Below are 115,343 nucleotides of genomic sequence, written 5' to 3'. Positions count from 1 at the left end.
CATGGCAAATTCCCATCCGGCAACCAAAGCGAGGACTTAGCCCGGCGGCTTCTGCGACATCCAACAGGCTCTGCCGTCCATCAACCTCGACGGCGCAAAGCGAGCGCTGAAAAGCCACCCGGCATGACGCCGTTTGTCGCAGCGAAACAACTTCTGACTCAGCTAATCCGCTAACCCCTCCGGTGAAATCTTCAAAGCCAATACGGTCTTCAATCTCCTCTTCACGCCAATGCCGCCGCACCCGCTGCATTAACCCTTGAGGTCCGCATACCAGCGTCCGTCGCTCACGGTAATCCGGAACTAAACGAGAGAGTTGGTCAGGGTGAAAGCGCCCACCCTCCCGCCCCTGATTTTGTCCAGATGCGGTATAACAGACATGAACGGTCAGATGTGCGCAACGAGCAGCGGCTTCACGGATTTCCTCCGCAAAAATCAGCTCATCAGAATTGCGGGCGTAGTAAATTAAAACGGTGCTTCGAGGGACGTCATCGAGCTGATACAACATGGCGCGCAATGGCGTAACGCCACTGCCGGCGGCGATCAATAACAAGGAATCAGACTGAGGTTCCGGGATCATAAACGCGCCCTGCGCCTGACTCAGCAACAGAACGTCCTGTCTGCGCAGATTTCGGAGCAGCCAGGGAGACACGCGTCCGCCCGCCTTCTCTTTGACGGTAATACGAATGCGCTCCGGCTCGCGCCAATCCGAGGACAGGCTATAGCAACGCTGTTGACGCACGCCTGCTATTTCAACGGTGACCGTGACGAACTGACCGGGCCGAAATCCCCGCCATAAGCGGTTGGGTTGCAGGATAAACGACTGACAGTCTGCACTTTCCCTGACAATATCGATGACCCGCGCCTTAACCTCACGCACGGACCATAGAGGAGAAAAATGAGAGATGTAAAATTCCAGCAGCTCGGCATTCAAAGCGCGCTTTAGCCATACAGGCGTCAAATCGCTTGCGTTGATCGATCCGGGTGCGGCGGGTGAACGGCGGAGAGTCCATGTCATGGCGGCGTCCATTCGAGGGGTGACCGTCCTGAGTATACAGACGCCGATTCGATTTAATATACAACCGTCTACAAATAAACGTGAGAATGTGACACAAACCTGATTATGCGTATTGAGCCAACATTTTCACAAAGGCGTCCAATGGCCAGTTCTTCCTGTCCGAGACCTGGCCATCGCCAATCTCCACCAAACGAGTGACTCCATCCTGTCGACGCGCCAGATCAATAGAGTAAAAAGGCGCGTCAATAGACTGCGCTATTTCACGACACAGGACCGGCGTTTCGCCAGCCCCGCGAGGCTCAGATCGTCGCCAAGAGCGTCAATATCAACGACAGAACAGGCTACGCCAGCCCGGCGAAGCGCCGTAAATTCTTCCAGGTAGGAATCATCCGGTTGCAGGGAATAAAGAGGATGAGAGGGGAAAAGTAGTCTCATAAGGACATGTCCAGTGAGGCGGCGAGCAGCCCGGTTTATTGTTTCATCACCGGGCTGACGCAATCAATGAGGCGAGCGCCTTCTGACAAATAGATAGAATGACGCTATTTGCCTGTCGAATTAATCGTTGTCGTTCTCACGCAGCTTCAGCAGCTTGTCGTGAATGACCGCCAGTTCCGGCTTGTGTTCCAGAATTTCTTCGGTGGTCAGGCCGTGCAACTCGTGGGGGAAAACCAGCCATTGGTCAGTTTCATGTACGAAGTAGTCAGGCACTTTGTCGGTTTTGTTGTTGGACGGCTTGAAGTAAGGCGTCGCAATCTTGATGTCTGGGGTGTTCTTACGGCAGGCCGCTTTCAGATCCGTCACCACCTGCTGTACGCTCAAGCCCGTGTCGTACACGTCGTCCACGATCAGTACGGAATCTTCCGAATTCACGCGCTTAACCATGTAGTTCAGGCCATGAACGGTGACATGACGACTTCTTTCGCCAATGCCGGTGTAGGAGGAGGTGCGAATAGCGATGTGGTCGGACTCCACGCCCAGAAAATCCAGCAGCTCCTGCACCGCGATGCCAACCGGAGCGCCGCCGCGCCATACGCCGACAATATAGTTAGGTCGGTAACCGCTCTCGTAAATTTTCAGACCCAGTTTGAAGGAATCGTCGAGAAGCTGTTGAGCGCTGATAAAAGTCTTTTCCACAATATAACTCCCAAATAAGCCGGTGGAAGCCCGGCGAACCATCTGAGAAAGACGCTATGCCGGAAAAAAGGTTGCATAAAATACAGGAAATTTCGGAGAACTCAACATAATAAATCGCGTTTTTGAGAAAATGCCAGGGTTTGGACGAGGTCTACGAAAGACTGTATGACTGGCATGAAAGCGACACGCTGATCACCAGGAATCTGGAAAAGAAATTGTTCCGGCCTGAATCTCGATCTTATCGCCAGACTGCATTTCAATAGCGAGATATTAGCAGAGCAATGATATTGGCTATTAATAATCAGGCGTATGAATGCGCCTGCACGGGGGCTAACCGAGGGAGACAGGGCCTGTCGCGGCGGACAAAAGGTAATGCTCCAAGCCTGCCGCTCATCACTTCCAGCCTATGTGTCCACCAACTTTTTCCAACACATACCCCCGACTCATCCGTTCACTATTAAACATAGCGGCCAGGGCTTGCGCTTCTCTATTGTTGGCGGTGGTCATCAGGAACTTTTTGCCCAGTTCGGATTGCACCATGACTTTATCGCGCACTTCGCCATCCAGCATGGTGTATGCGTAGCGTCCGATGCTTTGTTTAATTCTTGGGGAAGCTTTGGCGTAGGATTCGTCAGAGAACTGGATTTCGACGGAGGGCCGGCCGCCAGAGAGCACTGAGGAGGATTCCACAATATCTTTATCGCTGTACCAGATATCATCAGGCTCGGTCCCTCTAAATACGAACTCGCCGATATGCTGGCTTAAGAATGCCACCAGTTCAGCGTCAGGCGCGCCTCGCGAGAACTCGATGACGCCTTTGCCGTCCACGTCCTTGAACTGAACAGATGAAAATTTGCTTGGAAGAACTTCACTTAAACGGCTCACCAGAACGTCCATATCCTCGTCGGTGCGCTTATCCGCCTGATAGTCTTCGACCTGATAGGTCACTTTCTCGGCCCTTAGGTATTCCAGATCCTTGCATCCGGTGAGGGAGAGCAAAGTGAACAGTAATGCCGCCGCCGTCAGGCGTTGTTTGTAGGTCTTTGTCAGAAAGGTTGTCGAGCTAGTCAAAGAATTTCCCTGCCGATAAATGGACATATTTTATCTTTGCGATTTTCCCAATGAGAGTTCCCCCTCGATGTAGTGCTTCAAGATGCGTTCGCCACTGTCAATCTGTTTGAAAAGCATCGAGACGGAGGGGGCGCCGGCGATGCAACCTTCGACTGGTTCAATGCTTGAGGCGTCAGACAGATACAGCCCCACCTTCTTTTGGTAATAACCGGGAAGGAGCTTACGCAAAGCGATCATGGCGTAGAGCTGTGCGGGCTTGGTTCCCTCCATCTGCAATTTGATAAGCTGCTCCTGCGCATCCGTCTGGCTCAACAGACAACGATAAGCCTTAATGTGGTCAGGAACGGCTCCAGCGAGTCCGGTGCGCGCGTCGGTAAAGCACTCCGTATTTTTTAGAATCTCATAGTCTTTTTCGGAGCACTTCCATTCCGCCAGGGATGGGCCGGAAAACAAACAAAATGATATGAGCGCAATGATTCTTGAACGGTATGTCTTCATGGATGGAAATATCGGAAATCCTTTAAAAAAACAGCGCCTGAGCCAGGGTTGGGCTATTTAACCACAGTCCCATCTTACGGGGAATAACAGACTATTAAGGACTGGACATTTTCCAGCATTCAGAGACTTAGACAATCCGGGTGCGACATTTCGCCGCATTGCCCCCGTCAGTCCCACCGCATATAAAAATATAGGTGTTGGACCTTACAAAAAACATTAGAAATTAACGGCATGGATCGCGCTTTAGCTGTTGTTCGTCACGCATCAATGTCGGCGACTGCTTTGAGAGTTTTGTCTTCTCTCCGCCTTCCCTCTGTCGATTACGGTCCTCGTAATCTGAACCGGCTGTATCCGGTCATATAGAACTAATAACTAGAAATCGCATCAATCGATAGAAGGACATATGTCGATGAAGCTCCCCCCTCTCGTAGAGCCTGCTGCGGAGTTGTCCGCAGCGGAAATCGCCCGCTATAGCCGTCATCTGCTGCTGCCGGATGTCGGACTGGAAGGGCAAAAACGTTTAAAGAACGCCAAAGTGCTGGCGATCGGCGCCGGCGGGTTAGGCTCTCCGGTTTTACTGTATCTGGCCGCCGCGGGCGTTGGAACCCTGGGCGTTGTGGAATTTGATGTGGTTGACGAATCCAACCTGCAACGCCAGATCATCCACGGCGTGTCCGATGTCGGACGCCCCAAAGGCGAAAGCGCCAGAGACGCCATTCACGAGATCAATCCTCATGTTGAGGTGCGCTTGCATAGCGAGCGCCTGGATTCATCCAACGCCCTTGATCTCATCGCCCAGTACGACCTGATCATAGATGGAACCGACAATTTCGCCACCCGCTACCTGGTTAACGACGCCTGCATGCTCGCGGGCAAGCCTTATGTCTGGGGCTCGATTTACCGCTTTGAAGGACAAGCCTCGGTGTTTTGGGAAAACGCTCCCGGCGACGCAGGTCTGAATTACCGGGATCTTTACCCGGAGCCGCCTCCGCCCCATCTCGCCCCTTCCTGCTCGGAAGGCGGCGTGCTGGGCATTCTGTGCGCGTCCATTGGCTCCATCATGGCCACGGAAGCAGTCAAGCTGATCACCGGACTGGGCGAGACGCTGTTGGGTAGACTGGCGGTATACGACGCGCTGGAAATGAACTACCGGTTTATCAAGCTACGTCGCGACCCGCAACGCACGCCAATTACCGAACTGGCGGACTATGAGTTTTTCTGCGGCCTGACCGCAACGACGCAGGACAAAGCCTCTTCAGTTCCCAGTATCGACGCGCACGAGCTCAAACAATGGCGTGACAACGCCAAAGACTTCCAACTGATCGACGTACGGGAAACGACTGAGTGGGACATCGTGCGCATTACAGGCGCCCGCCATATCCCGCAAAACCGCATCCTCGAAGAAGACGTTCTGGTCACGCTGAACAAGGACGCGCCCATCGTTTTGCACTGCAAGTCCGGCGCGCGCTCGCAGCGGGCGTTGCAGTCCCTGCGCGAACGCGGTTTCGACAATGTCCACAATCTCGACGGCGGCATCCTCGCCTGGATTCGGGATGTCGACCCATCATTGCCCAGCTACTGATCCCGGAGGAAGCCAGACATGTTAACGATTCTTTCCGAACTCGTAGACGCCATGGTCCGTCAGGCGCAAGCAGAGCATCCCATTGAGGCCTGCGGCGTCATCGCCGGGCGCGAGGGCTCGGACCGCCCGCTGCGGCTGATTCCCATGCGTAACGCGGCCGCCTCCCCGGATATGTTCATGTTCGATGCGCGAGAGCAGCTGCAGGTATGGCGGGAAATGGACGCCAACGGCGAAGAGCCGGTGGTCATCTATCACTCTCACACCGCTTCCCGCGCTTACCCCAGCAAAGACGACATCCTTTGCGCGGCGGAGCCGCACGCCCATTACGTCATTATTCCCACTGACCCGGAACATGGCAGCGATATCCGCAGCTTCCGCATCGTCAACGGCGCCGTGGTGGAAGAAACCATCAAAGCCGTCGAGCACTATTCCGGAGAAAAACACTTACCACTTTCTGAAGACAGGAGTTCCCATGTCAGTCACCATTCATATTCCAACCGTTCTGCGACCGCTGACCGGAGATCAGAAGCGTATTGAGAGCGGCGGCGAGAATGTGCGGGAAGTGATCGCAAACATGGAGATTCACTATCCTGGCATTCAAGAGCGTCTGATGGCGGACGGCAAAGTGCATCGTTTTCTCAATATCTACGTGAACGATGACGACATTCGCTTCGCCGACAACCTGGATACGCCAGTGCGGACAGGCGACTCCATCACCATCCTGCCGGCGGTGGCCGGCGGCTGCGGCGACAGGCTTGGGTGACGGCCATGGCGTTTTTACTGGAAGGCTGCTATCTCAGCGGCTCACTACGCAACCCGACGCCGGCCCTTGCCCCTTTGTGCGCCTCCCTGCTGTATCAGGCCAACGCTCTCGGGGTGGGTTGGGAAAATGTGGACACGGAATCCGGCGCCGCCTTTGCGTTGCACTATTCAGATTTTGCGTTGCACTATTCAGATGCAGACGCAGCCGCCATCGACTGCGTGCTGGAAGGCTGGTCGGACGCGGTTGACCGCCCGATAACGGAAAACCTGGCTCAGGCGGTCTCTGGACTGATGTCAGTGCATGGTCGCGCCAGCGGCGGAGCGCAGCCTTTGGGCGTGGACTATGTTTCCACCCTCACCGCGGTATTGTCCCTGCAAGGAGTCATGGCCGCTGCGGTGGGACGTCAGCGCGGCGCGTCAGTGCGCACCACGGTCACCAGCTTGACGGCGACGGCCCTGCTCAGCGTCGCGCAGTATCTGGCTGGGGCCACCGCCCCGGACATGCCTGAGCGAATACTTCCTGGCGGCGTCAGCGTGAAAGAACGTCCGCCGTTCGTCTCTGCGGATGGCGTCGTGTTTGAGCTGGAAACCCTGGACGCCTCGCCCTGGCGCAAATTCTGGGGCCGAGTCGGCGTCGACGCCGCCAGCGCGGGTAAAGGCTGGAACGGCTTCCTCCTGCGCTACGCCAAAGCCATCGCGCCGGTCCCCGCTGCGCTCTGCGACGCCCTCGCCGCTCTGCCATTCGAAGAGATCGCACAGATCGCCGATCAAACTGGCGTCGCCCTCTGCAAAGTGCGGACGCTGCAGGAACGCGCCCAGGACCCGGACGCTTCGACGATGTGGCGCAACGGCCCCTGGCGCTTTCAATGCGACGGGGACGCCGCCCAGGCCATGCCGATCAAACCCTGCGCACCCAATACTTCCCTGCCTCTGGCCGGGATGACCGTCATCGAGTCCTGCCGTCGCATCCAGGGCCCGTTAGCGGGACGTCTGTTGTCGTTACTGGGCGCCGAGGTCATCCGTATTGAGCCGCCCGGAGGCGATCCTTTGAGAGGCATGCCGCCGATGGCGGAGGACGTATCCGCCCGATTTGACGCCCTGAATCGAGACAAAAAAGTGCTGGAGATTGACATCAAGTCCGCCGCCGGCAAAGCGGAGGTCATGGCGCTGATCAAACAGGCGGATGTCTTCCTGCATAACTGGGCCCCCGGCAAAGCCGCGGAAATGGGACTGGATTACGACGATATGAAACAGGTGAATCCAGACCTCGTTTACGCCTACGCCGGCGGCTGGGGCGAGACGGCGGAACACGACCTCCCCGGCACCGACTTCATGGCCCAGGCGTATTCCGGCGTCGCCGCCAAAATCGCCGCAACATCAGGGCTGCCGGGAGGCGCGCTGTTTACCGTACTGGACGTACTGGGCGGCGCCGTAGCGGCCCAGGGCGTCACCGCAGCGCTATTAGCGCGATCGCTCGGGCGGGCCCGCTCCATTCGTGTGGATACCTCTCTGCTCGGCGCAGCCAGCCTGCTCTGCGCAGAGGACTTAGGAGCCCTGCTGAGCCCGTCCAGCGACAAAGGCGTGACTGCACTGACCGAGCAACCACTCTCTACGCCAACTGCCTTAAACGGCGTGTACGCCACCGCGCAGGGCCTGCTTGCTATCGACTGTCTGGATGAGCGCTCCGCATCCCGGCTCGCAATCGCTGTCGCCGCCGCGCCAGAAGAGTCCGATGGTCTGACCCCGGAGCGTCTGCAACACATTCTCAACAGCCGCAAGGCGCAAGAGTGGGCTGCGTTGTTCGAGACCAGCGGCGCGCCCGCCGCAGTCGTCATCGAAGACCTGACCGAGATCAGCCGCGACCCCAGGCTGGCTTCCGCCCTCACCAAGGACGCCTACATGCGGGTGAATTCACCCTGGAGATTTCAATGAACCATTCCGGCATTATCGACCTGGTTCCTGCTGCGTTGCGTAAGCAATGGGCCGAGCAAGGTCTATATCCCAACCGCACCGTGTTCCAGATGTTCCAGATGTATGCGGAGCAGGCGCCGGATAAGGCCGCCGTACTCTCGACCGACTCCGCCTTCACCTATGGCGAACTGTTAGATAGAGCCCTGCGTCTGGCGACCCGATTGCGGGAAATGGGCATCGTCGCCGGCGACGTGATCGCCTACCAACTGCCCAATAGCTGGCGCTGTTGCGTGGTGGATCTGGCCGCGGCGGCGATAGGGGCGGTCGTCGCCCCCTTTCCGCCGGGTCGGGGCCGTCTGGATATCCAGTCCCTGCTGAAGCGTTGCGACGCCCGCGCCATCCTTGCGACGCCGGAATATGGCGGCGTGGATATGTGCGAACTGATCGAGTCTCTGCGCCCCACCACCCTGTCCTTGCGATTGCTGATAGCGGACGGTGACGACGCGCCGGAAAACTGGTCTCGTTTGGAGCAGTTGTTTCAGGCTGAACCCATGTCGGTTGAGGATCTGCCATATGTTTGCCCTGACTCGCCGGTACGCCTGCTGGTTTCTTCCGGCACAGAGTCCGAGCCCAAGCTGGTGGCTTACTCCCATAATGCATTACTGGGCGGACGCGGACGTTTTCTGCAGCGTTTACACCCCGATGGCGCCAGTTTTCGCGGCATGTATCTGGTGCCGCTGGGCTCGTCTTTTGGCTCCACCGCCACCTTTGGCGTGCTGTCCTGGCTGGGCGGCTCCCTCGCGGTGTTGCCCCGTTTCGATGCGGAGGAAGCTATCCGCGCGATTGAAACGCTACGCCCCACCCACATTCTCGGCGTTCCTACCATGATTCAGCGCATGGCGGCGGAGCCTTTATTGGCGGACATCGACAAGTCCAGCCTGGTGGCCATTGTCAGCGGCGGTTCTGTGATTGACCCCGCCAGCATTCAACGCTGCGTGGACGCCTTCGGTTGCGGCTTTATCAGTCTGTATGGCTCCGCGGATGGCGTGAACTGCCATAACACGCTTGATGAAGCACTGGATGTGGTGTTCCGCAGCGTCGGCCGTCCCAACCCGGACGTCTGCGCGATTCGCATCGTCGACGACGCCGGCAAGGAAGTCGGTCCTGGCGAGGTAGGAGAAATTCTCGCCCGCGGCCCGATCAGCCCTATGCAATACGTCAACGCCCCGGAGCTGGACGCCCGTTATCGCGACCCGGAAGGCTGGGTGTATACCGGCGACCTGGGCCTGCTGGACCCCGAAGGTTACTTACGCCTCTCCGGGCGCAAGAAAGACGTCATCGTGCGCGGCGGCGCCAATATCAGTACGGTGCAGATTGAGAATCTGGTCACCTGTTTTCCGGATGTGATCAGCGCCGCCTGCGTGCCGGTTCCAGACCCCGACCTGGGACAACGGGTATGCCTGTGTCTGAGCATGCGCAGTGGAGCGGATCGCCCTTCCCTCACCGAAATCACCAGCTTCCTGCGGGATCAGGGATTGGAAGTGAATAAATTGCCGGAGTATTTACGCTTCATACGCCACTTTCCACTCACCCCGGCGGGCAAAGTCGACAAGAAGCGGCTCACCGCTGAAGTCGCTTTTCTGGAACGCAGCGCGTGCGCAGTTTAGCCACAGGAATGGCCTCACCCATGACCAAGAACGACAACGCTTTCGCCCCCAATACGTCCCATAACGAGCTGGCGCAACGCATATGCGCCTTTGTTAGTGAGCGGGTGATTCCCCATGAAACCACGCTGGCCAGAGACGATAACGCTGCGTTGACGCTGCAGTCCACGCTCGCCGCCGAGGCCCGCGCCCAGGGTTTGTGGGGGCTGTATTATCCCGCCGCCCTGGGCGGAGCCATCGTCACGTTAAGCGAATATTTGCCCATCGCGGAACTGGAAGGACGCTCTGAGTTCGGACCGGAAATCTTCGGCGGGCGCGCCGCGCTGGATGTCCGCATGCTCTCTTTGCACGGGAGCGAGAGCATCGCAAGACGCTTCCTGCAACCGCTGGCCGCAGGCGATGCGGTGTCCGCCTATGGCATGTCTGAACCGGACAGCATCGGCTCCATTCCCGCCACCATTAACCTGCTGGCGCAGCGGGAGGGCGACGGCTGGCGTCTGAATGGCCGTAAGTGGTTTATCTCCAGAGCGCGACGGGCGGATTTCATCACGGTCGTGGCGCGCACCCAGGCGGACGCGCCGCCGCAACAGGCTTTATCCATGCTGGTTATGCCCACAGACACGCCCGGATTCAGCATCCTGCGCGACCTCGACATACTGGGTCGCCGCAATGGCCAGCACGAGCTGCTGTTCGACAATGTCCGGATTCCTCAAGACCATCTGTTGGGTGAGCTGCACGGCGGCATGGCGTTGATGAAACAGCGGTTACGCCTGGGCCGATCCATTAACGCCGCCCATTGGATCGGACTGGCGCAACGCTGTCTGGACCTGCTCGGAGAACGCGTCAACAGCGAGCGCGGTCGCCTGGCGCGACTACCGGACAAACAACTTATCCGACGTCTGGCGTTTCTCACTCATCAAGGCATCGTCAGCGCACGCGGGCAATTGCAGTTGGCCGCCGCCAGACTGGACGCGGGCCTGGATGGCGACATGGAGGTCAACATGGCGAAAATCGCGGCCTCCCACGCGCTCAATCAGGCTGCGGACAGTGCTATTCAGGTGTTCGGCGCGGAGGGGTTATGCGACGCCACGCCCCTTTCCAATATATTCCGATACGCCCGCGCCACCCGCATTCTCGACGGCGCCGACGAAGTGCTGATCAACACCGTGGGACGCCGAATTCTGGACGGCTATGGCGCCGGTGCGGATCAAGGCGCGCCACAACAGGCTGCGACTGAGCGGGAGACAACACAATCATGAACGCCATTGCGCCGACGTTGCGTCAGTCGCCCTTGCGCAGCCTGAGCCTGCATGCCGTATTACTGCTGTCCATGACGCTGCCGATGCTGATCCTGTACGCCATTGGCGCCCTGGGCCCGCTGCTGATTCAGGACCTGGGCATCGAGCCCGGCTGGCTTGGTTACGTCACCATGAGCGCCTTCGGCGTGGCCGCTGTGCTGTCTTTGGCCGCAGGGCCGTTGGTTGAGCGTCTGGGGTCGCGGCGCGGCTTGCTCCTGTTGTTTGTGAGCGTGGCGCTGGCCTACGGCCTGATGATCACCCTGCCCGGTTTTGCCGGCGTCATCGCCGCCGTGGCGGTGTGCGGCGTCGCCCAGGCATTGTCGAACCCCGTCACTAATCTGTTAATCGCCCAACGGGTCGCCCCCTCGCGTAAAGCATTCGCCGTTGGCCTGAAACAATCCGGCGTGCAGCTCGGCGCCTTGATCGCCGGCGGCTTACTGCCGCTGATCGCCGTTACTTTCGGCTGGCGCGCCGCTATAGCGACCATCATCCCCGTAGCGCTGCTATTGGCTGTCACCGCCCCGGCTCTGGCGCCGCCGGCGCCTCCTTCCGATTCGCGTCGCCCTTGGCTGCCTGCGCGGCCGGGAGGATTGTTACTCAACCTGATGGCCGTGCAGGCCTGCGCAGGCGTTACGCTATCCGCATTCGTAACCTTTCTGCCCGTGTTCGCCACCCGGCAGGGCGTCAGTCAACCGGACGCAGGTCTGATGGTGGCCGCATTCGGCTTGATGGGCGTCATGTCGCGCCTGACACTCACCTCCCTCTCCGCCAGACTTCAGGATGAATCCTGGATGTTACTGGGACTGATGGCGCTTACCGCCATAGCCATTGGAATCACCCAACAGGCGGACCCGGACAGCCATTGGCGTCTGTGGGCCGGAGTATTAGTGGTGGGTCTCACCGCCGTGGCCACCAACGCTGTAGCCATGGGCATGTTGTTACGGGACAGCGTTTTCGGAACGCCAGCGACGGCGTCAGGTTTGTTGTCCGCCGCGTTCTTCGGCGGATTCGCTGCGGGCGCGCCCCTGTTTGGCGCCGTCTCGGGGTCTTCATACGGCTTCAGCGGCGCCTGGAGCGCCCTGGTCGTGGTCGCCTTAGCCGGTTCTGTCGCAGCGCTGGGCCTGGCCTTGCTGCGACGCAGGAGCGCCTCATGAGCCAATTGCCAACTTCCCCCTGGGACGGGGACGCAGCGGCGCTCTCCCAACAGGAGATCAGCAAAGCCATTGCATCGCTGATGCGACGCCTGGACGTCATAGATGCACAATGCGGCGCTGGATATCCGTTGTTCTCCAACGATGGGGTGCAGTGGAAAATCTCTTCCGGCGGCTCCTGGATGGGCGGTTTTTGGGCCGGCTGCTGGGGGCTGCGGGCGCTTGTTTCAAAGTCCGCCGCCGATCGCGACAAAGCGCTGTCTCTAAGCGCCGCGCTCTCAGACAAATTGCAGGCGGACACGCTCAATCGCAGCCTGATTTTCTGGTATGGCCCCGCTCTTTGTGGACGCTGGCACCATGACCCGGAAGCGCAACGCCTCGCTTGCCAAGCCGCCGTCGCTGTTGCGTCCAGCTTTGACGCAGAGCTTGGCTACATGCCATTGGGTTGCGACATGGGCGGCGGCGCGGACGGACGCCTGCGCCTGTCCGTAGACGCTTTGGCGGCGACCATTCAGCTGCTTGGCGCCCATGGCGATGAAGCCTTGGACACAGCAGCCCGCGCGCATACCGACGCCCTGATCGCCGCCTGCTTCACCGCCAGCGGCGCCTGCAGCGCGGAAGCTCAATCCAGGCTGCAACAAGAGCCTCGACAATATATTTTGCACACGCTGGACCGCCCCGGCGGCTGGTCACGCGGGCAGGCCTGGGCGATGTTGGGGCTGAGCCACGCCGCCAGACGCTGGGGCTCTCCCTATCTCGACTATGCCAGAGCGGCCTGTGTGTATTGGCGTCGCTCCCGCCGCACGCCATTTCCCGCTGACCGGCCGGAGCGTAGCGACAGTTTGTCCGACCCGTCCGCCACGCTGATCGCCGCTATCGCCATACTGTCACTCTCCGAGTTACTGGACGACGGCGACAGTTGGCGCGCCTATGCGGCGCAGCAAATCGCCGCGCTCGTACGCAGCTCATACTTCGTGCGCCGCGATGGCGCTGCACACCCCGGCGCTTTCATCGGCGCCTGTTACCGCACCTGCGCCGCCGGTTGTGAACTGGTGGAGTCGCCCTGGAGCAGTTTTTTCCTGCTGCAAGCATTGTGCATGCTTGCCGGCCTTATTGATGGAGCGGAACAAGGAGCCCAGTTCCGTTCTGTTAATTATGCAGACAAATAGCTTTCTTCTATTTGTCCGCAACAACAGGGCCGGCGCCTGTCAGGCCCTGTCCGCCGTGGCTAATTACCACGCAGGCGTCTCCATGCGCCTGATTATTAACATGTTAAGAACACCGCCAAATACCTCTGAGGAAATAACATGAAAAATAGACATAACAAAATATATTCACCGCCAATCCCTTTCCGTACTCTGCTCGCCGCCTTAACGCTGAGTTCGGCGCTGGCCGCGCCCGCGTTCGCCAACGACGGCCTGACCCAGGAGCAGCAAGTGGTCAAAATCATCTCCGAGACCTATGACCAGCCTGACCACAAGGTGGAGACAGCGCCCGTCATCGTGGTTGACGACTACGCCATCGCCGACTGGATTCAGGGCGAACGGGGCGGGCGCGCCCTGCTGCGCCGGGACGGCGATAAGTGGATGGTGCTGGCCTGCGGCGGCGATGAATTCAAGAAAGCGGATCTGTTGCATAAAGCCGGGATTCCTCAGGACACCGCTTCCCAGCTCATTTCTGAGCTGACTGAAGCGGAACAGTCCATTAGCCCGCAAAAGCTGGCGCAGTTTGGCCTTTTCGGCACGCCGAATGATCCGGGCATGTCCGCACACCATCAAAACCATCCACAAAACTGATCCGATCAGGCCCAATAAGCAGTTAAACAAGTCAGTACTATGAAATTTTCACCCAAAAAACTAGCCGTGGCGGTCGCGTTGACCGCCGCTGGCGGCGCGCATGCGCAGACCACCGTTCTGGAGCCATTGGTGGTGACCGCCAAGCCGGTCATTGAAGAAGTTGAAGTGGATATGTTCTCCAGCACGTCCGCGGTTGTCACTGAAGAGCAGATTCGCGATCAAAACGCAGTGGATCTCACTGCTGCGTTGCGTCGCACGCCGGGCGTGCAGATTTCCCGCTATAACCCGGTCGGCGCGTTCGGCGGCGATCAGGGCGGCGCGGTGTTCATCCGCGGCATGGGCGTCACCCGTCCCGGCAGTGAGATAAAGACCTACATCGACGGCCTGCCCCTGTACATGGGCTTATGGGGACACCCACTGTTGGACCTCCTGCCGGTCAACGCCATGCAATCCATGACCGTGTACAAAAGCCCGCAGCCGCAGATCAACGGCAATAACTTCGCTTCCATCGATCTGCATACCAAGCGGGCGACAGAGGAAGGGACTCACGGCGCCGCGCGTATCTCTGCAGGCACATATCACACACTGGTGCAGCAGGCGGAGTTGACCAGCCGCAATGGCGATCTGGATTTTACGCTGGCGCAAGGCTACGCCACTTCCGACGGCCACCGCAAAAACGCAGACGGCGAATTGAAGAATCTTTTCGGCCGGGTTGGCGCGCAACTGAATGAGCACTGGGCAGCCTCTTTCAGCGGGTTGTACGTGGACAACGAAAGCACTGATCCGGGCAAAGAAGGAGACCCCGAACCGGATGTCGCGCCGGAGTACAACACCCAGGCCTTCATGCTGGCGACCACACTGTCCCACGAGCATGGCGACTGGTCCGGCGAGTTTAGCCTGCATCACAGTTCCGGCGAAGGTAACTGGTATCACCAGGGCGGCGGTGATGGCGACACGCTATCGGATTTCACTATGAGCGGTTTGCGCTGGCGCGAGCAATTTTCGCCCTGGATGGACGGAACCCTGGTCGCCGGTCTGGATTACGATCGTGTCTCCGGCGAAGCGCACTTTAATCGCGACGATCCCACCAGACGCGCTTACCTGGACGCGCCGACGTTCAAGTTGTGGTCGCCCTATGTCGGTCTCAGTCACTTGTTCATGCTCAACGATGAATGGATGCTGTCGCCGTCCATCGGCGTGCGTTATTACGATCACAGCGAGTTTGACGCCCAGACCGCGCCTTATGCAGGCCTGTCGCTAATGTCGGACTCATTGACGCTGTTCGTCAACGCCTCCCAAGGGGTCAATTATCCGGGTCTGGAAGCGCCAACATTAGCGACGGCGATACCGCCTCTGGCCGACAGCTGGAAACAACTGGAAGCGGAAGAGCTGGATCATTTGGAAGCCGGCGCCAAGTTCGCGTTGACAACCACCACCCAGATCGACCTCAGCGTCTTCAAAGACAAGGTGAAAAACCGCTACGTCTTCGCTTTTCCTCCACAGGTCTCCAGCCCACAGTTCATTAACTTCGGCGACTACAGTATGCGCGGCGTCGAATTATCGGTCAGCCAGGCGTTGCCGGCGGGATGGTCCCTGTTTGGCGGGCTGACGCTGCTCGATCCGGATATCGACAATCTTCCCTATACCCCGGAGCGGGCGTTCACCGCGGGCCTGAACGGCGCTATTGGCCCCTTCCGCCTCGCCGTGGACGCCCAGCATCAATCCGAGGTTTGGGCGTTGACTCGCAAACGGGCGTCAGGGGATGTCAATGCGGAGAAAGTCAGCTGCTTCACCGTGGCCAACATGCGAGTGTCCTATCCTCTGTCTCCATTGGGTCAGGACGGCGAAGTCTTTGTCGCCGTGGAGAATCTATTCGACCGCGAATACGCCTATCGCCCAGGCTATCCCATGCCGGGCCGCTGGGCTCAGATTGGATTGTCCGCGAGCTTTTAGAAAAGCAATCCTGGCAAGGATGTCCCGACCGCCAGGGCGGAATAGCCAAACACTCTATTCCGCCGATAACTCAGCCGCGCGTCTGCATGCTTCTTCCGACTTGGCGTAAACAATGTACTGGTAACGCAAGCCGGAAGAAGACGCTTCCTCACAGTCGCTATACCCTTGTTTCTCCAGATAGATCGACAGGGGAATATGAATCATCACAGGGAGCACGAAGATCATCGCCAACCCTCCCAGCAAAACAGGCTGTAATAGTTTAAAGATGCGGTTTTCGGTCTTTTTGCGTAATGGCTTTTTTACCGCCTCCAGCAGCTCCAATCCTCCCATCACGCAAAGGGAAAACAGACTCAAGCCTATCCCCAGCATGCTGAATAACGCCGGCTCGACATACAAACTGGGCGGCAACGCCGCCACCTGCCGGACCGTCGACGCCACCGCAAAACCAAACCACACCAAAGCACCAAGAGAGATAGCCGTCAGTACAACCAAAATAACGACTTTCTTTGCGACAGACGGGGTACCTTTTTGAGACAAAACAGGGATTCCTTTTGAGTTACGGATTGATGTGGGCGCGCAGGTTACCAAGTGGGTATCTAATCAGACTGTGGGGTAAAAAACGATGTTGCTACTTTCGGTTGACTCAATCTTTGTGACCTTAACACTCTTGTACTCGGGTGAAAACGAACGCCTCTGCGCTTTGAGTCCAATGCCCGGAACGGGCTGCGCGCTAAAATTTGCCAGATAGTTGCCGCCCCTTAACAAATAACTATTAGGCGTCCCAGGCGTTATCTTCGTAGTAAGACTTGATAGAAGATAGCGTCATTTCCCTCAAAGGTTCTCCAGTATCGTACTCGCGCGCGAAGAATAAGAACTCACGTGAAGGCGATTCAAACTGGAGAATAGCGCAACCTAAATCCATGAAGTAGAGCGATCCGCCCTGGGCTTGCCCATAATCAGCGCTCAGGTTAGCCAGATGAAGTGCGGCCGAGAGCTTATCCATTTTCTGAACATCTTCGCCAACAATAATCAGGTGTTCAACATCGGCTGGATAGATCGAAAATGCGCTAAGTTTGCCGTCTTGATAATCGCAATCTCCAAAGCCACAAACCTCTGACTGCAGAGATTCTACCTCCGACTTTGACATGCCAAATTTTAGTGGTCCCAAGCCAACGAAGGGCTCAAAAATGAGATCCATACTGCAGTTCCTCTTAGTTCTTCGATCTATCCGCTCAGTATAGTGTTTCAGGCCATCTAACCCTGGCAGAGCGGCCCAGTTTGGAGCGCCCGAGAAAGCCCAAAACACCAACCGATTATTGTTGGTATCGAATAGATTCTGATGGACCGGTTAGAATCAATAGATATCGACCTATCCGGACCGACTGATATTGATCGAGTAGAATCGCGAGATATTGGAATATGCATGACTCTACTCTGGCTAACGCCGCTCTAACTGAACTGAGCATTGCGTAGTAAAGTGAACGAAGCGATCCACGCAATTAGCTGATGCGCACATTCTTTGCGTCACCAGTCTAAAGTTTCTAACTGCGAATTACGCGTCATTATCATTTAAGACATCAATAATGGAATCGTGAAAGTTCCTAAAATTCTCTTGCTGATCATCCCAAACTGGATGTAGAGCAACTAATTTTTTTGCATCACCAAGAGAAATTGATTTAGTTTCTTTCACAAGCTTAATTGACTCAATTATACTCGCCCCTTCCGCACGTAGTAATTGCAATGCACCATCAATATCATCGATCTCTATGAGTTTCTTAGCTTTCACTTGAAGTTCTGTATTCATTACCCGCCTCGACTGTGGTTAACGCCGCAACTTACGCATGAGCGGAGCGAATCCGCAAGATTGCTTTGTTATAACTCTACTTCTCAGTGCGGTGCTCATGGATTAACTCTGAGACACCTATGTTTTTTGATTTACCACCTAGCTCGATTATTGACTTAGAAACAAATGGATTTTTCGTTTTTCCCCATATATCAATGAGCGCTGCAACACAATAATAGTGAGCTTCAGTGTCCTCAGGATTTTTTAGCATACTGTTAATCTCCGGGACTATATCAATCGAATTAATTTCCATCGCCCACTGGGAGGCCCAGTAGCGCACCCCATAGTGCTTACTTGCCAGAGCGTTTTTTAAGTGAGGTAAAACCACCTCTGATTTAAATGGCCTAAATATATCATCGCAGATCTGATAGACGCCAAAACCACTTCCATCACCGAATGAATTGAGAACAAGTGGAATAGCACGTTCATCGGGGTTTGAAATCAGGAACGTCCTAACTTGATTGAACATATCAATATCGGCTTCCGATACATCCTCATCCGCTGGCAACGGCTGATGCTTTCTAAGAAACTCTAGTGCTTTATCAATATTCATTATCAATTATTAATCTTCCAAAATAGACAAAATGAAACGCTATACTTTCCACGTCTTTTTGTCGACCATTCGTAATAGCTTTGTCAAGCATTTTCTTGCACCCAAGTTAGACCAACTTCTTCATCTACAGTAGAGCAACAAAATAGAAGGGAACTTCCGTGCGTGCTTTTCTGTGGAATAAGGTCTTCCTTATTTTTTATGGCTTTCACCATATCGAGATAGAAGCTATTATCGGGAGCTATACCCGCTACTTCTTTTTCAGAGAGGTTTACCGCTCCATAATCACCTAATGATAGATTACGCCCAATATTTGCTTGCCAGAGCATGGCCTCTTCAATACTACCTTCCTCAATAATTCGGCGAAAATGCTTCATGCTGTATTTGTTCTATTCAAGCAACTGATTTTCTGGGTTTTGTTTTGCATCTATACAGACGCTAACAAATCCCGACTCATGGTCGTGATTATAGCAAAGGTGGAAATATCTAAATCCTTAGCCTTTGTTGAGGCTTCATCTATTAGGTTTTCAAATATCCCAATCATATTCATTATTGCAAGTGCGCGTTTTTCAATTTCCAAGCTTCGAAGATATCCCCTCCAGCCCACCGATTCCAGTGTAAAAGCCCCGAAAATCCAAGCTGGCTTACTTACGAAAAACGGTGTGTACGCATATACGCTTTCTTCGGGGTCCGTTATCACCACAGGCTGCAGCGAGCGCCGCTTTTTGGAGCCCTCTACCTTTGCTTGTTAGGTGTTCCACTGGATAATTGCATTATCGATTTCATCTTCCCAGCAGTGCTCTTCCAGTATTTCCAGATAGTTACTTTTCAGAATCTCAAGACTATCACGAACAGCTAAGCGCTGTTCATTTGAAAACAGAGAAAACTGCTCTGATCCAGAATTTAGTCCAATTTTATTCAGAAATAAGCACATATAAGGAACGCCATCCTTATTATTCCGACCCGTAACAGCCAGCTCAATTAGCCTAGGTATGTAATAGCCCATTGCTTGTGGAGTTAAAAATGATGAGACTCCCCAGCAAACTGTCCCCACTTGCTCAGGTGATAGATCCCTACGATCAGCTCTATTTACTTCGTCAGTATGATCTCGGCATTCCTCACAATGGTGTATATTAGTTGCCAGATCAGGCTTCTCAAACGACTCGAAAAAATTATATGTATTTTCTACAAAATCGGCGACTTTCATGGTTACACCTGCCCCAGCCATAGCCAGTCAAAAACTGCGCAGCAGTTTGAGGTCCAGCCCAAACAGCCGGCGAGGTTGACGCGCTTGTTATGCTCTATTTGCACTCTGATGCCCCGTCGACTGAAGCTACAACCTGACCATTGGAATCCAGGTAGCTTAACTTACCATGATTGTAGATCGCGTTTAGAGATGTGCTAAACATGTGAGTTTCATAGACACTGCTTGGCAACTCAGTACCATCAAAATAATAAATAACACCATTATCACTGATAGCAAAACAATAATGACTCCAATGTTCACGTCCTTCACCATTAGCAGGAATACGCAAAAGTTCAGAATCATTGTGATGATAAAAAATGGCTATATCTGTCGGCATTTCATTTCGTAAATTTACCTTATAGACAGGTGGACAACCTGCTAAAAATCCGCAAACTGTAAGTATTAACAGTAGATTAATTTTATTCATGAGCATAACGTCTTCGGGCGACCGCAGTGGAGCTATATTTGTGATAAAAAGGAGCAAATCGACGTACCCAAAATATGGCGAAGCTTAGGTTGTTCCACTGCTTGCGATTGTTGTGCATGCGATGTACTTCAGCGCCAACGCTAAGCGCCTATGTACACCGATAAATAGTCACTCTCCTTGCTGGTAGATGCGATATGGACTATTACCGTTTTTTCCAAATCTAAAACGGGATGATGAGCGAGCCTTTTCGAGTAAGCGAAAACCGCTTCAAGGGGCTCATTATCGTGCCACGTAGTCATCACACATTTCTCATTTGGAATATCACCGTAGCTGAATGCTTCAAGATTAGCGAAATCAACTGAATCATCCCAACTACTTGCTTCAATACCCCACGCCATCATGTATAGACAGCCAGCTTTGACTAAGCTTCTGCTAAGGTCATGTTGCCACTCGAGAGAAACCGGTTCTTCTATCACAACTATGGCGCGAAATGGTTCAGAAGACAAAACCGATAAATTCTCTGCGTTTGGCTTTATGTTCAAATATTCAATCTTCATGAAAGCGCTCATGCGCGTATCGCAAGGCATTGGGCCGACTGAAGCGTAGCGTATCCCAGCCACGATAATGGCGACATTAGCGCCTTGTTAGGCAAGATCTGGCACATTACTTTTTATCACTTCATTTGGTATTGCAAGACGGAAATCAATCCGCACCAGCTCACCAGCAGATGTATTTTTAAGAACCGGCGCTTCATCAAGGGACTGACTTTGGGGAAACACGAGCAGAGATAAGTATGGGTTCTCCCTGATTGTGGAATACATAAGCATCGCCCCCATATCAGTCCTTTTCCAGTGATTAGGGCCTTCTAGAATCTTGCCCACAGCATGATAGACCACCCTTATGCTAGACCCATTTTCGTTATCGCTAAATTTGTATACGTCGGTAGGGTGCTCTAGCTCCACTCCAACCCTTGTGAGTTGCCCCTGTAGCTCTTCTGGAAGCACATCCTTTAAGCAGTGTTTCCAGATAAAACACCACTCACAATCGCAGCCATATGCTGGCACACCCTTTTGATTCTGAATTTCATGGGTTGCCTCTAAGTGAGTAGCCAATTTCCATTCGGAAATTGGAATTGTGGGGCGTCGTCTTTTCATAATCGGCTACCGCTAGCTTTCGGGTAGCCAGTGCAACGTGACAGTTGTCTCAGACGCGAAAGCGGCGACAACAGCGCCTTGTCAGGTGATACTACTGCTAGTTTCGTATAGAGCCCCATAAATCTTCAAACTCATTTTGCGTAATCTGTTTTGCATCAAGATGTTCTTTGCCGCATTTTAGGTTTTCATCGGTTAATTCTGACGGATCTGTGAAGTCATACTATTCATCATTCTCTTCGTGTCGCGCTGCTGCCTCAAGATCGCCATCTATTCAACTATTACGATTAATTACTCCATCAACCATTTGTGATTGGTAGAAGCTGTCCGAGCTTTCAGCTTCTACATCACCGCAAACACACTTCTTTTCGCCTAATGCTTCAAGCAGCAGAGAGCGTCCAGCGCGAAGGGCAACGCCGTATTGACTTGCTACGACTTTTTGCTAGTCGAGCTCAATAGCACTCTCTATTGCCTCTTTAAAAAACTGAAGTTCGTTTCCCTTTAGTTCGTAGTTGATGGCTACGCACTGTTCTATACCAGGGTCATAATGCTCATGGAACTTGACGCAGTAACTACCATTAACACTAACTTCAATTACAGCACCGAAACTCTGCTCAGGGACACTACCGGTTATGTATATGAGGTCATTTCCAAGTTGAGCTTTTCTATATTCCTTTGACTCTTCCCATATCATTTTGGAGCTACCATCAGGATAACCACACCGCTGAAAGTAAAACTCATCATTACACCTATAGTTTTTGCAGAATTCTAGAAAAGGCTTAACCATCAAGACACTAGCTTCATACTTACTTGCAGCTTTAGGGACGATACTCTTTTCTACAAAGTTATTGATCCGATCATCTATATACGGATAACTCTCAAGATAAGTTAATGTACATTCAACTACATGAGTTCCTCTAATTTCATTTGGATTATCATCCCACCCATTGAATTCTGAATAAGGCGGAAACCAAAGGACATAAAACTTTTCATCTTCCCGAAGTTCAGTACCTAAAGAAACATAAACTATTCGATTTTCACCTGACTTTGGAACGATTTCCGAATCTTGTTTATCAATCTCGTAATCTCTAGCCCAAAAACCTGCTTCTAAATCCATACCTGTCCATTAAATCCTAGCGCCGGAGATAGCTTCTGGCACTAAGCGCAGCCGAGCTCCGGTCGGTTTTAGCCCCTGTCAAAATATTTTAAGCACTCAGATAACCCCATTCGAATGTCAGCTCCCCTGCACTGTATATTATCTTTACTTTTATATGAGTGATTACACCAGTTTCTCTATTTATAGCCTTGAATTCAAGATTCGAGTCCCCTAAACAATCACAGCCTCCTTTCGCTATATATAAGCTTACTATTCTATCGTCGCTTTTGAGCTTAGGGCGATCCTCAACAAACTGGAGTTCTATCTGCTTTCCATCTTGATTTTTCAGAGACATCGACTCAACTGTAACCCAACTCGGATGAGTAAGGAAAATTCGTGGATCTGAATCAATAAAAACGGGAATTATTGGTGGAAGAGGAACAATCAATGAAGCCATAACGCTGTGTGTTTTTGATCCACAATAAAATTCTATTGCAATCTCTTCACTCAGCATATCTGATGTTTCAGCTTCCAGCATCTCCATCTGAGTAAGTCCAGATAAAGCACAACCCTGCAATAAAAATAGAAAATAAATAAAACCATAGAACTTTTTCAAGATTTTTCGAGCCTCTTTCATTTAACGTTTCAGCTAATCCGCCACACGCAATGCAGTCAACTTGAACGGCTTGTTAAGGCGGGCTTTACGCCCCCTTCTACCCGTTAATATTTACTCCAGCTTTGTTTAGCAAAAAAGCAATACGTCTAGCGAATTCATAATCTGACAATTGTCTTGCTTGCTTCGGAACCTTTAACTTTTCCAGCACTGAAACTCTATTTCCAAGGGTTTCGCACTTTGCTTCAAGGCGCGTCGTCTTTTTGCTCAGTTTCGCGTTTTCGCTCCTGAGCTCCCGCACAAGATTTTTCAAATAAGCGATATCAGACTTTTCTTTTTCTGATAGAGGTACTTTATTATTTTTCACAATTTACGTTCTCAAGACATATTGAGAATGCGCATTTTCCTATTGCAACAAGTTGAAGATAGTTCCTCCAGCCCACCGATTCCAGTGTACCCCCCCCCCAGAAGTCCAAGCTACCCCCTTTACGAAAAACCATGCATGCGCATATACGCTTTCTTCGGCGGCCCGTTATCACCACTGGCCAGCCTTCAAGTTATTGAATCGCATGTTTTTTTAGAAAGCATCACTCTAATCTTCCCAATAGAACAACGCGTCGTACAACTTAAAAGCGCCTTCATTCAACACGGTAGGAACCTTGATCTGGCGAGGCAGCGCCTTATTCAGATCAGATTTATACAAGCGCAACAGCCCAAAGTCTTCCAATATGGGATGAATTGTCTGAGCCAGCTGTATGACATTCGGCGTACGAAGCTGATCCAGGCCATTAAAAGAGGGTAGCGAATGAAAACCGGAGGTGGGAACGGGGGCTTCCATCAATACAAAATAAGGCGACAAGCGGCTGAACAGAACTTCCAGCCCCATTTGTTCAGGGGCGTCTTGTCCCTGCGCCGCCTTACCCTGGTAAAAACAGACGTCGACAAATGACGCGTAGCCGGAGCCGTAGTGTTCCCATTCGGCATGAAACTGGGCCATCGTCAATTGCGACCCCCTTGCGCAGACGTACTTATAGAAACTATCGACAGCTCGCTCGTCTCCGTCGCACCAGGGCAGCGCGTCTGAAATCGGCTGCTGATTAAGTAACCGGGTAATGTGCTCGTTGGTGAACAAAGAATCCTCCCTGGCGACTACGAATTACCTTAACAAGCCAGCGCGCCGATGGTTATGGCGTCGCCGGAGAACAGTTGAAAGTTCATGTTCTGACCGGGGCACAGGTGTTCGCCGTTGTGACGGTGTATGTGAATATCGACGATAGCTTCGCCGTGCACGGAGTTTTTGTCCAGATAATAGAAATACTTGGACTCCCCTTCCGGCAATGGGATGTTGTCGTCGCCGTCATAGGGTCGGATGCTGGCGCTGAAGGCGTTCGCATATTGCGTCAGGGCCTCGCCCAAGGTGGCGGCGGGAGTTTCGAATGGAGTGTTCTCGACCAGGACGTATTTATCCTGTACGGGGCATTTCTCAAAACGATATCGGGGGGTTGCCGGACCAATAATTCTGACCATGAATACTTCTGTCTGATTGAAAAGAATAGGCGTCGCCAGGTGGCTGAACCGGATTGCGGGTTCAGGTTGCGCAGACCGGCGCAACAGCGACCTTATCAATAAGTCGAATACCCTTTCGAAGCTGCGCCGTCACTGGCGCGACAGACCGTTGCGCACTCCTGATACCGGTTAGCGTTGGCGGCCGTATTAAGGTATAACACCCGTGGAGCGGACGGTGAATCGGCCATTTGTCCGTGTTTTCAGAGATAGTTCCAAGAGGATATTCCGTCGTGAAAGAACTGGAGCAACTTTTAACCGTTTCCGCCATTCAAGACGCCAACTGGGCGTCGGATTTGCTCGCTCACATGACCACCAATGACGATGATGCTGTCGAAGCGGCGAATGAGGCCTGCGACGCCATACTCGCGCATCCCGACGCCATTGCTCACCCACGCTGGCCGGAACTGGTGGAGGCGGCGATCAACGCCTCCCGCGACTTCGAGGACGTAGCGGAGGAAGTCTACGGCGAACGCATTTCTTTCGAAGATGACGAAGGGGGGCTGTGTCAGGGGTTCGATGGATACAGCACTACCTACAGCGTCGCTCTGCTGCTTGGCGAGAAAACCACCCGCGTCCACCCACAATGGTTTGATTTGGTCCTCGCGCTGATGGACTTTAGCGACTGTTCCGAGCATCAGGCGCCAGTTGTCGAAGAAACCATATTGCCGGCCATTCTGAATAACTATCCGCAATGGGATCAGTTAATCCCACATGTGCTTGAGTTTGACGCGCATACATTCATTGGAGACCTGTTGCCCCTGCCCCAAGTCCTGTCGCATCCGGATTTAATACAGTGGGTGAAGCCGCTCACAAGCTACCGAATGATGGTGGATGCCGTTGCTCATCCTGATGTGGCGGCCCATGAGCGCTGGCGGGAGCTGGCCTTATTAGTTAAAGACGACCCCAGCATTCGCAATTACAGCGAATATCCCGCTCTGCAAAAGCTCTTGCAGGAACGGGGCTTGGAGTAGGGATTACGGTATCGACGCAAGCGTACGAGTTAATGAAAGAGCTAAACCTGCTGTTAAAACCCTCCGCCATTCAAAGTGAAACCTGGGCGGCGGATCTGTTGGCGCATTTGACGCAAGAGAATGCCGCCGGCCTGGACGCCGCCCGCCAAGCCTGTAAACGTATACTCGGACATAAAGACGCCGTCGCCCATCCTGACTGGGCGCGTTTGGTGATGGCGGCGTTGGACGCCTCACGGGACTTTGAGGACATTGCGGAAGAGGTTTATGGCGAGCGCATAGCGTTTCTGGATGACGAAGGCTGGCTGTGTCAGGGCTTCGGCGAATACAACACGACTGGACAGGTAGCGGGTCTGCTCGCCCGCAAAGTGACCCGAAGACACCCACAATGGCTCGAACTGGTCAAAGCGCTGGCGGAGAAATGCGCCAGACCGGAACATGACGCCCCGCTGTCGGAGGTGTTATTCAAGCCTTGCATCCAGGCCAGGTGCGCGGGCTGGGAAACACTGCCGCCGCTCGCCGCCAAGGAAAGTATGCTGTGCTTTTTCGATATCATGGCGATGCCGCATGTGCTTGAACATGAGTGGCTATTGTCATGGTTGGAGCCTTATAAGAACTACCTCATGTTTGTTGACTATCTACTGCACCCCACCGTTGTCGCATCGTCACGCTGGCCGGAAATAGTCGGCCTGGCCAAGGATCAACCGAATATACGCGCCAGCTCTGAATTTCCTCGTATCCAGCAATTGATGAAAGAACGGGGCCTTGAGCCTTAGAATAGAGACCCGCTTTGTCATCAAAGCGCAATACAACAGACTTAGCATTTCGCACTTTTTGATTCACAAACGCCGCTATGAACGACCTCACTGACACTCCCGCTCAAACCTCCACGACCGGCGATATATTTCGCGCGTTTTTAAAGCTGGGACTGACGTCTTTTGGCGGGCCGGTGGCGCATCTGGGGTATTTTCGGGATGAGTTCGTCACCCGGCGACGCTGGCTGAGCGAAGAGAGTTACGCCGATCTGGTGGCGTTATGTCAATTTCTGCCCGGGCCAGCAAGCAGTCAGGTAGGGTTTGCGTTGGGGATGCGTCGTGGCGGCATGCAAGGCGCGCTGGCCGCCTGGACCGCCTTTACCTTGCCATCCGCGTTGTTTCTGTTGCTCTTCGCGCTTAGCGCCAACGCCTTTGCAGGAGACATCGGGCAAAGCCTCATCCACGGATTGAAGCTGGTTGCAGTCGCTGTCGTGGCGCAAGCGGTATGGGGAATGGCGCGTAATCTGTGTCCAGATAGACAGCGCGCCGGTATCGCCCTCGTCGCGGTGATACTGACCGCCGCCCTGCCCTCGGCCTTCGGACAAATAGGCGTCATTGCGCTTGGCGCCGGAGCGGGCTTGCATCTTTGCGGTCATGCGCAACGCAAAGTGGAGGAGCATCGGCCGGTGGAGTTTCCTCACGGCAAGTCCTACGTGGCGCTGGCAACCTTTTTTCTTTTATTGCTGATCCTGCCTGCGCTTACCCTCTCCACCGGCTCCAATGCCCTGGCGCTGTTCGAAGCCTTTTATCGGGCCGGAGCGCTGGTGTTTGGCGGCGGTCATGTGGTGCTGCCTTTGTTGGAGGCCAGCGTGGTCGACACGGGCTGGGTCAGCGCCAACAGTTTCATCGCGGGTTATGGCGCTGCGCAGGCGGTTCCCGGGCCGTTGTTTACGTTCGCCGCCTACTTGGGCGCCTCCGTGTCGCTGACGCCAAACGCCCTGCTCGGCGCCGCCATCAGTCTTGTCGCCATTTTCCTGCCCGGTATGCTGCTGGTCGTCGCCGTACTGCCGCACTGGGACCGTTTCCGCCAGCAATCCCGCGCCCAGGCCGCCATGGCGGGCGCCAACGCAGCCGTGGTCGGGTTGCTGGGTTCTGCGCTTTACCATCCCGTATGGACCAGTTCCGTACTGTCGCCAAGTGACTTCGCCATCGCCCTGACCGCTTTCTGCTTATTAACCATCTGGAAACTGGCGCCATGGAAAGTCGTTATCGCCACCACCCTCGCTGGCGCATGGATTTATTACCTGTAAACCTGATTCTTTCCCGCTTCGTACTAGACTGAGTAGAGTCGCCGGCCAACCCAGCGCCGGCGCGCCTCACAATAAAAACTAATACGGAGACCGGTTAATGAGAAAACCACTACTCACCCTGCTAAGCCTTATCGTTTCCTGCAGCGCCCTCGCCGCGGGAAAAACTGTCACCTACAAAGTCGACGGCGACGCCTATGAAGGTTATTACGTCAGCCCCGGCAAAGACGCGCCTCTGGTGCTGCTGGTGCACGATTGGGACGGACTGACCGACTATGAAGTCAAACGCGCGGAAATGTTATCTGAGATGGGCTACGCCGTGTTCGCCGTCGATCTGTTCGGCGCCGGCGTGCGCCCCACCAAAGACGAAGACAAACGCCAGCACACCGGCGAGCTTTATAAAGACCGCGACAAAATGCGCAAACTGTTGCAGGCGTCGTTGGATACGGCCAAGTCAGAAGGCGGAAACGTCAACAACGCCGTCGCCATGGGGTACTGCTTCGGCGGCGCGGCGGTATTGGAGATGGCGCGCTCCGGCGCAGATCTGAAAGGCTTCGCCACCTTCCATGGCGGGCTACAAACGCCGGATGGACAGGACTACAGTAAAACCCAGGGCCAGATCCTGGTCATGCACGGCACCGCTGATTCCGCCATCACCATGGAGCAGTTCGCCGCTTTGGCCAATGAGCTTGAAAAAAGCGGCGTGCGCCACGAAATGATTACTTACAGCGGCGCCCCTCACGCCTTCACCGTATTCGGTTCCGAACGTTACAGAGAGGACGCGGATAAAAAGTCCTGGAGCCGCCTAGGCGAATTTCTGGCTGGCGTCACGCGATAAATACGAGTATTCAGGACATTGTTTATTAGGGAGAGAACTCATGGGATTTGCTTTATCCAACATGCAGCTCAGCAGTTCCGCTTTCAGTAACGACGGCCGCATTCCCGCCAGGTACACTGGCGAAGGCGAGGATGTATCGCCGGACTTATCCTGGTCCGGGGAGCCAGCAGGAACACAGAGCTTCGCCGTTATCTGCCACGACCCGGACGCGCCGTTGATTGGCGCGCAAGGAACCTATGGGTTCGTGCATTGGGCGCTGTATAACATTCCCGCCAGCGTGCGCAGCCTGCCGGAGGGCGTCGACGCCTACGTCAGCGGCAGAACGGACTTTGGTAAAACCGGCTACGGCGGTCCCATGCCGCCGCCGGGGCATGGACCCCATCGCTACTACTTCTGGATTCTGGCGCTTAACGCCCAATTAGATCTGCCTGAAGGGCTCACTCTCTGGCAACTGCTGGAGAAAGTGGAGCCCCATGTCATAGGAATGAACCGACTGGTTGGTCAATTCAGCCGCGATTAACCGTTGTGGCGGCCAGCGAGGATAAATACATCCATCGTCACCGGGCGGGCGCCCACCCCGCCCCAGGCTTCCTTCATTCGGGCGTAACTATCCGCGAAGAAACTATCGCCGCGATCCTCCATACAGCGCCGGGTCGCCGACCAGCTATGCAGGTAGGAGAAAAACTCGTCCAGAGTCCAGGGCATGATCAGTTCAAACCGTGGCGTACGAATGGGTTCAAACGGAAAAGGAACCTCTTTGTATTCATTCCACAACAACAGGTTTTGCGGCGCCCAATAGGGTTCGATCACCTGCAACAGACTCTGCTCCAGAACCCCATCCAGCTCCATACCCAGATGCGGCCAGCTATAACCCCAAGCGGCAAACAACCCACCCGGACGCAACACCCGCTTCACCTCCGGCCAAAACTTCTCGTAATCGAACCAGTGCAAGGCCAGAGCAACGCAGACGGCGTCGAAATAATCATCGGGATAACCGGTTTTTTCACACGGCTGCACGGAGTAGTGAACGCCATGATACGTCGGCGCGTTTTCAATCTGCGCCCCGCTGACGTCACTGGCTTCCACGACGGAAAAATACTCCCGCAAACCAGCCGCCGCCTGCCCGTTGCCACACCCCGCATCCCACACCCGCTCATGCCCGTCGCACGCATCCGCCAGCCACTGATACAACGCCTTGGGATAATGCGGTCGCGCCTTCGCGTAGATCTCCGCCTTATCATCGAACAGCTTCTGAATATCCATATCCCCTCATCCTTAACAGTTTGAAAATCATCAAAGATTCACTAGTGACTATTACTCGTTTGAAGGGAAATCGCAAATGTACGAGGCAGGATAACGGCGAGTGCGCGCTTCAGAGTGAATCGGCCCCGCCTCGCCAGTAGGCGTACATCCGCACGCGGGACACTTCAACATGAACCCAAGCACCCCATGCGTCACCACGCCCGCCCCAAAAGTAACGCCCACTGCAACCAACACTGTTTTCGGCACAGATATCGAAGTAAAGCTTGCGGCTAACATCCACAGCAGAAAAAGCGCCACCGCCGCCCAAGCCAAAGAAGCCGCAGCGGCATTTACACGCAGGCTACCGGATTAAGTCGCCCCCGCCTCTCTACCTGAACTTTACTGCGCAGGGTATAAAATTATGACTAATGTTGATCCAATCGAATAACAGAAGCACTCTTCTAGAAACATTGATAATATCGCAACTTCCCCCAAGTACTCGCTCAACAAGGCGCCTATCATTGGTACATAGGATAAATGACTTTACAAAAGATCTAGACGACAGAGTGTATTATTACAATAGCTCAGCAGTAGGACTATGGGAAAGCGCTTACTGTGACCTTTGGAGGGAAGGCAACGAGCCTGCAAGGAAAAGGTATGCTGATTGAACTTGACCTGACAGTTGCCTTCTGCACAACCAGCATTGTCAGATCAGGTCTCAATTAATAAATACAAGTAATACATCGACTTCTTCTGTATATAAAAAGGTTTATCAAGTTGAATTATCGAGCAGAAATTGATGGTCTGCGAGCACTGGCTGTAGTCCCAGTTATTCTATTCCATGCTGGGTTTGAGCTGTTTAGTGGGGGCTTTGTTGGCGTCGATATGTTTTTCGTTATCAGCGGCTATTTAATTACAACAATCCTTATAGAGGACATAGAGAACAAACATTTTAGCATCGCTAGCTTTTATGAGAGGCGTGCGAGAAGAATTCTACCTGCTCTTTTTTTCGTTATGCTTATCTGCATACCATTTGCCTGGATGTGGATGTCACCAAGTCAAATTAAAGGCTTTTCGCTTAGCCTTATGGCAGTCGTATTATTCGTATCTAACCTCCTGTTTTGGCAAGAGAGCGGCTACTTCGAATCTGTCGCGGAAGAGAAGCCACTGCTTCATACATGGAGCTTAGCTGTTGAAGAACAGTACTATATATTTTTCCCAATTCTCTTATGTTTAGGCTGGCGATTTGGTAAGAACAAAGTGTACTGGACAATCAGTCTTCTTGCAGTTTTCAGCTTGGCATTGTGTGAGTGGGGCTGGCGAAATAGTACAACTGCAAACTTTTATCTTGCACCCACTCGGGCATGGGAGTTACTTGTTGGCTCAATAGTAGCGTTTTTAGTAAAAAAGCACGGAGTCCGAACCAACAACCCACTTTCCCTACTAGGAATTATTGCAATAATATTTACAGTATTCACTTACGATAGCACTATACCTTTCCCAAGCATTTATACATTAGCCCCGGTCACTGGCGTTGCTCTGATAATAGTATTTGCAAACAAAGGCACTATTGTCGCAAGGCTATTAAGTATGAAGATACTCGTTGGGACTGGATTGATTAGCTATTCTGCATATCTATGGCATCAACCCTTATTCGCTTTCGCAAAGATAAGGCTAATAGAGCCATCAATACAGCTGAAGGCGGCGCTAGCAGCTCTTTCAATTTTACTCGCTGTATTTTCATGGCAGTGTATCGAAAAACCATTTAGAGATAGGAAAATTTTGCGAAGAAAGGCTATTTTTTCGTTTTCACTCTTTGGAATGCTAGTCTTTACAAGCATTGGGTTCCTGTTACCTAAAATTGCCGAATCAAAGTTCAATCAACATCAACGTGAAATCATTAGAATTGGTGAAAAGTATCACCATATTCTAAAAACAGAAGCTTACGATAGATTTGGCTGTTTTTTTGATCAAAGCCAAGCTGCTAACCAGCTAATTCGTAAAAACTGTGTGCACATTTCGAATCATGGCCGAATTATTTTATTTGGAGATAGTGAAGCGGCACACTTATTTGATGGCCTCACATCAATTGAGCCTCAATTGACACATAGTGTAATGCAGTTTACAGGAGCATCTTGCAGAGCAATTAATTACGAATCCAACTCATCTCGATGCAAGAGATTTTATCACTTATTCTTCGATAAAATAGCACCCACACTAACATCAAAAGATATTGTTATAGTATCCTCAAATTGGTGGAACACCCATAGAGAAATTGGAGACATTGCATTCAAAAATAGTTTACAAGATACCATTCATCACCTCAGTTCGTCACCTGCCAAAATTTTGATCCTTACCAATGCACCAGATTTTTTAAGTAATCCTTATGAGCAATTGGCAGTTTCAAAAGAAACTATAGCTGGAAATATATATCTCCCATCACAACCCTATATTCAATCAGATGAGATCATTATGAAAACAGCAAACGACTCAGGTGTTAGTGTATTTAATTTATCAAATTTTCTATGCAGAAGCTTTGAGTCTTGCCTTTTTAGAGACTCCACAGACTATTTATATTTTGATAAAGGACACTTTTCTTATCACGGAAGCAATGTGATCGCCACAAAAATCGCCACTTCATTAAGTATTTTCAAGTCAAAAAAGTGAGTAAGCATTAAGTAGAAAAATATAAATTTTATAATAAAATAGGCTACTTACGACCGCCGACCTGATCATATTTTGCACCGTAAAGTACGTCAATCATCTTAAGCCTGTCGCAATCAAAACACTAACTGATGGATTCCGTTACAGCCCGAATTCCCGCTTCCGTATTCGCTGTCACGCCATGGGGTTTATGAGCCGCCGCCAAAAGCTGACTTTCCATACAACCGAGGAGCGGGTGGATTCTGCACAAGTGGTGGCGCTTTTTAATAAACTGGCGGAGAGTAAAGCTCCACTCAAGAGTGCTGTCGTACTCCTGGACAACGCCTCCGCGCACCGACCTGCAGAGTTTCGTCGGAACAGGTGGGGCTGGATGGACAAAGGCGTATGGCCGATCTATTTGTTAACTCTGCACAATTTCAATGGATTGATAGCTTAATTCAGGAAAAAGCGCAGGAGTAGCCCCCCCCGCTCGCACGGGGGATGTTTGTTGCGGATCACAAGCGGTTTATTGAATCAGATACCCACGTTTTCCGGGTATAGGCTGCCCAGGCCTTTTTCCCACTCTTTCTTCTCGTCGACTTTGCGTGGTTCCTGGGCGACGGCGGCTTTTTCGATCAGGCAGCCGTCGATGACCAGGGCGTCCAGGGCGCATTCCATGAAGAAGTCGAGGGCTTCTTTGGGGGTTTCTACGATGGGCATGCCTTTCTTGTTGAACGAGGTGTTGAGCAGCACGGAGACGCCTGTCAGTTCACCAAATTTGTTTAGTAGCCGATAGTAGTTGGGCGACACGGACTCGGTCACCGTCTGCACTCTGGCGGAGCCGTCCGCGTGGACAACGGCGGGGATTTCTTGTTTCCACTCTGGCCGGGTCGGCGCCACCAGAATCATGTAGGGGCTGGAATAGTCGCAGTCAAAATAAACGCCGGCTTTTTCCAGCGGCACGGAGGGTGCGAACGGCCGGAAGTCTTCGCGGAATTTAACGTTGCGGTTGATATGCTCGCGTACGTCCGGGTTACGCGGGTCCGCCAGGATGCTGCGGTGTCCCAGGGCGCGCGGCCCAAATTCGGAGCCCTTTTCAAACCAGGCGACCACTTTGCCTGCGGCCAGCAATTCCGCGGTACGATTGATCGCTTCGTCTTCCGGCAGGCGTCGGTAACTGATTTTTCCGGCGTACGTCTGCATGGCGGGATACAGTTCCTCCGCTTCGTAGGACTTGCCGAAATAAGGCGAGGCGTCGTGTTTGATCCGCTCCTGCCCCAACACTTCCAGCCAGCCGTAGTATGCGCAGCCAATGGCCAGACCGTTATCCGCCGCCGCAGGTTGAAAATAGAAATCCTCGAAGCCGGTTTGCTTCAATAGCTTGGCGTTGGCCACCGCATTGAGCGCCACGCCGCCGGCGTATCCCAGGTTTTTGTGGGGTTGATGTTCGAAGCGATGGTTCACCAGATACAACAACGCGCGCTCAATCTCCCGCTGCATCCAAAAGGCGATATCCGCGTAATAATCGAAATTCTCCGCCAGATCTTCATAACGAACCCGAGGCCGATCGAAGTGCTTCATCCAGTCATAGTTGACGAACACGCGTCCGTTGCGACAGTCGAACGCCTGAAAGTCATAGACGCCCGGGCGTCCATAAGGCGCCAGCCCCATCAGCTTGCCCGGGTCTTCCATGCCCTGAAACACATATTGGCTCACGCCGGAATACAGCCCGCCGATGGAGTGTTTGGTAGTCGGCGGGCACATGGAGTATCCCTTGAGAAAATAGCCGAAAGGAGAGAAGTCTTTGTAAACCGGACGCAACTTCCCTTTCTCATACAGGTAATAACTGTCCTTTTCGAAAAACAGATGATTAAAGTCAGCGCCCGGCTGAGCTTCCGGCACATGGGCGCCTTCCCGATCCAGACAGTCGTCCCAACTGCTGCCGCAGCCGTCAATCACCAGCACCGCCATTTCATCAAAGGGACTGGTTCCCACTACGCTGTAGGCATGCGCCATATGGTGAGAAATGGTGACGGTTTTGACATGCTCCGGAATAATCCTTGTTTGGCCGTGAAAGATCCTGTTGCCGCGATCAAAGTTGCTGAAGTTGGCGTTCTGCACCACCACCGCTACATCGTCAAAGCCGATCCCCTCCGCATCCAGACAATATTGCATCGCCTCGCTGTCGCAAAAACCATCATGCTTGATGCGGGTGATCCGCTCTTTTTCGATGGCTACGCAAACCTCGCCATCTTTCAACAGGCACGCCGAACCGTCATGGGACAACCCGGTTCCCAGTACATAAATGGGTTTAGACATAAGCATTCCTTTATTCGGTTTTTGTCAGTCGTTTGGGTGCGAACAGCAGGTCGTAAAGCAACTTGCCGGTAGGAGGCGTACTGAATAACCGCTGGTTGTAGGCGCGGCCTAACACGCCATGCCAAAAGAAGTCGCGCAGGATGCGGAACCACAGATGACGCCCCGCCAGATTCACGCCGCGCGCCTGTTCGGCGATGGTGAGCGGCGGGCCATACCAGCACGACAGTGAAATCGACGGCCCAGCGGAGGAAAAGTGGTGCCACCAGCCGCGGGGGAAAAACAAAATATCGCCGGGCTGCAGGCATGCGGTCAGAGTCTGCGACTTGGCGAAGCGCGGGTAATGCATCAGGTCGGGACGCTCCGGGTCCACCCGACTCTTGGAGATGCAGTCGCCAAAGGGATATAAATTGCGCGCTTCCTGTGGCGCCAGCAGAATCGCTTTTTTCTCTCCGTAGACCTGCGCGAACAGGTTGTCCATATTGTCGTAATGCAGTCCCGAGCGGGTCTTGGAGCCAATCCAGAGACTGATGAAATTCAGCCCCGGCGGGATGAACTGCTGATAGCGGAAATCCTCCTCCAGGCCAGTGAAGGAATGCACGTCGGTCTGGTCGACATAACAGGCGTCGCCCCCTTCCAATATGTCGATAAACTCGCTCAGGAACATTTCTCTGCGATGGTGTTTTTCCGTGCTGAAATAGGGCGCGCCGTAGGCGGGTAATTGCAAGGATGGACGCACTTTCTGAGAGGCGAAACGTCGTCGAAAATAATCCGGCGACCATTTACCCAGCGCCGGCCACGCCAGCGCCCCTCCGTTCAGAATCACCGGTTTCGATGAGTCCCGACAGAGCGCAGCGAACTTTTCGCTCTCCTCTGCATCCAGACGTTCAATCTCGGACTCTAAGCCGTAACTCGTTTCCTTGTTCATGACAGGCATCTCCTTGGGAAGAGATTTTATTGGAGGCGTGGCGGGAGATATGACCGAGCGAGGTCGGCATCTCAGGTTATCGCCCTGGCGAATCCCCCGCGCCCTAATCCCTAAACCACATCAGCCGGTCTGCGCAGACCGTCTATCACGTTATTGACGGTCATCAGACCCAATTGGGACAAGTACATGGCCAGTCCCAGTTTGTTGCTGGTCAGGCGGGAGAACGGCTTGACCCGCCAGAAGCGATTGACCGAACAAGTATAGAAATCCTTGCCGACGCTGGAGAGTTCGTGCCACCAGTAAACGGGGATGAACAGCACTTCGCCTTTGCGCAGCACCAGTTCGATTTTGTGTTTCATGGCTTCCCGCAGTTTCGGGTAGGCGTCGTAATCCGGCTTCGCCACATAGACCTTGCTGAACCAAGGCGCCGCAGGGCTGCGATATAGTGAGAAGGGGTACAGGTTTTCGCTTTGCTCCGGTGGAAACAGCACCACTTTTTTGGCGCCGTGCAGCATCAGCACTGTGCCCTCCCCGCAATCCCAATGCAGCGGTTCGGTGTGGCCGCCGGGCCCCAGCCAGAGGAACATGTCCGTGGCTTTCTGCATATCGCAGCGTTCGGAAATATTGCCCAGGGCCCCTCGCAACACATTGGCCAGCGGCGTATCGCCAATGGCGACCTGGCCCATGTAATGGTTGTTCTTGCGCGCGTAATCGCTGGTCAGTTGCAATGCGTAATCAGAGAGTTTCATCTCCTGATAATCGCAGTATTTGCTCCACTCCGATTTGGGCTTATTGAAGTGTCCGGGACCATAACAACGCACAGGAAACTTGCGGTCGCCAATTTCGCGACACATAAACTCCAGAGACCAGTTTTTGGCGTCGCTCAAGGCGCCGGTAATGACTAAGGGACGGCTTTTGCGCCGGTATTCAGAGTGAAACAGTTGGGGGGTGATTTGAGAGATATCCAGACGCTCAACGGGACACGCCTCGACGTCAGCAAGTTTTTCCATGTCGCTTATCAACTTTTATCTTGTTGTTATATGAGGTTACCTCCGCACGTTTTTTGGCGCTCTTACGTGCGGTTGCGACAGCCCTTTTTATACTCCCTGATGGGCTGCGTCTTGCCTTGAACAGGCTTCCCGAAGAAATTAATTTCTTCTTGTAAATCAGTCCTTTCTATAAAACTTGGTCCTGACGGGACGCCCCCTGCATGAACAAGGCAGCGGTAAGTATAGTTAAGCGGGGGAAATTCGGTAGCGATATCTCGCAAATTATTTTCCAACACCCGCAAGTGCAGGAAATATTAGAAATATTGACGCAAAGCTCCTAAAATGATTTCGCACACTATGGAAGGGTGAACGATAAACAGGAAAAATGCTGTATTTACAGGGCTTTGTCCGCTCTCTATCTATTCTTCCCTCCACACCCGCCTGACAGAAATACAAAAAGAATCCCTTATCACCCGGACATGGGCGGTCGCTGCGTTATATGGAATTTCTGAACTTTATTAAACGGGAACACGCGGACTTCAATTATTATGCGCTGGCGATGGTGGTGGTCAGCGGTATGCTCAACGGCGTCATCGCTGTCATCGTTATTCACGCTGCGCAACACGCCGCCCCCCATGAACTGAACTTCCGCTACCTGCTGATGTTCGCCGTCGCCCTCGCGGCATTCTGGTTCAGCAAGCGATACACCCTCAATTACAACACCACCCAGGTGGAGCACGTCCTTGAACGTATCCGCACCCGCATCGCCGATAAAATCCGCAAAACGGACCTGCGCGCGTTTGAGAAAGTAGGCCGCGGCCGTATGTATTCAGTGTTGAATACGGAAACCCTGACGCTGTCGCAATATACGCCCTTCATCATCAACGCCATCGGCTCTTTTGTAATGTTGATATTTGCGTTGATGTTCATTGCTTATGTGTCCACCACCGCCCTGCTCCTCACGGTGCTTACTACCGCGCTCTGCCTGTTTTATTTCTTCGCCCGTCAGCGCGTATTGAACCGTAAACTGCATATGGCGTCGGAGAAGCAGAATGAATATTTCGACGCTCTCGGCGAGCTGCTGGACGGTTTCAAAGAGCTGAAGATCAACCCGTCGAAAAGCAACTGCTTCTATCAGGAGCGTTTGCTGCCGCTCTCCAACAGCATGGAGACGCTGAAGATAGAAACCGGCCTGGCGTACAACAACCTCAACGTCTTCACCCAGAGCTTCACCTTTATTCTGATGGCGTCCATCATTTTCCTGATTCCAATGATCAGCGCCTCTTCCACAGAGAGCATTCCCAAGCTGGCCGCCATTATGTTGTTCGTCATCGGCCCTTTGAGCGAAATCGTCGGCGTGGCGCCGCTGATCGCCAAAAGCAATGTCGCCATCGTCAATATTCAGCGTATGGAGACGGAGCTGGATGGTTTACGCAGCATCGAGTCGGATCAGCTGGAGCATTTCTCCGATGCGGAGGCGTTCGCACAGAGTCAGGAAGCGCCGTTCCAGGAAATCCGCTGCGACCACCTCAAGTTCAGCTACAACGAAAACGGACAGCCGGGCCCGGGACAAGCCAAAGGCTTTACCGTCGGACCTATCGATCTGACGATAAAACGCGGCGAAATCATCTTCATGATCGGCGGCAACGGCAGCGGCAAGTCTACCTTTCTCAAGTTGCTGACCGCCCTGTACAAACCCGATTCCGGCGCCATCATGATGGATGGCGATCCTTTACACGCCAACAACATGTTGCAGTACCGCAGTCTGTATTCCGTCATTTTTTCCGACTTTCATTTGTTCAAGCATTTGTATGGCGTGGATGTGAAAGATCGCAGCAAAGTGAAGCGGCTTTTGGAACTGATGAAACTGTCAGAGCGCTGCCAGATCAAGGATAACGAAATCAGCGACATCAAGCTCTCCACCGGCCAGAAAAAGCGTATGGCGCTGATTGTGTCATTGCTGGAAGACAAACAGATTTATGTTTTCGACGAATGGGCGGCGGACCAGGACCCGGATTTCCGTCGCTATTTCTATGAAACCATTCTTCCTGAAATGAAGGCGCAGGGTAAAACCATTATCGCGGCCACCCACGACGATCATTATTTCGATATCGCTGACCGGGTGATCAAACTCGACGCAGGCAAAATAATCACAAATCCTAGTCTGCACATCTAACTCTCCAGCGTCAGGAGAGAGCGGACGTTTGGTTCAAGAAGGGACTTTTGGGTATGAATGCGACGGCATCCATGAGAAGTAAGGGAAATAAACGCTGGAGAGAGAGATTTATGGCGCGCTGGCGGCCATTCTGGCGGCGCGCCAAGGTTCCCCTCATTGTGTTGTTTTTTATCCTCCTGTTTCTTGTCGCCTATTTATTTCACCGCATCTTTATCAATATTTATCCCGGTGAAGCCGGCGTGCTCTGGAAACGTTTCGACGACGGCGTGGAGCAACGCGTCTATGGCGGCGGCCTGCATATCGTCAACCCGTTCAACATTATGTATAAATACGAAGTGCGGGTGCAGCAACGGGAAACCATCTTCACCGTCCTCAGCAAAAACGGTCTGTTGATCCGCGTACGCGCCTCCGTGCGCTTCTCACCCAATCGCAAAACCTTGTACCTGCTGCATGAATATGTGGGGCCGGAGTACATCGACCGGGTGGTCATACCGGAAACCCAGGCGATTATCCGTCGGGTGCTGGGCGAGTATGAACCGGACGATATCTACGCCACTCAGGGCAACATCATCCAGAACATCGTGCTGATGGCGCTGACCGAATTGCAGCAACGGCATATCGTGCTGGACGACCTGCTGATCAAGGAAATTCACCTGCCTGATACCGTAGCGTCCGCCATTGAAACCAAACTGGAAGAAGAACAAAAAGCGCTGGCGTATACCTATATTCTGGAGCGCGAGCAGCTGGAGATTCAGCGTAAACAATATGAGTCGCAAGGGATTCAGCAATTCCAGAAAAACGTCAACGAAGGCCTGACGCAGGAATATCTGCGTTATCAAGGCATTCGCGCCACTTTGGAGCTGGCCAAGTCCAACAACGCCAAACTGGTGGTAATAGGCGGCAGCGGCACCGACGGTCTGCCATTGATTTTAAACACCGGCGGCGAAACTTCCACGGCTGCGGCGACGAGCGCCCCCGTGGGTATTTCGGATCTGTCGTCCGTATTCGCCTCCAGTCTGAAGTCCGCTGGAGCTGGCGTCGATCAGTCACACGCCGTCTCGCCCGCCACCACACAGACGCCAAAAGCCAGAACCAGCGATCCTTCTGCGCCTACAAACGCAATTACTCCCGCCACGTCTTCCGCCAAGCCCAGTACGAAGATTCTCGCGGAAGGTATTGAGCCGCGTCAGGAGGCGCCCGGGGTGACCATCGACTGACGGTCGCCTCAGAATTTCCAGAGCTGATGCTGACTGCGCTCGGTTTTGTAGTAGTTCTGTTTGCGTAGATGCTCGAAGTAAAAGCGCATGACGTCACGCCATACCGTATCGTAGATTTTCTCGTCATCCCCCAGATACTGCCGGATAAACACCGGCCCGCTGGCGGTGGGCAGGAAGTACGCAGGACCATTGACGATTTCGGTCTTCACATAAGGCTCCGCCTGCTGATTGACCGTAGCGAAATAGGAGTGGTTGGTGACGTCCGCCGACATAAATGGATCAAGCAGACAGTTGATGTACTTCAACGCCAGCTCCTGCTTGGTGGAGCTTTTAGGGATCGCCAGCGCGTCGAAATACACCAGAGCGCCTTCATCCGGCAAAGAAAAGCGCACAATCTTCGCCGCCAGGCTGTTAATGCCGCTCGCGTCAGCGTCTTCATTCAGGGCTTCCGCGATTTCGCCGCTCCAGGCCATGGTCAACAGCAAGTCCTGGCTTGCCAGCATGTCCCCTATCCCGGAATTCATCATGCGAATGTCGTACTTGGCGATGGCCTGTTTCAGATACTCTCCCGCCTGCGTCACATCATCCTGGTCACGCGAGTTGGGCGACTTGCCCATGGCCAGCAGCGCAATGCCGAGACTTATGCGGGCGTCTGGGGAAATCGAAATCAACCCTTTCAATGAAGTGTTTGATTTCGGCTCAAACAGCATCTTCCAGTTAAAGACGATATTGCCGATTTCCCAATAGTTGTAGCCAATGCCCAGACTGCCATAAATATAGGGGACGGAGTAATCGAACAGGCTTCTGGCGAAATCCTGTCGTCGCAGGTTCATTGCAATATTGCGGTAGTTGGGAATCTTGTCGTAGTTGATTTTCTCGATCAGCCCTTTTTCCGCCAGACTCAGCACCATATAGTCGGTGGGCATGATGATATCGAAGGGAATTTCCGGATCGCTGGGAGTCTTGTCGTCATTGCCGTGGAGATTCAGGCTTTTCTTGAACTCCGCATCGGAGTCAAACGTGCTGACCTCGATATTGATATTCAGATCCTGCTGAATTTTCTTATGCACGCTGTCTGGAATATAGCCTTTCCATAGCAGCACTCTCAGGGTTTCCCTGTACTTCATTTTGGTGCCGCCCAGTGCGAGCGTCTCTTTAGCATCGACGTTGCGTTCGATTTCCTGCCAGAAAACGCCAACCAGTAAGGCCATGACTGCAGTAAAGAGAACTAAGAAAAAAAGCGTTCCATGTTTTTTCATATTTCCTGTCCGGGATATCCTTTTTTGTCCGCCATAATGGCGCGGATGACGAGAAAATTATAGCGGATTTTATGCTCCCCCTGCCTTTCGTTCTGGAACTATTAATCAGGCGGGCAATAGCTTCCTTCTATTTGTCAGAAATGACGAAGCCAGCCGAACCCCGACCGGGGCTGCGGCTACACAAAGACGGCAGACGGTTCATTACATGCGAAGTGGTATGACTTTAACGCTTAGAGGGTGTCCGGGCCGTGCTTTCGTTTTTGCAGCCGGCCAGGAGTTTGAAGTACTGGGCTCTTGATCTGGATAATTTCAGAAGTCATCTCAGGCGTCATTCCTGAAACGACAGACTCCGCGCATCCGCACGGAGTCGCCGCAGCGAGTATCAGTTCTGCTCAGCCTTCTCCAGCTGTTCCAGATAAAAATCATGCAAGACTTTGTCTGATCCCGGCCGGGTGTATGGCTCCAGACCATAACGACTGAGTATGTAACGATACTCATCGGACTTTAAGAAAGCCTGGATCGCGCTGTTGAGCAGCTCGCGATCTTGAGCGGTGGTGGATTTTTTACTGAGCAGAAAGTGCACGAAATCCTGATTCAGAAGATGGTCGTGTATCGCCACCTTGTCAGCAATCCCCAGGGTTTTCGCCATCACGCTCAAGCTGACCCTGTCTCCCGCAATGGCGTCCAGCCGATTCAGCGCCAACAGGTCCAGCAATCGCTCATTGTCTTTCATCAGAATCAGGCGGTTGCTCTTCGCCAGCGACGCATGGTCAAGTTGTTCGTACTCTGCGCCATAATAGGCCCCGATCACCGCGCCGAAGATCAACTGATAGTTATTCAGAAGCTCATTTAACGTGGAGGCGGGGTAATAGTTCTGCTGTTCCTTGCGGATGAATATCACCATGGTTTCATCCCGATAACTCACAGTGAAGCGTCCATACACTTCCCTTTCCGGCGTAATGGAGGCGCCCGCCACCATATCCACGCGTCCCTTTTCCAGTTCCAGCAGCGCCCGTTTTGAGGGAATGCGCACGAATGAATACTCACAGCCGGCAAGATCGAGTATGGCTTTGACCAGTTCATAGTCCAAACCGGCAAGTTCTCCGTTTTCCTTCACGTACATATAAGGCTTCCAGTTCGCCTGATTGACGACGAGCGACTTGGAGCAAGCGGAATAAGCAGGCGCAGCCATAAACAACAGGCTAAACATAAGCGCCACGATGAGCTTGGAAACTTTCACAGGGGACATTGTTGAAGCTCCGACATAGCCATAGAGAGAAGATGGGCTGGATTGCAGGAGAGACGTTCCTCTCATAACGCCGGTCCTGCCGTTAATTATAAGACACAAGTACAAAAATTAACCGGCATTCTTGTTTCCCTTTGTGTGTTTTCTCTATTGTTGACAAAACAATCGAATTGTTATGTTATAACATTTTACAATTAGTATCGATAACCGTCTTAGGAGCAACACCATGCGAAAACTGCCTGTGACCGTGCTGTCAGGATTTCTAGGCGCAGGAAAAACCACCCTGCTCAACCATATTCTGCAGAATCGGGACGGCCTTAAAGTGGCGGTCATCGTCAATGACATGAGCGAAGTCAATATTGATGCGGACCAGATCAATCGCGAGGTGAACCTGAATCGCGCGGAAGAACGGCTGGTGGAAATGAGCAATGGCTGTATCTGCTGCACCTTGCGTGAAGATTTATTGCAGGAGGTTTCCCGCCTGGCACGGGAGAACCGTTTTGATTATCTGGTCATCGAGTCCACCGGCATATCCGAGCCCCTCCCGGTCGCCGAGACATTTACGTTCCGCGATGAGCAAGGCGTGAGTCTGGCCGATATCGCCCGACTGGATACGCTGGTCACAGTGGTGGACGCAGTCAATTTCATGCGTGACTACGAAACCGCGGCGGCGCTGCAGGAAGTCGGCGAGTCGCTGGGCGCCGAGGACGAGCGCAATGTCGCTGAACTGCTGGTGGAGCAAATAGAATTCAGCGATGTGCTGGTAGTGAGCAAGATCGATTTGATCAGTCAGGCGGAACGAGAAGAGCTTTTTTCCGTGCTGGGCAAACTCAACCCGGACGCGGAAATCGTCCCCGCCTTGATGGGACAGGCTCCGCTGTCTAAAGTTTTAAATACTGGCAAGTTTGATTTTGAAAAAGCCGCTCGCGCGCCGGGCTGGTTGCAGGAGCTACGGGGCGAGCACACGCCGGAAACGGAAGAGTACGGCATCGGCAGCATCAGTTACCGGGCGCGCCGCCCTTTCCACCCTGAGCGCTTCCATCAATTTCTGGAACGGGACTGGGACAATGGCCGTCTACTGCGTTCCAAAGGCTATTTCTGGCTAGCAAGCCGTCCTTATGAAGCGGGCGGCTGGTCTCAAGCGGGCGGCGTTATGCGCTACAGTTACGCCGGACTGTTCTGGGCGGGGGCGCCCCGGGAATACTGGCCACAGGATGCTGAATCCTTGAGCCAGATCCGCGACAACTGGCTAGAGCCTTATGGGGATCGTCGCCAGGAGCTGGTGTTTATCGGCCAGGGAATCGATTGGGACAAGCTGCGAAGCGATCTCGACGCCTGTTTGCTGACGGATGCAGAGCTGACAATGGGGGAAAAAGTCTGGGTGACCTACCCTGACCCGCTTCCGGTCTGGCGAACTTTTCATGAGGAGGAGAGGGAGTTGGCGTAGGCGCCAGATCAGCCTGTAGAAGGCGATTGTGACTGCGCCTGACCGGCAGGACGCCTTGAAGCCCCGCGCGCCCATCCGCGCGGGGCTTTTTTTTCAGAAGCTGACTTTACGTCTGGTTATCAAGCGCCGACGGCGATAAAGGCTTTCACCACCGAGTCGATATCGCTCTCTCTCAAACCCGCCACATTCAAGCGGCCGCCGCCGACCAGATAAACGCCATGCTCCTGGCGCAGCGTAGCGATTTTCTCATCGCTGAGACTGGTGACGGAGAACATCCCTTTGTGACGTTTGAAATAGTCAAAACGATCGCTGCCGGTCGCAGCCTGGAACGCGGTGGCCAACTGCTCGCGCAAACGCTTGATGCGGGCGTTCATGTCCTGCAATTCAGTTAGCCAGACTTCCTTCAACTGCGGATTGTTCAAAATCATGGCGACAATCGCCGCACCGTGATCCGGCGGCATAGTGTAAGTGGAGCGCGCCATCTCCAGAATACGTCCTCGCGCCTTCATGGTCTCTTCCATGGTTTTACCAATAACGATGGCGGCGCCGGTGCGCTCACGATAGAGACCGAAATTTTTTGAGCAGGAAGTGGCGATGATCATCTCTTCCACCGTGTCGGCCAGGAAACGCAATCCCGCAGCGTCTTCCATCAGGCCATCGCCGAAGCCCTGATAAGCGATATCGACAAATGGCAAAAAGCCGTTGGCGTTGGCCAGCTCAGCAATGCGCTTCCAGGCGTCCAGTGAAATATCCGCGCCGGTGGGATTGTGGCAGCAGCCGTGCAGCAACAACACATCGCTCTCCCCCAGTTGCTCAATTTGAGCCAGCATGGCGGCTTCATCCACCGCCTTGGTAGCGGCGATAAAATAGGGGTACTCTTTGACAGTCAGACCCGCCGCTTCCATCACCGGGCGGTGATTCACGTAACTGGGCGAGCTGATCCAGACGGTGGCGTCCGGGCGGGCTTGTTTCAGCAAGTCCGCCAGCATACGCAACGCGCCGCTGGCGCCCGGAGTCTGTACGCCCGCAGCCCGGCTGTGCAGTTTGGTCCCCTGCAACAGCAAATCGACCATCGCCTTATTAAAAACTTCATCCCCCGCCAGCCCCACGTAGCTTTTGGATTGCTGAGTGTTCGCCAGCACCAGTTGCGCCTCGCGTACTGCGGCCATGATCGGCGTTTGCCCCTCGCTGTTGCGGTATACGCCAATACCCAGATCGATCTTGTTGGGCCGGGGGTCTTCCTTAAATGCAACGCTGATGGACAGGATCGGGTCCTGCTTGGGGGCGCTTAAACGCTCGAACATGTTTTTGACTCCATCTGATAGAGTGATTGACGTTGGAAATCCAGTGATTCTCGGCGGCGCCGCTTAGCCTGTTCAGGCCTTCTCCCGGTTCAGTAGACCGCTGGCGCAAATGACGCCTGAGGTTACCAAGCCCAGCCCCAACAGGGAAGCGAATTCGACGCTTTCCTGTATCATAACCGCCGCCAGCAACGTGGCGCAAACAGGGGTCATAGAGCCAATGGCGGAAGTAATTTCGGCGCCCAGTCGCGAGATCGCAAAGCTATACAGAAAGCCCGCCCCCAGCCCTACTCCAATACCTTGCACCAGCATCTGTGCAGTCAGCTCCATCACAGGCAGGCTGCTCCATGCCAGCTCCGGTTGACGCCATAGCGCCCAGATCAAGAGCAGCGCCGCATTGGGCGTCGTCACCACCGCCGCCGCTTCTAAGGGTTTCAAGCCGCTTTGGCGCACGGAAATCGTAAACACCGCCCACATGGCGCTACAGAAAAGAAACAGAACGTGCCCGCGCCACAGATCGCCGGAGAGATTGGATAAAGATGAATAGAGAAAACAGGAAGCGCCCACAGCCACCGCCAGCAAACCATACCGACGCCAGGCAGACAGGGGTTCCTTGAAGATCAGCACCGCCATACCTGTGACGAATAATGGCGCAGCGCCGGGGATCAGAGTGCTGCCATCCGCCACCGGAGCCCAGCCCATAGCCGCCGCGCTCAACAGAAAGAAGGGCAGCCCCGCTCCCAGCGTCACGCCGAGTAAATAAAGCTTGGGCGCCGCCCAAATACGATGCCTTTGTTTGATCAGTAAAGGCGCCAGGATAAGGCCCGGGATGCAGAAGCGAAATAAGGCGAGATCGAAAATACCCAGGGGCGACAATGCGCCGAACTTGAGGGACAGAAAGTAGCTGGACCAGATCAACACGGTGAGACAAGCGGCTCCGTAGCCCAGCAACTTTTGTTTTGAGTCAGACAGGATCGGATTGACTCGGGTCAGGGACGCCTCAGAGTGAGCGTTAATGGACGCACTGGCGGACATAAGGATGCCTCGTTAGTTATTTTGTCCATTATCATTGAAATCAAGAGGCGAAAACGGGCAAATTTGACGAATAAATAGAGCATAATTAGCTCATTAAACCAATAAAAGCGCTATTCATAACGTTTGGAGCCAATCGCATGCAGAAAACAAATCTTGACCGGATAGACCGACAACTATTGGACCTGTTGCAGCAGGACGCCCGGCTCACCACGTCGCAACTGGCGGATAAAGTCGGCCTTTCCGCCTCGCCTTGCGCCCGACGCGTCAGACACCTGGAAGAATGCGGGTTAATTCAGACCTATCGGGCGCAGCTGGATAGAACCAAGCTGGGTTTGGGCGTCACTATTTTCGTACACGTCCGTTTAAGCCGGCACACGGAATCCGTAGTCGCCGACTTCGAGGAAAAAGTGCGCGGCATGGACGAGGTGGTGAATTGTCATACTGTGTCCGGCCCTTTCGATTACTTGCTGCAAGTGGTCAGTGCGGATCTGCCAGACTACGAGCGATGGGTGCGACGCCTGCAAAGCCTGCCCGCCGTTAATAACATCGACAGCAGCTTCGCTATCCGCTCCGTGAAAGAGCACGGCCCTTTACCCATCTATTGAGCAGATGGAGACACCGTTACTCGACTTGTATTTGGGAAATTTTTGGGAGGTGACGGTGAAGCGTCAAAACCTGTTATACAACTTTAAAAGACATATTTATCTTTATGTTATACATAGTTTTTATAGAGAAATAACGGTCTATTACAAACGAGATACCACCTACTCCTTAGGCCATCCAGGGGATTGGAGCAGCCATCATCTTTTTACACTCTTGTTGTTCCGCCGCAGTGCGCCATGATTATCACTGATGGGAACGCCCATCCGCACTGATGCAGTAACCGCCCGGATATAAGAACAGCAGGAAGGAACTGAACATGAACACCCCTACCGTCCCCTCGATTCCGACGCCGCCCTGCGCCGTCGTCCGCAGGCCGTTGCGCACATCCGCGCTGGCGACAGCCCTTGCTTTAACGTCTTTCGCCAGCGTCGCCCAGGCCTCCGTTACGGTATCCGCCGACGGTCCCGGCGACACCTACGAACTCTTCTCCGAGCTACTCGGCGCTGATCCTGAGACCCCAGACTGCGGCCATTCCGGCAGACATATCACCGAAGAATGGAATGCTGAGCTGAACGCCTATGTGTTCGCTTTTCTTACTCATGTGGACGAGGATGACGACCGCTGCATCAACAGCGACCGCCAACGCACAGAAGTGAAAACCGCCTCATCGTCTCCAGACAACCTTAAAGGAACTCAAGGAGAAACACATACTTACAGGTGGAAGTTCAAGCTGGACGCAGATTTTAAACCCTCCAACAGTTTCACGCACATACACCAAATAAAAGGGGATGGCGGCGGCATGCCGCTGATGACATTAACGCCCCGCGCCGGCAGCCCCAATAAAATGGAACTCATTCATAACTCAGACAGCGTCAATCTCGGCAAAGTCGAAATCGTGGACCTGGAGCCCTTTATGGGCGAGTGGGTGGAGGTCGTCGAAACCTCCCGGTTTGATGACCACGGGACCTACAGCATCCGTATCAAGCGCCTGCGCGATGACCTGGAATTAATGTCCTGGAGTTCCAATGACATTGATATGTGGCTCAACGACAAGCCTTTCGTCCGCCCCAAGTGGGGCATCTATCGCGGTCTTAACAACAAGTCCTCACTACGGGACGAAAAAGTGCTGTTTAACGATTTCTGCATCGCCGAGGGCGATGACCAATGCCCCGGGGATGGACCCGGCGACGGCGACGGCGACATCACCGTCATAGAAGCGGAAACCGCCGATTTACAAGGCCAGACCAGAGTCCTGTCGAAACCCTTTATGTCTGGCGGAGAAGGCCTGGGCTACATCGGTAACGGCGACAATTGGGCGGAGTTCAAGGTCAACGCCAAAAGCGCCGACTATTATCCCATGACGCTGCACTTCACTTCAGGCCAAACCCGCACCCTGTACTGGAGCGTCAATGGCGCAGGAGAGGATTCCGCCGCGCTGAACTCCGGCGGCTGGAGTCAGGTTAAAGCCCACGAAGACAGCCTGTTCCTCAACGCGGGAGACAATGTCGTACGTTTCTACAACGCCAGCGCCTGGGCGCCGGACCTGGACAAAATAGACTTCGGCGCGCCCGCAGGGGGCGAACCGCCCACTGATGGCGGCTCAACAACTGTGATCAACCTCGCCCAAGGCAAACCGGTTTCCTGCACAGATGAAGAGGACGGCAACGGCTGTAGCCGCGCCGTGGACGGCGATGTGGAAACACGTTGGTCAGCGAAGTATTTCCCCAAGACGCTGACCGTGGACCTCGGCTCTAACGCCCAGATTAGCGCCATAGAGTTGGTCGCTTACAAAGATCGCGCTTATCACTATGTCGTAGAAGTCAGCAACGCCGCGACGGGCCCCTGGACGCAAATCGTAGATCGCATCGATAACGCGACACCGGGAACCATCGATGCGCCCACTCGCGATGACGTCGACGCAGAGGGGCGCTACGTGCGCATCCGCGTCAACGACGCTAATGTCTATGACGGCGATTGGGCCAGCTTGCTGGAGTTCCGCGTCTTGGGCGCCCACTCTATTAATCAGGCGGACAAATAGCTTCCTCTTATCTATTTGTCTGTAACGACAGGGCCTGCGCGCGTCAGGCCCTGTCTCCCCCGACTGACAACGCCTCCCTCACTATTGCGACGATATCTTCCCGCGACGCCAGCGCCTGTTCGCCGCCGCGTCGACGCACCACGACAGAGTCGTCCGCCATTTCCTGCGCGCCTGCAATGAGAATGACAGGCGTCTTACGGCGCCTCAGCACCTTCATCTTCTTCGCCAGAGAATCATCGTCCAGCTCCATTTCCACGGGGATGCCGCAGCCTCTCAACAATCCGCCAACGCTTTCGCAATAGGCGACGGCGTCCCGTCCCACTGACGCCACCACCACCGGCTGCGGATGCACCCAGGCCGGCAACGCCGATTGATAGGACTCCAGCAGCACGCCAATCCAGCGCTCGATGGAGCCGTACACCGCCTGATGCAGAATAACCGGCCTGCGCCGCTCGCCTTCGGCGTCGATATAGTGCAGATCAAAACGCTCCGGCATGTTGAAGTCCAACTGAATAGTGCCCATCTGCCACTGACGCCCTTGCCCGTCCTCTAACGCCAGTTCGATCTTGGGTCCGTAGAACGCGCCCTCGCCTTCCTGCCGGACAAACGCTGCGCCACTGGCCGCGCATGCTTCCGCCAGCATGAGCTCCGCCCGCTCCCAGTCTTCAGGAGCGCCAAAATAATCCCGTTGCGGGCGAGTGGATAGGAATACTTGCGGCCGACCATAACCGTAATCCGCATACACGCGCTCCGCCCTGCGCAAGAACGCCTGAATCTCCTCGCTTACCTGATCCCAACGGCAGAAAACGTGGGCGTCATCCTGAGTAAACTGACGCAAGCGCATCAAACCGTTCAACGCGCCGGAGCGCTCATTGCGGTGTACGGAGCCGAACTCGAACAGGCGCAACGGCAAGGATTTGTAACTGCGCACGCCCCGCTTGTAGAGCAGAATGTGCGCCGGGCAGGACATCGGCTTTAGAGCATACTCCGGCTCATCGCCGAACCCTGCGCCAACAAACATATCGTCCGCATATTTTTCCCAATGCCCTGAAGTCTCCCACAGCTCCCGCTTCAGAAGCTGGGGCGTCGCCACCTCCTGAAAATCTTCCGCCTCGTAGGCGGCGCGAATGTGGCTCTTTACAGTGCGGAACATCCGCCAGCCACGGGGATGCCAGAACGCCATGCCCGGCCCTTGCGGCTCGGAGTGGAACAAGTCGAGTTCTTCTGCTATATCACGATGATTTTTCATATTTCGCCTCCTACGGCTTCATTTCGGTAACAATTCAGGACCCGAAACGAAAACAAGAAGGCGAAAAAAAACCCTCCGGCTTTCGCTCGGAGGGTCCTTGTTCTTCAGACGCGCACTAACCTCCAAGCCATTTGGTGGTGGTGCGGGTGGTTGAAAAAAGATTGATGAGTTTCATGAGGGCTAACATAGCATCGAAATTATTAACATGGCAATGATATCGCCATGTTAATAATACAGCGGCAAACCATTTACGGAATAATTTCTAACGTCCGATGGACGCCCTGTGGCGAGAAACTAAACTTAGAATGCAGTCGTTAGAAATGGAGGTCCGATATGTCAGGCATATTCGAGCGTCAAGACGCCCCTTACCCTTCCGATCATTTCACTCCCGACATCCCCGCCCCACCCACGCATACGCCGTCTATGCGCCATCATATCCGCGCCGCGGCGGATCACTTACGCAATGATTCAGAGCAGTTACGGCAATGTTCTCCCGAGCAACAGTTGTATCACCGTTACGTCGATGCCGGCGAACCTCATGGTCCGCCCTTATATGCAGTAAAAGGAGAACACTGGAACGGAGTTTGTCCAGCATTCCTCGATTTTATTAATCGATTCACCTTCCGACCTGAAGACATGGGCTACGCAGAATGTGGTTACGGCATTCAACGACATCGCGACTTTCTGCGCCGCCTGATTGTCGCTGAGCATGACCTGCACTCGCTGCAGCAGGGCTTTGCGGGTCGCATCGACGTCGGCTGTCTGGCGATGACGACGCGTATGGCCATGTACGATCTGGCGAAAGTGGCTCACCAACAGTTCAAAGCCCGTTGGCCCGACGCAACGCCAGTGGCGCTGGTCCCCACTCCCAGCTGGGATTATCGGGGCATCTTCAAAGACGTTGGTTTTGAGGTGGTTTATCTGCCAATCCGTCCACAACACAGTTGGCTGCCTGACCTGTCAGAGTGGAAAGACATTATCGGCGACCAGCGGGGGCTGCAAAGCCGTCGCATCGCACTCGTTGTGAGCAACCCGCAGCACAATCCTACCGGTATGCAGTGGCCGACAGAGGTGACGGAGCGCTTGCTGCAGGTGTGCGCAGAGGAATCCGCATACCTGCTGCTGGACGACGCCTACTTCAACGTACACGACCCCAGAACGCCAATTGTGAATCACTTGAAATCGCTGCTGAAGGCTTTTGACGCCAGGGGAGGCGAGAATGCGCTGGTCAGGTCCGGCATGTTCGAACGCTGGGTCGCCACCCGTCCCTTTGGCAAGCAATTCAGCTGCAACACTATGGGTGTGGCGGCGATTACCACATCGCCTTTGCTGCTGCGTCAGTTAGCCCGTGAATCCTGGATCAACCGTTATCACTGCAACACCCATAATGCTGAGGTGATGTGCGCCTGGCTGGCCACAGAAGCCGCTGCGGATTGGACAGTTGAAACCGGTTTACTGTATGCGCGACAGAAAGAGCATGTGAAGCAGCATCTGGTGACGCAATTGGGATGGCCGGAGGATGGCGTCTGCGTCGGCCCGTCCACCTCCTACATGATTTTCTCAGTACCGGAAATCTATCAGAGTGAAGCGGCTGGCATTGATCGCTTCCGCGACGATCTGTTCTACGCCACCGGCACAATGTTGTGCGCCTCGTTATTCAACCAGCAAGCGCCAGCGCCCTACGTCAGGCTCCATCTGGGCAGTCATCCCGAGATTATTGATGAGTTCCTGAGGCGCTGGCGAACAGCCGGATTGCATTACAGTCAGAATCAGCTTTTCTCAGGTCAGGACGCCCTCCAGACGCCGCTGCCCCAACAGCGGTTCCGGCTTCAGGCCGAGACAGGAAGTTAAGCCCATCACTTTTCCCGCTGCGGTAAACCTTTGAGTTCCGTAGTGGGAAGGAAACGACGCGATGCAGGTATGGCCTGATCGACAGGGATACCCGCCCCCCGACACTCAAAGTCCGGGGCGTAGGAATAGTAATGGGTAGTCAGATGTAAGCGGCTGCCGTCATCCAACATGAACTCTTGCTGAGACCAGCATTTGCCGTAGGATGGCGCGCCAGCGACGGGAACTTCAAGATAGGTGGTCAAGGCCCCTACCAGGACTTCACATGCGCTGGCGGTCAATTCGCTCTGCAGAATTACGCCGGGAACAGGAAGCCTGTTTGCGGTTTTTTGCGTGAAGTACTCGTACTCTTCCCCATTGGCTGCGATCAGTTCCGCTACTTTTTCTTTTTCAGGCAACCAGTCGGAGAGGATGTCGATGGTTTCGTATAAGTCCCCCCCCTGACAGTAGCGCAAATCCAGCGTATACCCGTCGGCCAATCTGGCGCTGGGACGGTTGAGCGCCGCACGAGTGGAGCGGGCGTCAATGCGAAACAAAGTCAGAGAGCGTTGTCTGGCGTCCAGAATCATATCCGGCGCATGGATCGGCTCGACCCTCACCTCTTGGGACCAGCTTTCCGAGCTATCAGGCCAGCGTCCTTCAACTGTCGCCAATTCACTGTCGGAGCTGATTCTGTCGGCGTTGAGCCAGATGAAGGGGCGGTTTACCCCCGCTCGGTCCAGACCGCCCTCAGGCAGCGGATACACCAGACGCTGTCGGCCAAGCGCGAACTCCACGCCGCCCAGGCCGCGTCGTTTTTGCTCTGGAGGAATGACAAGGCCATAAGGGTCCAATAAGGGCAGCAACCGCGCCAGGTCTTTACGCTCCTGCAATAAGAGCGCCTTGGCGGCGTCGCTCGCATACCAGCTTTCTTTGACGATAGTGTCGAGAGAAGCGGCCGCCGCAGAAGCGCAGACGACCGACAACATCAGGCATGGAAGCGCAGTGCGTCTTCCCGGGATCATTGTAATTGTAGGTCCGCGCGTTCCTGCAGCAGCTGATATTCATCCAGCAGGCTGTCGCGCTGATTTTCCAGCGCGAGCATGTCCTGAGCGGACATCACTTGACCGCCGACTTCCGCACGCCCCAACTTCATTTTCAGGTTGTTCATGGCGTACTCCAGCTCGACGACTTTGTCCTGCAAAGCCTGCTTGCTGGACTCCTGTGAGCTCACCTTTTGCTTGAGCGCGGACAGGTTCGCGGATGCTTTATCCAGTTGCTTCCTCAGCTTGCTCAACTCTGCGCGCTGAATCTTGAGCGCCGCCGTGCGCTCGGCTTTGGTCATTTCCAGTTCGCGGTTGCCGGCTTCGACCTCCGCGGTTTCCGCATTCACCTCGCCCAGCTCACGTTCCTTGCCAGCCTTGCGCGCTTCATAATCGCCGCCGTATACCCCGTACAGGCCTTCAAAGAAACCGCCTTTGCGGGGATTGTTGTCCGTATTCGGCTGATGCGCGCATCCTCCCAACAGGAAGGACGCAGCAATCAGGCCGGCTGACAGAGTTCGCAGAATCATACGCGCTTCTCCTTGTCCGGCCTGAAGTTAGATCAGGTTCTGCTGGATGGCGGCCAGCTGCTCTTCCTGTACGCGCATGGAGCGGATAGCGTCAGTCAGTGCAACGATTTCTTTCTGCAGTGCGTTCTTTTCAGGAGTTGGCGCCGGGTTCTCAGCCAGCATGGCGTCGAACTTGGTCACCAGATGCTGATGGTAGTCTTCCAGCACTTCGATCTGACCGGCGTTTTCTGCGGATACTTTCTGCAGACGCTCGTTTTGTTTGGCGTACACCAGCTTTTTGTTCTGGTTGGACACTTTGGTCTTTTTGACTTGTGCGATTTCTTTTTCGATGGACTCAATTTCTTGCTGCAGATTGTTTCTGGTGTCCAGCGCGTATTCACGTTGCGCCGTAGACTTGGCGATCATCACATCCAGCGTGTCTTCCTGGGAAATGGCTTCTTCACGTTTGTCCTGCACATGGCCGCCCAGCAGACCGCCCATCAGACCGCCGGCCGCCGCGCCGACCAACGCGCCGCGTCCGCGCTTATCCTTATCCACCAGAGCGCCAGTCACTGCGCCCAAGGTCGCGCCGACAACCGCGCCTTCAGTGACGGTTTGGGTACGCTGATCGCTGGTGGATTGAGCGGTTTTCTGATCTGCGTTCTGGTCCGCTTTCTGCGGCTTGGCGTTTTGTTGCTGGCAGCCAGTGGCGGCCAATGCGCCTGCGAGGACAAGGAGGCTTAATTTCTTCATCTTACTAATCCTTATAGCTAGTCGTTTAATTCAAGATTGCGTTTAACTGATCTTTCAATTCGTCGTCTCCAGCCTCCGCAGTGGAAATGCATTGGCCGAGATGATCCAGCAGCAGGCGGGTAACAGGCTGATCGGATAGATTTGCGGTTGTCACTCCGTTGTCCTTTAAATGACGGGTAAACTTCTCTGCGCTCAGATTCTGATCGCATGCATTCGCCAAAGCTGTTTTGTATTCCCCTAAACTCTGCGCCGCCTGATTTTGCGCAACATCGAGCTGCGCACGCGTCTTCTGAACATCCTGTTCGTAACGGCTACCAAAACGCTCTCGTAAATCTTCGTTCACTTTAAGGCGTTTTTGCAGAGTGAATGTATTGCTTTCGGCCTTCACCCAACTACTGTAATGCTGATATAGGAACAGACTAAGGCTGGGACTGAGGTCCTGCGTCACTGTTCCGTTGGCGGGCGCTGGGCCGCCAAGGCCGGTTATTGTAGCGATTGGCGAAGGAATTAGCACTATTACGGCTAAAATTCCTCCAGCCGCACCCAGCCCCGCCACTCTCGCCAGCCGTTGTCCGAAGCGACCGTCCGGCGCTTTGGCGAATACCTGACGTATGCCGATGCCCGCCACGAAGCCGCCCAACGCCAGAGTGATAAGATACTGCATTGGTCCGGCAAGATTTGTCCCCAATCGTTTGATGGAGGACAACATATCTCCCACCGACGAGAGATCCACGGGAGACCCTTCCACCAACGCCAGTCCACACACCAGCGCGCTCAAGCTCAGCCCGTGCAACAATAGATATTTCGGGCGGAACGGGATACAGCCCAGCAATACGCTGAACATCAGGCCGAACACCAATCCTTTTTCCGCATGCAGATATGAGGCGTGATTGCGCAGCGTAAACAGGATGAAGCCCGTGGACATCGCCGCCCACAGTGAACCGAAAATGACACGCTCAATCAAAGCGCGCTTGTAACGCCGCTTCTCCTCCCGTTCATCCGCCAGTTGCGCTTCCGCCATGGGCAGCAGATCAAGAATGAACCTAGCCTCGGCGATGCTGGTCGGCTCCGCCCGATAGATGCGCCCGAACCATTTAACCTGGGACGCTTCGCGGAATCGCTCTGCAGGAACTTGCGCTATCAGTTCAGCGGGAGACTGATGTTTGAGTATCGCCTCCAAGACATGAGCCATAAAGGCCATGCCGGGCATTTTTTCGAACGCGCCAGGCTGGGTAAAAGATCCCATTTCGGCGAACTTCAGCGGAATATTCAGCAGGGGGTTCGCTTCCACCCGTGGCATCAGGGTCTCGGTCCCGCTTTGCTGTCGCAGTCCCTTCAGTGAGGTCAGATAAGCGATAACCTCTCGCTGCCAGTTGTGGGCGTATTGACGCAGGGTGACGTCTCGTTGCGTCTTGCCCGCCTGCTCCAATAGATTGTGACGATAAACCCCGGTAAGCGTTTCCAGGTTGCTGCGGGTCAGGTTCTTGGCGCCTTGACCGAGAAACGCCTGCAGCCCCTCACGGGTCAACTCCAGTTCTTTAAACTTAGCCTTGAGGTTAGGGTTCAGATAACTGATGAACTTGAACAGTCGCAGGTTGGGATCGCTGCTCTCCTGGGCGAAGTGGCGCACCCGTTGCGCCGCCTCCAGGTTATCCTGAGAGGAAAACCAGTTTTCCAGCTGCTTCGCCAACACCTTGTCCACCAGGGGATTGACGTCCCATTCCGACTGTAGCGCCTTGCCGACTTCCTCCAAGGTCATACAATCGTGCAGACCTATGCGGAAAGCTCCCTCCGGCACCTTGCCGCGCGCGGACACCCGCCGCGCCTTCACTGGCTCCAGATCCCGGTAGACAGGAATATCATTGTCGCCGGCCAGCCAGCGGGCGACCTGCTCTGATCCCCATCGCAACTCATTGTTGCGCGTCAGCAGACCAGCGCATAACAGACGCCAGTGCACATCGGCGACGCCGCTCACATCGATGTCGTGCAGAATCTTATGATCCACTACGGTTTCGTGGTCAATCTGCTCAAATACGCCCTTCCCGCGCAGACATTCCATGATGATCATGCCCACCGACCACCAGTCCAAGGCGGCGGATTTAAGGCCGGTGCTGGCCTCCGGCGCCGCATAACGCTCAGTACGGGAAATTGTGGTGCGGTTGCTCTCGGTATTCATCAGGGAGGAAATACCGAAGTCCACCAGACAGATATCCAGCGGAGAAGTGCTGCGCAACAGGATATTGTCCGGCTTTAAGTCCCGGTGCACGATGGCGTGATCATGCAGACGGCTCAGCGCATCGTGCAATTGCGCCAGCAGTTTGTGCACCATACTCAGCGACATGGGGCCGCTGATAGATTTCAGGTAGGTTTTTAAAGTTCCCGCCTGCACATACTCCATCACTTCGAAGAAGCGATGGGTGCTCATACAAAACTGCGCCTCTATCAGGTTGACAACGTGGTGTTGGCCCTGATTCTCCAGCAAATAACGCACGACTTCGTCCTTCGGACGCATATTCGGGTTATACAGTTTGAGAATGCAGTCTTCACCCGTGTCGTGCCGGGTGACGATGCCGACGGTCGCTTCCGCGCCAATGGTGGTCAGCCATTCCACCAGATCATAGTTTTGCAGAATGGCGGGAGGGATCACCCCCCAGGTAGAGGCTTTGCCGGTAGCGGTATTATCGGTGCGCCGGGACGTGTTCGGAGACGAAACAGCCGTAGCGGGCTGCGGCACCACTTTGGTTTCCGGCGCTGGTTGCTGCTGGGGCTCAGTGCGCTCCTGAGGCTCCGTGCGTAATTGCGGCTCGGTGGGCTCATCGCCCTTCGGAGCGTCCTCCTCCGCAGGAGGCGCTTGCGCGAGCTGCGTCGGCTCCATCCCCGGCGCTATTTCCGTAGGTTCACAGACCTGTTGCGGCTGAGTGGGATCCACCACTTCGTCCAAGCTATCCTGTGAAGGGCGAGAATCCTCAGTCACTGCACCACTCCGTCAGACCTCTGAGTAAAACGTACATCAACGGCTGCAACAACGCAGCCGCATGAACACCAAAGTAAAGTCCCGGCCGCGACGCCTCAGCGTCAACCGGGAAGCGCCATCCGCGCCAGATTCAATCATCCAGTCTTTCTATAAGAATAAACGAAAAATTGTCATGCGCTCCGCCTGTCTTGATACGGGCGCTTAGCCACTCACCTACCTGTTCGGTGTCGCCGGACATCATATTGGCCTCAAATTCAGAGGCGGAGACGATGTCCGTCACCCCGTCAGTGCAGATCAACAGCCTGTCAGTGACGCCAAACCGGACCGGGCGATAATGAGCATATGGCGCATTGTTAATCGGCTCCACACCCAGAGCGGCGATCAATTTATGGCCGTCCAGCCCGGTTAATTCAGGTGGGTCATCATCGTCATATCCGAACACATCGTCAATACTGACCTGACGTAAGTACCCGAATTGCCAATGATAAATGCGTGAATCCCCAATATTGAACGCATGCAGCGCGCCATCCTGCTCGTAGACGCCGGCGAGGGTGGCGCCCAGCCCATGGGTCTCCGGACGGTTGTGCATCAACTCCGCCAGGCGGGACTGGCAGCGATCCAGCACGCTTTGCAGATCCGGCGCGGCGCTGAGATTACAAGCCGCCAGGGTCGAACACAGCGTATAACTGGCCAGTGCGCCGCAGGCATGGCCGCCAAGACCATCGGATACCGCCCAGCTTTCCGACCCTGTGGTCTCAAAATACCGGGTGACGGGCTCCGGCATGGATTGGTTGATAACCTGACCGCAGATCAACACAGTATCTTCATTGTGCTCCCGCTGCAGTCCGGTATTGGTTTGAAACGTTACCTTTAATTTCACTCTTTGCGATCCCTGACGTTACTATCGAACCCTTTTGCGCCCTGTCATATTATCGTTTGACTTCACCGACGCGCCGGCTATCATTTTGTGGTGGGCCGCAGCGCGTCATTTTATTACAAACACTCGTTATTTCATTACAAACACTAGTTGTCACAACGAGTTGCGCGGCCACCCCGTTATTCTTCAGAAGCCCCCTCACATTGGCAAGCAACTTATTACTATGGAAGTATCAAACGCCCTCTCGGCAGTGCGCCAAGCCGTAAAAGAAGCCACCCAAGGGCTGGTTGAGCGCGAAACGATCGTTGACCTTATTCTGCTGTCCGCCGTTGCGCGGGAGCACCTGTTGATCATCGGGCCTCCCGGCACCGCCAAAAGCGCCGCCGTACGCCGAATCGCCCAGGCGCTGGGAGGCAGATACTTTGAATACCTGTTGGGACGCTTTACCGAACCCAGTGAGATATTTGGACCAGTAGATATCCGCAAGCTGTCCGAAGGCGTGGTGGAAACCGCCACCGACGGCATGCTGCCTGAGGCGGAAATCGCCTTCCTGGATGAGGTCTTCCTCGGATCGACGGCAATTCTAAACACCTTGCTTGGGGTTCTCAATGAAAGGCGTTTTAAACGCGGGCATACGCAAATCGATTGTCCGTTGCGTATCTGCGTCGCCGCCTCTAACCACTTACCGGAAGATGAAACTCTTGCTGCTTTCGCTGACCGTTTCCTGGTGCACTGCTTTGTAGAGCCCGTGGCGGATGCGCAGCTGGAAGAGTTGCTACGCCAGGGCTGGTGGGCGGCGACTCATCCTCCAGTCAAGAGCTGCGAAATAAAGCTGCTGGATACTCTGGCCGGGCAGGCTCGACAGGCGGACATGTCACTGGTTCAGCCGTTGTTGGCGAAGTGCGTGCGCCTGTTGCGCAAGGAAGGCATTCAATTGTCTGACCGCAGGGTGGTGAAAGCGCAAGGCCTGATCAGCGCCGCCGCTACCTTGGCGGGGCGCAGGCAGCCCACTGAGGCGGACCTGTGGCCATTGCTGTACGCGGTCCCTACCCGAGAGAACCAGGAAAGCGCCCGCGAGATTCTTAGCGAAGCCTTGCGTCATTGTGAGAACGACGCACTCTCCGCCGCAGCGGAGGCCGCCGCCAACAGCCCCGTCGCGCGCGCCGCGCGGCTGGCGGAAAAGGCGGAAGCGTTATTGCAGGAAGAAGCCTCCCAGGAACGCCGCAGTCGGCTGGAGGCGCTGGGCCGGGAAATCGACGCAGGCTTTGCGCCAGACGCCCTGCCCGAGCGCCTCATTGCAGTACGCCAGCGCCTACAGGATGCATTGACGCAGCATGAGGCGTCGCAAGGAGAATGATTGAGATCGAGTGGCGTCGAAGTGCGCTGCCGCTGCAACCCGGCGCACTGCTCGCACGCGAACAATACAGAGCCGACTGTCTGCGCAGCCTGCTGCAATTGGAGCCTCCCCGCCAGGCGGCGTTGCTGGGCGTCGCCGCGGCGTCCTGCATCGTCATCCTGGGTGGCGAGCAGGATCTCCCCTGGATTCCAGGCGTTATTTATCTGGGGCGCGCGCCGTCCAGCCCTCATCTATGGTGGCCGACCTATTTGCAGCCGATGACGCCGCCGGACCTGTTGCAACAGGCGGTGCATCGTCACGCCGGCTCCGGCGATTTCGCCATCGACCCGGAACGCCAATCCTTGATTCCCCTGCGGGAAGCCTTACCTCTGGACCCGCACACCATTCAGGACATACTGAAACGCCATGCAGCTTAATAAAGGAGCCGAGAAGTGGTCCGTTCTGTTGCAGCTGTTTCAGGATGACCTGGGCGACTATCTGAACACCGCACAGCAAAAACTGGCGACATTGTTTGGCCCGGCGCGACAGAGCGCACTAGCGGGCGAACGCGAGCCGGACGGTTACGCCGGCGTATCCCGAGAAGCGGATTACCAGCGTCTGCTGCTTAGCGAATGGACAGTCGCCAAACGCTTCCCGCAGGAGTTCATGCGCAGAGCCGCCATGGGCGAACACTTGTTCTTGGCGCAAGCGCAAAAAACATCCCGCAGCGACCAAAGCACCCTGCTGCTCTTTGACAGCGGCCCCATGCAACTGGGGGCGCCGCGACTTGCGCACTTGGCGTTGTTTATCCTTTTCCTGCGCCGCACGGCCCGACAAAAACGCATTCTGCGCTGGGGCATGCTGCAGGACGACAAAGTGCAATTGAGCGAACAGGCGGACGAAAACGCGGTCATGAAAATGCTGCGTTCACGCTACCCACAGCCGGTAACGACAGAGCATCTCTCCGCCTGGAAGCTACGCTTACAGGAACTGGAGTATTCAGAGTTGTGGCTGGTTGGCGGCCACACGTCAGCCTCCCTGCCCCATTCTCGTTCTATCCTGATTGAGGAAAACGTCGCGATTGGCGCCCCGGCGTCGCTGCAGATCAGCCTGCCATCTGCATCCGCCAGTTCCGTTAGGCCACCCGGCGACCCACTTGCTTCCGCCAAAACGATCACACTCGCTCTGCCGGAACAGGATGTTGGCCTGCGTCTGTTACGCAACCCATTCAGTCAGAACAAAGCGCCCCCTAAATCGACTCAGCAAGAGGCTATCACCGGGTTTGCGGCATTCAGCCAGAACGGTCGCAAACTGGCGTTTTTCCAGGGGGCCAACAAGATTATCGCCATGTCTATTCCTGGCTCTTCCCGTGAAAACCCAGGAGGGGTGAAAACGCTGGCTTGGCCAAAAAGCCAGCAATTGCTGGCTTTGTCTCTTAGCAAAAAGCGTCTTAGCGCTATTCTCGTCTCGGGACAAAAGTCCTATCTTCACCGCTTTCCGGGTTGCCAGGAAACTCTGGCCCGTCCCGGCGCTAAGGATATTTCGCCCCTGCCGCCGGGAGCGCCGCCAACCCCCTTGTTTTTCACGCCGACCGCCAAAGAGCAGCGCCAACTTTGGGTGAAAGACGCCAAAGGACGGTTGCTGTATATGAACTGGGACGCTAACGACGCAGAGTTTGAGCGTAAGGACGAAAACGTTCTATATCTTGGCGCTTATGGCAAACGTTTGTTCCGAGCGGTTTGGCGCAAGCCGAACCTGGTCGTCTATGGCTCCATGAGTGGAGAAAGCGCGCCTCTGAAGGAGAAGCAATTCCCTACTGAACTGCAATCGGAACCCTGTGTTTTCTTCCATACAGGATCTCATGGCTCTGTACAGGGCGTTCCCGCCATGGCGTATCAATATGCTGAGAATACCTGGAAGATCTCGGCCGCCTCAGTGAATGAGACTATTGAAGTCGCCGGGACGGATGGAACCGTGGTCGGTATCGTCTCATTCGCCCCGCCGGCGCAAGAGCTGGGAGGGTATGCGCGTCAGGCCAGACCCAGCCTGATTGTGCTGGAGCCGTGCGGAACCAAAGTCACCGCCCGTCAGGACTCCCATGCTTTTCTAGTCATGAAAAATACGCGCAAGATGTCGCATATGATGATCAATCCACACCTGCCCTATCTGCACTACATTGAAGACAGCGGGGACTATGTCGTCTACGCCATCCTGAAGCAGGAAGAACTCCTGCGCCTGCCCGTCGACGCCGCATCAGGGGCTTTTTCTGATCCAGGCGGAGAGCGTTAATGAAAGCGAAAAAGCTGCTGCATCAAGGTGTTCTCGATTGCCAGGGCCTCTTGCTGGAACTCGGAAGCAATCACGCGAACCTCGACAAACTGAAGCGTCATGTTCTGGAAAACTGGGTTCCAGGCGCGTTTCTTTATGAACTTGACGAATGCTGGGCGTTGGTCTGGCCGCAACCACGGGAACTGGACTGCCAGCAGATAAGCGGTTATGCGTTGGTGCGTTATGGCGACACGCTGTCCACCACCCCCTTGCATGACGGCCAGTTTACGCCAAACGGATCTCTACAGTGGCTGCTGCGCCAACACGCTGGCGACTTGGCCCGTCACTCACTACACAAGGAAAAACTGCGCGCCCCTTCCGAGTTTATCGCCATCAGCCGCTACCGGATTCTGGCCGTCGAACCTCTGGGTGAAATCAGCCCGCCGGAAGTCGCTATTCAACATGTCGACAGCGACGTCCGCCAGGTATTCAAAGGGGCTGGTTTGCATGCGTCACAGGCCCAACAAGAGACGATCAACGCGCTGAAGCAAAGTCAATCAGGGGCAAACGCCAGTCCTACGCTGTCCGGCCTGGTCCGCGCAGCCGTATCCGGTTTATTCGGGCGGCCTGGAGGGAGCGGCTCTGAAGCTGCGCCAGGCTCCAACCGCCCCCATAATACGCCATGGTCAAGAATGCGCGATGCAGTGTCGATGTATCTCATGACCACGCGAATGGGCGCTCTCCTTGGCAGAAAGCAGGCTCAGCATCTTCAGAAGATGATGGAGCTGTTTGAGCAGGGGTTATTGGAAGAAGCGCTGAAAAATGCGATTCCGCTCGAGGATGTGAGAGATGCATTTGAACGAAGTCCAGGAAGTCCCACTTTTGGCTCACCTGATTCCCGCCAGAATCTTTCTCTGAGCACTAACAGGCAAAGCAGCGGCGGCTCCATTTACGTACAAAATGAATCCATGAGCCTGCTGGAACGGACCTACGAGCAGGCGTTCAAACGATTGGACGCCGCCGGCAAGGTCGAAGAAGCCGCATTCGTACTGGCGGACCTACTGCGTAAATACGAAAGAGCAGTGGACTATCTGGAAAAACACGGCAAGCTCAAGCTCGCCGCTGAACTGGCGGAGGGCCAGCAACTTGCTCCCGCCCGAGTCGTGCGGCAATGGCTCCTGGCTGGGGATACAGCCCGCGCCATCGCCATCGTCAGGCAGACTGAATGCTACAAAGCCGTCCTCGATCTGTTACATCGGCACGCGCCGGAAGAAGCCGCCCGAATGCGCTGGGAATTCGCCCGCCAGCAGGCTGCGGAAGGCGCCTTCCATGCAGCGGTGACGCTTGCCTGGCCGCTGGAGGATAAGCGCGGCGAGGTGATTGACTGGATTAACCAGGCGGTCTCCGAAGGCGGTCATAACGCCGCAAAGTTATTGATCTATTACCTGAAAACAGGACATCCAGCGAACGCCCAGGCTTATCTGGCGGAAGTGCGGAGAATACTGTCCGATGATCGAGCCGAGTACGCCAATATCCGCCATACCCTCATTCAGGAATTGAGCACAAGCAGCGGCGCGGACGCCAAACAGGAAGGCGTGCGACTGGCGGCAAGCACTGCGGTTCGCGCCCTGCTCAAGGAACTCAACGCAGGGCATGCGAAGTATAACAAGCATTCGCTGCAGCGACTTCTCAGCGTAGCGGCTGATGCATTACTGAGTCACGAGGCAACAGCGCTCGCGCTGGGCGCCGCCCAGCGCGCGCCCGGAGAAGCCTTACATGTTCGCGCGTCGCCTCTGGAATACAGTCTTACAAAAGGCGCCGGCGCAGCCATCCTGGACATATGCCCGCTGCACAATGGCGGATTTCTTGTCGCACGAGGCGACGCAGGCTTGTTTATGTATGACTCGCGGGGCCACTGTGTTCACAGCTGGTCCGTCGGCGCCCGCGCACTGGTGGGTTCGGATCACGGCAATCGCGCCCTGGTGCTGGACCGCAATGAAAGCTTTATCAAAGCGCAATATTTTGATCTCGCCGGACGCAGCGTACGCCGCTGGCTGGAGCTTAAAGCCGACCGCATCGCCGCCAGTTTCGATGGCGGACAATGGATCGCCGCAGAAGGGGCCAGTCTGTGGTCGCTGGATGTATTAAGCTCCCAGAGAAGCGCGTTATGGAGCATCTCCGACTTGCCTGGCCGGATCGTTTCGCTCAATCGCACCCCCCAAAGCCTGACACTACTGGTGCAATGCTCCGATGACGCCTTCGAGTTGTGGCGCTATCGGCTGCCGCACTTTTTCTTGCGCGCACGCGACCCGGTCAGCAAAACGATCATTCGTCAATGCCGTCCCCTGGCGATGGCGCCGGATGGCGTCATCGCCGGTCTTTTCAAAGATCATGGCGAAGATGGAGCGGAGTATTTATCACTTATTGCAGGCGATCATCGCGGAGATCCGTTAGCTCTGCCGCCAACAGACAAAATCGCGCATGTTCTGCTGCTGGATGACTGGCTGGCGGTGGAAACCCAAAGCCCCGGCGGCGGCCGCAAATTCCGCCTGTATGCAAGGCAGGGCAGACTTATCCGGCAGCTCTGTCTATCCATCAATGTGGAGGGCTTTGCCCCTGTGAGCATAAAGTTCTTTTCTGACCTACTGACCCTGTACAGCGATGACGGCAGGATAATGGCGATAGAACTCACTGAAGGCCGTCTGGTGGCGGACTGGAGCCTATAAGGTTTAAATGCCGGAAATACGGCTACAAAATATATTTGCTTCCGCTATCGCTTTCCCCCTTGCAGTTTTGGGCCCGCTCATCTACACCTAAATAACTCTCCTCTTGTGGCCAGGACGTCCGCAATGAGCTTAAGGTTAAGGACCCTGCTCTCTCTCAGCTTCGCCGGAGTGGTCATCGCGACGACCGCCATGGTGAGCGCTATTGTCAATTACGAAGCCTCCCTCCGCCTTCAGAAAGAACTGGATCGCCAGTTTATCGGCGCCGCCTCGCAACTGGCCGAAGACCTTGACCGAGGTGTTTACGCCAGACTGCGAGATATCGTGAATGTCTCCAACCTACCCACAATCCGCCAGTTGCGCCCTGGTCAGGAGGAGGAACGGCGCGATATTCTGGAGGCGTTGAAGAGGACGCAGGAATACTACGCCTGGATTGGCTTCACCGATGAAAATGGCGTGGTGATGCAAGCCACCGGCGGCCTGATGGAAGGGCTGAGCGTCGCAGATCAAAACTGGTGGCGCGACGGGAAGTCCGATCCCTATGTGGGCGATATCCGAGGCCTTCGACAAGACGTCGACGACAATTCGCGCCTGACCGCCAAGCTCTCCAATTTCATTGAGGTGGCCGTCCCCATTAAAGGTCGGCAAGGGGTCGTCATGGGCGTACTGGGCGCTTACGTGAGCTGGGATTGGGCGACAGAAATGGCTGCGAACGTATTGCGCCATCAAAGCCAAAACCTGGAATTGCTGGTGGTATCCCGGCAGGAGCGCATCATACTGGGACCTCAAGCCCTGCTTGCGATGGAGATCAAACTGCCGGCGTCACTCAGAGCACACACCATCGGGCTCGTTCACTGGCCGGATGGCGAGCGCTATCTCACGGGCTTAGCTGACACCAAAGGTTTCCGCAGCTTCAACGGGCTGGGCTGGACAGTCGTGGCGCGACAGCAGGCGGAAACCGCCCTGGCGCCGATTCGACAGTTACGCACGGTCATCTGGCGCTGGGGGGCGATTATCGCCGCCGCCTTCGCGTTGCTCGGCTGGGTCATTGCTGAACAGATCTCCCGCCCATTAAAGTCCCTGGCCGCCGCAGCACGGGAAATCAAGGACGGAGCCCGCTTAATCGCATTCAAGATGCAGCAATCCGCCCCCCAGGAAATTCACCAGCTGGGCGATGCGCTGGGCGACATGATGCAGCAACTGAAGTCCAGAGAAACCGCTTTGCAACGCCAATATGCGGAACTGGATATGCTCTATGAAGGCGCGCCTATCGGTATCGTCATTGTCGACCAGACCATGCATTGCCTGCGCATGAACGCCAAGCTGGCGGAATGGAGCGGACTGCAGAACGCCGCCGTATACGGACGCCCTCTCCTGGGACTTGCTTCGAATCTGTTAGCGCAATTCGAAACGCCGCTGTCACAGACATTGTTATCAGGAACGCCCTCCTTTAACGCAGAAGCCATGATCAACGGCGAAACCGATGACGTGGAAAGGCATTTTCTCGCCACCTGCCTGCCGCTATATGAAGACGAACAAAGCGGTCCCGCCGGCGCAGCGCTGCTTATTAGCGAGATGACCGCACAACGTCAGGCGGAGTACTTCGCTACCCACGACTCGCTCACCGGCCTCGCCAACCGTCGCTTCCTGACTGCATACCTGTTTCAGGAGCTTGCCATGGCCCGACGCCGCAAACGCAAGCTGGCGCTGCTGTACCTGGACCTGGATCGTTTCAAAGCCGTCAACGATACCTACGGCCACGACGCAGGAGACGCGCTGTTGAAAGAAGTCGCATTTCGCCTGAAAAGCCTTTGCCGCGAATCCGATTTGATATCCCGCTTGGGCGGGGACGAGTTCGTCATCGTCGCCCTTGACCACAAAAACCTCAACAACTCCGCCCGCCTCGCCAAAAGCGTCGTCGTCAGCCTGTCGCGCCCTTATATCCTCGGCGGCGTTCACATACATACCTCACCCAGCATCGGCATCGCCGTCTACCCGGACGACGCCAACGACGAAACCGCCCTCCTCCGCTACGCTGATGAAGCCATGTACGAAGCCAAAAAATCCGGGCCCGGCCAATATCGTTACTATTCGCTGATTAAATCAGGGTTATTAGAAGCGAATGGGGGGGCGGATTCTGTGGCTTGAGCGGGGGAAGCGCCAAGCCACAATGGTATAAGTTCAACAGTGGGGATTTAACGAAAAAAGCCGACTATTGCTAGCCGGCTTTATGCCCTGCATTAGCGATCAGCTATCGCCACTTTGCGTTAATGCCGGCTTTGATGGTCTCCCAATCGGTTTCCGACACAGTAAGCTGACCGGAGTTGGGTGCGGAGTAGCCTGACATCAGGTCCGCCAATGCAGCGATGTCGTCTTCGTTAAGGGTCGCCAGATCAAGCTTAATCTCACGAATAGGCTTAACCACCGCATCGTACCATCCCTCTACAACTAACCGGTCCCGTTTGCCGTACCCCAATATTTCCACCACCAATGCGGAGCCGGACCGACGGAGCCATACCTGTTCCGCCGTCACGCCGCCAATGATAACAATGCGGTTTTGTCCCTCGTCGTTTACATCATTGATAGTGTCTGATCCATCATTGGGGCCAAATACATAAACGTCTTCACCAGGGCCGCCTTCCAGGTAATCGTCGTCTTCACCGCCTTGAAGGATGTCCTCGCCCTCGTCTCCATAAAGTCTGTCATTACCCCTTCCGCCGATCAAAGTATCGGCACCCGCGCCACCATGGAGCTGATCGTCTCTCAGCCCGCCATCGATGTAGTCGCTGGCTCTGGAACCTATCACGACATCCGCTCCGTTCCGGGTTTCAATGCGTGACACGCCAATCAACTCCACGGCACTAAAATCGAGAGCATCGTTCCCGTTGTATCCATCGGCGCCGATCAGGAGATTAACCCCTTTACCTAAATCGATTTTTTCCACATCCAGCACAGACTTGGAGTCACCATCTTTGGGGGCGGGAATACGAATCATGTCATCGCCGTCAGTTCCGAGAATGACATCAAAACCTTCTCCGCCAATAAAGATATCCACGCCTTCGTCTCCGCCATTGAGCACAAAGGTGTCATTGTCAGAGCCGCCATACATAACGTCATTACCGGCGCCGCCATTCAGATAATCGTCACCTTCATCGCCATATAGCACATCATTGGCTGAGCCGCCATTCAGACGATCATTTCCACCACGTCCATGCAACGTGTCATTGCCTGAGTCACCATTAATAACATCCGCACCTTGTGAACCGATGACAACGTCATCACCGCTATATAGATCTATTGACGCGACGCCAACCAACTCTATTTGGCTGAAGTCCAGATAGTCAGTCGTGCCATAACCTTTGGTTCCTGTAATCAGGTTACGACCGCCACCTCCGTCGATACGCTCAATAGAGACCAACTGGCTCTCAGGATCACCTGATTTGATCAGTGCGAACTTGAACTCATCGTCCCCTGCGCCGCCTTCCAGAACGTCGAAGCCTTCGCCGCCGTCAAACCGGTCTCCCGCCTGACTGGCGCCGCGGACAATAAATCGATCATTGCCGCCACCGCCATATAGACGGTCATCTCCGGCTTCGCCAATTAAGACATCCGCTCCAGCAGTTCCATAAACAACGTCATCGCCAGAGCCCGCATTGATTTCAGTGATCCCCAGCAGGGTCGCGCCTCTGAAATCGAGGACATCACTCAGGTGAGTGCCGATGATTTTGTCCTGCCCACCACGGCCGTCGACCACCTCAATGTTGACGACGGAAGTCAGGCGGATCAGGTCATTTTCCGGCGTACCCAGAATCTGGTCACGGCCTTCTCCACCGTCAATCGCATCTGCATCCGCATCACCGGCAGTGATCATAAAGCTATCGTCGCCCTTGCCGCCTTTCAATATGTCAGCGCCCGGCCCGCCTACAATCAGGTCAGCGCCTGCGCTGCCTTCAATCAGGTCGTCGCCGCCCAAACCATCGATTCTGGCGATATTCTTCAACAGCGTATGCGTCAGCACGATACGATCCGCGCCTTCCGTTCCTTCTATCAGGTTATAGCCGGCGCCGCCGTCGATTTCCTCCACGGAGGCTTCATCGCCATACTCTGGCGCAAAGACGCCATAAGTGGACAGCCTCACCACATCGTCGCCGGAACCGCCAAGAATACGGTCATATCCCTCACCGCCGATGAACAGATCGGCGTAGATGTCTCGACCTTCGATCAAGAAGCGGTCATCGCCTTTGCCGCCCAACATGATATCCGCGCCAACGCCGCCAATAATCGTATCGGCGCCATCGCCGCCTGCAATCAAGTCATTGCCGCCGCGCCCCTGCAATTCGTCATCGCCATCTGTGCCTTGCAGGTTGTTGTCGCCATCGTCGCCATCTGTCTGCGTGTAGGGCGTTCCTGGCGTTAGCGACCATTGCAGGGCGCTGTAATCAACCAAGCCATTGGCGCTGGCGGGGGCATCCACTAACACGCCCTGGTCACTTTGCGCCTTCAGTCCCTGGTAAATCACCGGGAACGTGACTGACGCCGCATCCAGGATATTCAGGTCAGCGCCCGCTTTGACTGACGCGGTCGCCGTGACGTCTTGCACCGCTGCGCCGTAATTAGTTACGACGGGCCAGACCCGCGCCTGTATTCTGCCTCCATTGACGACCTGATCAGTCACTTCAACAGAGCAGACCACCAGCTTCTGTCCGGGTTGTTCATCGTCCAGGTTGTAGAGGGTCACGTCGTCCACGTCATAATCACTGTACACTGGGTCGTCACTGACCGCTGGAGCCAGGATCAATTTGTAGGCGATCTCACCGTCCGGTTCACAGTCGTCCACGCCTCTGACGCTGACGGTCTGCGGCAAGTTCCAGCTAGTCTCGGTGAATTGCAGATAGTTCTCCGTTAATAACAGGCCTTCACTGGCGTCGGACAGGCTGAGATTGATCAGCACGCTTTTACCCGCTTCCGGCTTCCGCCCCAAAGAAATCTGGATATCAACCGTTTTCGCGCTGCCTTCTTCCGTTTCCAGCGAAGGCGGCAGTGAGACGATAACCGGCGCAGAGTTGGACTGCTTGGTCACCGTACAACAGGCGGCTACGGAGACCTGATTCACCTCGTCTTTAATCAACGCGCTGAGGGTATAAACCCCGTCCGCCAGACCATCCAGACTCCAGGTGTATTTATCACCGTCCCCATCCAGATCTTCCTCTATGTTGTCGGCAATGACGACGCCATTCGCAAGCAAAGTAATCTTCGCCGCGCTGTCCGGGTCGGCGTCGGTCCATTGAATCGCGACCACGCCGCCGGACAGAACCTGGTTTTCCTTCGGCAGAACAAAAGCGAAAGTCGGCTCGTCATTGACGCCATCCACATTCACAAAGAAACTTTGCGCCGCGCTCCATGGACCCACTGTGTCTTTGGCGTCAATCGCCTGCGCCCGCCACCAGTAGGTTGCGTTATCAGACAGATCAGCATCCGGCGTCCAGATAGCTTCGGCGCTCTGACGCTCCATGATTCTGTTCTTCAGTTCAGCATCGGCGTACAGCTCGAAACGATAGGTCACCGCATCGCCGTCCGGATCATTAACCGGATGCACGGACAGGGCTGGCCTGGCGACTTCAACCCAGACGCCATCCGCCGGATTGTTCAAAGTTGGCGCGGGGGGCGCGAGATTCTCCGCGTCAACGGTGAAAGAAGCGCTGGTCCAGGGGCTGAATGACAGCCCGTCATAGGCTTTCACACGCCAGTAATAGACCTTGTCTTCCACCAGACCTTCTACTCGCCAGGACGTGGTTTGCTGCGTTTCCGTTATCGCGCCGGAGGCTTTCTTCTCCGCGCTGTCGAATGTCTCAACCGTATCCAGCTCAAAGAAGTAGCTCAGGTTGTTACGCTCTGGATCAACCGCGTTGTGCACTTGCAAGTCCAGGACGACATCCGCCGTCACCGCGCCGTTCTCTGGCGCTGCGATACGCGGGGCCGCCGGCGCTTCATTCAAGGTGCTGACGATAAAGCTGGCGGCTTCGCTGGTGGCGACAGCGCCATGCTCGTCAGTGACCTTGGCAATCCATAGATAGACGCCATTCTCTTCCAGTAATTCAGAGACCTGCCAGGAAGTCTTGCCGCCGATGCCGGGATTCAAGCCTGTCACCTGCGCCACCGGATTGGAGAAGCTCGCGTCGGATTCCGCATACACATAAAAGCTGTAACTCAACGCATCCCGATCCACGTCAACGCTATTATTAACGACCAAGGTAGGCCTTACGGAGGCGACCACAGACTCACTGGCGGGAGAAGCAATGGCGAATTCGCCGGGCGCATCGTTGGCGGAGTTAAGGAAGAAGCGTCCATTCACCCAATCGCTGTTGGCTTCAGTGCCTTCCAGGCGCGCGCGCCAGTAGTATTCCGCGTTGTCGCTGAGCGTGACGCCCGGCTCCAGTTTGTCATCGGCGATAACCGCCTCCGTGGTTGCGCCACCCTCCGCTACGCCAGCCATCGTCGCTACTTTTTGCTTCAGGGCCTTATCGCGGAATACCTCGAATCGATAGCTATAGGCGCCATCCTGATGCGCGCCGTTTTTGACTTTTAATACGGGAGCGGCGGTAGCCACTTCCGCGTCATAGGCAGGGGTGTCCAGCTCTGGAGGCTGCGGTCCCGTGGGGGGATTCTTGGGATCGCCGCCGTTCAGGAATTCCGCCAGATCCAATATGCCATCATGGTCATAGTCATCGGTTCCATCACGGGAAAGGTCTCCGAAATGCTCTATCTCCCAGGCGTCGTCCATGCCGTCGCCATCGCGATCATTTTCAGGGTTCACCACGATTTTCACGGATTTGGCCGCTTTCAAGGCGCCATCGGTGGCTTCAAAATTAACCACGTAGGTACCGGCTTGCCCACGCTGAGGGAACCAGTTGAATGTCCCCGTACCGTCGCCTTTGGTATTGAAGGTAGCGCCGCTGGGAGGATTCAGAACGGTTAACGTCGGTGTGGTTTTATTGGGGTCGCTGGATTGCACCAGAAAGCCGACCTGACCGGTTTCATAGGTCGTGCGATCGCTGATATGTTGAATAACCGGCGGTAGATTTACCTGCGCGGCGCCGCCAAATTCCAGCGTATATTTGGTGTCGCTGGACGAGGACAGGCTATCAAACAGGTTCAAGTAATAGTCGTAGTTGATCTTGTCTTCTTTCAGGGTTTTGGACAGCCAGAAGTTACTCACTGGCAGCGCTTTGCCATCGCCGCGCACTACTCGCGTCAAGGCCTTGTCGCCCAGGTAGGGATCACTGACCTTGATGTACGCCAGCCCTTCCATCGCGCCAACGGTCAACACGCGTCTGACGGAACCGCCACCGCTCTGCTCGCCGCCAAGAGCGCCGCTCAAAGTTTTGACGTCAGTGCAGTCGTTACACACCGGATTCTCGACGCCCAATGACTCAGATTCATACACTTTGTAGCCAGCGCCTTCATGCGCAAGAAAATCCGTAATATTGTCGCGCCCAGGCAAATCAACTTTAACGTCGTGCACCAATAGATGTGTGACCGGGGCCTGCAGCAAAGACGTCAGGGCGCCGCCCAGTTCGTCGGCATGGGTCATCTTGGCGGTCAGTTCCGTGAAAGTGCCCGTCAGGGAAGACTCCATGATCCAGCGTCCGACACGATTGTTCTTGGCGGGAATATCGCCAAAGTCGATCAGCAGGGTTTTATCCGCTGGCTTGTCATTCAGGTAACTGCCAGTGATTTTGAAGTCCACCAGCAACTGATGCTGATTGTCGATAATTTTAGGCTGCGCCGATTCGATTTTGACTTTATGCGCCGCGCCGCCGCCCCGGTTGGAGATGCGTACGCCCAAGGTGTATGGCTCCGCCGGTTCAATTGGCGTCGTGAATGGGTTGTCGCCATTCACTTCCCGGGTCAGGAAGTAGTCGAGCAGTATGTCGGGCTGTGGTTTGACAACAATCGTATCCGGCGCCACCTGCAGGGTCTCGGATTTACCGCCGTATGTCAGATTGAGGGTTGCGCCGACATAATAGAGCTTGCCCTGCCCGTCAGCGCCGCCGGAGCTTTTGGTGGGGATGATCAGCCAGCGCAGCTCGCCGACTTGAGCGGGGTCGATCTTACCATCGGTAATAGCGCCGTTCGCCCCTGACAAGACGGAGTTGATCCCCTGATGCTGATCCAGCTTGATGAAAAACTTCGCCGAGCTGTGATTCGGATCAGAGGAAGCGATGACCGAATTACCCGCATCATCGCTGAACTGAATCGCAATCTTGATATTCTCCAAGGCGAACGCATCCAGGCTATTGGTCACCCGCATCGTCGCCTCAAAAGCCTGCCGCTCCACCGTCAATTCCTGGGAGAGCTCCATCTTCACCACCGCACACAGCGACTCCTCCGCCCGCGCAACGCCACCCAGCAGCCCCGCCACGAACAAAACCAACCCCGCCGTCACGATCCACGACTTACTTCGAATCGCTGTCATTTGAATTCCCAAAGCATGAGTATAACTTTTCAACCAAGTATTAAATCAACCTTGATACTTTCACTAAAATAAAAAGCCTCTCTAAAATCAAGTCGGCATTTTCGTCAGTAAGTCCAAGAATGCAGTCCAATAGAACCCGTCCGGACCTGTCATATATTTATACATCGCAAACTCCATACAACAATCCACATCCTTATCACTTACATAGGATAAAACGAAAGGTGCATCACAACTATATATTGCTAACAGCCATGCACAGCTAGCAATCTCACAAAAGTAACGACTCACGATCTTCTTCCCCTCTGAATACCTGCTTAAGCGTTTCAAAAGAGATGTAACTAAGTAGTCGTCATTAACACAAACAAAGCTATCTATGCCCCAACCTTTTTCGGAACATGAAGAGGCATCCATATACACAAAATCAAAATTCATGGTCAGATCTTTTATCAGCCTTTCAAATACATCTTCCACCGAAATATAAAATCGTTCCTTTAGTGGGTAGTAGTTAGAAAACAAAAAATCCACCCAGATTTCGACCATTTCTATACGTTCTCTATGATTACTGCACAAGTACCGATACGACAAAGGAAGAAAATATAAAACCTCCTCAACTTCTCCACACGGCAAATTAGCATTAAACAAGACCGCATAATCGACACCTGTAAGGCTATTGTCTTTTTTAGACAATATTGACGCCAAATAACATTCACCATATTCAGAGAGCGGGTCAGAAAGAAATGTCGGCCGCTTACATCCTTTAAGTCCACACCATAAACTTTCATTAGTCATTCGTATTAAAACCCTGGGCAATTTTTTGCGTATCCTAAGGCAGCGCACGAACTAACAATCTTAGATGCAGTAGTGGCCTCGCGAATATGTATCGTGTCCCCCCCTTTAAAACAAGTTCCGTTGAGTCTATTTCTCGCATCTACACATGCTTGCCCTTGAATCATCTTTTCCATTATCACGGAGCAGGAGTCTAACTGAGGGTTGCATGACCTCGGGGCCCTACATGCATTATTCTTTGCATTTTGCAATTTGTCTAACTGAACTCTTGTGCAATCACCGGGAGGACTTAATGCATCACCAGGGATAGTAAACTGATCCAAGTTATCTTCGCTACTGGTGCATGCTTCATAACCAGCATATGCCGCAAACCCGAGAAACAATATCCCACCCACTATCTCCCCTGCAGGTATAGGGCCATCAGCAGCAGAGGCCCCTCCCCACACGGCAAGACCAGTCCTAAGAGTTTGCAATGCCTCAAGACCATAGGGGTCATTAAATAAAATAGGATTCTGGTAGGCATACCCATATATATTAACCCCTGCACTTAAACCTTTAGGGTCTCTTTGAATATAGCGTCCCAAGCGTGAATCATAGTCACGATAATAGTTATGATAAAGACCCACCTCTTTGTCTTGATACTGACCTGGAAATCGTAAATTATTCTCAACTTCATTAATATATATCTTTATCCCACCAAAAGCCTCATAGCCCGCTTCCCAGACAACGCGCCCACCTCGATCCATCATCTGAATAGGTACACCAACGTGGTTATCTCTATAATAATATACATCTCCATTATCACGCTGAAACAACGGACTCGCCATCCATGCATTACCCGGGGTATAGTGATACTCTTTAATTAGAACACCGAACGAATCATACTCGCCAACCATGCCGGACTGGTTATATAGAAAGTAAGTTTTGAGCCCATCGACCTCCTTCCACATGCGATGGCCAAATGGATTATAGCCATAGCGCGCCATAACTTCACCGCCACCCGCCTCAACTCGAATCAAGCGCTCTTTGTTGTTATAGATATATTTATAGGTTGGATGATCTCCATTCTTATCAATACTTTTACTAATCAGGTGGCCATTATGGTCATAATGGTAATAGGTATCGCCTTGGCGAATCAGTTGGTTCGCTTCATTATATTCTAGCTCTTCTCTCTCTGGCCGCGCCAAAATGGTATGCGCCACTCTATTGCTCACACCGTCGTATTCAAACGACTCATCTTGAAGATTAAAAGCATCGCTTTCAGGGTAATCCGCATCAATTAGACGATAGAGCTTATCGTAACTATAATGATAGTCTCCGTGCTCAGTGGACTGACTGGTAATATTGCCGACACTGTCATACCCCAAAGTCACTCTCGCGATAGGGTTGTTAGCCGGATCGTCCAGTTGGTTCTCTTTGACTCTCTGTAGGCCGTCATAGATGCGGTTGATCGTCATCCCTCCCGGAAGTGTAATCTGTGTCGGCTGGTTCCAACGGTAGCGGTTAAAGGTTAATAATCCTTCGCCAGGGATATTAATTGTCTGGATCTGCCCTTTAGGATCATAACCATAGGAGTATGTAACATTCTCAGGATTAGCGTAGGTTCTGACCCTTCCGTTTTTGTCATAGCTATATTTAATAGTTTTGCTGAACGGACCATAATTAATCGTGGACTCGATCAACTGCCCCATTAAGTTATAACGATATTTCCCTAATGTATCCCCGTCATCATAGGTTTCTATCTGACCTAGACTGTTATAGGTAAACGTTGTTACTTGCTCCGGCGTTACGGCAGTCTCCGTCGCAAAATATTCTATTTTTTTTAATTGATCCGCCAAATCATAATGATAAGAAATCTTCTGGCCATTCGGAGTAATCTCTTTAATCAGGTTTCCATTTTCATCATAGAAATAGGAGCGAGTCACCGCATTGACGCCATCTGGAAAGCGGCTTTCACTTTGGACCTGATTATTCTTGTCATAGGTAAACCCAGTGACTCGATTTTCCGGGTCAATGAGTTTGATCAGGTTATCCCGGCCGTCATAGGCTAGTTGCGTGACGCCCTGTTCCGCATCCGTAGATTTAACGACACGCCCAAAAACATCGTACTCAAACTGGGTGCTATTGGACTCTGCGTCCGTCAGGTTACTCACCCGCCCAATTGAATCTCTCTCAAAAGTCGAGCGTTGCTCCTGCCCATCAAACTTATTAGTGACAGCAGCAGCCCAGCGGGACTTATCGTAATCAATTTGTTGCGTAAAAGTAGGATATTCGGCTTCTTTAACCAAGAAGTCGTCAAAGAAATAAACGGTTTCGTTTCCATTAGCATCTCTTTGATAGTCAATCTGACCATGTGGCGTCTTTCGAATCAGAGACTGATTACCTAGAGCATCCGTGAAAGTTAACACTCTATTGTTATGGTTATATTCAGATTTAAATACAGATCCATAATGGTTAGTAACGCTAGTCTGCTCATTTAGCTTGTTATAGCCATAGCGCACTTCACCAGTATTCGGAAGAGTAGTTTTAATAAGGTTTCCGGCAGGATCATATTCAAAGCTTGTTACGCGTTTTAGAGGATCTTCTATAGACAGAAGATTACCCGCGTCATCATAGCTATATGTATAAACGCCGCCTTCAGGACGTGTTTCCGTTATCGCTTGGCCCAAAGCATTATATGTATATGTAGAGACATTGCCTTCCGGGTCGACGACAGACTTTGCATTACCATAGGTGTCAAGATTTTCGGTATACGTCGCCCCGCCGATGCTTGCCGTACGCTTAGTATCACTGTAGCTATAAGTGAAGGAGCGACTTTCTATTTCACCAGACTGGGTGTAGCTGGTCAAGCGCGCTCCCCCATCATAGCTATAACTATGCTTGACGCCCTTGGGGTCAATACGCTCTAACGGCAGATTGAAAGCAGCATGGTACTTGGCGGTTTCCTTGCGCCCATCTTGATAGCGGATTTCAGTTTTGTTACCCCAAACGTCTTCAACGTATTCGGTCGTTTCACCGTAGCGGGTAACCGTGCGAATTTTATTTTTTGTGTCGTAAACTATCTTGTTAACTAGCTCTCCGTTGACTTCTCTTTCATACAGGAGCTTTTCATTTCGCTTCTTTTCAAGTAATTGATCAGTCGCAGAAGTCAATAAAACCCCTTGCCCACTACTAACAGGCCCGGAAGATCCTTTATCCGTTGAAAGAAACCCAATGCCCGTTGGTTTCGGCGCATTACGGACTTTAACTTCCTCGACCGTCCCATCGGGTAATTTCTTTGTTATTTTATAGAACTCGGCATTTTCTTTTTGGTTAATGGAAATATTTTTCAGATATTCGTATTTGTAAGAAGTAGCGTCTCCGTTGGCCAGTATTATTTTCTCAAGTCGATTATCGTCAAACTCATATGAAGTAGCGTTGCCATTTGGATCTATACGCTGGGACAACTTGCCTGAGTGATAGACATAACGCCAGTCATAACCTCGCGCATCCTTGACGGACTGTAACTCTCCATCAACATAGACGTAGGACACCTCGCGCCCTGAGTAATCCGTGACGGAACTTGGCGCCCTGGAGTCGCCTGAGTACTTTATGTGGTAAAGCGTCTGATTGAACTTATCTACGACAGACTCAATTCGCTCCTGAGTATCCCGATTTAGCGTGTATTGGTTAGCAATATCTCCATAGGATAATGTTTTGCCTTCTTCATCATATTTAATCCAGTCTCCCTTACGATTACGCCATTCATAGCCGCCAGTTACAGGCACAATGTGAGCGCTGTCGCCACCAAATCGGGCCATGCCTGCTACCCGCTCATAATCAGTATCAAACCGGCGTATTTTTCCCCATTTTTTATAGCCCGATAACCCAGCGGCTTCTCCTTCCAACTCCAGCGGCTTAGGATCAAAGTCAATTGAGCCGCCTCCCGCAGAGCTGTTGTTGGCGAACTTCACTTTTACTTCCTGCTTGATAAACTCCAGATCCGCCCAGCGCGCGTTCCAGGTCCACCCTTTACCAGGACGATAAGTGCGTGTCAGACGCACCCCGTCACCTAGCGTCTTTACGTACAAGTCTTGCTCTTCCAATACGAAGTCCGCCTTATAGTCCGGCTCCTGCTTCAGAAGAACTACACCTTGCTCCGCGGAGGCGGTTTGGAGGCCAATGGAGGTTAGACAAACAACAAAGGCAGCATATTTAAACAATCTCATAAACACCGCTTTTACTACTGAATTCACTTCAAACATCCTTCTAATTACCACTGCCTTGACCTGCACCGCTTGAAGAACACTGACCTCCGCCACCGGCATCAGGTCCAGGGCAGAAACCTCCGCCCGCCGCATTTTCCACCGGTGATTCAGGGGTAACCGTAGTGCCAGAACCACCCGGGAAGTAGCCCCCGATCGATACTCCACCTCCGATTCCGCCACCGGCCCCATCACCGCCACTGCAGGAGCCCCCCATCGCGTTCATCATCATCTTCGCCGCATTGTTAATAATGCTTCCGATGGCGCACATGGCGGAGTAGTTACAGATAGCCTCATAGTTATGTTGCGCACACCCTGCGCCAGAAGCATCACCTTGGGCGCTCGGGTTAAAGTCCTGTAAGGCGACGACACGATAAGGCACTACAACCACCTGACCAGGCCAAAGGGTTTCAGGCACTTCCGCCATATATTCAAAGCGCGCGAATTCATCGCCGGTGGGCAGCGTTGTGATGACATTCTCAGCCTTTACCAAGCCATAGTTCGTCAAACTGAACTCGCCCTGGAACACTTCGCCTTTCTTCATCATCGGCAGGTTGACCGACATGGGTTCGAACAAGACAACTGGGGCCGGGACGTTGGTTTCGTAGGTGGCGTTCAACACCACTTCGTAACGGTCTTCCAGGGTGATTTCACGCACGGAGAACTCCACCGAGATCAGTTTGTTCATCAGGAACACTTCTTCGCTGGTCACCGCGCCCGCACGCACCCAGATACGTCCGCTCACGCTGTCATGATCAAACGCGCTGGCCCGATAGGTATAAGAGCCAGTGGATAGGTTCTCCAGGAAACCATCGCCGAATTCATCCGTTGTGATTTCATAGGTTTCGCTGAGCACGTCTTCGTTCTGCAGCGAAATGCGCACTTTCGCCAGCCCTGGAATCAGGCCGCCGTTTTCAGCCTTGGTGGCGGTGTATATATCCGAAGTATGGAAATGCACGCCGCCGATGGTGGAGTCCGTCACCGCCACATCCACAATGTAAGGCTGGGTCGGCAAATTATCACCCTGGATCAACACCTTAAAGCGGTAGTCGCCTTTGGGCACAGCCGCATCCGGACGGAACGCCAACTGGATAGTGCGAGACTCATTCACCGCAATATCCCCCAGACTGCGATCGCCCACGATACGCACCCACTCAGGAGCTGGCGCATCGTATTGATCCACCAGGGACAAGCGCGCATTGGTCAACGTTTCCAGCCCGCCATTGGTTACTTTGAATGTTTCCGCCTGCTCATCCCCCAGCCTGACGCCAGAGGTGATGTAGCTTGGCGATACCTTCGCCAACGGCGCCGCCGCTGACAGATAATATTGCACCGTCAGCAACGCCAAAGGCTGCTCCTGGTTGTCCGTCATAACCTTGAAGTAAAGACGTCCATTTTCTGGAGCCAGATTATCGCCCGTCAGCTTCAGCTTGAGATAACCAGTAGTATTCGGCGCGATAGCCTCCAGCGTGGAGCTGCTGACTTGCAGTCCATCCGCCATTGGTTTTGGCTGTCCGTCTTCATCCAGCTCCGCCGCCCACTCCAGACGCACATTGGTCAACTGCGTACTGAAACCGGCTTTGACGCGCACGTCCATGCCATATTCATAGTTTCTGGGGACAGACACCTTGTATATGGCAGGGGCCACAGATGCGCCTTCTACAATGAAACGGCCGTGTTCCGGACGGTCCAATTTGTCTGGATGGACAATGGAAACGACATACTCTCCGGTGTCGTTAATGGTCGGCGTGTAGGTGAACTCGAACTGGCCTTCAACATCAGTAAAGGCGGCGTACCGGCGCTCAAAGCCGCGCACCTTCATCGCCACTGTCAATATGGCGTTGGCCATCGGTTCATTGCTGGCGCGATCAATCGCACGTCCCTTGATTGTCACGGTTTCACCAGCGAACGCTTTGGCGGGCTCTACAGACGTCAGCTCACCGTAATAAGGCGTCTCCTGTAACGTCACTACTTGAGACGCGCGTGTACCAGCGATCGCAACATGCGTATCGCGGCCAACCTGGTAGTGCAGCTTGTCAATCTCCAGACGCAGCAACGCTGCCTCCGGGACAGAAGACGACACAGGCACGTCGAAGTATTCCGTGACGTACTCGCCGCCCGCTGGAATACGCGCCACTGTGGAGCGGTCCGTGGTGGTGACGACATCTCCAGTCACTTGCTTGATAGAGGTCGCGCCATACACGTTGCCAGCGAAGTCCTCAAGGATAAAGCGAATGTCCGGTGAGGCGTTCTTGCCGCTGTTCGCCGCCATGAGAATCTCAGACTCCACATCGCTGACATTTTCCAGTCTGAAACGCGCTTTTCCAGTTGCGCCACGAACGAAGTTCAGCGTCTCCAGAGTGGCCACCAGCGCAGACTGGCCAACGGCTACCTGGCGCCACTGACGAATCTCTACGTTCTCACCCGCCTGCGGCGACCACAGAATGCTGATATCGAGATCCGCAAACGCATCCAGAGATTGGTATCCGCCAATGACAACGCCCACGTCGGAGAAGCTTCCCGGTTCAACAGCGAAGTAGTCCGAGTAGTGAGACTTGGCCGCTCCCGCGACGTTCACCGTCACTTTCAAACGCACACGTTCAATCTTGGTCACGCCGCTATTGGAGACGCGGAACAACACTCGATTCATGACGCCACGTTTGATCGGCTCAACGCTGTTTTCAGACTCGTCAGCAGGCTTCAAATCAACGCTCAGCGCGGGCAGCAACAGGCTATGGCCAATGCTTTCCTTGCCTTGGTTGTCTTTCGCCACGACAGTGTAGAAGCGCTCTTCCACCGAGCCGGAGCTGAACTCACCCTCGTTGTAACCCAGATCTTCATAATCCGCGTTAGTCAGCAGATCAGCATTGAGCTTGACGCGATCTGCGTCATCGCCAACGTAAATATCGTATCCAGCGATACTGGCGCCATTGTGGCTCCAGTTGACCACCGGACGGCTGTCGTTTTCCAGCAACACGCTCAATTGATTAACAGGCAGCAAATCCGCATTCACATACTGAGTGTTAGAAGGCGCGGACTCATTGCCTGCGCTATCCAAGGCTGTCACCACGTACAGGTGCTCAGTTTCCGAAGGTTTGCTATCCAGAGCGACTTCTTTCGGGAGATTATCCTGAAGCGCCGCAACGCCAGTAAGATCAATATCCTCCGCCGTTTCCGGCAGATTCAGTCGATAGACGTTGTAACGTAAATCATCGCCCGCTGGCGCTTGCCATTGCAGGTGCACGCCGGAACCGCTCAGCCTGGCTTGCAGGCCGGCAGGAGCCATCGGCGCAGTAGCATCAGAACTGATCGTCACAGACACGCCAGGCGCACTGACAGTCGTCTGCCCGTTTTCACTACGCAGAGAGGCAATGGCGTACTGATATTCGCCATCAGCCAAAGGCGTTGACTCACCGTCGATGTAGCTATCCATCAACACGTCGTCGAATCGCTTCCATTCTGACAACTCGGCTTCACCGGGCGCTTTACGATACAGCGCATATCCCGCCGCGCTGCCGACCAGACTCCAGTTCAAGGCAATGCGTCCACCAGCTAAGGCTTTGCCCATCAACTGATCCGGCGCGCCTAACGGAGGCAACTCTCCCTGATAAACCTGAAAGCGTATGTGCGCAGGCACAGGCTTGGCGGCGTTACCAAGATCGTCCTGGGCGGAAAGTAAAAAGCCGAGTTGTTCCGCGTTGGGCTGCCCATCCTGATCCTGCCCCGCCGTCAACGGCAATCGCATGCGCCCAACGTAGACTGGGCGTCCCTCCTGGGAAGAGCCGTCTTTGCTCAGCGTAATGCCGTCCTGGTAATCAGCAATAACCGTTGGCGCGCCATTTTCCTCAATAAACGGAACTAGCTTCGGCTCCTCTCCTGGATTGACGTCATCCGCCAGGGTCAGGACAACTTCAACTTCTTTGCCGGCCGGATCATCGTTACGAATCGGCGCAGCGGGGTTGACTGTCAAAGTACGGACATCCGGCCCTTGCGTATCAATGCGCAGATCGCTACCGCTTACCACTAGTGATCCACGATTACCGACACTATCAAACGCCGCCAGCACAGGCGTCACCACACCAGCAGGCGTAGTCGCTTCGATTTCAAACTGGCCGCGGTATAAAAGCTCATCATCAAAATCCCGCTCCAGCTCGACTGTCAGCGGCAAGGCATTTTCCATCGCCAGCGCAAAGTAAGGGGGATTACGCAGAGGCTCATCGAAAGTCACGGCCAGATCCACCAGGCCAGGCCCAAATCGGCCGCTTGCTTCATCCTTGGCGCCGTACGCCATGTATTCGACTTTGACCGCCTTTGGCGCTTCGCTGTCGGCTTTTACGTCTACGACTTCGGATAGCTCACTCAAGCTACCCAGCTCATTGACGCTGGCTACGCGATAGAAATAAACGCCATCGGTGAAAGGAACATCCGTATAACTGGTTCCGGTAATCAGCTTCTGATTTACCGGCGCGCCAGCTTCAGCAATTGTGCTGAATGAATCGGTAGAACGATACAGGTTATACCCTTTCACTCTGGGGTCATTGACCGGCATCCATCCCAGCGCCACTTTACCCAGCGCTTTTCCGACTGCAGACAAACTTTGCGGCGCGTTCGGTAGCGTGTCGTCCAGAGTCACGGACAGAGATTCGCTGGCGGCGCTCACTTTGGTACGCCCAACGTAGGTCGCCTTGGCGGTGATCACATTCATGCCGTTCTGCAAGGACACCACACCAGAGAACACGCCCGCTTCCGCAACACTGTACGTTTCTCCTTGCGCTTCACCGTTCACGAACAACTGAACCAAAGTATTTGCAGTTGCAGTTCCCGCCACATCGACTTCAACCTTGTTGGTGGTGACGCCGTTGAGCGGCGCGGTCAACTGTGGGGCCGACGGCGCGGCCAAATCAACGCTGACAGGAATATTCTTGATCTGCGTGACATTATTGAGATTGTCATAGACGGACACACTGATCGTGTGAGCGCCGTCAGTCTCTCCCGCCAGCCACCAGGCGCGTTCGAAATCAGGATCAGCGTTCAGATCCATTCCCCAGCTCTCGCCATCCTTCTCAAATTCAACTCGACTGACGCCGGCAGGGTCATTGGCTTTTACAACGACCTTTCCATCCATCGCCAACGTCGAGCCGCTCAGCTGCGCGGAACCATTCGCACTAACAAATTCGACAGATACAATCTCAGGGCCGACGTTATCTTCTTCCGGCTTGCCTGTCACAGCAGCCACTTGCGTTTCTTCACCGCCGGAGAGGTTCACAGCCGTCACGGCCACGTAATAGGTCACACCGTTAGACAGACCTGCAATGTTGCGTGTAAGCGCACTGCCGCTGACGGTTGTTTTGGGAGCCATGCCAGCAACACTGGAAAATGCAGCGTCTTGCGCATAGATACGGTATTCCTTTACCAGACTGGCAGGCTGGGAGGCTTGCCAGCTTACCTTCAACTGACCACTTAACGGATCAATCGTCACGCCAGCGGGGTTAGCCAACAGCGTCACGCCAGGATTGGCGACTGCGTCAGACTCATTGCCAGCCAGATCATAAGCTGTAATGCGAATCGGGTTCGCAGAAGCGGCTTGTAAGCCTTCGACTGTAAAGCCCACACGTCCATCGGAAATGTTCGCTGAGGCCAGCGGAATATCTTTAACCTCTTCGCTGCCCGCCTTGTTCACATAGACTTTGTAACCCGCCAAATCGCCCGCGGCGTTCGCATGTTGCGCCCAAGACAGATCGATGGAAGTTGATGCGGAAAGCGCCCGTAATTCAGAGACAGGTTCTGGTTTGACAATATCTTCAGGCGTAACTGCCTGAGCGGTTACAGCCGTTCTCTTCAGACCTGCAGCATCCTCCGCCACAACAGCCAAATAAACAGTCGCGCCACGCACCAGACCGGCGAGTTTGAATGTCTTAGAGCCAGATGGGGGGGACGCCGCCGGGGTCATTCCTGCGATATCAGAGAAGTTCGAGCCTGATACGTAAATATGGTAAGCAGCAATGTCATTACCGTTGGCGAATTCGTCGTAAACGGTCCAATCCAACGCCGCCTCCGTTCCGTCACCTTTTCCATCAACGGTCAACGTCACTTGCCCTGGCGCCGTATCATCGAAACGAATGTTGGCGATGGTAGGTGTGCTGGCGTTGCCGGCAGCGTCAATAATGACAAACTCAAATCTATTATCGCCACGCTGAAGGTCCATGAGCAGATCAAAGGTAGTTTTGTCTTCGCTGGCGAGCTTCTGAACGCCATTTACCCATACGCTTGAGTTTTTCTCTCTTGTGCCTTTAAAGCGGTACGCATTGACATCAGTGACATCAGGGAAAGCCTCAAGCTGTGGTGATGCTGGTTTGGTCGAATCAAGGATGAACGTATACGCCTTGGGAGCGGAGATGTTCCCATGAGTATCAGCTACCTTGACGACAACTTTATAGCTCCCTTCGAGCAAAGGCGCAGTTGCTGTAAAAATGTATTCACCTGACGCTAAGGCGAGTTCACCTGTTACCGCCAAGCCATTTCTATAAACAGCGACTGACGCTCCTTTCAATGAGAGCCCACTGGCGCCAACATCCTCCGCCTTGACGCGAATGGAATTGTCACTACTGTTGATGATTCCCGAAGGCGCCATCAGCAGTACCTCAGGCGCTTGGCTGTCTACATTGATAGCCAGTATGACTTCTTCTGAAAAGTTGCCTGCCAGATCGCCAACTTTCAATGACAGTTGGTTGTCACCTTCCTGCAAAGCAATATTGGAGACGCTCCAGTTTACGTCTTCTTGCCCTGATACTCTTTTACCGTTGAGCCACAAGAGCGTCCCAGGTTCTTTCACACCACTGAGATTAATGATTCTGGCATTTATCAATACAGGTGTTGAGGCATTGTGCGACGTTACAGTAGGCGCAGCAGGCTTTTCGGTATCCACGACAAAGGAAGCAACGAAAGCATCATCGGCTTCATTAGGCGCACCATTTTGGTTCTGGTCCATTCCAAGACCATCTTTTGTCTTGATATCTGGGCCGACTGTTAAGCGATATGTTCCATCTTTCAAGGGGGCGGAAAAACGAATGCGGTATTGCACCCCATCTATTTGATCTAAGGCAGTGATGGAAACAGAAGAGCTGTCACCAACAAGCAAAATGTCGTCGATAGAAAACGAAGCAGGATCAATCTCATTGACAAACGACAGCGTAATTTCCTGCACTTTATCAGCGACATATTCAGTCACAGACAAGCCAGTAACATAGGTATTTATATGCTTTTGTTCAGTGTATACGGTGCCGTCCTGTCCAGGCGTAAACCCTGAATGTCTGGCCTTTCCGCCGTCTACTTCTACTTGCGATGCGAAATCAAACGCGTTCAGTACAGAGTAATAAACAGCAACACGCCCACCGGCGCCGCCGCCAGCATAATCACCAGCCCCGCCGTTAGCCAGAATCCGCCCACTGCCTGACAAAATGCCGATATCAAGCCAAATGGAGCCGCCACTTCCCCCTCCGGTTCCAGATTCGGACTGTGATTTAGCATAGTCGCCATCCGCTTTCACTTCTCCGTCAAGATTCAGTCGATCCGCAATAATTTTTACGGCGCCGGCTCCTCGCACACCAGAACTGCCATTCCCCCCAGCGCCCCCGGTCCCAGGTAGAACCGGCTGACGATAGTCTCCATAAGCGGATTTATTCTCTTGGCCGTTGACCAGCGTTCCGCCCACACCACCATAACTTCCACCACAATGTGCGCATACTTCAGCGTCAGGGAGCCCTCCCCTTCCGCTTACATCAATCCTGGAACCAGCCTCGACATTGATAGAAGACGCCTTAACTATCAACGCTTGCGTGAGCGATGCAGAGGGAACGCCTGTGGTCAGCACACCCCCATTTTTCAGCGTGATTGTTTTCCAGTTCTGATCGCTAAAAACAGTGTAAGTAAAATTATCAACGACCAGCTCATTATTAGGGAGTGATAAGTCTCCTTTAGTGTCAAAGCCTCCACCTATGAAACTATATTCATCAGTAATATTGAGTTTATTTCCTGACTGCTGCCATACACTATTAGTAAAGAAGAGGCTTCCAATTTTAGCATCGCCTTTTTGGGCGACATGGACATTGAAGGCAACAAGCTTTAGAAAGTTTGCATCAATTACTTTTATTCTGGCGTTATAAATCTCAACGGGCATTGGGTACGAGCCACTCAGGCCAGTCCTGGCGACATTAGCGTCATCCAAGCCTCTATTGTCGATGATTAGCTTCTCTTCGCCACTAACCATATTTCGTATAAAAATAGTTCCCGCAGCGCCACTTTCATAGTTTCCGTGTACACGCCTACCGCCAAGGGCCTTAACTTGAGTGGAAACATCAAAGGATTCGAGTTCGTCGTAGTATATAGCTACGCGACCACCGCCACCGCCACCGCCTTCAGTAGTATTAACTCTATTACCACCATTTGCGGCGATAGAGCCACTCCCAACAATAACACCAGCTTCAATCCACACAGAGCCGCCGCTTCCGGCCCCCATGCGGTTTGCGCCACCAGAACCATTCGCCAGGATCTTCCCATCCAGCTCCAAACGATCGACAATTACCTTTATCGCTCCACCACCTGTTGAAAAGCTTGTATCGTTGTTTCCAGCCCCTCCAATTCCCAGGTCATGTGGGCGACGATAATCTCCAAACACATTTTTATTTGGCAGCCAGTCATGACTTCCGCCTTCCCCACCATAGCTACCGCCACAGTATGCTCGCACCTCAGAATCTGGCGTCGCGCCCTTACCACTGACATCAATGGATGAACTTTCATCAATCGATAAATGACTCAAAGCAAGCGTCGCTTTAGCTCTATCTGGAGTTACAATTTTCCCTCCATTCACGAGTAAAATATCGCCAAAAGTATGATTACCTGAGATCGTTAGCAATCCACTGTCAATTAGTATATTTTTGTTTTCGTATGTGGAGGCGTCATCCCCGATAGTTGCTTCATCAGTTATAACAAAATCCGCAAAGAAAGAATCGAATGACAATTTAAATACGTCATCACCTACTTCTCCGTACAGAGCATCGCCATCCTGATCCAGGCCTATGACATCTCCAGAAGAAATATTTGGCCCAACTTCCAATATGTAGTGAGCCCGATTCGTTATTCCACCAACCACCTCTACAGCATACTTCACATCATCAAGCTTCTTAACCTTGATACTCTGCTCGCTACCATCCTTCATCAGCCGAACGTCATCTTGTGTAAATGATGATTCATCGATTGGCGACTCGAAATATATTTCTATTTCAGAGCTTTCTGTCAGCGTAGATTTGTCTGATATAGACGCGCCCACTATTTTTGCGGGCTTGGACTGAGGCTCGATTCCGGTCAAGGCCGCATCGTAATGCGCTTTTATTTCTCTTTCAGAAAGAATATGAGAATAAAATACTGCGCTATCAATAAGCCCGTCGAAGTTGAGATGCGTATAGTTATAGTCATAGTGCGCACCAATAACCAACGGAACAGATGGCGTAGTTATAAGTGTATTTTCGTTTGCAGGAACACTATGAACAAGTTCCCCATTGACATATAGACTTGCGCCCACTCCATCTTTGTAACTACCAACAAGGTGATACCAGTTACCTAATTCAAACTCTTTAGGTGAAGTCGCCCAAATTAGGGCTCTAGGCGCATTTATAGCGAATTGAAACTTTCTTCCCGTTTCACCATCCAGCCTCAGCGCCATTCCTGGATAACCGTTTCCATTCATCATTTTTGTAATGATGCCTCGGTATGCGCCGATCATTTCCGGCTTAACCCAGGCTTCAACAGAGAACTCTTTTAGGTTATGGCTTGAATTATGAGGGACAATAGCTCTTTGCCCCTTTTGATAATCAAAATACGAGGCCGTATGATCAGCACCAGAAATTCCTTGAGTCAATTGAGTAGGCTGAGTGATGTTTCCGTTTATATTTCCGATGGAGTCAATTAATTTCCCTTCATTCTCAGGAAGCTCCCAAAAACTTATAGGATCACTATCAGAGACTACTTTTCTATATATCTCCTCTTTTCGTGTCGGAAAGCTAATGAGCTGGTAATGTTTGTTAATCTCCCCCTCATTAAGCGCATGATCATATATTGCAACTTCATCGATAACGCCCTCGAAGCGATACCCAGACCAGTTACTGAACTGAATGACGCCTGGATTTTTCGTAGGCATTCCGGCAATTTCTAGCCGAGACCGTTCCTGACCGTTTAGATATAAAATTAAGGACGAGCCATTATAAGTACCAACCAAATGGCTCCACGCGTTTGCCGGCACATCCTCTTGACCAACACATACAGACTTAACAACGCCTATACGCACATACAGGCAATAGCTTCTGTTTTTGCTTTCATACAGCCCCCAGTTATAGTTGCTGCCGCCGTGTGAAAATAGAAATGAAGAACTCCCATCCGTTCCAGCCTTATATGGTTTCAACCAAGCTTCTAAAGTAAGCTGTTCCATTGCAAAGGAGGAATGATCTGGAACGGACAGTCCACCGTTTGCAAATGACTTAGCAGAGTCGCTCGGGAGAACGCCTAATTCTACAAGCAGATTTCCTTCAACCTTCGCCAGATGTCCATTGCCGCTTTTGTCTTCGGCGACATTTTGCTCTGATGTTTCATTCAGCCTCCAATATGCAATAGGAGAATCAGCCAACACCGCAGCTTCATATGAAGCGCTTTGAGGCGAGTCAGAAGATGGGGCGGCGTAAATGATAGAAGCCCCCAAAATTAGTACTGCCGATAGACTTCTTTTAATTACATTTAGTAGGATTTCCGTACCAATTCCCATCTTATCCTCTACAGCTCTACTACTTGGATGCATGATTTGAAAGCTCAAAAACTCTTTTATATAAACAAGACTTAGTTAACTTGGCCGCCATCTACTCATTGCATTTCAACAACGACATTCTCGTCATCTACTGAAAAGCGGCTTCGTCCTAATGGCTCACCATCTGCGCTTTCACTTAAAACCCTGAAAGCGACATAATCTTCTTCCTGTTGGTTAAATACGCCATTGAGTGGGTCTGCAAGACGCCAGCGGCGACCATCGTGGAATAAAGCCCAATTGTGATAGTCAACGCCGGAAATGACTGTAGCGGGTCGGGAGGCGATGAAACCGCCCAACGGAATAGCAGGGATGCCTAACTTGCGCAGAATAGCGACATAGGCGAATGTGTATTCGGTACAATCGCCGGTCTTATTCTCCAGCGCCCATACCGCTCCCCTTTCTTCTTTTATATAACCGGATGGTTGCAGATGCTGCGTTAACCAGTCAAAGACCGCCTTGGGTTGATGTTCAAAAGGGAGGCCTTCAAAGAGTTTCGCAGCCTCACGAACTTCAGGGCTATCAACTTCTATATATTTTTCATTCTTTAGCCATAACTTAGGGTCTATTATGATAGGCGCTAAGGGCATCATGGTTAACTCAGCGTTGATCGTAATATCTCTGGCTTCATATGAGGCCAGTTGAACTATTTTGTAGATGAGCGTTTGATTCGAAATTTCATCTGTTTCCTTCCCATATCCTTTAGGCCCGGTCAGGGCGACTAATCGTTGCATTGGATAGTCGCTAACTGGTGCAAATAAATGAATAGATAGATCCTTGGCGAAAGCCTGACCTTTGTTCTTGACCACAAACTGAAATCGAATCAACTTTTTAGTAGGCGAAGAAAGACTCGCCATGTGCGCGGTTACTTGCCTGTATAAATTCACCCCGTTCCAGGCGCCCAAGCCTAAGCACAGGGCCAACGCGACAGGAAGTATTACAACGGCTATAAATCGTGTTTGCGTCATATATCTAATGCTTCCTTTGTGACTACTCTCCGCCTCGGCAACGATACCGGTCAGGGATTGAGCGCCGCTTTTCCTGAACTGTCGCCAGACTTTCAAAGTGTCGTTCAATGGCTTCCGGACTGGCTTCATACCTATACAGATTGCGATATTGGCTTTCTGCGTATTCTTCCAACGTCCCTTCCAGCATAATTACAGGCAGATTGCGCGACACCTCATCGCCGCCAAGCGCTTTAACGAGAGCCATAGCAAAACTTTTATCTCCCGCAATAGGCAGCACGGGGATATTTTCAGGCACATAGCGACGTACGCGGTCGTACCACGACTGTCCCACTATCAACTTGGCATCGCCGCCAGTTAGGGCTACAACAAACTCAATCTCTGTTAGCCTGGACAACGCGGCGATATCTTCAGGCAGCCCAGCAAGCTTATTCCCCGATAACCGCCAAGCATGCAGTCCTCCACGCACGATTTTGACATCAATAAATCCGGCTTCTTTAAGACGGGCGCACAGCTGCGCACTCTGGCGAGTCAATACCCCCTTATTAATAAGCAATAACGATCTGCTTTTCAGAGTACGTTGATGAAAAATGAAGTTACCGGGGAGGTTAATGGAGCCTGGCACGAAAGCTTTCTCGAAATCATTAGCGCTGCGGGTATCTACAACGGTAACCCTACCCAGATCCACCGCATCCACATCGACAAAGCACGAGTAGTCTTCCGGTATCTCTGATACATCGTAGACTGGAACGTTATCCAAATATTCTTGCTCCATACGACACGCGCCAGAGCGTTCTTCTTTTGCATACGCAATCGGAGCAAGAACAAGAATTAGGGGAAATAAGAAGACGAGGATCAGACGAGCGAAAAGCGTCACCGAAAGAAATGAGTAGAATTTAGACATTACGTCCCCTGTAAAGACACCGTTGACAGCAATAACAACTCTGCAGTCTTGATGGCTAACTCCCTTTAGCGGAATTTACCCCAGACGCCTAACCGGCGCGAAATATATCAAAAGTTAGTAGCGATTAAAATTCGTTAAGGTTCCTGTAATGTTCAATTTATCAAAATTTTACATTTCTACACACTACCTTACCCTAGCCAAGTTTAAAGAAACCTCCGACGCTCTCCACCCCATGCACTGCGACACCATCAATAACACGCCCTTCAGCGAGCTCCGCCAGCTGATAAAACACGTTACGCCCAATTAATGCTTCCATTCCCGAACGGATCAGAACGTAAGGGGACGGTTCTTCAGTGGCGGGGTTTACATGTACTCGGATCGGGTGCTCCTCGGAGACCAGAACGCTTTCGTCCAGATTGGTCGTAAGCATGATGCAAGGCTGGTTCTCATCGTTTTTATAACGCTCCATTACGGTGATGACAAAAGGGGCGTCTTCCACTTCTATTCTGGCTTTTTCCACTGGCGTGACCAGGAAATAATCCCCATCTTCTTTCCTGAGGACACTGGCGAATAGCTTGACCAAAGCCATACGCTCAATGGGATTGCCTTGGTAAAACCACTTGCCGTCACGTTGAATTTTAATATCAACGCTAACCTCCACTGTCGGATTCCAAGTCTCGACTGGAGGCCTTTGCACGCGGGAAATCGCCGCCAGTTGCTCTGACAGTTCCGTAGCGGAACGCAGAAAGGGGTGTTTATCACTCAAAATCGGACTCCTTTTCTAAAACACACTAACGCGAATCAACACCGGAAACCAAAGGCCGTCGGCCTCATTCCTGGCATAAACAGGGCTGGCGAAGCCCACCGTGAAATCAGAAACAACTATCAACACTTATCACCCCAGCGAGCCGGCCTCACCGGACGGCCTGAAAACAGGTATTACGTATTGAATCAGGATAGCCCCCATACTAGAGTCCATCTTTTAAAGACGCCCATTATAACGGAATAAACGTCGCCGCTACGGCGACAAAACGCGGATAATACCCATGCCTTTAGACAATGCCTCTTTTGACCGTCTGGTCGCCAACGAATTTCCCCTCGACGAATCCATCACCTACATCAACCACGCTGCAGTCGCTCCCTGGCCTTCTCGCGCAGTGACGGCTATCGAAGCTTTCGCCAAGGAGAACCTCAAAACGGGCGCCACCCATTACCCAGAGTGGCTGAAGAAGGAGCGTTCTTTACGATTGCTGCTCAAAGATCTGGTCAACGCAGAAAGCATCAACGAAATAGCGCTGGTTAAGAACACATCAGAAGCATTGTCTTTCGTCGCTTATGGCCTGGACTGGAAAGCGGGCGATGAAGTGGTGATTTCCGATCAGGAGTTCCCCTCCAACCGCATCGTGTGGGAATCTCTACAGGAAAAATTCGGCGTACGCGTTGTCTTCGCCAAACTCAAGCAGGCTGATACCCCTGAGCAGGCTGTGCTGGAAGCGCTCTCTGAAAAAACTCGCCTCGTGTCCATCAGTTCCGTGCAATACGGCACAGGACTGAAAATGGAGCTGACGTCCTTGGGGGCTGAACTGAAACGCCGCAATATCCTTTTCTGCGTGGACGCCATTCAAAGCCTGGGAGTTTGCCCCACTGACGTTCAGAGGGACAATATCGATTTCCTGATGGCGGACGGACACAAGTGGATGCTGGGGCCTGAAGGGCTTGGCGTCTTTTACGTCAACAAACAACGCCTGGAAAGTCTTCAGCTCACCCAGTACGGATGGCACATGGTGAAGGATCGGGGCGATTACAGCAAAGACACTTGGGAGCCAGCGCCCAATGCAACCCGCTTCGAATGCGGCAGCCCTAACATGCTGGGAATCTTCGCCCTCGAAGCCAGCCTGGCGTTACTGGCGGAAGTCGGCATAGAAGAGGTTTACAGGAAAATCGCCGCTAATGTATCCACATTGAGAGCGCTACTATCTGATATTGAAGGCATTAAATTTATCACGCCAGATGATGAAGCCCGCTGCGCCGGCATTCTGACCTTCACCATTCAAGGCCACAGCATGCCTGAACTTCATCAACAGCTGATGGATAAAAACGTTATCTGCGCATCACGTGGCGGCGGCATTCGCTTCTCGCCTCACTTTTATACCAGAAAGAAAGACCTGGAAACCGCCGCTCAGGTTCTTAAAGCGCTGTTAGCTCAATAGATTCTGCTTTTCTCCATAGCGCGCCCTAATCCCCAGACCGGCATTTCGTATTCACGAATTTCGCTGGTCTGGAACCCTGTGGAAGGAAAGCCGCCGCCGTGTTCAAGTAAAGCGGCAAGCGCCGCCACCAATGGCATGTGAGTAACCAGAATAAAGTCCTGATCTGCAAATGGCTCCAGCGCGGACAAGCATACCCTGGGTTCGTCATCCGGGGTGGCTGTCTCCATAATATGAACAGAGGCAATCCGAGAAAAAACATCCGCTACGATCTCTGCAGTTTGAGTAGCGCGAACATAAGGGCTGTGCAAAAGCCTTAACTCGCCTTCATGATGACTCGCCAGCCGCTCCGCAACTTCTCGTGTGCGAATACGGCCATAGGCAGTCAGTTCACGCTGCCTGTCTGACGCAGCCCGCATCTCCGCTTCGCCATGACGCATAAAAAAACAGGTTCGCATAACAAGCTTCCTCAATTGACTTCCGAGCGCGGCAATACAAACTCGACATCGCTGTTTTGTTCTCGCAGCATGAGCTGAGAGACGACTTCTTTTATGGGGTATTGCTCATAAATGATCTTGTAAAGTCCTTCCACCAGCGGCATCTCCACGCCTAACTCACGGGACTTGTCTCGCACCAGGCGCGTTGTATTGACGCCTTCCGCCACCTCGCCCAAGGCAGCCACTGTATCTTCCAGCTTTTCCCCTTTACCCAACGCAAAACCGACACGATAGTTACGACTGAGCGGAGAGCTACAGGTCACAACCAGATCGCCCACTCCCGCCAAGCCCAGAAAAGTCATCGGATTGGCTCCCATAAAAACAGCAAAACGGCTCATTTCCGCCAGGCTGCGTGTAATCAGCATCGCCTTAGTGTTTTCGCCCAGCGCCAGTGCGGAAGCCAAGCCTGCAATAATGGCATATATGTTCTTCAGCGCGCCGCCCAACTCGACGCCATACATGTCAACGTTGGCGTAGACGCGAAAATAGCGACAGCTTAATACGTCCTGCACCAAAGTACGCACCACTTCGCTATTACTGGCGACTACAGTCGCAGCCAGACTTTCCTGTCCGATTTCCTTGGCCAGATTGGGCCCACTGATTACGCCAATTTCCTGTTCGGTTAACTCCTCGCGCAGAATATCGCTCATCAGCTTGAAGCCTTTTTCGTCAATTCCTTTAGTCGTACTCAACCAGAACTGCCCAGGTTTGGCGTACTGCTTTGCATCCCGCACCACATCACCGAAGGACTTGCTAGGAACGGACACCAACACCAAATCGCTGTCTGCAACCGCCTCTTCCATGCCGGACGTGCAGATCAAATTCTTATTCAGCTTTACCCCGGGAAGATATCTGGCGTTCTCCCCTGTTTTGCTCATTTCCGCAGCACGCTCGCCGTCCCGCATCCAAAGGACTGTGAGGTAACCGTTTCCTGCCGCAATATTCGCTAACGCAGTGCCAAAACTACCGCCGCCAAGGACAGTGACTTTTTGTGAATTTTCCATAGAACTAACTGTGTTTAGGTTATCAATTAGCGCCAGTGTAAGCGCCCAAGTAGAAGTTTTCTAACACTTTTCGGTTATCAAAAGCTCATGTTACGCCAACCATAGAATATTGGCGGATACAAAGAGTTTAGCTATAGAACTTTAGGCAAAAAAGAAATGACTGTACGGGTGGGCATATTTGGGAGGTTGCGGAGAGCGTCAGCTAAAACGCTCTCTTGATAATGGCGGGAAATCAGTACGAGGAGACCGAGGAGGCTGGCCCTTGATCACATTCCAGCGCCTGCACCAAATCTTTAAAGGCGGCGCGATTGCTCTCATTCAGCTCCATCAATACTTTGTGCGCCGCAAGCACCTTCTCGCGCACTTCTTGCTCAGACGCCAATAAAATGGGAATTTCGGAGAGATGTTCAATAGCCGTTGCGGCTTTCTCCACAATGATAAACAACTGATCAAACCCCATCGACAGTACCAAACGAGTAATGTCCTCATTGGTAGATACGATGGTGGGAAGAATTTTACGGTGCTTTTTGGCGAAAATCCCAATCTTGGCGAGAAGGCCAAGCGTTGTACTATCAACAATACTCGTCTCTCTCAGATCAATAACCACCGTTACGAAAGACTGATCCTCTTTCATCTCGTCGATTAAATGATCCAATGTAGAACACAAATTCAGCCGGATTTCTCCGATAAATTTGAGTACGTAAACACCCTGCTTTTCCGCCTGGAGTATTTTATACCCTGACATCAATTACACCGTCGTTTCCATAATAGACACGATTGCTATGTCATCGGGCAATTCGGTAATCCACCTCAACCCGAACGCTTTTTCCAGTTCAGGTATAGTGTGACGCGCCTCCTGCACGGTTTCAAGCAATGCTTGCTCCTTTTCTGCGAGTGATTTGGCATTAATCACTTCAAGAAGACCATCGGAGCAGATAACCAGGGAAAATCCCGGCGCCAGCGGCTCTTCATAAAGAGGATAGACAGGGTCGTCAAACAGGCCAACGGGCGGCCCCTTTCCATCCAGGTAACGACTAACGCCATTAACGGACATTACTGGCATAGGAAAGTGAGCGCCCATGGAGTAGCTCAGCACACGAGTCTGCAAATCGATAACGCCAGCAAACATGGTCAGATGCTTGCCAAGATCGGTATCCAGCAACTCCGCGTTGACTCGCTTCAAGAACCGGTCCGGATACAGTATGTCGTCGCTGGATTGACGGCGCAGATTGCGCTGCAGCCGGTTGCTCAGGTTTTTTAACAGCACAGTTACGAATGCGGATGAGGCGCCATGACCGGAAACATCGGCGAAATAAAATGCAATCTTGTCGCCGCTAAGACGGAAGTAATCAAAAAAGTCGCCACTGAGATATAAAGACGGCTTGATGCAGTGATCAAACTGAATGCCACCGTACTCCACTTCCTTCTCCGGCAGCATCTTCATTTGAACATGACGACCAGCGCGCTGGTCCGCCTGCAACTCCTCCAATCCCGCGCGCAACTCTTTATTAGCCAGCTCTAGGTCATATCGGTACTGTTGATTCTCGCGGTAGACCCGCACCTGATCGATTTGTCGCTGAATCGCTTCATCCAATACAGCGACATCCGCTACAGGCTTGACGATATAGTCAGATGCGCCAGAACGTAGAGCGCCCAGAATATCTTCTGCATCTGCGCGCTTGCTGTGAATAACAATGGGGGGTCTGGGATGAACGTCTTTTAGCAGCGAATACAGGGACTTGATGTCATCAGATGTAAGGTCGCCGATGATGATATCTGGACTGACCTGCGCTTTAAGATCCGTAAAACATTTGACTGACGCACAATGCACCACATGGAACCCCCTTGACGCCAGGTGTTCCTTCATGTGACGGGATACATCCTCGTCGGAGTCGATGATGAGAAGAGCTTCCTCTAGATCAGCCATGGCTCATGCGCCACTTACTTATTAAGCTATTTTTATACACTGGGGTAGGTCGACAGCTGGCATAGTGAATATTATTGTAGCTCGTTACTTTGTTTTTAGCGGACAACCGCTCGACCTGCAAGATACATTTGCAACATAATGTCAAAAATTAGAATTATCATACTAATTGCCCCTATGAGATTTTATACGCATTTCTCTCTATCCAATTTCTTAATAATTCAGCATGGATAAGTTCTTATACGACCTTCTGGGCGTCAGGGATCGCCTCATAATGGACCCTGTACACGGCGCAATTACGCTATTTGAGCACGAAGTTGGCGTCATCGACCACCCTCTGTTTCAACGTTTGCGCCATATTTGCCAAAACGACATTCTTTCGCTGGTGTTTCCCGGCGCCACTCATTCGCGATTTCTTCACAGCATCGGAGTCATGCACGTGGGGCACAAAATGTTCCGGGGACTGATGGAATCCTGCATGCGCAGGCAGAGACGCGCACAGGGCAGCGCGCCCCTGCCTTTGGCTTCGATTGATTTTTTCAATAAGCTGACGCGGCTGGCGTGCTTGCTGCATGATTGCGGGCACAGCAGTTTCTCTCACCAGTTTTCGAAAGTTCCCAGTATCGCCGCCATGCTGGGGACCAGCGAGCCATTTCAACATCTGTGGGCTCAAGCTGATATCAGCGATGAGGATATGGCGGCCTTGTATCCAGAGCGCCCTGAGAAGCTGGAGCATGAGCATTATTCAGTTCGATGCGCATGGGAAATACTCAATTCGCCAATCTCCGGCCATGCGCCCTTTTCCGCTCTGGATGTCAGCGCCCTGATGGAAACAACAGCTGGCGCAGTAACGCCCGAGTTCTCTCGGCATGCAGAACTAATCTGGCCTTTGCTCAGTGGCTCGATAGAAGCCCCCATGAAGCCGGAGCGACACATCGTACAACTGTTACGCTTGATCGTCTCCGGTGAAATTGACGCGGATCGTGCGGATTATATGTTGCGGGATGGTTTCCACTCCTCAGTGACAATAGGCGGCTTTAACCTTGATCATTTGCTGAAGAACCTGCATGTGGGCTGGGACCCAGAATCCGACTGGATGGGGCTCGCCATTACTCCGAAGGGGCTGGGGGCGCTGGAGGACTTCGTCTACTCCCGTCACCAGATGTATCGCAAAGTTTATGGCCACAAAACATCGATAGGCTTTGACTGGCTGTTAAGGCAAGCCATGGAGGAAGTCATTGGTCAATCAGACGTTGGAGATTACGTTAAAGCCTGCCTCACCGATATTAATGAGTTTTGCTATTTAACGGATAACTACTTTTGGGAGCAATTCAGGCTTCTGGCTCGCAAACAGCCTGATAGCTATTCAAGAATGATGATAAACAGAGTGCGCCCTCACCACCTTCACACGGAGGAGAGCACACAGGCTATCGATCAGGAAAGCATCAAGCTGGCGTTGGCTGAGCGCCGCGGCCTTAAGACAGAGCAGGTTGTCTGCTGCACATTGAAAGCGCGCTTCTCCAAAATCAGAGGGGCTTATGAAGACATCAAAGTCCTGCAAAAGCCTTCCAGCCCTGACGCCCAAACGCCTCGCTACGCTCTCATCGGCGAAGTAAGCAACTTCTTCCATAAGTTTGAAGACGAAATCATCGCGCACTTCTATCTCAAACCTTGAATCAGCAGGGGGCGCCCGCCCCTAATCACTTCTCTCAGATAGCATTCCTAAGACCCAGATGAGGAGGGTAAGGCTGTAGATAAACCTGCTCAGCGAGAAACCCATCTTGGGTCGCAGCACAATAATGCTTCAGCAAAGTCAGCGGGGCCACAAGCGGGATGACCCCGTGGCGGTAATCCGCCAAAACCGCATCCCACTCTTGCTTCTGCCAACCATTCATTGTCTTGCGAAGCACTTTGGAAATATTAGTCAGCACATGGAAGTGATTCTTCCGCTGCGCCCGGCGCGCCAGACAACGCATCAGAACAGTCTCGTAATGCTCCAGCGCGCTCTTCACCGAATCCGCCCTGGCTTGGGCGGCGATATTGCCCATTTGAACCTGGCTCTGAGGATGATGCGCTATTAATAGATACTTATAACGGCGGTGAAACAACTGCAGCCTTTCCAGAGATGGAGTAGCGAGAACCTGATCTTTCCACTCTCTATAGCAGCACACCCGGACAACGAAGTTCTCCAACAACGCCGGCTCGTTTAACCGACCCGCTTCCTCAACCGGCATATTGGGGTGAGACTGCATCACCTTCGCAGCGAAGATTCCCGCCCTCGCCCCGATGACGGCATCGCCGCTCTCGTTATAGAGCTTCACTCTAAACGCGCCGCAACTGGGAGACTTCTGCATGAGTATGTAGCCATCCAAACGGGAAATTCTCTCTTCAAGCGACACAGCATAAGACGACAATTTGTCCGTAACGTCCAGATTGGCATTCTTCGAACCGACCGCCCTCACTTGCCCATCACGCTCGATCAACCGAATAGGACGGCGAGGAATCCCCATCCCCACCGCCACCTCAGGACAAAAAGCCTGGAAGTCAAATACGTCACGCAGCCGCTCGGTCAACAGGGCGGATTTCTTATGTCCACCGTCGAACCTGACCTGCTCTCCCAGCAAGCAAGCGCTGACGCCGACTTGAGGACGATTGCCATTTTCCACTTTAACCTCCAATACCCATAAACGGATGCGACACAACCAACAAGATCAACCACTCGCATTGATTATTAACATGACAATGATATCGGCATGTTAATAATCAAGCGTTTACGCAGCGGCTAGCCGCGGGAGACAGGACCAGACACGTACAGGCCCTGTCGTTGCAGACAAATAGAAGAAAGCTATTTGTCCGCCTGATTAATACATACGACTGTCGCTGGGATTTGGTTCTTCATATGAACAACGTTGTTCGGTATATTGGCGCGCTATACGTGCTAAAAATTTCCCTTTTCCGGTAGGTACTTATCATGCGGATCGTCTCATTCAACGTAAACGGCGTACGTTCACGTCTTCATCAGCTGAAAGAACTTATAAGCCAGTATCACCCGGACATCATCGGCCTGCAGGAAACCAAGGTCATTGATGACCTGTTCCCCATCGAAGCTATTAACGAAATGGGTTATCAAGCTGAGTTTTATGGACAGAAAGGTCATTATGGCGTCGCCCTGCTGAGCAAACAGCCGGCCCTACGCTGCATCAAGGGGTTTGAGGGCGACAGTGAAGAAGCCCATAAACGGTGGATTGTCGGCGAATACGCCGCTGGCGATCAAACTCTTGTAGTTTGTAATGGCTACTTTCCTCAAGGTGAGAACAGAAGCCATCCTGATAAATTCCCTAACAAGCAGCGCTTTTACGCTGGAACGCTTAACTTCTTGCAACAACATTCTCCCAATCAGCCGATTGTAGTGATGGGAGATGTGAACGTCTCGCATACAGACAGCGATATAGGCATCGGCGAAGAAAACCGAAAGCGCTGGCTAAGAACAGGTAAATGCAGCTTCTTGCCCGAAGAACGGGAGTGGCTGGACCATCTGCTGAATTGGGGACTTATAGACACTTTCCGCCAACACTTTCCAGACGTCAAAGACCGCTTCAGCTGGTTCGACTACCGCAGCCGAGGTTTTGAAGATGACCCAAAACGAGGCCTGCGCATTGATTTGATTCTCGCTACGCAGCCGCTGGCGGCGCGTTGCGTCGATGCAGGCATCTCTTATGAAATCCGCGGCATGGAGAAGGCGTCCGACCATTGTCCGATTTGGGCTGACTTTGATCTGAGGTGAGGCCACGCCTCTCCTTTCGAGCAATACTTATCGAATTTCGCCGAGCAGAATTGCCATGGACGGGCGAAAAGTGAATTATTGTTGAAACTTGCAAATCACAGGATGCTAAGAAAGGTTGCATGAAAACAAGGGAGCGCATCATCCACATCAGCCTGGACCTGTTCAACCGGTTCGGCGAGCCTAACGTCACCACCCTGCAGATTGCTGACGAACTAGATATCAGCCCTGGCAACCTTTACTACCACTACAAAAACAAAACAGAGATTCTGCATGAGCTGTTCGTACGCTTTGAACAACAGATGCTGGAGTTACTGGATGTGCCCAATGTGGAGATCAGCATTGAAGATCAGTGGCTTTTCCTGCACCTGATATTTGAAAGAATCGCCGAATATCGCTTTCTCTATAAGGATCTGGTTAATATTCTGCAGCGCTACGAACGCATCCGTCCCCGCTTTAAGAAGATCCTTCATAAAAAGACGGAAGCCTCCCTGACAATATGCTCAAGCCTCCGCGAGCAGGATATCCTGCTCGGCAGCAACGAAGAGCTGGAAGCGCTTTGCAATAATATAGTCCTCACCATTACCTACTGGCCAAGCTTTGATCTGATTCGCCACCCCGCTGACGCACAGGATATCGACCTATCGCACGGGGTATATCAGGTAATGTCGCTGGTGGCGCCCTACCTGCGCGACGGAGAAAGGCAGGCGCTTATGGCGATGAGCCGGGAGTATCTCACCTAACCCCGGCATTCTGACTTATTCCCGCCGACTCACGTTTTATTTGCCGCCATTGTTCGACTTCTCAAGCTCATCAATTTTCGCTTTCAATTCCTCGATTTCCCGACGCAGCGCCTCAAACTCCTTGTAAGTAGGCATCCCTAAACGATGCAACGCCCGCGAAACTCTTTGATCAAAGACCTGCTCCAGCTTATCCCAAGTGGTGTTGGCCTTGTCTTTCACCTCTTCCACCCGGTCTTCGACCGCCTTCAATTGCTTTTCAAATACGCCGCGGGTTTTCTTCTCCAACTCCTCTCCCTCCTGAACCAACTTCTCGAATACTTTGCCAGCGTCTTCTTCCGCCTTATTGTATGCGCCCAGGCCCGCCAACCAGATTTGACGCGCCGAGTCTTTTATTTTCTTTGACACCTGCTTTGGGGAATTAGGGTTGTTGTCCTGGTCTGTCATAGTCATGCACTCAATCGCCGCCGGTTCCATTTACCATATTATTTATAACACTCCCACGCTCGCCTGGATTTACGGTGCGCCGCACGCCAAGCAATGCGACATACTAACGCGCGTGAACGCCTTTATTAAATAGGCTAGCCGTGTTATCTAATTAAATAAACCCAACCTCAAGGAGCGCTGTTTGCTAAAAATAGACTACGAGCATCTCCGGCAAAGCCGCCAGGGAATATGGATCGCCCTTGATCTGTTCATGCTCTTTATGCTGATCATCAATCTATCCTTGATCATTATCGACGCTTTGTTCGACACGGTGGCGATGCAATATTTAACACGCACTTACACCCCCTGGTTGCACGATCCTTTGGTGCTGATGCATGAGAACTTCTTGCTGGTGGACCTGGCTTTCGTCTCCCTGTTTATTTCAGAGTTCCTACTGCGCTGGTTTGTCGCTATAAAAGAAAAAATATTCGAGCGCTGGTATTTCTTTCCTTTTCTCCACTGGTATGACCTGCTCGGATGCATACCGTTAGGATCAACTCGAATATTGCGTTTCCTGCGTGTGTTCTCGATCATCTATCGCCTACACAAGTACAACATTATTGACATCACCAACACTCGGCTGTTCACCTTCTTCGCTTTTTATTACAACGTGTTCCTGGAAGAACTGAGCGACCGAGTGGTGGTCAAAGTCATTTCCGGCATTCAGGAAGACCTGCGTCATGATTCCGAAATTGGACAACGTATAGCAGAAAAAATTGTCGAACCAAGATTACCCGTGCTGGCGGAAACCTGGTCGCACATGGTGACTCAGTTGTCAGGCAATATGCGCTCCAACCCGGATAATCCGCTTGTCGCCAAACTACGGCGCAGCCTTACCGACGCAATGCAATCCCACGCAAACTTCAAGCGCGTCAACGCTATCCCCTTTATTGGCGGCAACATCACCGGCAGATTGGAAGATACGATTGCGGACATCGTAGTGAGCACCATCGCCAACCTGCTTGAAGACCTGGAAATTCCAGACAATGTAGAAGGCGTTAAGAGCAGCTTCGCACAACTTAACATACGCAGCGGCGGCGCCTTGATGCAGTTGGATGACCAAGTAATCGAACTTATCATCGACATCCTCGAATTGTCCAAGGAGCAAGTGGCGGTGCAAAGCTGGAAAAGAGAGCTACGAGCCGCGCAGAGCACAGCTGCTAAGGATAATGACGCCAAGGGCATATAAACCCGCTTTTTCATGCTATGCGGCCATATAAAGCCCATGCTATATATTAAGTATAAGATGCATGGAGTGGTCGCTGGCGACGCAATTGGCACATAAAGGATTTTCACAAACAGGCGCAGAGTAGAATCATGGGCGCAGGCTTAAAAATTGGTGTTTTCGACACACTTGTGGACTGGCTGGTTAAAGAAAAACCCGTCGCGGAAATTCCTTTAAGCAATTTTGACCGCCTGCGCCATGAGATTCGCCCGTGCGACGTTATCCTGGTGGAAGGCCGCTCTCGCGTCAGCGAAGTCATCAAAGTCGTCACGCAAAGCCGTTGGTCTCACGCCGCGCTATACATTGGCCGCCTACATGAGGTTGAAAGCCCCTATACGCGCCGCAGAATTTCCGAGTATTACGACGGCCAGCCCAACGTGCAGTTGATTGTCGAAAGCGAGCTGGGACGGGGAACTATGGTGCGGCCGCTCTCTTGCTATGATCGCGATCATGTGCGCATATGCCGCCCCAGGGAACTGAATTATCAGGATGCGCAGAATGTCCTCAATTACGCTATTCGGCAACTGGGCTCCAACTACAATATTCGACAGATCTTTGACCTGTTCCGTTTTATGGTGCCTTGGACCATTTTACCCAGGCGCTGGCGCTCTTCCCTCTTCCGCTCACACCCCGGCCTGCCGACCGAAACCGTCTGCTCCACCATGATAGCGGAAGCTTTTAACGCCATTCAGTACCCTATTTTGCCGCTGGTGAAGAAAACCTCCGCCCAAGGCATACAGCTATTCCGGCGCAACCCGAAACTCTGCACGCCGAGCGACTTCGATTACTCTCCCTATTTCGACATCATCAAGTATCCGTTTGTCGATTTTTCACACAGCAAATCCCGCTACAGGTTGCTGCCATGGAACGGCAATGAGAAACTTTCCCCTGAAGAAAGCCATCTCTATATCGACGATCTGCCCGACTATCAGGACAAATTGGAATAATTGAGAGGTTATTCTCTCTATATACCATTCATGAAAGCCTTCTTATATTGTTATAAGAAAATATGATTAAAAAATAATCACTTTCGATTTGTAAATATGTGTAAAAGATCAATACTTAAGATGACTGACTTGCTCAACCCTGCTGGTCAGTCATGTAGGAAGTCTTTCATGGATACTACTCACACCTCTAGCCCGAAGCCTCTCCCTGGGTTTCGGGTTTTTTTGATCTCGCTCACAAACTCACATAACGAAGTTATTTAGCGCCAAAATCAGAAGCTTATGGTAAAGCTTCAGATTTCATCAATGCATCCTTATCGATATACTAGCGGCCCATAAGACATAAGAAAAACGCTGCAATGTCGCCAAGGATAAATGACATGAAATTACGCCCCCTTTTAAGAAGGATTTTTGTCTCAGAGGAACTGGAGCGCCAATATACGAACATCGCAAAACCTGTCGGAACCCTTGGGTATGACCCTTGGGGGCTGAACGTAGACACAAACATCGTTGCGATGGCCCTTTTCAAACCTATCTTTGAAAAGTATTTCCGGGTTGAGACTCACGGCATAGAAAACATTCCCGCTTCTGGGCCTGCGCTTATTGTCGCCAACCACAGCGGCCAGCTTCCTATAGATGGCGTTCTTATCGCTTACGCACTCGCCACGCGCAAGGAGAGCCCTCGCATTCCCCGCGCCATGATTGAGCGTTTCTTTCCTACCGTCCCATACATCGGCAACCTGCTCAATCAAATGGGCGCCGTACTCGGCGACCCCGTAAATTGCGCCAAGATGCTTGGACGCGAAGAGGCCGTCATCGTTTTCCCAGAGGGCGTTCGCGGCTCCGGGAAGTTATATCGAGACCGATATCAGCTGAAACGGTTCGGCAATGGGTTCATGCATCTCGCCATGCAACATAACGCACCGGTTATTCCCGTAGGCGTGGTGGGATGTGAAGAAACCATCCCCGCTATCGCCAATATCGCGCCGCTGGCGAAGATGCTTGGCATCCCTTACGCCCCCATCGCCATCCCCTTTATATTCCCGGCGAAGGTGATCTTGAATTTCGGTGAGCCATTGCACTTCGAGCCGGGAGACATTACTGAGGATGAAATAGCCAAGCGCGTGGACAAGGTTAAGACAGAGGTTAGCCGACTGATCGACAAAGGACTGCACGAAAGGAAAAGGGTGTTTTAATGGCCGCGAGAAGAAAAAAGACTAAACCCGAGTTACTCGTTACCGGTGCGGCGGGCGCCTTGGCGCAGCAGGTCATTGCTCGCTTACGTGAAAAGTACAAAGTCATCGCGGTGGATTTTCGCGAGCAGGTTTATCTGGGCGATGATGTACCCAGCTATCGCATAGACGTAAACAAGCGCGGGTTCGAGGATATATTCCGCAAGCACAGGATCACCGGGGTCATTCACCTTGGCAGAATGATAGCCAGTGAAGAAAACAGGATGCGCCGATACAACTCAAATGTGCTTGGCTCCCACCGACTATTGGATCTGTGCCATAAGTACCACATTCACAAAGTCATCATACTTTCCACTTACCACGTCTATGGCGCCAACGCCTACAACCCGGCGCTGATCGATGAAAGCGCGCCCCTCAAAGCGGCCGAGTTGACAATGGACTTGATCGACTCAGTAGAACTGGAAAACCTGGCCAATATTTATCTATGGAAGTATCCGGATTTAAACATTACGGTCCTGCGTCCCTGCAATATTGTCGGCCCCGACGTCAGAAACACCATGTCTCTCCTGCTATCAAGCAAGTACTGCCCTGTATTGGCGGGCTTTTCCCCAATGATGCAGTTCATACATATCGAAGACATGGCGAACGCTATAGTCGCCGTGATCAGCAGTCGCGATCATCGAGGCATCTATAATGTGGCGACAGAAGACTGGGTGGCTTACCAAGAAGCGTTAGACCGCTGTGACTGTGTCAAAATTCCAATTTGGTCCATTCCTCCAATTGCGCCAAGATTAATAAGCAATATGCTGCAACTTAAATCGTTCCCCCCGTACCTGCTGAATTATTTTAAATATCCCGTGATCATTGACGGTCAACTGTTCAGTTCGACTTTCGGGTTCACCCCGAAATATTCACTGGATGAAATATTCAGCTATTACCGTAACTTAAAGGATTAACGCTTAAGGCCTTCGGTAGACCCATACTTGCCTTGTGCGACCTCTTCACGTATGTACTAGACTTTTTATTTAAGGCGAACGCACACGCGGAGAAGTCGACATGGGGCACTTCGATTTAATGGACTATGCGCTGAAACGGTATTACAACCCTGGCGCAGTCATAACCGATGAGGAAGCGAGCAGGCATCCGAGCCTGCGCCGAACGACCGGATTGTATAAATGGAAAAAGAAAATAGTGAGGAATGTCTGGTTAATATCCGGACTGTTTATGTTGGCTAATCCGTCCCTGCCGGTTATTGTCGCCACAGCGATATTTACAGCCTTCATTTCCTTCAGCATACTTGACGAATCCATCTGATCTGACTTTGACATCTTTGACGGGCCTAGTATTGCAGTATGGTTATTAATTTCGGAGCCATCAGTCACGCAACTGGCGCCCTGGTTTACTTTCTTATTACGCTTCTACTCGCAAGGGGCTATATGCGCCGTCTTGTGGATAGAGCGTTGCTGACCGCCTGTCTGGTCACCTCTATCTGGTTGGGAGCTCTGGCGGCGCAGCAAGCTATCGGCGCGCCCTCTTTCGTCACCCGGTATTGCCTGGAGGTGATTCGCAATGCGGCCTGGATCGGGGTCCTCTTCATTATTCTGGGCATTAATCTCAGTCCACGAAAAAGCAATACGCCAACCCAGTATTGGCTCGGCATGTCTATCATCGCCGTGCTGGGGATTATGCTGGTCGCAGGCTTTACCCGCAGCTTCACTGATGAGCCGCTGATCTCAGGACAATGGCTGCTGCTCGGACAAATCAGCGTTTCGCTGGCGGGACTGGTTATGCTGGAGCAAGTCTGGCGCAACGCCACAGGATATAAACGCTCAAATATCCGCTATCTCTGCCTCGGCATTGGCGCCTTTTATATCTATGACTTCTTTTTGTACTCTGACGCACTACTGTTCAACAAAATCTCGGCGCCTTTCTGGGACGCACGAGGGGCGGTAAACACCATCTGCGCGCCCCTGGTGGCGCTAACCATGGTCAACACGCGTAAACAGCCTATTGACGTGCAGATTTCCAGGCAGTTCGTCTTCCACACCAGCGCCCTGGTATTCGCCGGCCTGTATCTCCTCATCATGTCTGCGGGCGGCTACTACATCAACACTGCCGGCGGCTCCTGGTCCGAAGCGCTGCTGATTATCTTCTTCTTTTCCTCCACCATCATTCTGGTGCTGCTCGGCAGCTCCGCCTGGCTGCGCGCGCGACTTATGGTCTTCATCAGCCAGCACTTTTTTAACTACAAGTATGACTACCGGGAAGAGTGGCTGAGCATTACCCGCTTACTCACCGCGCTAGATTCCGATGAAGCCCTGGAAAAAAGAATCATTCGGGTCATGTCCAACCTAGTCGAAAGCCATGCAGGCGCTCTGTGGCTGAGAGACGAAGACAATAGCTTCTCCGCTAAAGCCTTCTGGAACATGAGTGAAATCAAGTTCGACAAGATAGACGTCAGCTCCGAATTGATAGAATTTTTGAGTCAGGGAGACTGGGTCGTCAATTTGAAGGAATACCAGATTGATCCCACCCGGTATCACCTGATGGAAATCCCAGACTGTATCTGGAACACCAAAAAACCCTGGCTCATCGTTCCACTGTTCGTTCGAGAAAGCCTGTTTGGTTTTGTCCTGATTGCAGAGCCTATCGCAAAAATCGAGCTTAACTGGGAAAACTACGATCTACTGAAGATCGTCGCCCGCCAGGCAGGCGGCTATCTGGCCTTGCTGCAAACCCAGGACAGGCTCTCAGAGTCCAAGCAGTTCGAAGCAGTAAACAGGACTTCCGCCTTCATGGTGCACGACCTTAAAACCATCATCGCCCAGTTATCTCTACTGGTGAATAATGCGGAAAGACACAAAACCAATCCGGTCTTCATCGACGATATGATACGCACCACCGAGCACGCCCTGAAAAAAATGAACCATCTGCTCGTGCAAATAAGGAATCCCGTCACCAAAGACGAAATCACTCAGTTTGACCTCGTCGGCCTGATCAAAGATGTCATCGCTAACGAATCCAAGCGGGAACCTCACCCGTCCTTCAGTGGAGAAAGCTCCGCGATTTCCATCACTGCCGATCGCGACAAGCTAAAAAGCGTATTCGTACACCTCATCCAAAACGCCCAGGACGCAACAGACAAAACAGGTGAAGTCAGCATCTCCGTTAAACGCAGCGCTGGCTGGGTGGTGGTCTTCGTTCAAGATACCGGTTGCGGCATGACGGATGAGTTTATTAAAGGCCAGTTGTTCAAGCCCTTCGAAAGCACTAAAGGGTTAACCGGCATGGGTATCGGCGTATACCAGAGCAGAGAATATATACGCAAACTCGGGGGCTCGGTCGATGTGACTAGCCAAGTTGGCGTAGGGACCTGTTTTACGATCAAAATCCCCATCGTCGGCGCAGCCGTTCCGGCCTCTGGATTCAGCAATATGAAGGCGGTTAACCAGTAAAAACAAGCAAAGTAGTAAAATATCCTGACAGGCCATTCTTCCTCTGTTGTCTTTGGGGATTTCCCTGTTAACATGTACCGCCAAAAAACTACATACCTCCGTTCATGGATATTTAAGGTTCGATCAGTCTGTGAAGAAAAAACTACTCATTGTTGAAGACGACCCGGGTCTTCAAAGTCAGATGCGCTGGTGTTTTGAAGACACAGAAGTCTTCGTCGCCGACGACCGTGAATCAGCCCTGTCGCACTTGCGGCGCGTCGAACCCCAGGTCGTTACACTTGACCTGGGCTTGCCGCCCGACCCAGGCGGAGCCAGCGAGGGTTTTGCGCTACTTCAGGAAATTCTCACGCTTGCGCCGATGACTAAAATCATTGTCGTAACCGGGCGAGAAGAACGTGAAAACGCGGTGAAGGCCATCGGTATGGGCGCCAGCGATTTCTATCAAAAGCCTCTTGATGCAGACATTTTATCCTTCGTCGTAAACCGCGCTTTTCGACTGTATGAACTGGAGCATGAAAACCGTGAACTTCAGCAAAGCAAGTCCACTTCCCGCCTGAAAGGCATCATCGCCTCCAGCCCGCAAATGCTGGAGGTATGCCGAACCGTTGAGAAAATCGCACCGGCGGACGTCACCACCCTTATTCTTGGTGAAACCGGCACAGGCAAAGAGGTGCTTGCACGCGCGATTCATGATCTAAGCCCCCGCGCCGACCACAATTTCGCAGCGATTAACTGCGCCGCGATTCCAGAGAACCTGCTGGAGAGTGAGTTATTCGGCTATGAGAAAGGCGCTTTTACCGGCGCCACTCAGATGAAAAAGGGAAAAATAGAGCTTGCCCACGGCGGCACTTTATTCCTGGATGAGATCGGCGATATGCCTATGTCTCTGCAAGCCAAGTTGCTACGCTTCCTGCAGGAACGCGTAATAGAGCGAGTCGGAGGCATGAAGGAAATCCCTGTCGACGTCCGCGTCATCTGCGCAACGCATAGAGAAGTGACCCAACTTATCGCCGACGGCAATTTCCGGGAAGACCTTTACTATCGAGTTAGTGAAATCACCTTGAAAGTCCCTCCTCTACGCGAGCGTATGGGGGATTCAATCGTCATCGCAAGATCGTTGCTGGAGAACTTCACTAAAACGCTTGATAAGGGCGTCATTGGGTTCGGTGACGACGCAATTCGCGCCATTCAATGCTATGAGTGGCCGGGAAACGTTCGTGAACTGATCAACAAGATAAAGCGCGCAACCATTATGTGCGACGAGAAAAAAATAACAGCCAAGGATCTGGAGCTCGGTGAACAACCTCAATTCGCCGGGGACATTCTGAATCTTCGCCAAGTCCGCGAAGAGGCGGAAAAGCAGGCTATAATTCAAGCGCTGCAATCTACTCAAAACAATATGGCTAAAGCGGCCAGGTTGCTTGGCATAACCCGACCGACGCTGTATAACCTGACCGATAAGTACAATATTTCGTCCTCCTGATACAGGGTGAATCAAGGAAATAATCATGCTACTTCGAAAAGCAGTATCCCTTAAAATTATAATTTTGGCCGCATTCAGCCTACTGGTTGCATGCAGCGGCCAAGACAACAGCGCCCCCACCAAGGAAGAAATTCAGTTTAAGAGTCATTTGGATCAGGCTCGTTTTTTTCAGAAGCAAGGGCAGTTAAAAGCCAGTATTCGCGAAGCGCAAAACGCCATCAATATCAACCCTTCCAGTAGAAAACCTTTTCTGATCATTGCTGAAACACTGTTGATCACAGGCGACGCTGTTAAGGCCAAAGACGCCTACGAGCAAATGCTTAAGGTTCAGCCAGAAACAGCCACAAAAGGCGAGCTTAACGAAGCGCATGTCGGATTAGCCAAATCCCTGTTATTGCTGGGAAAAGTTGACGACGCGATGACTGAGCTGGACAAAATTCAGGAACCCAGCGCAACACTGTCAGCCCGAGCAGACAATGTGAGAGGAGACATTGAACTCTCTAAACGCAATACAGACGACGCTCGCACTCTCTACAACAAAGCCCTGCAATCCGATCCCAAATCATTCCAGGCTTTACTTGGCCTTTCCAAGGCCTCATTCCTCCAGAATGATAAAGACGGTGCGTCCGCGGAGCTGAAGAAGGCTGAAGAACTGGCGCCGAATGATTCTGATGTCTGGCTTTGGAAAGCCAAAATGTCCGCACTGGAAAAGAACTTTCCTGCAGCAGAAGACGCCTATGTGCGCGCACTGGAAGACATTGGTCAATATGACCTGATGACTCTGCAAAAATATCAAACCATTTCAGAGCTAATTGAGGTTCTGCGCGCCCAAGGCAAACATGCAGAAGCCTTCACTTATCAGGAAGTGCTGGATAAGTCAGGCCCAGGCAGCATCAAGAACAGCTATGTTTCAGCGCTTGAAGCAGTCAAAAACAAAGACTACACAAAAGCTGAAGAATACCTGAAAGACATCCTTGAAAAAGCGCCTGGGCATAGAGAAGCAGGTGTCCTTCTAGGTATGGTTAAATACCAGCAAGGCGATTGGGAAGCAGCAGATAAGTATCTGAGCCAGTTTGCGACAGAAGACGTTAACAGCGCAGTCACCAAGGCGCTTGCGGCGACAAAACTCAAACTGCAACAACCTGAGGCGGCGGCGCGTCTGGTTGAGAAGCTACCGAAGGAAGACCCCGACTCACTGTCCATCTACGGCGTAGCGGAACTTGAGTCCGGCAACTTGGCGAGCGGCGTCGAAGCGCTGGAAAAAGCACTGGCGCTAGATGCATCGAACACAGTACTGATCGATAAGTTAGGCAAAGCCTATTTGGCGAATGGCCAAGCGGACAAAGCTATCGCCCTACTCTCAGACAGCAAAGACAAGAACTCGAAAAGCGAAGCTATTCGCGCACTTTTGGTGTCCGCGTACGCCAAAGCAGGTAAAGGCGACCAGGCCAAGACAGAAATTGAAGAGTGGAAGAAGGCTATCCCGAATAGCGCCCTGGCGTTTAACGCGGAAGGCGCCTACTACTCCAGCCTTGATCAATTTGACAAAGCAGAGCAGGCATTCGGACAGGCCAAGAAGATTTCCCCCGATCTGAAGACGCCTTACCGCAACTCCATACTGCTGTTCGCCAAAACACAAAACTGGAATAAGCTGCTGGATGAAACCAAAAGCGCCGTTAAGCAATTCCCAGAGGACCTGGCGCTTATCCGGGCGCTATTTGAGGCGGCCAACAAGCTTAATAAGCTAGACGAAGCCACCTCCTACCTAGAGGAAATCGCCAATAACGTTACAACTACAGCCGCCCCCAGCCTTACACTGGCCGAATTCTACGCTCGCACCGGAGAATTTGATAAAGCCCGCCAGTTCCTGAGCAAAGCGAAAGGTATGGAATCAGCCGGCTCTCAGCTGGAAAGTACGACCCTTCTGGTCGCCACGCTGGAAATTCCAAGCCTTATCAAAGCGCAAAAGAATGATGACGCACGAAAAATGGCTACAGAGGTCGCCAAGACCTTGCCCGGTCGCATAGAAGCAAGACTGTTACCTGTCAAAACCGAGTTCCTGACAGGGAATGAGGCTGCTGGCGTCAAGCTACTTAATGACATCAAAAAGGAATTCAGTGATTCGTCCCTTCCCTATGAAGTGGAAGGCGACCATTACTACAGCAAAAACGAATACGAGAAGGCAATCAACGCATTTCAGTTAGCGTGGTATCAAAAGCAAAGCCAATCGCTAGCCATCAAAATGCACGAAACGCTCAAGAAGGCTCAGGCTGGGGCAAAGTCTCTGAAGCCGCTCGAAGAATGGGTTTCCATTGAACCAAACAGCCCCCAGACCATAACGTTGCTCGCCATGGGCTACCAAGCCAACAATATGCCTGATAAGGCAATTGAGCAGTACGAGAAGCTACGTCAGATTCGCCCCAATGACGCAGTCGCTCTCAATAACCTGTCTTGGCTTTACTTTGAAAAAGGCGACGCCAGGGCATTGGAGTTAGCGGAAAGCGCCTACAAGCTGCAGCCGGAAAGCGCAGCTATCGCTGACACTTATGGCTGGATAATATACAAGAATGGCGACGCAAAAGGCGCTTTACCCATTCTGAAAAAGGCGGCCTCATTAGATAGTAAGTCTGAAGAGATTAAAGCTCATTACGACGAGGTTGCCAAAGCCGCCGGCCAATAAGTCAAACATTGGCGGCCTTGGAACACCCAAGGACGCCACTGCTGTCCCACAGCCTGACAGTCATGAGACCAGCCTCGTTTGAGGCTGGTCTTTTTGATTAAGCCGTGGACCAGGATTAAAAATCGCTACCAGCGCCTTTCTTTCAAACAAATTTAGCTGCAGTACCCTCAGCATTCGCTGCACTGACCACCCCTCCCTTGCGCTATAGCGTGCAATAGCGACCAACAGATAAACGCCAAATCTGCGTCAGAACGGCGTTCTTTGAAGTCCCAACAAAGGCTTTGAGGTTGAGATTTTGTTTTATTACCCTAAAGAACAGTTCTTGTTTCCAGTGATCCTTATAAACGGCCGCAATGGTTGTGGCTGACTAGGAGAAGTTATTGATCAAAAACTGATAGTGTCGGTTCGCATCAGCATCCCGATAACCAACTCGATAGACTCGCTTGACCGCGTGAGCGCCCATGGAAAGAGTTTAAGTGAAAGATCCATCGCGCTGGCATCCAGAGAATACAAGGGATTCTTGAAGCGAAATTTGTGTTTTCCTGGCTGAGATCTACAACGGAAAAGAGCTTGCAGAACAAGGCTTCATAGAGTTTGGCAGGTTGCTTTTCATTCAGTCTGGCCAGCGTGGTTCGGGCAATGGGCTTTACGCCAAGGTGATAGAGTTTATGTCGCTGGGCTTCAAGGTTTGACTGAATATCCCGCAGGCTCTGGCGTCCAGACAACTGCGACATGGCCATACCAATAAACTGAGCCCAGCAACTGGCGGATCGCAAATTTTGACCCACATGATGCTGTTTGGCCAACCCCTCAAATTCATGTCTGGAAAGCGGTGTTATGATGTGACAAAGCCTGAACCCCTTGTTGTTTAATAGTTTCTTCGCAGACCCATTGCAACAACAGAGACTCAGGCCTCCTTATCCCAAACTGTGGAACAGTAGTGGCCTATGCGCCCCTTTTACTTTCAAATGATGGGAACCAGATTTAGCCGCCTGACTCCGCCACCATTTTAACTATAGCAACAACGTCGGCAACCTCATCATCCGTTATCCCCTCATGACAAGGCAATGTTATTAGCCGACCCGCAAAATCCCTAGCAACGGGAAAATCTTCATCATTATTTTTAACTCGCGCCTTAACCCCATCAATTTTATTCAGAGGCAGTCGATAAAATGCATTGGCGCCATATTTACGCCTATTCAGTTCTATCTCCAAATGATCACGAGCCGCTTGAGATGGAGCCAAAATAGGAAACCTCAGCAGCCCATTCCGCACTAAACCATCATCACCGCTCACCAGCAATTTCCAACCAACTCCCTCAAGCTCAGCCAGTTTTTCACTGTACACCATCGCTTTATCTGCGCGTAACGCATAGAAATGCTTGACTCCAACTGACACCAGCTGATCAAGCCCCTCCCTCACCTCAATAACCTGAAGAGGATGATATTGAGTTGCGCCAATGTTCAGAAATGGCAATCGCTCAAGCAAGCCGTAGGGATAACGCGCAATCAAAGTATTTACGATAAGCGCCTTTAACCGCCACAGCCAATCGACAACTAAGTGCGAGCACTGCAGATTTTCCGTCACGCTTGAGACGCATTCTGTATATTTTGACTTAAATAACAGCGCCCCCCCTCCCATCAGATTGACTGGCTTTCCTCTACCATAACTTAAAACAGCAAAGTCCGCGTACGCCCCCTCAACCGAAGTGGGCAGCGGCGCCTGAGCCGAGTCTTCAATTAAGAATACGCCTTCGGCGTCAGCAATCTCCCTCAGCCTGGGCAAACGTTCGTACAGGCCAAGAAAGTTAACCGCGACAATGGCGACTGTATTAGACGTTATGGCCGCCTGTAGCAGCTCAAGGTCCAGAAAAAAAGAATTCGCCTCCAGGTCAACCAGCACAGGAGATGCCCCCTGAGCGATTAGCGCCGCCACTAAATCGGGACATGCATAGGCAGGTATAATAACTTCTGGGACGCCATCTACTGACGCAGCCTTATCCTTCATCGCCGCAGCAACAGCCAGTGACAAAGCCGCAGTTCCACTATTTGTATAGATGTACTGATAATTCACCTTCCATGGAATATCTATCGGCGCATCTTGAGACTGATAAACTTTTCCACCAACAGGCCTGATTTTAGCTAACACGTCTGAGCCCTACCTCTTGGATGGTGTCCACACCGTCATTCTTGTCCCCTGAAAAAAATCAATGGTAGCCTTGGCGATAGCCAAGTTTACCTGAACAAAAAAGTAAGGGATTTTCACGTAAATTTTCTCACGCAAGCCTGGCTTAAAGTGACCAACTAAAACCAGCAAATAGAACGCTATCTGCCCTAGCAATATCAAAGAGTAAACTCCTCCCTGATAATTCAATAGCAGACTAAAAACCAGTAGCGCCCCCAAAAACCAAGGCACCGCCCAACGCATCACTTTATGACTCAATACCTGCACCGCAAACCAACCAAATTGCACGGGGCTCAATACCTGAGGATGGCGCGACAATGCAGTTATTCCCCTGATGATGGTCCGAACTTTGCGTTGATACTCTTTCTGCGGATCAGCAACATCCTTATAAAACCCAAGCACATCAGGAGCAGTCACTGCAACCAAGTCTTTTTTTGCGCAGTTAAGCGCAGTATTAAAGTCACTGGGAGAGTATATATCCCATTCCTCGCATACCTTTTTTCGCGCAGCGAAGAACGAACCGCTAAGCCCCACCAGTCCAAAGCGCTCAGACTCCAAACGGCGCAGCCACATTTCGTACTTAACGTAGGCGCCCTCTCCCGCAACCTGATCATCATTGGTCATAAACCTGTCTTCACTGGATACAGCCCCAACCCGCTCATCAGCAAAGTAGCTTTCCAACTTCTTAATCGCATCCGCTGGAATCTTGGTCGCCACATCCGAGAAGACAAGTATTTCTCCAGCAGCAATATTAATCGCCTGCAACTGTGCGTATTCCTTACCTTTACGCTCTTCTGCTCGAGCCAACCTGACACCTTTATCAGCATACTCTCTGACAATATCGTCGGTTTCATCTGTTGAGCAATCTGACGCGACAATAATCTCCATATCCGGATAGTCTAACTCCAGGCTGTTTTCTATCTTCTCCCGGATACGCTCCCTCTCATTATGGGCGGTTATGATCAGAGAAACCTTTCTTATGGCTACTCCCTCCGCCCTGACCATTCTTCTCTTTGGCAGCAACCTCAAGATAAAAGGATATAAAAAGTAGCTGTACACTGCGCCAAATAACGCCACCCAGAATAGTATCTTGAGCATGGATCACCTATTAAAATTTAAGCAGAA

At 52.8% G+C, this 115,343-nt stretch carries 92 protein-coding genes and 2 pseudogenes (1 of these 94 running past the window's edge); 41 read left to right on the top strand and 53 right to left on the bottom strand.

Annotated elements, in window-relative coordinates; all coding sequences use genetic code 11:
* From AC2IBB_RS14760 to AC2IBB_RS14735, 6 genes are all read right to left on the bottom strand, one after another.
* Positions 1 to 1,015, bottom strand: partial view of a ferredoxin reductase gene (locus AC2IBB_RS14760; RefSeq protein WP_486333596.1) — the 5' portion only. 128 nt of this gene lie to the left of the window's left edge; the window shows 1,015 of its 1,143 coding nt (coding positions 1–1,015); the start codon lies at positions 1,013 to 1,015; its stop codon lies beyond the left edge, outside the window.
* A gap of 103 nt (positions 1,016 to 1,118) precedes the next feature.
* Positions 1,119 to 1,241 (bottom strand): ATP-grasp domain-containing protein, encoded by a 123-nt coding sequence (locus AC2IBB_RS14755; RefSeq protein WP_486333962.1) that lies wholly within the window; start codon positions 1,239 to 1,241, stop codon positions 1,119 to 1,121.
* A gap of 29 nt (positions 1,242 to 1,270) precedes the next feature.
* The gene (locus tag AC2IBB_RS14750; RefSeq protein WP_486333595.1) at positions 1,271 to 1,450 is read right to left on the bottom strand and encodes a hypothetical protein; all 180 of its coding nucleotides are present in this window, start codon (positions 1,448 to 1,450) and stop codon (positions 1,271 to 1,273) included.
* A 120-nt stretch (positions 1,451 to 1,570) separates the two neighbouring features.
* A complete protein-coding gene (locus AC2IBB_RS14745) occupies positions 1,571 to 2,149 on the bottom strand; it encodes a phosphoribosyltransferase (protein WP_486333594.1) in 579 nt (192 codons plus the stop codon).
* Positions 2,150 to 2,542: 393 nt separating this feature from the next.
* Positions 2,543 to 3,220: a hypothetical protein gene (locus tag AC2IBB_RS14740; protein WP_486333593.1), complete on the bottom strand. Its 678-nt coding sequence runs from the start codon at positions 3,218 to 3,220 to the stop codon at positions 2,543 to 2,545.
* A gap of 30 nt (positions 3,221 to 3,250) precedes the next feature.
* Complete coding sequence (locus AC2IBB_RS14735) at positions 3,251 to 3,718, bottom strand: hypothetical protein (protein WP_486333592.1); 468 nt, start codon at positions 3,716 to 3,718, stop codon at positions 3,251 to 3,253.
* 403 nt (positions 3,719 to 4,121) lie between these two features.
* Between AC2IBB_RS14735 and moeZ the strand changes: the two genes are divergently transcribed.
* The 10 genes from moeZ (at position 4,122) to AC2IBB_RS14685 (ending at position 15,835) form a co-directional block, all read left to right on the top strand.
* Positions 4,122 to 5,300 (top strand): adenylyltransferase/sulfurtransferase MoeZ, encoded by a 1,179-nt coding sequence (moeZ, locus tag AC2IBB_RS14730; RefSeq protein ID WP_486333591.1) that lies wholly within the window; start codon positions 4,122 to 4,124, stop codon positions 5,298 to 5,300.
* An 18-nt stretch (positions 5,301 to 5,318) separates the two neighbouring features.
* Positions 5,319 to 5,837 (top strand): M67 family metallopeptidase, encoded by a 519-nt coding sequence (locus tag AC2IBB_RS14725; RefSeq protein WP_486333590.1) that lies wholly within the window; start codon positions 5,319 to 5,321, stop codon positions 5,835 to 5,837.
* Entirely contained in the window at positions 5,773 to 6,063 is a 291-nt protein-coding gene (locus tag AC2IBB_RS14720) for a MoaD/ThiS family protein (RefSeq protein ID WP_486333589.1), read from the top strand. Before AC2IBB_RS14725 ends, AC2IBB_RS14720 begins: the two co-directional genes overlap by 65 nt.
* Positions 6,064 to 6,068: 5 nt before the next feature.
* On the top strand, positions 6,069 to 7,994 hold the full coding sequence (locus AC2IBB_RS14715; RefSeq protein ID WP_486333588.1) for a CoA transferase: 1,926 nt from the start codon (positions 6,069 to 6,071) through the stop codon (positions 7,992 to 7,994).
* Positions 7,991 to 9,640, top strand: a complete 1,650-nt coding sequence (locus tag AC2IBB_RS14710) for a class I adenylate-forming enzyme family protein (RefSeq protein WP_486333587.1) — start codon at positions 7,991 to 7,993, stop codon at positions 9,638 to 9,640. The genes AC2IBB_RS14715 and AC2IBB_RS14710 overlap by 4 nt, the downstream gene beginning before the upstream one ends.
* Positions 9,641 to 9,660: 20 nt before the next feature.
* Positions 9,661 to 10,896 (top strand): acyl-CoA dehydrogenase family protein, encoded by a 1,236-nt coding sequence (locus tag AC2IBB_RS14705; RefSeq protein WP_486333586.1) that lies wholly within the window; start codon positions 9,661 to 9,663, stop codon positions 10,894 to 10,896.
* Positions 10,893 to 12,089: an MFS transporter gene (locus AC2IBB_RS14700; RefSeq protein WP_486333585.1), complete on the top strand. Its 1,197-nt coding sequence runs from the start codon at positions 10,893 to 10,895 to the stop codon at positions 12,087 to 12,089. The genes AC2IBB_RS14705 and AC2IBB_RS14700 overlap by 4 nt, the downstream gene beginning before the upstream one ends.
* Entirely contained in the window at positions 12,086 to 13,255 is a 1,170-nt protein-coding gene (locus AC2IBB_RS14695) for a hypothetical protein (protein ID WP_486333584.1), read from the top strand. Before AC2IBB_RS14700 ends, AC2IBB_RS14695 begins: the two co-directional genes overlap by 4 nt.
* Before the next feature lie 138 nt (positions 13,256 to 13,393).
* The gene (locus AC2IBB_RS14690; protein WP_486333583.1) at positions 13,394 to 13,882 is read left to right on the top strand and encodes a copper uptake system-associated protein; all 489 of its coding nucleotides are present in this window, start codon (positions 13,394 to 13,396) and stop codon (positions 13,880 to 13,882) included.
* 39 nt (positions 13,883 to 13,921) lie between these two features.
* Positions 13,922 to 15,835, top strand: coding sequence for a TonB-dependent receptor (locus AC2IBB_RS14685; RefSeq protein WP_486333582.1), 1,914 nt, complete (start codon positions 13,922 to 13,924; stop codon positions 15,833 to 15,835).
* A 54-nt stretch (positions 15,836 to 15,889) separates the two neighbouring features.
* Here the strand turns inward: AC2IBB_RS14685 and AC2IBB_RS14680 are convergent, their stop codons facing one another.
* The 14 genes from AC2IBB_RS14680 to AC2IBB_RS14615 all read right to left on the bottom strand — a co-directional run bounded on the left by AC2IBB_RS14680 (position 15,890) and on the right by AC2IBB_RS14615 (position 24,288).
* Positions 15,890 to 16,372, bottom strand: a complete 483-nt coding sequence (locus AC2IBB_RS14680; RefSeq protein ID WP_486333581.1) for a hypothetical protein — start codon at positions 16,370 to 16,372, stop codon at positions 15,890 to 15,892.
* Between the two features lie 235 nt (positions 16,373 to 16,607).
* Complete coding sequence (locus tag AC2IBB_RS14675; RefSeq protein ID WP_486333580.1) at positions 16,608 to 17,033, bottom strand: hypothetical protein; 426 nt, start codon at positions 17,031 to 17,033, stop codon at positions 16,608 to 16,610.
* Positions 17,034 to 17,387: 354 nt separating this feature from the next.
* Positions 17,388 to 17,639 (bottom strand): hypothetical protein, encoded by a 252-nt coding sequence (locus tag AC2IBB_RS14670; RefSeq protein WP_486333579.1) that lies wholly within the window; start codon positions 17,637 to 17,639, stop codon positions 17,388 to 17,390.
* 76 nt (positions 17,640 to 17,715) lie between these two features.
* Positions 17,716 to 18,231, bottom strand: a complete 516-nt coding sequence (locus AC2IBB_RS14665; protein ID WP_486333578.1) for a hypothetical protein — start codon at positions 18,229 to 18,231, stop codon at positions 17,716 to 17,718.
* Positions 18,232 to 18,314: 83 nt separating this feature from the next.
* Entirely contained in the window at positions 18,315 to 18,605 is a 291-nt protein-coding gene (locus tag AC2IBB_RS14660; protein WP_486333577.1) for a hypothetical protein, read from the bottom strand.
* 371 nt (positions 18,606 to 18,976) lie between these two features.
* Positions 18,977 to 19,435: a hypothetical protein gene (locus AC2IBB_RS14655; RefSeq protein ID WP_486333576.1), complete on the bottom strand. Its 459-nt coding sequence runs from the start codon at positions 19,433 to 19,435 to the stop codon at positions 18,977 to 18,979.
* Positions 19,436 to 19,529: 94 nt separating this feature from the next.
* Positions 19,530 to 19,901, bottom strand: coding sequence for a hypothetical protein (locus AC2IBB_RS14650; protein ID WP_486333575.1), 372 nt, complete (start codon positions 19,899 to 19,901; stop codon positions 19,530 to 19,532).
* A 140-nt stretch (positions 19,902 to 20,041) separates the two neighbouring features.
* A complete protein-coding gene (locus AC2IBB_RS14645; protein ID WP_486333574.1) occupies positions 20,042 to 20,458 on the bottom strand; it encodes a DUF7684 family protein in 417 nt (138 codons plus the stop codon).
* An 87-nt stretch (positions 20,459 to 20,545) separates the two neighbouring features.
* The gene (locus AC2IBB_RS14640; RefSeq protein ID WP_486333573.1) at positions 20,546 to 21,055 is read right to left on the bottom strand and encodes a hypothetical protein; all 510 of its coding nucleotides are present in this window, start codon (positions 21,053 to 21,055) and stop codon (positions 20,546 to 20,548) included.
* 439 nt (positions 21,056 to 21,494) lie between these two features.
* The gene (locus AC2IBB_RS14635) at positions 21,495 to 22,169 is read right to left on the bottom strand and encodes a hypothetical protein (protein ID WP_486333572.1); all 675 of its coding nucleotides are present in this window, start codon (positions 22,167 to 22,169) and stop codon (positions 21,495 to 21,497) included.
* Positions 22,170 to 22,257: 88 nt separating this feature from the next.
* Complete coding sequence (locus AC2IBB_RS14630; protein WP_486333571.1) at positions 22,258 to 22,785, bottom strand: hypothetical protein; 528 nt, start codon at positions 22,783 to 22,785, stop codon at positions 22,258 to 22,260.
* Between the two features lie 76 nt (positions 22,786 to 22,861).
* Positions 22,862 to 23,128 carry a hypothetical protein gene (locus tag AC2IBB_RS14625; protein ID WP_486333570.1) on the bottom strand — a complete coding sequence of 89 codons (267 nt, stop codon included), beginning with the start codon at positions 23,126 to 23,128 and terminating at the stop codon, positions 22,862 to 22,864.
* A gap of 225 nt (positions 23,129 to 23,353) precedes the next feature.
* The gene (locus AC2IBB_RS14620) at positions 23,354 to 23,893 is read right to left on the bottom strand and encodes a hypothetical protein (RefSeq protein WP_486333569.1); all 540 of its coding nucleotides are present in this window, start codon (positions 23,891 to 23,893) and stop codon (positions 23,354 to 23,356) included.
* A gap of 29 nt (positions 23,894 to 23,922) precedes the next feature.
* On the bottom strand, positions 23,923 to 24,288 hold the full coding sequence (locus tag AC2IBB_RS14615) for a hypothetical protein (protein ID WP_486333568.1): 366 nt from the start codon (positions 24,286 to 24,288) through the stop codon (positions 23,923 to 23,925).
* Positions 24,289 to 24,557: 269 nt separating this feature from the next.
* Between AC2IBB_RS14615 and AC2IBB_RS14610 the strand changes: the two genes are divergently transcribed.
* The 5 genes from AC2IBB_RS14610 to AC2IBB_RS14590 all read left to right on the top strand — a co-directional run bounded on the left by AC2IBB_RS14610 (position 24,558) and on the right by AC2IBB_RS14590 (position 28,715).
* Positions 24,558 to 25,298 (top strand): hypothetical protein, encoded by a 741-nt coding sequence (locus AC2IBB_RS14610; protein ID WP_486333567.1) that lies wholly within the window; start codon positions 24,558 to 24,560, stop codon positions 25,296 to 25,298.
* A gap of 32 nt (positions 25,299 to 25,330) precedes the next feature.
* Entirely contained in the window at positions 25,331 to 26,071 is a 741-nt protein-coding gene (locus tag AC2IBB_RS14605) for a hypothetical protein (RefSeq protein ID WP_486333566.1), read from the top strand.
* A 77-nt stretch (positions 26,072 to 26,148) separates the two neighbouring features.
* A complete protein-coding gene (gene chrA, locus AC2IBB_RS14600; RefSeq protein ID WP_486333565.1) occupies positions 26,149 to 27,360 on the top strand; it encodes a chromate efflux transporter in 1,212 nt (403 codons plus the stop codon).
* Between the two features lie 97 nt (positions 27,361 to 27,457).
* Complete coding sequence (locus AC2IBB_RS14595; RefSeq protein WP_486333564.1) at positions 27,458 to 28,195, top strand: dienelactone hydrolase family protein; 738 nt, start codon at positions 27,458 to 27,460, stop codon at positions 28,193 to 28,195.
* 40 nt (positions 28,196 to 28,235) lie between these two features.
* Positions 28,236 to 28,715 (top strand): YbhB/YbcL family Raf kinase inhibitor-like protein, encoded by a 480-nt coding sequence (locus AC2IBB_RS14590; protein WP_486333563.1) that lies wholly within the window; start codon positions 28,236 to 28,238, stop codon positions 28,713 to 28,715.
* Here the strand turns inward: AC2IBB_RS14590 and AC2IBB_RS14585 are convergent.
* Complete coding sequence (locus AC2IBB_RS14585) at positions 28,712 to 29,458, bottom strand: class I SAM-dependent methyltransferase (protein ID WP_486333562.1); 747 nt, start codon at positions 29,456 to 29,458, stop codon at positions 28,712 to 28,714. The genes AC2IBB_RS14590 and AC2IBB_RS14585 overlap by 4 nt on opposite strands.
* A 169-nt stretch (positions 29,459 to 29,627) precedes the next feature.
* Here AC2IBB_RS14585 and AC2IBB_RS14580 point away from each other — a divergent pair, with 169 nt between their 5' ends.
* From AC2IBB_RS14580 to AC2IBB_RS14570, 3 genes are all read left to right on the top strand, one after another.
* Positions 29,628 to 29,810, top strand: coding sequence for a hypothetical protein (locus AC2IBB_RS14580; RefSeq protein ID WP_486333561.1), 183 nt, complete (start codon positions 29,628 to 29,630; stop codon positions 29,808 to 29,810).
* A 404-nt stretch (positions 29,811 to 30,214) separates the two neighbouring features.
* Complete coding sequence (locus tag AC2IBB_RS14575; protein ID WP_486333560.1) at positions 30,215 to 32,104, top strand: acyltransferase family protein; 1,890 nt, start codon at positions 30,215 to 30,217, stop codon at positions 32,102 to 32,104.
* A gap of 187 nt (positions 32,105 to 32,291) precedes the next feature.
* A complete protein-coding gene (locus tag AC2IBB_RS14570; protein WP_486333559.1) occupies positions 32,292 to 32,537 on the top strand; it encodes a transposase in 246 nt (81 codons plus the stop codon).
* A gap of 77 nt (positions 32,538 to 32,614) precedes the next feature.
* On the opposite strand, the gene AC2IBB_RS14565 is transcribed toward AC2IBB_RS14570, so the two are convergent.
* The 3 genes from AC2IBB_RS14565 to AC2IBB_RS14555 all read right to left on the bottom strand — a co-directional run bounded on the left by AC2IBB_RS14565 (position 32,615) and on the right by AC2IBB_RS14555 (position 36,334).
* Complete coding sequence (locus AC2IBB_RS14565) at positions 32,615 to 34,399, bottom strand: carbamoyltransferase family protein (protein WP_486333558.1); 1,785 nt, start codon at positions 34,397 to 34,399, stop codon at positions 32,615 to 32,617.
* 10 nt (positions 34,400 to 34,409) lie between these two features.
* Positions 34,410 to 35,324, bottom strand: a complete 915-nt coding sequence (locus AC2IBB_RS14560) for a cupin-like domain-containing protein (RefSeq protein WP_486333557.1) — start codon at positions 35,322 to 35,324, stop codon at positions 34,410 to 34,412.
* A 110-nt stretch (positions 35,325 to 35,434) separates the two neighbouring features.
* The gene (locus tag AC2IBB_RS14555) at positions 35,435 to 36,334 is read right to left on the bottom strand and encodes a cupin-like domain-containing protein (RefSeq protein ID WP_486333556.1); all 900 of its coding nucleotides are present in this window, start codon (positions 36,332 to 36,334) and stop codon (positions 35,435 to 35,437) included.
* 478 nt (positions 36,335 to 36,812) lie between these two features.
* Between AC2IBB_RS14555 and AC2IBB_RS14550 the strand changes: the two genes are divergently transcribed.
* Both AC2IBB_RS14550 and AC2IBB_RS14545 read left to right on the top strand, forming a co-directional pair.
* Complete coding sequence (locus AC2IBB_RS14550; RefSeq protein WP_486333555.1) at positions 36,813 to 38,489, top strand: cyclic peptide export ABC transporter; 1,677 nt, start codon at positions 36,813 to 36,815, stop codon at positions 38,487 to 38,489.
* Positions 38,490 to 38,599: 110 nt separating this feature from the next.
* Positions 38,600 to 39,706: a prohibitin family protein gene (locus AC2IBB_RS14545; RefSeq protein ID WP_486333554.1), complete on the top strand. Its 1,107-nt coding sequence runs from the start codon at positions 38,600 to 38,602 to the stop codon at positions 39,704 to 39,706.
* Positions 39,707 to 39,714: 8 nt separating this feature from the next.
* On the opposite strand, the gene AC2IBB_RS14540 is transcribed toward AC2IBB_RS14545, so the two are convergent.
* Positions 39,715 to 40,965, bottom strand: coding sequence for a polyamine ABC transporter substrate-binding protein (locus tag AC2IBB_RS14540; RefSeq protein ID WP_486333553.1), 1,251 nt, complete (start codon positions 40,963 to 40,965; stop codon positions 39,715 to 39,717).
* A 382-nt stretch (positions 40,966 to 41,347) separates the two neighbouring features.
* Positions 41,348 to 42,214 carry a substrate-binding periplasmic protein gene (locus AC2IBB_RS14535; protein ID WP_486333552.1) on the bottom strand — a complete coding sequence of 289 codons (867 nt, stop codon included), beginning with the start codon at positions 42,212 to 42,214 and terminating at the stop codon, positions 41,348 to 41,350.
* A 223-nt stretch (positions 42,215 to 42,437) separates the two neighbouring features.
* Here AC2IBB_RS14535 and zigA point away from each other — a divergent pair, with 223 nt between their 5' ends.
* Entirely contained in the window at positions 42,438 to 43,658 is a 1,221-nt protein-coding gene (gene zigA, locus AC2IBB_RS14530) for a zinc metallochaperone GTPase ZigA (protein WP_486333551.1), read from the top strand.
* 119 nt (positions 43,659 to 43,777) lie between these two features.
* Here zigA and AC2IBB_RS14525 read toward each other — a convergent pair whose 3' ends face one another.
* Together AC2IBB_RS14525 and AC2IBB_RS14520 are read right to left on the bottom strand one after the other, a co-directional pair.
* Entirely contained in the window at positions 43,778 to 44,962 is a 1,185-nt protein-coding gene (locus AC2IBB_RS14525) for an amino acid aminotransferase (protein ID WP_486333550.1), read from the bottom strand.
* Positions 44,963 to 45,034: 72 nt separating this feature from the next.
* The gene (locus AC2IBB_RS14520; protein ID WP_486333549.1) at positions 45,035 to 45,994 is read right to left on the bottom strand and encodes a DMT family transporter; all 960 of its coding nucleotides are present in this window, start codon (positions 45,992 to 45,994) and stop codon (positions 45,035 to 45,037) included.
* Positions 45,995 to 46,131: 137 nt separating this feature from the next.
* Between AC2IBB_RS14520 and AC2IBB_RS14515 the strand changes: the two genes are divergently transcribed.
* Positions 46,132 to 46,599, top strand: coding sequence for an Lrp/AsnC family transcriptional regulator (locus AC2IBB_RS14515; protein WP_486333548.1), 468 nt, complete (start codon positions 46,132 to 46,134; stop codon positions 46,597 to 46,599).
* Between the two features lie 314 nt (positions 46,600 to 46,913).
* Positions 46,914 to 48,635 (top strand): discoidin domain-containing protein, encoded by a 1,722-nt coding sequence (locus AC2IBB_RS14510; protein ID WP_486333547.1) that lies wholly within the window; start codon positions 46,914 to 46,916, stop codon positions 48,633 to 48,635.
* Between the two features lie 43 nt (positions 48,636 to 48,678).
* On the opposite strand, the gene thrS is transcribed toward AC2IBB_RS14510, so the two are convergent.
* Complete coding sequence (gene thrS, locus AC2IBB_RS14505; RefSeq protein WP_486333546.1) at positions 48,679 to 49,884, bottom strand: threonine--tRNA ligase; 1,206 nt, start codon at positions 49,882 to 49,884, stop codon at positions 48,679 to 48,681.
* A gap of 333 nt (positions 49,885 to 50,217) precedes the next feature.
* On the opposite strand from thrS, the gene AC2IBB_RS14500 reads away from it, so the two are divergent.
* A complete protein-coding gene (locus tag AC2IBB_RS14500) occupies positions 50,218 to 51,735 on the top strand; it encodes a pyridoxal phosphate-dependent aminotransferase (protein WP_486333545.1) in 1,518 nt (505 codons plus the stop codon).
* 5 nt (positions 51,736 to 51,740) lie between these two features.
* On the opposite strand, the gene AC2IBB_RS14495 is transcribed toward AC2IBB_RS14500, so the two are convergent.
* The 5 genes from AC2IBB_RS14495 to AC2IBB_RS14475 all read right to left on the bottom strand — a co-directional run bounded on the left by AC2IBB_RS14495 (position 51,741) and on the right by AC2IBB_RS14475 (position 57,870).
* Positions 51,741 to 52,736 carry a S41 family peptidase gene (locus AC2IBB_RS14495; protein WP_486333544.1) on the bottom strand — a complete coding sequence of 332 codons (996 nt, stop codon included), beginning with the start codon at positions 52,734 to 52,736 and terminating at the stop codon, positions 51,741 to 51,743.
* Positions 52,733 to 53,284: a hypothetical protein gene (locus AC2IBB_RS14490; protein WP_486333543.1), complete on the bottom strand. Its 552-nt coding sequence runs from the start codon at positions 53,282 to 53,284 to the stop codon at positions 52,733 to 52,735. The genes AC2IBB_RS14495 and AC2IBB_RS14490 overlap by 4 nt, the downstream gene beginning before the upstream one ends.
* 27 nt (positions 53,285 to 53,311) lie before the next feature.
* The gene (locus AC2IBB_RS14485; RefSeq protein ID WP_486333542.1) at positions 53,312 to 54,016 is read right to left on the bottom strand and encodes a glycine zipper 2TM domain-containing protein; all 705 of its coding nucleotides are present in this window, start codon (positions 54,014 to 54,016) and stop codon (positions 53,312 to 53,314) included.
* A gap of 25 nt (positions 54,017 to 54,041) precedes the next feature.
* Entirely contained in the window at positions 54,042 to 56,990 is a 2,949-nt protein-coding gene (locus AC2IBB_RS14480) for a protein kinase domain-containing protein (protein ID WP_486333541.1), read from the bottom strand.
* A 130-nt stretch (positions 56,991 to 57,120) separates the two neighbouring features.
* On the bottom strand, positions 57,121 to 57,870 hold the full coding sequence (locus AC2IBB_RS14475) for a PP2C family protein-serine/threonine phosphatase (RefSeq protein ID WP_486333540.1): 750 nt from the start codon (positions 57,868 to 57,870) through the stop codon (positions 57,121 to 57,123).
* A gap of 220 nt (positions 57,871 to 58,090) precedes the next feature.
* Between AC2IBB_RS14475 and AC2IBB_RS14470 the strand changes: the two genes are divergently transcribed.
* The 5 genes from AC2IBB_RS14470 (at position 58,091) to AC2IBB_RS14450 (ending at position 66,342) form a co-directional block, all read left to right on the top strand.
* A complete protein-coding gene (locus AC2IBB_RS14470; protein WP_486333539.1) occupies positions 58,091 to 59,224 on the top strand; it encodes an AAA family ATPase in 1,134 nt (377 codons plus the stop codon).
* Complete coding sequence (locus tag AC2IBB_RS14465; RefSeq protein WP_486333538.1) at positions 59,221 to 59,640, top strand: bpX5 domain-containing protein; 420 nt, start codon at positions 59,221 to 59,223, stop codon at positions 59,638 to 59,640. The genes AC2IBB_RS14470 and AC2IBB_RS14465 overlap by 4 nt, the downstream gene beginning before the upstream one ends.
* The gene (locus AC2IBB_RS14460; RefSeq protein WP_486333537.1) at positions 59,630 to 61,492 is read left to right on the top strand and encodes a hypothetical protein; all 1,863 of its coding nucleotides are present in this window, start codon (positions 59,630 to 59,632) and stop codon (positions 61,490 to 61,492) included. Before AC2IBB_RS14465 ends, AC2IBB_RS14460 begins: the two co-directional genes overlap by 11 nt.
* Positions 61,492 to 64,197, top strand: coding sequence for a bpX6 domain-containing protein (locus tag AC2IBB_RS14455; RefSeq protein ID WP_486333536.1), 2,706 nt, complete (start codon positions 61,492 to 61,494; stop codon positions 64,195 to 64,197). Before AC2IBB_RS14460 ends, AC2IBB_RS14455 begins: the two co-directional genes overlap by 1 nt.
* Positions 64,198 to 64,320: 123 nt before the next feature.
* Positions 64,321 to 66,342 (top strand): diguanylate cyclase domain-containing protein, encoded by a 2,022-nt coding sequence (locus AC2IBB_RS14450; protein WP_486333535.1) that lies wholly within the window; start codon positions 64,321 to 64,323, stop codon positions 66,340 to 66,342.
* A gap of 103 nt (positions 66,343 to 66,445) precedes the next feature.
* Here AC2IBB_RS14450 and AC2IBB_RS14445 read toward each other — a convergent pair whose 3' ends face one another.
* From AC2IBB_RS14445 to AC2IBB_RS14400, 10 genes and pseudogenes are all read right to left on the bottom strand, one after another.
* The gene (locus AC2IBB_RS14445; RefSeq protein WP_486333534.1) at positions 66,446 to 72,670 is read right to left on the bottom strand and encodes a putative Ig domain-containing protein; all 6,225 of its coding nucleotides are present in this window, start codon (positions 72,668 to 72,670) and stop codon (positions 66,446 to 66,448) included.
* 87 nt (positions 72,671 to 72,757) lie between these two features.
* Entirely contained in the window at positions 72,758 to 73,459 is a 702-nt protein-coding gene (locus AC2IBB_RS14440) for a hypothetical protein (RefSeq protein WP_486333532.1), read from the bottom strand.
* Between the two features lie 5 nt (positions 73,460 to 73,464).
* Positions 73,465 to 77,796, bottom strand: coding sequence for an RHS repeat-associated core domain-containing protein (locus AC2IBB_RS14435; RefSeq protein ID WP_486333531.1), 4,332 nt, complete (start codon positions 77,794 to 77,796; stop codon positions 73,465 to 73,467).
* Positions 77,705 to 85,570: a hypothetical protein gene (locus AC2IBB_RS14430; protein ID WP_486333961.1), complete on the bottom strand. Its 7,866-nt coding sequence runs from the start codon at positions 85,568 to 85,570 to the stop codon at positions 77,705 to 77,707. Before AC2IBB_RS14430 ends, AC2IBB_RS14435 begins: the two co-directional genes overlap by 92 nt.
* Positions 85,571 to 86,085: 515 nt before the next feature.
* On the bottom strand, positions 86,086 to 86,256 hold the full coding sequence (locus AC2IBB_RS14425) for a hypothetical protein (RefSeq protein ID WP_486334021.1): 171 nt from the start codon (positions 86,254 to 86,256) through the stop codon (positions 86,086 to 86,088).
* Positions 86,257 to 86,283: 27 nt separating this feature from the next.
* A complete protein-coding gene (locus AC2IBB_RS14420; protein WP_486334020.1) occupies positions 86,284 to 86,430 on the bottom strand; it encodes a hypothetical protein in 147 nt (48 codons plus the stop codon).
* Between the two features lie 712 nt (positions 86,431 to 87,142).
* Positions 87,143 to 88,180, bottom strand: a pseudogene (locus AC2IBB_RS14415) (LamG domain-containing protein); the annotation flags it as partial.
* 425 nt (positions 88,181 to 88,605) lie between these two features.
* The gene (locus tag AC2IBB_RS14410) at positions 88,606 to 89,514 is read right to left on the bottom strand and encodes a transglutaminase-like domain-containing protein (RefSeq protein ID WP_486333530.1); all 909 of its coding nucleotides are present in this window, start codon (positions 89,512 to 89,514) and stop codon (positions 88,606 to 88,608) included.
* 22 nt (positions 89,515 to 89,536) lie between these two features.
* Positions 89,537 to 90,415: a rhodanese-like domain-containing protein gene (locus AC2IBB_RS14405; protein WP_486333529.1), complete on the bottom strand. Its 879-nt coding sequence runs from the start codon at positions 90,413 to 90,415 to the stop codon at positions 89,537 to 89,539.
* A 193-nt stretch (positions 90,416 to 90,608) separates the two neighbouring features.
* Positions 90,609 to 91,181: a DUF1285 domain-containing protein gene (locus AC2IBB_RS14400; RefSeq protein WP_486333528.1), complete on the bottom strand. Its 573-nt coding sequence runs from the start codon at positions 91,179 to 91,181 to the stop codon at positions 90,609 to 90,611.
* A 280-nt stretch (positions 91,182 to 91,461) separates the two neighbouring features.
* Here AC2IBB_RS14400 and AC2IBB_RS14395 point away from each other — a divergent pair, with 280 nt between their 5' ends.
* Positions 91,462 to 92,625: an aminotransferase class V-fold PLP-dependent enzyme gene (locus tag AC2IBB_RS14395; protein WP_486333527.1), complete on the top strand. Its 1,164-nt coding sequence runs from the start codon at positions 91,462 to 91,464 to the stop codon at positions 92,623 to 92,625.
* Here the strand turns inward: AC2IBB_RS14395 and sixA are convergent.
* From sixA to AC2IBB_RS14375, 4 genes are all read right to left on the bottom strand, one after another.
* Entirely contained in the window at positions 92,619 to 93,080 is a 462-nt protein-coding gene (sixA, locus tag AC2IBB_RS14390; RefSeq protein WP_486333526.1) for a phosphohistidine phosphatase SixA, read from the bottom strand. The two genes, AC2IBB_RS14395 and sixA, sit on opposite strands and share 7 nt — an antisense overlap.
* A gap of 11 nt (positions 93,081 to 93,091) precedes the next feature.
* On the bottom strand, positions 93,092 to 94,123 hold the full coding sequence (locus AC2IBB_RS14385; protein WP_486333525.1) for an NAD(P)H-dependent glycerol-3-phosphate dehydrogenase: 1,032 nt from the start codon (positions 94,121 to 94,123) through the stop codon (positions 93,092 to 93,094).
* A gap of 232 nt (positions 94,124 to 94,355) precedes the next feature.
* Positions 94,356 to 94,868 carry an STAS domain-containing protein gene (locus AC2IBB_RS14380; RefSeq protein ID WP_486333524.1) on the bottom strand — a complete coding sequence of 171 codons (513 nt, stop codon included), beginning with the start codon at positions 94,866 to 94,868 and terminating at the stop codon, positions 94,356 to 94,358.
* A 3-nt stretch (positions 94,869 to 94,871) separates the two neighbouring features.
* Positions 94,872 to 96,050, bottom strand: coding sequence for a PP2C family protein-serine/threonine phosphatase (locus AC2IBB_RS14375; protein ID WP_486333523.1), 1,179 nt, complete (start codon positions 96,048 to 96,050; stop codon positions 94,872 to 94,874).
* Positions 96,051 to 96,273: 223 nt separating this feature from the next.
* Here AC2IBB_RS14375 and AC2IBB_RS14370 point away from each other — a divergent pair, with 223 nt between their 5' ends.
* Positions 96,274 to 97,722, top strand: a complete 1,449-nt coding sequence (locus tag AC2IBB_RS14370; protein WP_486333522.1) for an HD domain-containing protein — start codon at positions 96,274 to 96,276, stop codon at positions 97,720 to 97,722.
* A 34-nt stretch (positions 97,723 to 97,756) separates the two neighbouring features.
* Here AC2IBB_RS14370 and AC2IBB_RS14365 read toward each other — a convergent pair whose 3' ends face one another.
* On the bottom strand, positions 97,757 to 98,713 hold the full coding sequence (locus tag AC2IBB_RS14365) for a YbgA family protein (protein WP_486333521.1): 957 nt from the start codon (positions 98,711 to 98,713) through the stop codon (positions 97,757 to 97,759).
* Positions 98,714 to 99,018: 305 nt separating this feature from the next.
* Between AC2IBB_RS14365 and xthA the strand changes: the two genes are divergently transcribed.
* Positions 99,019 to 99,831, top strand: a complete 813-nt coding sequence (xthA, locus tag AC2IBB_RS14360; RefSeq protein WP_486333520.1) for an exodeoxyribonuclease III — start codon at positions 99,019 to 99,021, stop codon at positions 99,829 to 99,831.
* A gap of 119 nt (positions 99,832 to 99,950) precedes the next feature.
* Positions 99,951 to 100,571: a TetR/AcrR family transcriptional regulator gene (locus AC2IBB_RS14355; protein WP_486333519.1), complete on the top strand. Its 621-nt coding sequence runs from the start codon at positions 99,951 to 99,953 to the stop codon at positions 100,569 to 100,571.
* A 36-nt stretch (positions 100,572 to 100,607) separates the two neighbouring features.
* On the opposite strand, the gene AC2IBB_RS14350 is transcribed toward AC2IBB_RS14355, so the two are convergent.
* Complete coding sequence (locus AC2IBB_RS14350) at positions 100,608 to 101,021, bottom strand: phasin family protein (RefSeq protein WP_486333518.1); 414 nt, start codon at positions 101,019 to 101,021, stop codon at positions 100,608 to 100,610.
* A gap of 175 nt (positions 101,022 to 101,196) precedes the next feature.
* Between AC2IBB_RS14350 and AC2IBB_RS14345 the strand changes: the two genes are divergently transcribed.
* The 8 genes from AC2IBB_RS14345 to AC2IBB_RS14310 all read left to right on the top strand — a co-directional run bounded on the left by AC2IBB_RS14345 (position 101,197) and on the right by AC2IBB_RS14310 (position 112,034).
* Positions 101,197 to 102,243: a hypothetical protein gene (locus AC2IBB_RS14345; RefSeq protein ID WP_486333517.1), complete on the top strand. Its 1,047-nt coding sequence runs from the start codon at positions 101,197 to 101,199 to the stop codon at positions 102,241 to 102,243.
* 128 nt (positions 102,244 to 102,371) lie between these two features.
* The gene (locus AC2IBB_RS14340) at positions 102,372 to 103,226 is read left to right on the top strand and encodes a YiiX/YebB-like N1pC/P60 family cysteine hydrolase (protein WP_486333516.1); all 855 of its coding nucleotides are present in this window, start codon (positions 102,372 to 102,374) and stop codon (positions 103,224 to 103,226) included.
* 377 nt (positions 103,227 to 103,603) lie between these two features.
* The gene (locus AC2IBB_RS14335) at positions 103,604 to 104,419 is read left to right on the top strand and encodes a lysophospholipid acyltransferase family protein (RefSeq protein ID WP_486333515.1); all 816 of its coding nucleotides are present in this window, start codon (positions 103,604 to 103,606) and stop codon (positions 104,417 to 104,419) included.
* Positions 104,419 to 105,372 carry an SDR family oxidoreductase gene (locus tag AC2IBB_RS14330; RefSeq protein WP_486333514.1) on the top strand — a complete coding sequence of 318 codons (954 nt, stop codon included), beginning with the start codon at positions 104,419 to 104,421 and terminating at the stop codon, positions 105,370 to 105,372. Before AC2IBB_RS14335 ends, AC2IBB_RS14330 begins: the two co-directional genes overlap by 1 nt.
* A gap of 100 nt (positions 105,373 to 105,472) precedes the next feature.
* The gene (locus AC2IBB_RS14325) at positions 105,473 to 105,730 is read left to right on the top strand and encodes a hypothetical protein (RefSeq protein ID WP_216739195.1); all 258 of its coding nucleotides are present in this window, start codon (positions 105,473 to 105,475) and stop codon (positions 105,728 to 105,730) included.
* 122 nt (positions 105,731 to 105,852) lie between these two features.
* Positions 105,853 to 107,871, top strand: a complete 2,019-nt coding sequence (gene prsK / locus AC2IBB_RS14320) for an XrtA/PEP-CTERM system histidine kinase PrsK (RefSeq protein ID WP_486333513.1) — start codon at positions 105,853 to 105,855, stop codon at positions 107,869 to 107,871.
* A 130-nt stretch (positions 107,872 to 108,001) separates the two neighbouring features.
* The gene (gene prsR, locus AC2IBB_RS14315; RefSeq protein ID WP_486333512.1) at positions 108,002 to 109,354 is read left to right on the top strand and encodes a PEP-CTERM-box response regulator transcription factor; all 1,353 of its coding nucleotides are present in this window, start codon (positions 108,002 to 108,004) and stop codon (positions 109,352 to 109,354) included.
* 25 nt (positions 109,355 to 109,379) lie between these two features.
* On the top strand, positions 109,380 to 112,034 hold the full coding sequence (locus AC2IBB_RS14310; RefSeq protein WP_486333511.1) for a tetratricopeptide repeat protein: 2,655 nt from the start codon (positions 109,380 to 109,382) through the stop codon (positions 112,032 to 112,034).
* Positions 112,035 to 112,094: 60 nt separating this feature from the next.
* On the opposite strand, the pseudogene AC2IBB_RS14305 reads toward AC2IBB_RS14310, so the two are convergent.
* The 3 genes and pseudogenes from AC2IBB_RS14305 to AC2IBB_RS14295 form a co-directional block, all read right to left on the bottom strand.
* Positions 112,095 to 112,945: pseudogene (locus tag AC2IBB_RS14305) on the bottom strand (DUF4372 domain-containing protein).
* A 73-nt stretch (positions 112,946 to 113,018) separates the two neighbouring features.
* Positions 113,019 to 114,182, bottom strand: coding sequence for a DegT/DnrJ/EryC1/StrS family aminotransferase (locus AC2IBB_RS14300; RefSeq protein WP_486333510.1), 1,164 nt, complete (start codon positions 114,180 to 114,182; stop codon positions 113,019 to 113,021).
* A gap of 9 nt (positions 114,183 to 114,191) precedes the next feature.
* Positions 114,192 to 115,316: a glycosyltransferase gene (locus tag AC2IBB_RS14295; protein WP_486333509.1), complete on the bottom strand. Its 1,125-nt coding sequence runs from the start codon at positions 115,314 to 115,316 to the stop codon at positions 114,192 to 114,194.
* Positions 115,317 to 115,343: the final 27 nt, after the last annotated feature.

The sequence above is a fragment of the Hahella sp. NS-SX17 genome (genome assembly GCF_057367735.1).
Note: the sequence above shows the minus strand (reverse complement) of the source record. Positions and strands in the feature narration are given on the sequence as shown.

Bases quoted from the DNA above. Each gene is read 5' to 3' on its own strand.
- AC2IBB_RS14750 (WP_486333595.1), bottom strand. From the start codon at position 1,450: ATGAGACTACTTTTCCCCTCTCATCCTCTTTATTCCCTGCAACCGGAT.
- AC2IBB_RS14735 (WP_486333592.1), bottom strand. From the start codon at position 3,718: ATGAAGACATACCGTTCAAGAATCATTGCGCTCATATCATTTTGTTTG.
- moeZ (WP_486333591.1), top strand. From the start codon at position 4,122: ATGTCGATGAAGCTCCCCCCTCTCGTAGAGCCTGCTGCGGAGTTGTCC.
- AC2IBB_RS14725 (WP_486333590.1), top strand. From the start codon at position 5,319: ATGTTAACGATTCTTTCCGAACTCGTAGACGCCATGGTCCGTCAGGCG.
- AC2IBB_RS14720 (WP_486333589.1), top strand. From the start codon at position 5,773: ATGTCAGTCACCATTCATATTCCAACCGTTCTGCGACCGCTGACCGGA.
- AC2IBB_RS14715 (WP_486333588.1), top strand. From the start codon at position 6,069: ATGGCGTTTTTACTGGAAGGCTGCTATCTCAGCGGCTCACTACGCAAC.
- AC2IBB_RS14710 (WP_486333587.1), top strand. From the start codon at position 7,991: ATGAACCATTCCGGCATTATCGACCTGGTTCCTGCTGCGTTGCGTAAG.
- AC2IBB_RS14705 (WP_486333586.1), top strand. From the start codon at position 9,661: ATGACCAAGAACGACAACGCTTTCGCCCCCAATACGTCCCATAACGAG.
- AC2IBB_RS14700 (WP_486333585.1), top strand. From the start codon at position 10,893: ATGAACGCCATTGCGCCGACGTTGCGTCAGTCGCCCTTGCGCAGCCTG.
- AC2IBB_RS14695 (WP_486333584.1), top strand. From the start codon at position 12,086: ATGAGCCAATTGCCAACTTCCCCCTGGGACGGGGACGCAGCGGCGCTC.
- AC2IBB_RS14690 (WP_486333583.1), top strand. From the start codon at position 13,394: ATGAAAAATAGACATAACAAAATATATTCACCGCCAATCCCTTTCCGT.
- AC2IBB_RS14685 (WP_486333582.1), top strand. From the start codon at position 13,922: ATGAAATTTTCACCCAAAAAACTAGCCGTGGCGGTCGCGTTGACCGCC.
- AC2IBB_RS14675 (WP_486333580.1), bottom strand. From the start codon at position 17,033: ATGGATCTCATTTTTGAGCCCTTCGTTGGCTTGGGACCACTAAAATTT.
- AC2IBB_RS14670 (WP_486333579.1), bottom strand. From the start codon at position 17,639: ATGAATACAGAACTTCAAGTGAAAGCTAAGAAACTCATAGAGATCGAT.
- AC2IBB_RS14665 (WP_486333578.1), bottom strand. From the start codon at position 18,231: ATGAATATTGATAAAGCACTAGAGTTTCTTAGAAAGCATCAGCCGTTG.
- AC2IBB_RS14660 (WP_486333577.1), bottom strand. From the start codon at position 18,605: ATGAAGCATTTTCGCCGAATTATTGAGGAAGGTAGTATTGAAGAGGCC.
- AC2IBB_RS14655 (WP_486333576.1), bottom strand. From the start codon at position 19,435: ATGAAAGTCGCCGATTTTGTAGAAAATACATATAATTTTTTCGAGTCG.
- AC2IBB_RS14650 (WP_486333575.1), bottom strand. From the start codon at position 19,901: ATGAATAAAATTAATCTACTGTTAATACTTACAGTTTGCGGATTTTTA.
- AC2IBB_RS14645 (WP_486333574.1), bottom strand. From the start codon at position 20,458: ATGAAGATTGAATATTTGAACATAAAGCCAAACGCAGAGAATTTATCG.
- AC2IBB_RS14640 (WP_486333573.1), bottom strand. From the start codon at position 21,055: ATGAAAAGACGACGCCCCACAATTCCAATTTCCGAATGGAAATTGGCT.
- AC2IBB_RS14635 (WP_486333572.1), bottom strand. From the start codon at position 22,169: ATGGATTTAGAAGCAGGTTTTTGGGCTAGAGATTACGAGATTGATAAA.
- AC2IBB_RS14630 (WP_486333571.1), bottom strand. From the start codon at position 22,785: ATGAAAGAGGCTCGAAAAATCTTGAAAAAGTTCTATGGTTTTATTTAT.
- AC2IBB_RS14615 (WP_486333568.1), bottom strand. From the start codon at position 24,288: ATGGTCAGAATTATTGGTCCGGCAACCCCCCGATATCGTTTTGAGAAA.
- AC2IBB_RS14605 (WP_486333566.1), top strand. From the start codon at position 25,331: ATGAAAGAGCTAAACCTGCTGTTAAAACCCTCCGCCATTCAAAGTGAA.
- chrA (WP_486333565.1), top strand. From the start codon at position 26,149: ATGAACGACCTCACTGACACTCCCGCTCAAACCTCCACGACCGGCGAT.
- AC2IBB_RS14595 (WP_486333564.1), top strand. From the start codon at position 27,458: ATGAGAAAACCACTACTCACCCTGCTAAGCCTTATCGTTTCCTGCAGC.
- AC2IBB_RS14590 (WP_486333563.1), top strand. From the start codon at position 28,236: ATGGGATTTGCTTTATCCAACATGCAGCTCAGCAGTTCCGCTTTCAGT.
- AC2IBB_RS14585 (WP_486333562.1), bottom strand. From the start codon at position 29,458: ATGGATATTCAGAAGCTGTTCGATGATAAGGCGGAGATCTACGCGAAG.
- AC2IBB_RS14580 (WP_486333561.1), top strand. From the start codon at position 29,628: ATGAACCCAAGCACCCCATGCGTCACCACGCCCGCCCCAAAAGTAACG.
- AC2IBB_RS14570 (WP_486333559.1), top strand. From the start codon at position 32,292: ATGAGCCGCCGCCAAAAGCTGACTTTCCATACAACCGAGGAGCGGGTG.
- AC2IBB_RS14565 (WP_486333558.1), bottom strand. From the start codon at position 34,399: ATGTCTAAACCCATTTATGTACTGGGAACCGGGTTGTCCCATGACGGT.
- AC2IBB_RS14560 (WP_486333557.1), bottom strand. From the start codon at position 35,324: ATGAACAAGGAAACGAGTTACGGCTTAGAGTCCGAGATTGAACGTCTG.
- AC2IBB_RS14555 (WP_486333556.1), bottom strand. From the start codon at position 36,334: ATGGAAAAACTTGCTGACGTCGAGGCGTGTCCCGTTGAGCGTCTGGAT.
- AC2IBB_RS14550 (WP_486333555.1), top strand. From the start codon at position 36,813: ATGGAATTTCTGAACTTTATTAAACGGGAACACGCGGACTTCAATTAT.
- AC2IBB_RS14545 (WP_486333554.1), top strand. From the start codon at position 38,600: ATGGCGCGCTGGCGGCCATTCTGGCGGCGCGCCAAGGTTCCCCTCATT.
- AC2IBB_RS14540 (WP_486333553.1), bottom strand. From the start codon at position 40,965: ATGAAAAAACATGGAACGCTTTTTTTCTTAGTTCTCTTTACTGCAGTC.
- AC2IBB_RS14535 (WP_486333552.1), bottom strand. From the start codon at position 42,214: ATGTCCCCTGTGAAAGTTTCCAAGCTCATCGTGGCGCTTATGTTTAGC.
- zigA (WP_486333551.1), top strand. From the start codon at position 42,438: ATGCGAAAACTGCCTGTGACCGTGCTGTCAGGATTTCTAGGCGCAGGA.
- AC2IBB_RS14525 (WP_486333550.1), bottom strand. From the start codon at position 44,962: ATGTTCGAGCGTTTAAGCGCCCCCAAGCAGGACCCGATCCTGTCCATC.
- AC2IBB_RS14520 (WP_486333549.1), bottom strand. From the start codon at position 45,994: ATGTCCGCCAGTGCGTCCATTAACGCTCACTCTGAGGCGTCCCTGACC.
- AC2IBB_RS14515 (WP_486333548.1), top strand. From the start codon at position 46,132: ATGCAGAAAACAAATCTTGACCGGATAGACCGACAACTATTGGACCTG.
- AC2IBB_RS14510 (WP_486333547.1), top strand. From the start codon at position 46,914: ATGAACACCCCTACCGTCCCCTCGATTCCGACGCCGCCCTGCGCCGTC.
- thrS (WP_486333546.1), bottom strand. From the start codon at position 49,884: ATGAAAAATCATCGTGATATAGCAGAAGAACTCGACTTGTTCCACTCC.
- AC2IBB_RS14500 (WP_486333545.1), top strand. From the start codon at position 50,218: ATGTCAGGCATATTCGAGCGTCAAGACGCCCCTTACCCTTCCGATCAT.
- AC2IBB_RS14495 (WP_486333544.1), bottom strand. From the start codon at position 52,736: ATGATCCCGGGAAGACGCACTGCGCTTCCATGCCTGATGTTGTCGGTC.
- AC2IBB_RS14490 (WP_486333543.1), bottom strand. From the start codon at position 53,284: ATGATTCTGCGAACTCTGTCAGCCGGCCTGATTGCTGCGTCCTTCCTG.
- AC2IBB_RS14485 (WP_486333542.1), bottom strand. From the start codon at position 54,016: ATGAAGAAATTAAGCCTCCTTGTCCTCGCAGGCGCATTGGCCGCCACT.
- AC2IBB_RS14470 (WP_486333539.1), top strand. From the start codon at position 58,091: ATGGAAGTATCAAACGCCCTCTCGGCAGTGCGCCAAGCCGTAAAAGAA.
- AC2IBB_RS14465 (WP_486333538.1), top strand. From the start codon at position 59,221: ATGATTGAGATCGAGTGGCGTCGAAGTGCGCTGCCGCTGCAACCCGGC.
- AC2IBB_RS14460 (WP_486333537.1), top strand. From the start codon at position 59,630: ATGCAGCTTAATAAAGGAGCCGAGAAGTGGTCCGTTCTGTTGCAGCTG.
- AC2IBB_RS14455 (WP_486333536.1), top strand. From the start codon at position 61,492: ATGAAAGCGAAAAAGCTGCTGCATCAAGGTGTTCTCGATTGCCAGGGC.
- AC2IBB_RS14450 (WP_486333535.1), top strand. From the start codon at position 64,321: ATGAGCTTAAGGTTAAGGACCCTGCTCTCTCTCAGCTTCGCCGGAGTG.
- AC2IBB_RS14445 (WP_486333534.1), bottom strand. From the start codon at position 72,670: ATGACAGCGATTCGAAGTAAGTCGTGGATCGTGACGGCGGGGTTGGTT.
- AC2IBB_RS14440 (WP_486333532.1), bottom strand. From the start codon at position 73,459: ATGACTAATGAAAGTTTATGGTGTGGACTTAAAGGATGTAAGCGGCCG.
- AC2IBB_RS14435 (WP_486333531.1), bottom strand. From the start codon at position 77,796: ATGCGGCGGGCGGAGGTTTCTGCCCTGGACCTGATGCCGGTGGCGGAG.
- AC2IBB_RS14425 (WP_486334021.1), bottom strand. From the start codon at position 86,256: ATGGGAAGATCCTGGCGAATGGTTCTGGTGGCGCAAACCGCATGGGGG.
- AC2IBB_RS14410 (WP_486333530.1), bottom strand. From the start codon at position 89,514: ATGACGCAAACACGATTTATAGCCGTTGTAATACTTCCTGTCGCGTTG.
- AC2IBB_RS14405 (WP_486333529.1), bottom strand. From the start codon at position 90,415: ATGTCTAAATTCTACTCATTTCTTTCGGTGACGCTTTTCGCTCGTCTG.
- AC2IBB_RS14395 (WP_486333527.1), top strand. From the start codon at position 91,462: ATGCCTTTAGACAATGCCTCTTTTGACCGTCTGGTCGCCAACGAATTT.
- sixA (WP_486333526.1), bottom strand. From the start codon at position 93,080: ATGCGAACCTGTTTTTTTATGCGTCATGGCGAAGCGGAGATGCGGGCT.
- AC2IBB_RS14385 (WP_486333525.1), bottom strand. From the start codon at position 94,123: ATGGAAAATTCACAAAAAGTCACTGTCCTTGGCGGCGGTAGTTTTGGC.
- AC2IBB_RS14380 (WP_486333524.1), bottom strand. From the start codon at position 94,868: ATGTCAGGGTATAAAATACTCCAGGCGGAAAAGCAGGGTGTTTACGTA.
- AC2IBB_RS14375 (WP_486333523.1), bottom strand. From the start codon at position 96,050: ATGGCTGATCTAGAGGAAGCTCTTCTCATCATCGACTCCGACGAGGAT.
- AC2IBB_RS14370 (WP_486333522.1), top strand. From the start codon at position 96,274: ATGGATAAGTTCTTATACGACCTTCTGGGCGTCAGGGATCGCCTCATA.
- xthA (WP_486333520.1), top strand. From the start codon at position 99,019: ATGCGGATCGTCTCATTCAACGTAAACGGCGTACGTTCACGTCTTCAT.
- AC2IBB_RS14355 (WP_486333519.1), top strand. From the start codon at position 99,951: ATGAAAACAAGGGAGCGCATCATCCACATCAGCCTGGACCTGTTCAAC.
- AC2IBB_RS14350 (WP_486333518.1), bottom strand. From the start codon at position 101,021: ATGACTATGACAGACCAGGACAACAACCCTAATTCCCCAAAGCAGGTG.
- AC2IBB_RS14340 (WP_486333516.1), top strand. From the start codon at position 102,372: ATGGGCGCAGGCTTAAAAATTGGTGTTTTCGACACACTTGTGGACTGG.
- AC2IBB_RS14335 (WP_486333515.1), top strand. From the start codon at position 103,604: ATGAAATTACGCCCCCTTTTAAGAAGGATTTTTGTCTCAGAGGAACTG.
- AC2IBB_RS14330 (WP_486333514.1), top strand. From the start codon at position 104,419: ATGGCCGCGAGAAGAAAAAAGACTAAACCCGAGTTACTCGTTACCGGT.
- AC2IBB_RS14325 (WP_216739195.1), top strand. From the start codon at position 105,473: ATGGGGCACTTCGATTTAATGGACTATGCGCTGAAACGGTATTACAAC.
- prsK (WP_486333513.1), top strand. From the start codon at position 105,853: ATGCGCCGTCTTGTGGATAGAGCGTTGCTGACCGCCTGTCTGGTCACC.
- AC2IBB_RS14310 (WP_486333511.1), top strand. From the start codon at position 109,380: ATGCTACTTCGAAAAGCAGTATCCCTTAAAATTATAATTTTGGCCGCA.
- AC2IBB_RS14295 (WP_486333509.1), bottom strand. From the start codon at position 115,316: ATGCTCAAGATACTATTCTGGGTGGCGTTATTTGGCGCAGTGTACAGC.